This is a genomic window from Parvibaculum sp. MBR-TMA-1.3b-4.2 (assembly GCF_053628815.1).
The window spans coordinates 438,054-551,361 of the sequence record NZ_JBRJHC010000001.1; the positions used below are offsets into that span (position 1 = coordinate 438,054).

A 113,308-nucleotide genomic window follows, 5' to 3' on the forward strand; every position below is an offset into this window, starting at 1 on the left:
AGCTCCACCTCCAGAATATCGGCGCCAATCGTCTCCTCGGTATAGAGAGCCGCCAGACGTCGCACGAGGTTTTCAAGCTCGCGGACATTGCCCGGCCAGCGATACCGCTTCAGGAGTTCCATGCCTTCCGCGTCGATCATCTTGGTCGCCAGCCCCTCCTGCTCGGCCAGAGCCAGGAAGTGCCGGACGAGATCGGGAATATCCTCCGAGCGTTCGCGCAAGGGAGGCAACCTTATCGGCACGACGTTCAGCCGGAAGAACAGATCCTCGCGGAAGAGCCCCTGATTGATCAGCTGGCGCAGGTCGCGGTTGGTCGCCGCGACGATGCGCACATCGGTCTTGATCGGCGTGCGCCCGCCGACGGTGGTGTATTCGCCCTGCTGAAGCACGCGCAAAAGACGGGTCTGGGCCTCCATCGGCATGTCGCCGATTTCATCGAGGAAGAGCGTGCCGCCCTCGGCCTGCTCGAAGCGGCCCGTGGCGCGCTGGTTGGCGCCGGTAAAAGCGCCCTTCTCGTGACCGAAGAGTTCGCTCTCGATCAACTCGCGCGGAATGGCGGCCATGTTCACCGCCACGAAGGGGCCTTTACGGCGGCGGCCATAATCGTGAAGCGCGCGCGCCACCAGCTCCTTGCCCGTTCCGGACTCGCCGGCAATCATCACCGTGAGGTCGGTCTGCATCAGGCGCGCCAGGACACGGTAAATGTCCTGCATCGCGGGCGAGCGGCCGATCAGCGGTATCTTTTCGCCGTCTTCTTCCTTGGAACGCGCCACCGCAGGCTCGCGCGGCTGGGTCATCGCCCTGTCCACGACGCGGATGAGTTCGTTCAGGTCGAAGGGCTTGGGCAGATATTCATAGGCGCCGCGTTCGGCGGCGGTGATCGCGGTCTTGAGCGTGTTCTGCGCGCTCATCACCACAATCGGCAATTCCGGACGCGCCCGCTTGATGCGCGGAATGAGATCGAAAGCGTTCTCGTCGGGCATCACCACATCGGTGATGATGAGATCGCCGTCCCCCTGATTGACCCAGCGCCACAATGTCGAGGCATTGCCGGTGGAGCGGACCTCGTACCCGACCCGACCAAGGGCCTGGTTCAGCACGGTGCGGATCGCGGCATCGTCGTCGGCCAGAAGAATGGTACCACTCGGCATAATATACTCCGTTTACGGAACGCGCTTCTCAGCGCCTGTTGAAATGCCCTCCGACAATCCCTCCCCGTCGCGCCCGACGGCCGGCAATGCACCCGAATGCATCGGCATCAGAACGCGGAAGAGCGCTCCATGCGGCTGATTCTCGCATTCGATGATGCCGCCGTGATCGCCGACGATCTTGGCTACCAACGCAAGCCCAAGTCCCGTCCCCGAAGACTTGGTCGTCACGAAGGGGTCGAACAGATGTTCCACCAGATCGTCGGGAACGCCCGATCCGTTATCGATCACGCAAATTTCGAGCGGCAGGCTCACCCGGTCGCGGCTGCCGGGCATGGAAAGGCGCACACCCGGGCGATAGGCCGTGGTCAGGGTGATCTCGCCATCGGGGCGGTCGATCGCCTCGGCGGCGTTTTTCACGAGGTTCAGAAAGACCTGTATGAGCTGGTCCTTGTCGCCCAGAACCGGCGGCAGCGAGGGGTCGTATTCCTCGGTGATCTTCACATTGCTTGCAAAGCCCGTCTGGGCGAGCTGCTTCACATGGCCCAGCACGAGGTGAATATTCACCGGCTCGCGCGGCACGGGACGCTCGTCGGAAAAGACTTCCATCCGGTCGACAAGCTTGCAGATACGGTCGGTCTCGTCGCAGATGAGGCGCGTCAGGGCCTTGTCGTCGGCGCTGCCGGAAATTTCCAGAAGCTGCGCCGCGCCGCGAATACCCGAGAGCGGGTTCTTGATCTCATGGGCAAGAATGGCGGCCATGCCGGTGACGGAACGCGCCGCACCGCGATGGGTCAGCTGTCGGTCCATCTTCTGCGCCATGGTGCGCACCTGAAGCAGCAGGAGACAGTGACCCGGATACTCGACCATGGGCGACACCTGAATGTCGACCTGACGCTCACCGAAGCGCGGGCTCGAGATTTCCACACCATACTCGTTGACGGAAACGCCCCGGTCCAGAACCTGTTCGATCAACGACAGAACCGGGCTGCCAAAGGCGATGATCTCGTCCAGCCGGTGCCCTTCGAGCAAGGCCGAACTGGAGGCAAAGAATTCCTGCGCGCTGTCATTCACATATTCGATGTGCTGATTGCTATCGATCAGAATAACCGGATGCGGCATCGCCTTGAGAATGACCGCGGCTTCCGGCGGCAGGCTGGCAGAGGGAGATTTGACGGCCTGAGACATTATGCAGCCTCCCGCTTTGCGGCCGGTTCGGCTTCGGCTGCGAATTCATAAAAACGCGCGAGTTCGCTCAGCACCTCGTCGGGATCGTCCATACGAACGATCCGGCGCCGCAGCGCCATGGCTTCCTCGGGGAATGTGCGGGATGCCGCTTCGAGGTACCAGACGAGATGCTTTCGCGCGAGGCGCGCGCCATGGGCAAGGTCGTAATGTTCGAGCATGTCGCGATAATGCGAGAGAACGATCTCGCCCTGCTCGGCCCAACCGGGATCGGGCAGTTCCTCACCCGTCTCCAGAAAATGGCCGGCCTGGCGCAGGAACCAGGGACGGCCCTGAGCGCCCCGCCCGATCATCACGCCGTCGGCCCCGCTCGCATCGAGGATCGCGCGGGCGTCTGCGCAGGTCAGCACATCGCCATTGGCGATGACGGGAACCGAGACAGCCTTCTTCACCTCTGCAATGAAATTCCAGTCCGCGCGGCCTTTATAAAACTGGCAGCGCGTGCGGCCGTGCACGGTCAGCATCCGGACGCCCGCGGCCTCTGCCCGGCGGGCCAGCTCCGGCGCGTTGCGGCTGCTATCGTCCCACCCCGTCCGCATCTTCAGCGTCACGGGCACCGATACCGCCTCGACGGTCGCCTCCACCAGCGCCAGCGCATGGTCCAGATCGCGCATCAGCGCGGAACCCGACAGGCCACTCGTGACCTGTTTGGCGGGACAGCCCATGTTAATATCGATAATGTCTGCGCCGGCGGCTTCAGCCATTCTGGCGCCTTCGGCCATCCAATGCGCCTCGCGGCCCGCCAACTGAATAACAAGGGGAGAAAACTCGCCCGCGCCACTTGCCCGCCGCACGACATCGGGCCTTTCCTGCACGAGCTGATCGCTCGCGACCATCTCGGAGACGACAAGCCCGGCACCGCAGCGCGACGCGACCCGGCGGAACGGCAGGTCGGTGATACCGGCCATTGGCGCCAGAAGGACGCGGGAAGCGAGATTATGAGACGCAATCTCTATGTTCAAAATTTAGGCACCAAGTTTGACTGCACAATTTTTTAACAAGTTACCCATTCGAGGGCATTTCGGCAAGGTAATTCACGAAATTTGCCGAAATCATGGGCAGTTTTTTACCCCTGCCTCTAAAAAGGCAGAGCTTGAGGCTTGGTTATGAAGATTGCCGCTCTCATCGTCGCCGCCGGACGAGGCAGCCGGGCCGGGCCCGGGGCGCCGAAACAGTACCGCGATCTGGCCGGAGAACCGGTGCTGCGGCGCACATTGCGGGCCTTTTCGACCCATCCCAGCATCGACGCCGTGCTGACCGTCATTCATGCGGACGATCATGCCGCCTTCGACGATGCCGTCGCGGGCCTCGCCGGCCTCCTCCCGCCCGTGACCGGGGGCGACACGCGGCAGGCCTCCGTGCTGTTCGGGCTCGAGGCGCTGGAAGACCATGCCCCCGATGCCGTGCTCATTCATGACGCTGCGCGACCCTTCGTCTCGGCGCGGCTGATCGACGACACGATCAGGGCGCTTGAAACCCATCGCGGGGTCATGCCGGGCCTGCCGGTGGCCGATACGTTGCGCCACGCCCATAACGGGCTCGCAGGCGACGCGGTTTCGCGTGAAGGGTTGTGGCGCGCGCAGACCCCGCAAGGCTTCCACTTCCCTTCCATCCTTGCCGCTCATCGCGAGGCCCGCCGCGACGGCAACACATCGTATACGGACGATGTGGCCGTCGGGGCCGCCGCCGGGATCAAGGTCTCGGTCGTGCCGGGCGATGACGACAATTTCAAGATCACAAGCGCAGAGGATCTGATGCGTGCGACCAGACTGCTCGCCGGTGCGAGCGAATACCGCACCGGACAAGGCTTCGACGTGCATCGCTTCGGCCCCGGCGATCATGTGATGCTGTGCGGGGTGAAGGTGCCTCACTCTCACGGTCTTCTCGGGCATTCCGATGCCGATGCCGGGCTTCATGCCATTACCGACGCCATTCTGGGCGCCATCGCGCAGGGCGATATCGGCAAACACTTTCCGCCTTCCGATCCGCAATGGAAGGGCGCCTCATCCGATGTCTTTCTTGCCCATGCAGCCAGGCTCGCACGCGAGGCGGGCGCGGAGGTGACCCATGTAGACCTCACGCTGATTTGCGAGAAGCCCAAGATCGGACCGCATGCGGAGGCCATGCGCGAACGTATCTCGGACATCTTGCAGATCGGCCCGGAACGGGTCAGCGTGAAGGCCACGACGACGGAAGGGCTCGGCTTTACCGGGCGCGGAGAAGGCATCGCCGCCCAGGCCGCCGCGACGCTTCGCTTCCGCTGAAAAGGACGAGAGGACGCTTTATGGCGCAATTCACCAGCCCGCCTCGGGGACTTTCTCTCAGCCATCCGGTGGTGCTGATCGCCACATGGCTCGGCAGCGGCCTGCTGCCCAAGGCTCCCGGCACCTGGGGCTCTGTGGCAGCGGTCCCCTTCGCCCTGCTGATCTGGTGGGTCGGCGGCGCGTTCTGGCTGGCGCTTGCCGGCGTTCTCCTGTTCGGCGCCGGGTTATGGGCCTCGCAACGCTATGCGCTGGCGCTGGGGCGCGACGATCCGTCGGAGGTCGTGGTCGACGAGGTCGCCGCGCTCTGGCTGGTTCTGGCCGCCCTGCCCGTCACCCCGTTCAACTGGTTCGCCGGGTTCTTGCTGTTCCGCTTCTTCGACATCCTCAAACCCTGGCCTATCGGCTGGGCGGACGGTCGCATCAAGGGCGGGTTCGGCATTATGCTCGACGATGTCATCGCGGCCTTTTATGCCGTGCTTGTCTTCATCGTTGCCGACATTGCGATTGCGAGCCTGATATGAGCCTCTTTCCCACGCGCCTTCTTCATCTTGCGGAATTGCTGGTCGGCGATTTGAAGGATGCGGGGCTGAAAATCGTTACCGCGGAATCCTGCACCGGCGGGCTGATTGCCGGGCTTCTGACCGAAGTGCCGGGATCTTCCGCCGTGGTGGAGCGCGGGTTCGTCGTCTATTCCAACGAGGCCAAGCGCGAGATGCTGGATGTGCCGGGCGATCTCATCGCCGATTTCGGCGCGGTGAGCGAGCCTGTCGCCCGCGCCATGGCGGAAGGCGCGCTCAACAACAGCCGGGCGCATATCGCGATTTCCGTGACAGGCATTGCCGGACCCGGCGGCGGCACGCCGATGAAGCCGGTCGGCCTCGTTCATTTCGGCGCGGCGCGGATGAACCGGCGGCTGGAACATGAGATGGAGAGGTTCGGCGATATCGGGCGCGGCGAGATCCGGATGAACAGCATCGAGACGGCGCTTAATCTTGCACGCCGGATGATGTGAACGCCGTTAACTTTCTGCCGTGTTCCCGTAAAGTTCGTCCGCGCGCTGAAGAAAAGCGCCCATCATCTTCATCAATGCCCGATCAAAGAACTCGCCGATCAGGCGTTCGAGCATGCGGCTCTTGAATTCGAAGTCGATGGAGAAATAGACGCGCGAGCCGCCATTGGGCAGTTCCTCGAAGCGCCATTTGTTCATCAGATATTTGAACGGGCCCTTGATATAGCCGACATCGATGGTGAGTTTTGCAGGGTCCAGCACGACGCGGCTGGTAAACTGCTCGCGCAACAGCTTGTAGGAGACGATGAGGTCGGCCACGACGATTTCGCCGCCCGGCGCTTCATCGCCCGCGGGCTCGCGCTTGCGGATGCGGGCCGCATTGCACCAGGGCAGGAAATCCGAATAGCTCGCAATATCGGCGACGAGCGCATACATGTCGCGCGCCGGATAAGGCACGTCCTGGCTCTGCTCATGCGCGGGCATGCGACGCCTCAGGCCCCTTTGCCGTCGACGGCCGCGTTGCGGGCGTCCTGCAGCTTCGCGAAATCCTCATCCGCGTGATAGGAGGAGCGCGTCAGCGGGCTCGACGAGACCAGCAGGAACCCCTTGGTCCGCGCAATCGTCTCATAAGATTTGAACTCCTCCGGCGTCACGAAACGGTCGATGGCCGCATGTTTGCGCGTGGGCTGGAGATACTGACCGATGGTGAGGAAATCGATATCCGCAGAGCGCATGTCGTCCATCACCTGAAGCACTTCCTCGCGCGCTTCGCCAAGGCCGACCATGATGCCGGACTTGGTGAAGATCGTCGGGTCGAGTTCCTTCACCCGCTGCAGCAGGCGTAGCGAATGGAAATAGCGCGCGCCGGGACGGATCTTCAGATAGAGCCGCGGCACGGTTTCCAGATTGTGGTTGAAGACGTCGGGGCGCGCTTCCACGACGCGCTCCAGCGCGCCGTCCTTGCGCAGGAAGTCCGGCGTCAGGATTTCGACCGTGGTGCCGGGCGAATATTCGCGGATGCGCTCGATCACATCGACGAAATGCTGTGCGCCGCCATCGGCGAGGTCGTCGCGGTCCACCGAGGTGATGACCACATGGCGCAGGCCGAGCTTGGCAACGGCCTCGGCCACATGTTCAGGTTCTTTCGTATCGACGGGGGCCGGCAGACCGGTCTTCACATTGCAGAACGAACAGGCGCGCGTGCAGGTGTCGCCCAGGATCATCATGGTGGCGTGCTTCTTGGTCCAGCATTCGCCGATATTCGGGCAGCCGGCTTCCTCGCACACCGTGACGAGCTCGTGATCCTTCACGATCTTCTTCGTCTCGCGATAGACGGGCGAGCCGGGCGCCTTCACGCGGATCCATTCCGGTTTGCGCAGAATGGGCGTGTCGGGGCGATGGGCTTTTTCAGGATGGCGCGGGCGCGGCTTCGCGCTTTCCGCCTGCGTTTTATCGACGATCGTGACCATAAGCTCCGCCATATGCCGGGGTATTCAGGACATGGATAGACGTTCTGACAGATTCAAGCAAATCATCCGTGAATCCGGATTCAATTCAAGCCGAGACGGGTAAACTGCGCATCGGGCGCTTCCAGCTCGCGCAGGGCGCTTTCGAGCGCTTCGGCCAGCTCCTTTTCCTTTGCGGTGCCGGCGAGATTGCGCTCCTCAACAGGATCGTCGGAAAGGTTGAAGAGATGGTTGCCGGTGAATTTCGCCCGCGCCCAGAAGGGAACGGCGTCGCTCTCGTCCCATGGCTGGTGAATGACCGGCACGTCGCTGCCGGGCATGCGGTCGAGAAAGGCGCGATCATCGGGCAGCGGCAGTTCCTGTTCCCGCGTCAGCACATGGGTGGGCATGGTGGACCAGCGGTTGGAGAGCATGGCAAGCGGCGCGTTGCTGTCCGAGGGCGCGCGGGCATATTTGTGCATGCCGTCGATATAGTGGACCTCCCTGCCCCAGACGCCGGTCAGCAGCCAGTCGCGCACCGACGCAGCCTCGCCGGAGAGAAGCGGCAGTAGCGATTTCCCGTGCGTGCGCTGGCGCGCCTCGACGCCAAAGAGATCGGCGAGCGTCGCGAAGAGGTCGACGCTGGTGGTGAGCGCGTCGCAGGTGCCGGGTTCAACGCCGGGATGCGCAAGCATCAGCGGGATATGGCCGAGCGGCTCATAGACCGGAACGCCGGGTTTGCCCCAGATGTCCTTCTCGCCGAGATAATGGCCGTGATCGGTGCAGAGGATGACGAGCGTGTCGTCCCACAAGTTATTGCGGTCCAGCGCGTCGAGCAGCTTGCCAAACCAGGCGTCGATCATGGTGAGCTTGCCGCCGTAGCAGGCGCGAATCTGCCTTGCCTGCCGTTCGTCGAGAATGCCCTTCTCGATAGCGCCGCGAATATAGGGCGGCCAGATGAGATGGGGGCCCTCCCAGTCGGCGTCATACATGGAGGCATAGGGCTCCGGCGTGTCGAAAGGCTCATGCGGGTCGAACTCGTCGATGAAGAGCATGAAGCGGTCGTGATGGCCCGCATTCTCGTCGATCCAGCGGGCGGCGGCGCCCATGGTGCGGGGGCCGGGAAAATCTTCCTCGCCCTTGAACCAGCCGCGCGAATTGTCATAGGGCATGTGGCGGTCGAAAAGGAATTGCGGCGCACCGGCCCAGCTCGGATCGGGGCGCGTCTTCCACAAATCGCCCTCATGACCGCGCTGATAATCCCAGGCGGAAAAATCGACGTGGTAGTTCTCGCCGCCGGTCTCGAAGAGATGGGGATGGTCGGAGATGAGCTGCGTCGTCACGCCTTTCGCGCGCAGCTCATAGGTGATGGCGTCTTCCCAGATCTCGACGGAGCCCCAGGGGCGCCAGAGGAAATCGAGCGCGCCGCAGAGAATGTCGTGCCGCGCAGGCATGCAAGGCAATGAGCCGGTGAAATGGTTCGTAAAGCGCGTCGCGCGCTGCGCGAAGCGGTCGAGATGCGGCGTTGCGAACTCGGTGCCGCCATAGGCGCCCAGCATGTGGCGGTTGAGGCTGTCGAGCAGTATGACGACGGCGTTTGCCGGCTTCTTCAAGCCGGTCTCATCGGTACGTGCCATCCGGTCTCCTCCCCCATACGGCGCGACGAATATTCCTTCAAGGCTACTCTTTCCGGGCGGCTCTTTCAGCCCTGCGGCGCGAGGCCCAGAGATTGAGCGCTTCCACGCCGACCGAGAAGGCCACGGCGAAGTAGAGATAGCCCTTCGGAATATGGAAATGCAGGCCGTCCGCAATGAGCGAGACGCCGATCAGGATGAGGAAGCTGAGCGCCAGCATCTTCACCGTCGGATGCTTCTCGACAAAGGCGCTGACGGGCTCGGCGGCAAAAATCATCACGATGACGGCGATGACCACGGCGGTCGCCATGATCTCGAAATGGTCGGACATGCCGACGGCGGTCATGACGCTGTCGAAGGAAAAGACGATGTCGATGACGGCGATCTGAAGCACGACCATGGCAAGGGCGCTCTTCGCAACCTTTGCGGGTCCGCATTGCTCCTCCTCCTCGCCCTCCACGGATTCATGGATTTCGAGGGTGGATTTCGCGAGCAGGAAAAGGCCGCCTCCCATAAGCAGCAGGTCGCGCCATGAAACGGCAAAGTCCTCCAGCGTGAAAACGGGATCGGTCAGCGTGACCACCCAGGCGGCGGACGCCAGCAGGCCGAGCCGCGTAACCACGGCGGCCAGCAGACCGAGCCTTCGGCCGAGCTTCTGCTGACTTTTCGGCAGACGCCCGGCGATAATCGACAGGAAGATCAGATTGTCGACGCCGAGAACGACCTCGAGCACCGTCAGCGTTGCAAGGCTTGCCCAGGCACCGGGCGTCAACAAAATGTCGAACATATTCGCCGTCAGATATGGAGTGCTCTCTGATACGCATCGAGCACGGACTCATGCATCATCTCCGACAATGTGGGATGTGGGAAGATGGTGTGCATCAGCTCGGCTTCGGTCGTCTCCAGATTTTTGGCCACCGTATAGCCCTGAATGAGCTCTGTCACCTCTGCGCCGATCATATGCGCGCCGAGCAGTTCGCCGGTTTTCTCATCGAAAATGGTCTTGATGAGCCCCTGATCTTCCCCGAGCGCGATGGCCTTGCCATTGCCGGTGAAGGGAAAACGGCCGACCTTGACCTTGTGGCCCTTCTCCGTCGCCTGCGCCTCGGTGAGGCCGACGCTGGCGATCTGCGGCGCGGAATAGGTGCAACCTGGCACTTTCTTCACGTCGAGCGGATGAAGCCCTTTCACGCCGGCCATATGCTCCACGGCGATGACGCCTTCATGCATGGCCTTGTGGGCAAGCCAGGGCGCGCCGACGAGATCGCCGATGGCATAGACGCCCTTCACGCCGGTGCGGAGCCATTCATCGACGACGACATGGCCCTTCTCGACCTTGATGCCTGCGTCTTCCAGCCCGATCTTTTCGACATTGCCGGTGATGCCGACGGCGGAGATGACGCGCTCGACCTCGATGGTTTCGGATTTGCCCTGAGCGTTGGTCACGGTCGCCTTGACGCCGTCCTTCTGCTTGTCGAGCTTTTCGACCTTGGCGCCCGTCATGATTTTCATGCCGCGCTTCTTGAAGGCGCGGGCCGCCATTTTGGAGATTTCCTCGTCTTCGACCGGCAGGATGCGGTCCATCACCTCGACGACCGTGACCTCGCAGCCGAAGGCGCGATAGAAACTCGCAAACTCGATACCGATGGCGCCGGAACCGACGACCAGCAGCGATTTCGGCATGGCTTCGGGCACCATGGCCTCGCGATAGGTCCAGACGAGTTTGCCGTCGGGTTCGAGCCCCGGCAGGGTCCGCGCCCGCGCGCCGGTGGCGAGGGTGATGTTCTTCGCCTTCAGGGTCTGTTTGCCGTCTTTCGTCTCGGCCTCAACGACACCTTCGCCCGCGAGACGGCCGGAGCCTTCGATGACGTCGATCTTGTTCTTCTTCATCAGGAAGCCGACGCCCTTTGAGAGGCGCTCGGAGACTTCGCGGCTGCGCTTCACGATGGCGGCGGCGTCATAGGACGGGTTTTCGACCTTGAGGCCGAACTCCTCCGCCCGCTCGATGAGGTCGTAGACTTCCGCCGAGCGCAACAAGGCCTTGGTCGGGATGCAGCCCCAGTTGAGGCAGATGCCGCCCAGCTTGTCGCGTTCCACGATGGCGGTCTTCATGCCGAGTTGCGCGGCGCGCACCGCCGCCACATAGCCGCCGGGGCCGGAACCGATGATGACGAGGTCGTAGCTTTTCTCACTCATGGGTCCGCCTCCTCACAGCAACATACGGGCGGGGAATTCCACGAAGCCCTTGAAGGCATCGAGGAATCGGGCACCGAGCGCCCCGTCGATCGCGCGGTGGTCGCAGGACATGGTGACGGTCATCACGGTCGCCACCTCGACCTTGCCATCCACCACCACGGTCCTCTCCTCGCCCGCGCCGACAGCCAGGATGGCGGCCTGCGGCGGATTGATGACGGCGGTGAAGTTTTTGATACCGAACATGCCGAGATTGGAGATGGAGAAGGAACCGCCTTCGAACTCAGACGGTTTCAGCTTGCGGTCGCGGGCGCGCGCCGCCAGCTCCTTTGCTTCCGTCGCGATCTGAGCGAGCCCCTTGCCTTCCGCCGCCCGCAGGATCGGCGTGATGAGACCACCATCGAGCGCGACGGCAATGCCGATATCTGCATGTTTGTGCTTCAGGAGCGCATCGCCCGCAAAGGAGACATTCGCGTCCGGCACTTTCTTCAACGCCAGCGCGGCTGCGCGGATGAGGAAGTCGTTCACCGACAATTTCACGCCGCTATCGGCCAGCTCATTGTTGAGTTCCTTCCGGACACGGAGCAACTCGTCCAGCCGGCAATCCACCGTCAGGTAGAAATGCGGGATTTCCTGCATGGATTGCGTCAGGCGGCGCGCAATCGTCTTGCGCATGCCGTCGAGCGGCACTTCCTCATAGGAGCCTTCCTCGTAGAAGGCGCGCGCATCGATGCTCTGGGCGGGCGCCATGGCCTGTCCCGCTGCACGCGGTGCGGCGGCTCCCGGTTTCGCGCCTTCCACGTCGGCGCGCACGATGCGCCCATGCGGGCCGGAGCCTTTCAGGCTCTTGAGATCGACACCCTTTTGCGAGGCGATGCGGCGGGCAAGCGGGCTGGCGAAAATGCGCTCGCCACTGGAATCCGTCGGCGCGGGCGGCGCCTTGCCGCCGGGATCGAGTTCCTTCTTCGCAGGCTTCTGCTTCGAGCCCTGCTGCGCCGGAGCGGATTTGCTTTCGCTTTCCGGTTTTCCGGAAGAGGCTTCCTTAGCGCCCTCCTCTTTCTTTTCAGGCTTGCCGCTTTCTTTCGATCCGCTTTCTTTCGATCCGGCGGCAGCATTCCCGCTTGTCAGCGGCGAGTCCTTCGAGGGGTCATAACCTTCGAGATCGTCCTCGCTTTCGCCTTCCTGCAACAGGACGGCGATGGGCTTGTTGACGGCTACGCCTTCAGTGCCTTCATCGACAAGGATCTGGCCGACCGTGCCTTCATCGGCGGCTTCCACCTCCATGGTGGCCTTGTCGGTTTCGATCTCGGCGATCACATCGCCGGAGTTGACGGTGTCGCCTTTCTTGACGTGCCATTTGGCAAGCGTGCCCTCTTCCATGGTGGGCGAGAGGGCGGGCATCAGAACCGGTGTCGGCATGTTTCCCTCCCTCAGCGATAGCAGACGGTTTTCACCGCCTCTATCACTTCATCCGCATTCGGAAGTGCGAGTTTTTCCAGATTGGCCGCATAGGGCATGGGCACATCCTTTTGCGTGACGCGAAGGATCGGCGCATCGAGATAGTCGAAGGCCTTGGCCTGCACCTGGGCGGCAATTTCCGCGCCGACGCCGCAATGGGGCCAGGTCTCATCCACCGTCACGACGCGGTTCGTCTTCTTGACGGACTCGATCACCGTGTCGATGTCGAGCGGGCGAATGGTGCGCAAATCGATGAGTTCCGCACTGATGCCTTCTTCTTCGAGCTTCGCCATCGCATCGAGGCAATAGGTGATGCCGTGACTGTAGGAAACGAGCGTCACATCCGTGCCTTCCTTCATCACCCGCGCCTTGCCGATGGGCAGCGTGTAATCGTCGAGCTGCGGCACGTCGAAGCTTTTGCCGTAGAGCACTTCGTTTTCGAGGAAGATGACCGGGTTCGGATCGCGGATGGCGGCCTTCAGCAGGCCCTTCGCATCGGCGGCCGAGTAAGGCGCGATGACGATGAGGCCCGGAATATGCGCATACCAGGACGCGTAATCCTGGCTGTGCTGCGCGCCGACGCGCGCCGCCGGGCCGTTGGGCCCGCGAAACACGATGGGACAGGACATCTGGCCGCCGGACATGTAGCGCGTCTTGGCGGCCGAGTTGATGAGATGGTCCATCGCCTGCATGGCGAAGTTGAAGGTCATGAACTCCACGACGGGACGGAGCCCGGCCATGGCCGCGCCGACGCCGAGGCCTGCGAAACCATGTTCCGTGATCGGCGTATCGACCACGCGCTTGTCGCCGAATTCGGCGAGCAGGCCCTGCGTGACCTTGTAGGCGCCTTCATATTGCGCAACCTCTTCGCCCATGACGAAGACGCGCGTGTCGCGGCGCATCTCTTCGGCCATCGCGTCGCGCAGCGCTTCACGGACGGTCTGTTCCTCGAATTCGGTTCCTTCGGGAATTTCAGGATCGGAGGCGACCTCGACCGCGGGCGGGGCCGGCGCCTCATCGCTCTCTTCGTCGGGTTCTTCCGCCTTCGGCGCTTCGGTCTTTTCCTGCGGCGCGGATGCCTCCACCTTTTCTTCGCTCACGCTTTCGGCGTCTTCGCCCTCGCCGGCCAGAAGCGCGATGACTTCATTGACCTTCACATTCTCCGTGCCTTCCGGCACGACGATCTTTGCGACCGTACCGTCATCGGCGGCTTCCACTTCCATCGTCGCCTTGTCGGTTTCGATTTCCGCGATCACGTCGCCGGAGCTGACGGAGTCGCCTTCCTTCACATGCCATTTGGCGAGCGTGCCCTCTTCCATGGTGGGCGACAGCGCGGGCATTGTTACCTTGATCGACATGTTGCTCAGGCCTCCGCGCTCAGTTCGACCACATCCGTCCAGAGTTCGGAGGGATCCGGTTCGGGCGAGGATTGCGCGAATTCCGCGGCCCCGTTGACGACATTCTTGATTTCCTTGTCGATGCCTTTCAGCTCGTCTTCGCTCATCCCGTGATCCTCGATCAGGCGCTTCCTCACCTGTTCGATGGGGTCATGCTCGGAGCGCATCTTGTTCACTTCTTCCTTCGCGCGGTATTTGGCCGGGTCGGACATGGAGTGGCCGCGATAGCGATAGGTCATCATTTCCAGGATGTAAGGCCCCTTGCCCGCGCGGCACCATTCCACCGCCTTTCGGCCCGCCTCGCGCACGGCGCGGACATCCATGCCGTCCACTTCCTCACCCGGGATGTTGAAGCTCAACCCGCGCTTGGAGAGGTCGGTCTGTGCCGAAGAGCGCGCCACGCTGGTGCCCATGGCATAGCGGTTGTTCTCGATCACATAGATGACCGGCAACTGCCAGAGCTCGGCCATGTTGAAGCTTTCATAGACCTGACCCTGATTGGTGGCGCCGTCGCCGAAGAAGGTCAGGCAGACACGATCCGTATCGTTGTACTGATTGGAGAAGGCGAGGCCCGTTCCGATGGGCACCGGGGCGCCGACGATGCCGTGGCCGCCGTAAAAATTCTTTTCGATGCTGAACATATGCATCGAGCCGCCCTTGCCTTTGGAATAGCCCCCTTCCCGGCCGGTCAGCTCGGCCATGACGCCTTTCGGGTCCATGCCGACCGCCAGCATGTGGCCGTGGTCGCGGTAGGAGGTGACGACCTGATCGCCGTCCTCGATCGCCCCCTTCATGCCGGTGACGACCGCTTCCTGGCCGATATAAAGATGGCAGAAGCCGCCGATGAGGCCCATGCCGTACATCTGGCCCGCCTTCTCCTCGAAGCGGCGGATCAGCAGCATGTCGCGATAGGCCTGCAACTCCTCTTCCTTGCCGAAATCCGCAGGCGCGCTCCCGGAGGCAGACGACTTCCGGCGAGACGTATTCCTCGACGTGTTTTTGGCGGATGAAGAGGTTTTTCCGGACGTCTTTTTTCCGGAGGTTGCGCTCGTGCGGGAGCGAGTAGCCATGGGGGGCAGCCTCCATATTCAGCTTTTGTGCAGCACCATGTTGCACCTGCTATTGGAGACAGCTTACCGGCTGTTCGTAAAGGTTTGTTTTCAAAAAGATTTTTAACGATTAACCTGATTTAGGTTAATCATGCTTCACTGCAATCGATTAGCGATTTCGGCCGGAACGATCGAGAATGATAATTTCGTTCGGATCAGCATAACCAAGCGTCGCCCGCGCCCGCTCGTCGAGCAAATCGGGGTCGAGGCTTTCGGGCCGCAGAAGGGCCACACGCCTTTCCAGACGCTCCCTTTCGCCGCGGACTTCCTTCAGCTCTCCGTGAAGCGTTTCAACCCGATCCTGAAGCGCCAGCCAGTTGATGAAGCCGTAGCGTCCATGCATCGCGTGATAGGCGAAATAGGCAATCGCTATCGCGGCGACGAGCGGTACGAGCGCGTCGCGCAGACGAAGGTTCCGAGAGGGGCGAATCAGGTTCAAAGTCTCCATGACCGAAAGGAATCACATCGTGATTCTTTCGGTCAAGGACTATTGACTCGCCGGAAGCGAAATGATTCTCGAACGGCTCGTTCAGCCCTTCAGAACCGAGGTTCCGGCATATTCCGCGGCCGGGCCCAGCGCCTCTTCGATGCGGATGAGCTGGTTGTATTTGGCCAGGCGGTCGGAGCGCGCGAGCGACCCGGTCTTGATCTGCCCGCAATTGGTCGCAACCGCGAGATCGGCGATGGTCGCGTCCTCGGTTTCGCCGGACCGGTGGGACATGACGGCGGTGTAGTGCGCGCGCTGCGCCATCTCCACCGATTCCAGCGTCTCGGTGAGCGACCCGATCTGGTTCACCTTCACGAGAATGGAGTTCGCGACGCCACGATCGATGCCGTCCTTCAGGCGTTTCTTGTTGGTGACGAAGAGGTCGTCGCCGACAAGCTGCACACGCTCGCCCATGGCGTCGGTCAGCGCCTTCCAGCCATCCCAGTCGTCTTCGGCCATGCCGTCTTCGATGGAGATGATCGGATAGCGGCTCACGAGGTCGACGTAATAGTCGACCATGCCGGCGGCATCGAGCTTCTTGCCCTCGCCCTTCAGATTGTAGACGCCGTTTTCGAAGAACTCGGTCGAGGCGGCGTCGAGCGCGAGATAGATGTCTTCGCCCGGCTTGTAGCCGGCCTTCTCGATGGCCTTCATGATGAAACCGATGGCTTCGTCGGTGGAGGACAGGTTCGGCGCAAAGCCGCCTTCATCGCCCACATTGGTGTTGTGCCCGGCGGATTTCAGCTCGCTCTTCAGCGTGTGGAAGACTTCCGAGCCCATCCGCACCGCATCCGCGATGGAAGCGGCGGCGACCGGCATGATCATGAATTCCTGGATGTCGATCGGATTGTCGGCATGTTCGCCGCCATTCACGATGTTCATCATCGGCACCGGCAGGATGCGCGCCGAGGGACCGCCCAGATAGCGGAACAGATGCTGGCCGAGCGAAGCGGCTTCGGCCTTGGCCATGGCGAGCGACACGCCGAGGATCGCATTGGCGCCGAGACGGGATTTGTTTTCCGTGCCGTCGAGTTCGCACATGATCCGGTCGATCTGGATCTGCTCGCCGGCATCCATGCCGCCAATGGCATCGAAGATTTCGCCGTTCACCGCGTCCACTGCCTGCTGGACGCCCTTGCCCTTGTAGCGCTCGCCGCCGTCGCGCAGTTCCACGGCCTCATGGGCGCCCGTGGACGCACCAGACGGCACGGCGGCACGGCCCAGCGCGCCGTCATCCAGCAAGACATCGACTTCGACCGTCGGATTGCCGCGGCTGTCCAGGATTTCCCGGCCAATGATATCGATGATGGCTGCCATTGAGATTCGCTCCACTGGGTTGTTTTTTCTGGATCGGGACCTGAATGCGCCTGCAAACGCCCGTCCCGGTGCCGGCCTTTCGACCGGCACAGGATTGGGCGTTTTCATAGCGGACAGGCGGGGCCGGCGAAAGCCCCTTAATCCCCCAATTGGAGCCTCATACCATCCCCCGAGGCACGAATATCAGTTGGCCGCCGCCATCCGGGCGGGACCATAGGCACTGTCGAGCAGCCATTCGCGGTTCTGGCGGATATAGGCCAGTTGAGCCTCGACGATCGCGCGTCCCAGACCGGCCGCGAAGACCTGCCCGGCATTGCGCTCCTGCTCGGCCTCCCGGCGGTCGAGATCCCCGAGTATCCGCTCCGATTCCTCAGTCTGCCGGTCCAGCAGTTCCTCGAGCCTTTCGCGCGGCAGAAACGGCGCGAAGGACAGGATGAAAAGGAATTCCGAGCGGAGCTTGTGCTTGGCCGTGCAGGTCATCAGCGCATCCAGACAGGCGCGCCTCCCCGCTTCGGTCAACTCGTAGATCTTTTTGTTCGGCCGATTGTCCTGTTCGACTTTTTCGAAGGTGACCAGCCCTTCAGTCGCCAGCTCATTCAGCGCCGGATAAAGGTTTGAAAGACTTACATCGAGCAGTTCAGAGATGTCCTGCTCCATGATTTTCTTGATGTCATAGCCAGTGGCTGGACCGCCCATCAATACGCTGAGCAGCAATTCCTTGGTGTTCAACCCGCTTCCCTCCCCGTCAGCAGATTTCATTTCAAAAACCGGTTTTGTCTTCGGTGTGCCCTCCCGGCACTTGCCTCGTGAGTTATTTGTCTATATCGGGTTCATATATAGGTTTTTTAGACCTAGAATGAATAGATATATAACAGATTGACCACACGACGTATCACTCCTCCTCCTCCTCCTCGATCGTCAAGGTCAGCATCCCTCACCACCTCGTAGCCGGCTCCGGCGGGGCCGGCTGCATACTTTACCCAACCGCCGATAGGGAACGCTAACAGGGAACTCCTAGCAGCTAGGGGGGTAACAATATGAAATTACGGGTACTTAGCGGGTCTGTCACCCGCGAAGATCGGCGGAGTACGTTGCTTTCTGCAATATTCGCCGCCTCAGCGCTTCTTGCCGCTACGTTTTCCGGGGCCGCGCATGCGGAGGAATTCAAGTTCGGCGACCTCAGCATTTCGACCGCGACCACGCTGAAAGCCGGTGTGACCATGCGTGCAAGCGCACGCGACTGCCGCCATGTGAACTCCAAGAACGGCGGATGTGTGCAGCCCGACGGCGCCGGCACCGGCATGAACTCCGATAACGGCAATCTGAACTTCGGCCCGGGCGACATCACCAGCGCCACCGTCCGCGCCACGATGGACATTGCGGGCAAGTGGAAGAATTACGGCTTCTTCGTCCGTCCGACCGCCTTCTACGACCAGGTCTATGCCGCCAACAACATGGATTTCTACGACCTGACGCCGACGGCGCAGGGCGTGGCGAATGGCGAGGCGAAGATCCTCGATGCCTATGTCTATGGTTCCTTCGACATCGCCGGCCACCAGACCACCATCCGCTTCGGCAAACAGGTGCTGAACTGGGGCGAAAGCCTGTTCATTCAGGGCGGCGTCAACGGCTTCCAGGCCGCCGACGTGACGGCGATCCGCGCGCCCGGTTCGGAACTGCGCGAAGGCTACACGGCGATGCCGATGCTGGTCTTCCAGACCGCGCTGACGCCGGATATCAGCCTTGAGGCTTTCTGGCAGTTCGCCTATTCGATTACGCGCCTCGACCCGGCCGGCTCGTTCTTCTCCACAGACGACATTACGGGCCCGGGCTCGCTTGCAGCGGTGCTGAATGCGTTCAAGGACGATCCGCAGAACTGCGTGGCCGACGACGCCTCTTTGATCGAATACGGTACGGCGGCGTTTCTTCAGAACAAGAATCTCATCTGCCTGTCGCGCACGGCCGACCGGGGGCAGGACTCCACCAACCAGTTCGGCGCCGCGCTGCACTACTATGCCGCCGATGTCGGCATGGGCACGGATTTCGGTCTCTACTATGTCCGTTATTCCAGCCGACTGCCCTACCTGTCCTTTACCAATGGTCCTTTTGATATGGCCGGTGCCTGCGGATTTGTCGGCGGTTGCGTGGACCAGAACTCCGTCAACCTTGCATTCGCCTATGCCGCCAATCACTCCACCTATTATTACGACTTCCCGACCATCGAAACGATCGGCGCCAGCTTTAACACCACGGTGGGAACAACCGCCGTCGCCGGCGAGCTGACCTTCCATCCCAAAATGCCCTTCGGCATCAACGACATGGCGAACAACGCCGCGCAGATCGACGGTCTCGGCGGTACGCCCCTGCTGACGGGCGGCGCAGCCACCTCGATCAGCGAGGGGATTTTCGAGCCGGGTATCGGCCAGTCCACGGCCTCGCATATCGATCTCGACGCCTATCAGGGTCAGTTCAACACGATCGACTCCTATTCCTCGACGGATCTGATCCCGTCGACGCTGGGCGCCGACAGCGGCTACTTCCTGTTCAATATGGGCTTCGTCTATGTGCCGAACGCGGACAGATATCCGCTGAACCGGCCCGGCCCGGAAGGCGGGTACTACAACGCCGCAGGTGCCGCGATCCTCGCCGGCTCGCCGACCGCGACCAACCCCCAATATGCGACGGACTGGTCGACGGGCTATGTGATGCGTCTGGGCGTGGACTACAACAACGCCTTCAATACGCCCTTCACCGTGTCGCCCTATCTGGCATGGCGCCAGGACCTCACCGGCTGGTCGCCCGGCCCGAACACGGCCAACTACCAGCAGGGCCTGAAACAGGTCGGTATCGGTGTCGGCATCGACTACCAGAGCTCATGGCGCGCGAACCTCGCCTATGTGAACACGTTCTCGAACGACTGGACGGTGACGATGACCGACCGCGATTACGTGCAGGCGAGCATCTCCTACGCATTCTGATCCCCGGATCGGACCACGACCAACCCCGGGGGCTTCCGCCTCCGGGGTTTTTCTTTTCCGGCCCGCGCTTGACGCTGGGGCGAGGCTGCTGTTCAACACCTCGATCCCGGCCTGTACGGCCCTCACGCATCGAAAGAAAATGGCTCAGACCCCGCAAAAACCGGACAAGGCTCTCGTTCTCTTCTCCGGTGGACAGGATTCGACCGTCTGCCTGGCCTGGGCGCTGGCGCGCTATGAGAAGGTGGAGACCATCGGCTTCGATTACGGCCAGAGCCACAAGGTGGAGCTGGAATGCCGAGAGCGGGTGCGCGAGCGGCTCTGCGAGCTGTTTCCTGATTGGGCTGCCCGGCTCGGGCCGGATCACATGCTCGACCTCACCACGCTGGGCGCCATCAGCGACACGGCGCTGACGCGCGAAGCCGAAATCGAAATGGGAGAGGACGGCCTGCCGACCACTTTCGTGCCGGGCCGCAATTTGCTCTTTCTCACCTATGCCGCTGCGCTGGGCTATCGCCGGGGCGCTTTCACGCTGGTGGGCGGGATGTGCGAGACCGATTATTCCGGCTATCCGGATTGCCGGGACGAGACCATGCGCTCACTCCAGCAGTCGCTGTCTCTCGGCATGGCAAAGCCCTACACCATCGAAACGCCCCTGATGTGGATCGACAAGGCGGCCACATGGGCTCTGGCGGAAGAGCTGGGCGGCAAGGCACTGGTGGAGCTCATTATCGAGGACACCCATACATGCTACCGGGGCGACCGTCGCCAGCGGCATGACTGGGGCTATGGATGCGGCACCTGCCCTGCCTGCGAGCTTCGCGCGTCGGGCTATGAGAAATGGCGCGCCGCGCAGGCCGCAGGGCGGTAAAGGCGGGGTCCATGTATTCGGTGAAGGAACTTTTCTACACCCTTCAGGGGGAAGGCGCGCAGGCCGGAAGGCCTGCCGTTTTCTGCCGTTTTTCGGGCTGCAATCTGTGGTCGGGGCGCGAGCAGGACCGCGAAAGCGCACAATGCACCTTCTGCGATACGGATTTCGTCGGGACGGACGGTCCCGGCGGCGGCAAATTCAGAACCGCCGATGAGCTTGCCGATGCCGTCGCCGCGGCGTGGGAAGGCGACACCGACGACACCCGCTATGTCGTCTGCACCGGCGGCGAGCCGCTGCTTCAACTTGACAGCGAGGCCATTGCTGCGCTTCATGCGCGCGGTTTCGAGATCGCCATCGAGACCAATGGTACGCTGAAGGCCCCTGACGGGATCGACTGGATTTGCGTGAGCCCCAAGGCGGACGCCCCGCTGGCGCAGCTCTCGGGCGCCGAATTGAAGCTGGTCTTTCCGCAGGCCGCCGCCATGCCGGAACGCTTCGAAACGCTCGCCTTTCGGCATTTTTATCTGCAGCCGATGGACGGCCCCGACCGCGAAGCGAACACCCAGGCCGCCACAGCGTATTGCCTCAAGCATCCGAAGTGGAAGCTGAGCCTGCAAACACACAAGATGATCGGTATTCCGTAATGCGTATCTATAAGGAGTTCATGTTCGACGCGGCGCATTACCTTCCTTATGCGGAGGAAGGTCATCCGAACCGCAGAATGCACGGACATTCGTTCCGCGTCGTCGTCTGGCTGGAGGGCAAACCCGATCCGGCGACGGGGCTCGTTCGCCATTTCGAGGATGTGGAACGCGAGTTGATGAAGGTGCGCGGCGAGCTGGACCATCACCTGCTGAACGAGATCGAGGGCCTGGAATTTCCGACGCTGGAAAAGATTTCCGCCTGGATCTGGAATAAGCTCAAAGGCCCGCTTCCGGAGGTCGCCCGCATCGAGATCCATCGCGCCTCCTGCAATGAAGGCTGCGTCTATGACGGGCCGGAGGACAAGGCATGAGCAAGAAAAACGACCCTCACGTCGTGACGCAACTTGGACAGAACGTAGCGCCGGCGGCCTCGCCCGAGGACGCGCAGCTGGAACGGGTGCCCAATCCTCATCCCGACACGGACTATATCGCCCGCTTCACCGCGCCTGAATTCACCTCCCTTTGCCCCGTGACCGGACAGCCGGATTTTGCGCATCTGGTGATCGACTATGCGCCGGGCAAATGGCTGGTGGAGTCCAAATCGCTCAAGCTCTATTTCCAGTCCTTCCGCAATCACGGAGCCTTCCATGAGGATTGCACCGTCGCCATCGGCAAGCGGCTCAACACGCTGCTGAAACCGAAATGGCTCAGGATCGGCGGCTACTGGTATCCGCGCGGCGGTATCCCCATCGACGTCTTCTGGCAGACGGGCAAGCTGCCGGAAGGTGTGTGGGTGCCGGACCAGGGCGTGCAGCCCTATCGCGGCAGAGGCTGAGGCCGGGCCGGGCCGGGTCTAGTCTAGTAGGCGATCCGGAACCTGTCCGACGGCTTCCCCTCATCGGACGGCAATATCTCCCTCGGGGGATCGAGTTGCAGCCGCCGTGCGAGGCGTGGGCCGTAATTGGCCGGAACTTCACGCCCGCCCAGGCTGTAGGTCAGGTCGCGCAGATGCTGCGCCAGCGCATGCCGATCCCGGATATGGGCGATTTCCTCATAGGGAATAACGTCGCCTATCCGCACGGATAAAGCTCCGCCCATCTGCTTCCGCACCTCCCGAAACAGAAGCGCGATGCGCAAGGTGGCGCTGAGGTGGCTTGCCGCATGGAAGGCCCAGCCGTTTTCTCCCTCGAAATACAGGGGCACCACGCTCGCCCGCGATTTCTGGATGAGCTGCGAGACGAAGGGCTTCCAGGCGGGATCGAAGGCCGGCAAACGGGAGAAGGCGCGCATCCGCGTCGAGACGGTCCCGCCGGGAAAGAGGATCAGGGTTCCGCCATCGGCAAGGGTGCGGCGGGCCTCCGCCCGGGTTCGCAGATTCGTGGCCATCGCGTCGCGCGTCAGACGGAAGTCGATCGGGAGAGAATTCAGCCGCATCTCCTCCGGGCCGGTCAGAAGCGAGTTGATCAGGATCCGGAAGTCGCCGCGCGCGCGACCGGCGAGCACACAGGCGCCGATCCCGTCCAGCACGCCATAAGGGTGATTTGAGACGAAGATGAGCGGTCCCTCTTTCGGGATCGCGGCAAGCCTCGCCTCGTCATAGGCCAACCGCAGACGCAGAAGACGCAGCCCCGCTTCGAAAAACGGCTCCTCAGGCCTCGGCGCCGCCCGGTTGCGCAGGTAAAGCTGCATAAGCTCCCGCTGGCCCACCAGACGTTCGATCGTCCGGATGGTTTTCCGCCTCAGTGCACTGTCGCCGGGCGCAACGAAACTGAACTGGTCCTCCAGTCCAGGGGGCAGCGCCAACTCCGCTTCATCGCTCATGAGAAAAAACTGCCCGCCCGAGGCGACATATTTGTGTCGGCAAACGTCATTCCGCTCTCACGCCGCCGTCGCACCGGACAAGGCGCGCATTCACAAACAGATGCAAAGATTCGTGTGCCGGGCCCAAGCATGTGTCAGTTAAAAAATACCTATTTTAGTAAAGATTACTTTACGCCTCACGCCGCAATGTAACACGGCAAAACTTGCCTACCCGAGATTCCGGGAGCCGAAAGAGCCGTGCGACGCTTCAAGACATTGCTGGGAAGCGCTCCCCACGCCGCCAAGGCCGGGGAAGGCTCTTCCTTTGACATCGAGCAGGAACTCGACGCCATCTACCTTGAAACGGTTTTTCCCGTTTCAATCTGCGCCGTCGTTTTGTATGCGGGTCTCGCGGTTTTTCACCCCTATGCGCTGCCGCCGCACTCCATTCAAATCATGACGGTCATCGCCGGTGCAACGGCGATCGTTTCCGCTGTCATTGCCGGACTGACCTGGAAAAACAAAATCCCGGTCCGTTACGCCTATGTGCCCGGGTTCCTTATTGTCGGGATGGGGCTGCTCAATTCGTCGGCCCATATGTGGCTCCTGCAGGATCTCGATCAGTCCACAAACTTTGCACTGACTTTCATCGTCGTCGGACTGTTCTTCCTTTCGCGGACCTACCTCGTTATCGCCTACGCCGTCACTCTCGGAACATGGCTTGCGCTGGCCGAAGGGATTGTGGATGTAGAACAGGAGATGACCCACTTCCTGTTCATGAACATCCTTGCCGTCGCGTTGGGCGTGCTGGCGCAGACCCTGATGTTGAGGGTGAACCGGCGACTGCTCAAAATGCAGCACAAAGCGGTCCTTCGCGAGAAGCGTCTCGCCGAAGCGCTGGCCAAGGAAAAACTCTACGCCCGCGCCGAGAAGGCCAACCGCGCCAAAACCGAATTCCTGGCCAATATGAGCCATGAGCTGCGCACGCCCCTCAATGCGATTATCGGCTTCTCGGAAGCGATGATGCATGAATTTTTCGGGCCGATCGAAAACGAGCGCTATGCCGAATATATCCGCGACATCAACGGCGCGGGGACCCACCTGCTCACGCTGGTGAACGACATTCTGGACCTGTCCCGCGTCGAACTCGACAACATCAAGATCACGCCCCATGCGCTGGACATCGACGCGATCTGCAACAATTGTCTGGTGATCGTAAGCGGCCGGGCCGAGACCCACGGTGTCCAACTGAACTTTCACAAGGCGCCGTCTCTTCCCGACATCACCTCCGATGAGCGCCGCCTGAAACAGATCCTGATCAATCTTCTCGGCAACGCCGTAAAGTTCACACCGGCAGGCGGCTCGGTGACACTGGACGTTTCCCCGGCGAAAGACGGGGGCATCAACATCAGCGTTTGCGACACCGGCATCGGCATGGATGCCGAACAGCTCAAACATGCGCTGGACCCGTTCTGGCAGGCCGACACAGGGCTCGACCGGTCGTTCGAGGGGGTCGGCCTGGGCCTTGCCCTCACCAATGAACTCGTTCGTGTCATGCAGGGCAAATTCACCATCCAGAGCCAGCCCGGCATCGGGACGACGGCGACCGTAGCGCTGCCGAAAACCATGCAATCCACGATTATCGACCCGGCCCGTACACCGGCCGTGGCCTGAACCGGCTTTTCCTCATCTCCGATGACGAAGAAACAGCCTTGCGTCCTGCCTGTGTTTTTTTATAATAACCGTTATGCCAAAACTGATCGACCATATCGAACGCCGCCGAGAGTTCACCGAAGCCGCCATCCGCGTTATCGGCCGGCGGGGTATCGACAATACGCGCCTTGCGGATGTCGCCCGCGCCGTCGGGGCGACCACGGGCGCGCTGACGCATTATTTCGAGGGCAAGGACGCGTTGCTGCTCGCCGCCTTCGATCACCTCGCGCAGCAAATATTGCAGGAGCTGCTATCGGACGACGGGACCGAAGACCTCGTCGCGCGCGCCGCCCTGGCCCTTCCGCTTGACGAGGAAGGCGTTTTGCAATGGCGCGTCTGGCTCTGTTTCCTGAGCCGGGCGGTGGCGGATCCTACCCTCGCCGACATCAACAACCGCTATTACGACGAGTTCCGCGAAAAGGCGGCAAGGATATTGAGACGGGAACAGACCGAAGGGCGGCTGGCCCCGGATATCGATTGCGACGTGACGGCGGAGGCGGTGATTGCCGTGGTGGACGGGCTCGGCGTTCATGCCGCCATGCAGCCCGACATATGGACCGCCGAGCGGCTTCAGAACCAACTCGAAGCGATGCTTCGTCCACTCTTGCCGGCACCGTGAGGCAGGCAGCACATCAGGGAGGAACCACCCCATGCCGAAACTCGAAATGCTGTCCGCCAGCGCTACGACCGACGAAATTCTCGCCGTTCTCAAGCGCGACGGTGCGCTGATCCTGAAGGACGTGCTGACGCCGGATGAGATCGCGCAGGTAAAAAAGGAGACCATGCCCTATATCGAGGCGACACCCGAGGGACAGGACGACTTCACCGGCCACCACACCACGCGCACGGGCGCGCTTGTGGCGCGCTCCGAAGCGTGCCGGGAGATGGTCGCCAACAAGACGATCACCGACGCGGCGCAGGCCTTCCTCAAGCCCTTCTGCGAACGCATCCAGCTTCACCTGACGCAGGTCATCCGCATCAAGCCGGGCCAGCCCAAGCAGCAGATCCATCGCGACCGATGGGCCTGGGGCACCTACATCACGAATGTGGAACCGCAGTTCAATACGATCTGGGCGATCACCGACTTCACGAAGGAGAACGGCGCGACGCAGGTCTGCCCCGGCAGCCTCGACTGGCCGGATAATTACGAACCGTCCGACGACGAGATCGGCTATGCCGAAATGCCTGCGGGGTCGGTGCTTGTCTATTCGGGCGGCGTCTTCCATGGCGGCGGCGCCAATATTTCCAATGGCGACCGCATCGGCATCAACATCACCTACACGCTGGGATGGCTACGCCAGGAGGAGAACCAGTATCTCTCCTGCCCGCCGGAGATCGCGAAGACGCTGTCGCCAGAGCTTCAGGCGCTGATCGGCTATTCGATGGGAAGCTATGCGCTGGGCTATTACTCGCCGCCGCTCGCACCCGGCGAGGGCCCGGAAATGGTGCCGCCGGAATATGCGCTGGGAAACACGGACCTTGAGGCCGCGCGGTTTGGCACAGCGGAATTGCTGGAGGAAGTCTCCGCGTCGGTCAGGGGCGAGAAGGCCTAGTAGGTTGGCTCAAGCCGCCTTGGCGAGGTCGTCGAAGGCCTTGAGGCGGGTGAGGAGCGCCTCGAGGCCGTCGAGGCGGACCATGTTCGGGCCGTCGGACGGGGCGTTGTCGGGGTCCTGATGGGTTTCCATGAAGACTGCGCCGACGCCGATCGCGACAGCGGCGGACGCCAGTACCGGCACCATGGCCCGGTCGCCGCCCGAAGAACCGCCCTGCCCGCCAGGCTGCTGCACGGAATGGGTCGCGTCGAAGACGACCGGGCAGCCGCACTGCTCCTTCATGATCGGGATGGCGCGCATGTCGGACACCAGCGTGTTGTAGCCGAAGCTCACGCCGCGCTCGGTTGCCATCACATTCGGGTTGCCCGCATCGACGACCTTGTTCACGACATTCTTCATGTCCCAGGGCGCAAGGAACTGGCCCTTCTTGACGTTCACCACCTTGCCGGTCGCGGCGGCGGCCTCCAGCAGGTCGGTCTGGCGGCAAAGGAAGGCCGGGATCTGGAGGACGTCCACGACGGAAGCCACTTCGGCGCATTGCTCGCGCTCATGCACGTCGGTGAGGACGGGCACGCCGAACTCCTTCTTCAAATCCTCGAAGATCGGCAGCGAGAGCTCGAGCCCCAGGCCGCGCTTTGCATTGCGGCTGGTGCGGTTCGCCTTGTCGAAAGAGGTCTTGTAGATGAAACCGATGCCCAGCCTGGCCGTGATTTCCTTGATCGCGCCGGCCATGTCGAAGGCGTGCTGGCGCGTTTCAAGCTGGCAAGGCCCCGCGATCAGCGTGAAGGGCTTGTCGTTGGCGATTTCGAGGTCGCCGATCCTGACGGTGCTGTTCGCAGGCATGCGCGTTTGGCCTAACTGTTAAACCAGTCGGCTCTGCTCCACCGCCGCGGCGATGAAGGAGCTGAACAATGGATGTGGGTCGAAGGGCTTCGACTTCAACTCCGGATGATACTGGACGCCAACATACCAGGGATGAGACGGCAGCTCGACGACCTCGGGCAACAGGCCGTCCGGCGAGGTGCCGGAGAAAAGAAGCCCGGCCGCCTCGAGCTTCTCCCGATAGCCCATATTGACCTCGTAACGGTGCCTGTGGCGCTCCGAAATGGTGGTGGAGCCATAGATCTCCGCGACCTTGCTGCCCGGCTTCAGCGCCGCTTCATAGGCGCCGAGGCGCATGGTGCCGCCGAGGTCGCCATTGGCCTTGCGCTGGACGAGTTCGTTTTCCTTCATCCATTCCGTCATCAGACCGACCACGGGTTCGTCGGTGGGGCCGAATTCGGTGGAGCCGGCGTTTTCGATTTTGGCCATGTTGCGGGCCGCCTCGATCACGGCCATCTGCATGCCGAAGCAGATGCCGAAATAAGGCACGTTGCGGGTGCGGGCGAAATGCGCCGCAGCGATCTTGCCGTGCGCGCCGCGCTCGCCGAAGCCGCCGGGCACCAGAATGCCGTTCACCTCTTCAAGGTAATAGGCGGTGTCCCCGGTCTCGAAGATTTCCGATTCCAGCCATTCGAAATTGACGCGCACGCGGTTGGCGATCCCGCCATGCACCAGCGCCTCGGTCAGCGACTTATAGGCATCCTTGAGGCCGGTATATTTGCCGACGATGGCAATCGTCACATCGCCTTCCGGCTCGCGGATGGCGGAGGTGATGTTGTGCCACTGTGCGAGCTTCGGCTCGGGGCTGTCCTCGATGCCGAAGACGCTCAGGACTTCCGCGTCGAGCCCTTCCAGATGATAGGCGTGCGGCACGTCATAGATCGTGTCCACATCCAGCGCCTGAATGACGCCGGTTTCGCGCACGTTACAGAAGAGCGCGATCTTGCGGCGCTCATCCTTGGGAATGGCGCGGTCGGCGCGGCACATCAGAATGTCGGGCTGGATACCGATGGACCGCAGTTCCTTCACGGAGTGCTGGGTCGGCTTGGTCTTCATCTCGCCCGCGCTGGGGATGAAGGGCAACAGCGTCAGATGGATGAAGCATGTCTGGCCGCGCGGCAATTCGTTGCCGAGCTGGCGGATCGCCTCGAAGAACGGCAGGCCTTCGATGTCGCCTACCGTGCCGCCGATTTCGCAGAGCACGAAATCCACACCGCCCGCATCGGATAGGACGAATTCCTTGATGGCATCGGTGACATGCGGGATCACCTGGACGGTGCCGCCGAGATAATCGCCGCGGCGTTCCCGGGCGATGATGTCCTGATAGATCCGGCCGGTGGTGATGTTGTCGGAACGGGCCGCCGGCACGCCGGTGAAGCGCTCGTAATGGCCGAGATCCAGATCGGTCTCGGCGCCGTCATCCGTCACGAAGACTTCGCCGTGCTGGATCGGGGACATGGTGCCTGGATCCACATTCAGATAGGGGTCCAGCTTGCGCAAACGCACGGAGAAACCACGCGCCTGAAGAAGCGCGCCGAGTGCTGCGGATGCGAGACCCTTACCGAGTGAGGAAACCACGCCGCCGGTGATGAAAATATACCGCGTCATGGGCTCTCAGATTACATCAACCAAAACGATTCGGTGCGCGCCAATTTGAAGGCGCACCGGTTTTTTTCAAAGAATGAGGGAAACTGTCCGGATTTCGGACGTCCTCACCGGGCCGGGCCCTTACTGCGCCTGCGGGACGCTGGGTTCTTCGCTGGCCGGAGCCGCAGGCTGAGACGGCGCAGCCGCCCCGCCGGACGCTTCGTTTGCGCCGTTTGCGCTGTCGTCGGCTCCCGCCTGGGGAGGCGCGACCTCGCCGGAGGCCGCAGGCGGCGTCGCGGCATTGTCGCCCGTGCTTTCGGGAGCCGGCGTCAGACCGCTGCCGACCGGCGCCGGGACGTTGACGTCATTGGTCTCGGCGGGGGCCGAATCCGGCGGCGGGGCGATGTTGTCCAGGATGGACCCGCCGCCACCGCTATAAGACGCCAGAATGCCGAGGCCGAGGCTTGTCAGAAAGAAGAGCCCCGCCAGCAAGGCCGTCGCCCGCGTCAGCGCGCTGCCCGCGCCGCGCCCGCTCATGAAGCCGCCACCATCGCCGCCAATGCCCAGTGCGCCGCCTTCGGAACGCTGAAGCAGAACCACGGCGACCAGCGCCACGGCGATCATGAGATGGATAATCAGAAGGATGGTAGCCATGAAGTATCCGGGGCCTTCCTGCCAGGCAAATGCTGCGTGGTCTTGAGTTCCAGAAAACACAAATTGCCCGGACTCGGGCCTTTTCGGCGCGGTCCGGCTCTTGGCGGCGGGTTTTAACGCAAGACAGGCAAGCTTTCCAGCCCTCTTGCGCCCCAACCCGCCTTCATTTTCAGACGCTTGCGGCGATGATGCCGTAGAAGTCGTCGGCCTTCAGGCTCGCGCCGCCCACCAGTGCGCCGTTAACGTTCTCCACAGCGAGGAGTTCGGCGGCATTCGAGGGCTTAACGGAGCCGCCATAGAGGATGCGGATTTTCTCGCCCTCATCGCCAAACCGCCTGACGAGCTGCTTGCGGATTTCCTTGTGGACCTTGGCCACATCCTCGGTCGTCGGGGTGCGGCCCGTGCCGATGGCCCAGACCGGCTCATAGGCGACCACGGTCGTGCGCGCCGCGATCCCGTCGGGCAGCGAGCCCTTGAGCTGGCGGCGGATGACCTTGAGGGTTGCGCCCTCGTCCCGCTCGGCCTCGGTCTCGCCGACGCAGACAATGGCTGTAAGCCCGGCCCGATGGGCGGCCTCGGCCTTGGCGCGGACGACCTTGTCCGTCTCGTCATGGTCGGCGCGGCGTTCGGAATGACCGACGATCACATAGCGGGCCCCGAGATCCTTCAGCATCTCCGCCGCGATATCACCGGTATGGGCGCCGGAAACGGCGGCGTGGCAATCCTGGCCGCCGATGGCGACGGGACTTCCCTTCGCCGTCTCCTTCAGAAGACCGACAATGGTCGCAGGCGGACAGATAAGCACGTCGCAGGCGGGCTTGCCGCCCCTGGCCAGCTTGCGCGCGAGCTTCGTCACCTCGCTTTTAGAGGCACGAAGGCCGTTCATTTTCCAATTGCCCGCGATGAGAGGTTTGATGCGCCGTGCCATTGCTACTGTCTGTCCCTGTCCGATAAGCCGCATTTCCAGAAGGTCGACCGTTTAGCAGAAGCGTTGCGTACCGCCAACTGTACCCTTTCCGGCGACCGATGCCACGGATGCGTCAAATAGAACACACCAAAATCGAAATTCTCATCTTCAAGACTAATTGTTTGCCAAGTAAACGACTCGGGCGTAGGTTGCGCGCGATGGAAAAGCAATTCATGGAAATGGTCCTCTGGACCTCCGGTCGAACCTACTCGCCTTCGGGGCCGAGTCGCTTGCGCGCGCTTAAATAAGCCTGCCATATCGACGTTTTGCGGCCCCATCCCACGGATCGGGGCCTTTTTATTTTCCGGGCCCCGGTTCCCTAGAAGTCATCCATAGCCCGGAGTCACCTATGTCAATCCAATACTGTCAGGAATGGCGGCGCGCCACCCGCTCCGCCATCTAAATACCCCGGCCCGCGACCCTCGCGGACCGCCTGTTTGCGTCCCTTAACCGGTATTCGGGCCCTTCGGGCTCATTGACACCTCCGCTTTCAAGCCTCCCGCTTGAGAGAACGGGAAAGCTGTCTCCGCAGGTCCTCGGTCCCTCGAATACTTCAAAACGACTTGGACCTTTCTTCGCCCCGCGAGGAGAGAACGGAGGAGAATTATGTTCACGTTCATTCTGGACGGCTTCGCCCGCCGCACCCGCACCGCCGCCGTCCTGGCCGCCCTTGCGACCTATCTCGGGCTCGCCTTTCACACCCAGCCGCCCGACGACGTGCTGGAAGGGCTTTTCATCCTGATGCCGACCCTGGAGGTCGGGTTCATCGCCGGGCTCTTCGCCCTCGCCTTCGATGAGGAAGCCTATCCCCTGCCGATTGCAGCGGCACGCTTCCTGACCTGGCTGGGCGTCGTTCTGGCCATGATCTGGCTTACGAATCTGCTGGCCCGGGCCAGTGTGGACGCCTATGTGCGCTTGGGCGCGCCGCCGATATACGAGGCGCCGCTCTGAAATGTCCCCATCCTGCCGATTTGTAAGGAAAATCAAGCGGGAAGCACCGGTGAGCGGCTTGCAGGCACATGACCCCGCACCTATCATGCCGCCCGATTTGGGGGACGGAGCAAATTTGTCCCCCACCCCACCCGAAGACACCGTCCCGGCCCGATTTCCGGGCGGCGACCAATGGAAAGAAGATCATGCTCGACGCACTGCGAAAAACCGCCTCCGGCTGGATCGGAATGGGCCTGATGGGCTTGCTGGTCGTGAGCTTCGCAGTGTGGGGCATAGCCGACATCTTCCGGGGCTATGGCTCTTCCGCCGTGGCCACCGTCGGGTCGCAGGAAATCGATGTCGCGGCATATCAGCGTGAAATCTCGAATGAGACACGCCGCCTCTCGCAGCGCTACGGACAGCCGATCACGCCGCAGATTGCGCAGCAGCTGGGCGTGAACCAGAGCGCGCTGGGTCGTCTCATCGGCCTTGCCGCGCTCAATGGCGGCGCGGAGGACCTCGGTCTCGCTGTCAGCGACAAGAAGGTCGCGCACAACATCATGACGGATCCGGAGCTGCAAAATACGTTCGGCAAGTTCGACAAGCGGAATTTCGAGCTGGCGCTTTCCCGAGCGAATATCTCCGAGGAAGCGTTCATCAAGGATCGCCGGGACTATCTGATCCGCAACCAGCTGATCGGCGTGATCGGCAACGGCGTTCATGCCCCCGATGCGATGGTCGACGCGATTGCGACCTTCCAGAAGGAAACGCGCGATGCGACCTATCTGGTGCTGCCGCCGTCGCTGGCCGGAAACGTTGCCGACCCCGACGAGAAAGAGCTGGAGGCCTATTACCAGAAGATTTCCGCCAAGTTCCAGAAGCCGGAGACGCGGAGCTTCAGCATCATGCAGCTCACCCCCGACGCGGTCGCCGAGACGATTTCGATATCGGAAGACGATCTGAAAACGGCTTTCGAGCAGCAGAAGGCGAGCTTCAATACGCCGGAAAAACGGGACGTCATCCAGATCACCTTCGACACCAATGAGGATGCGGCCGCCGCCGTCGCCAAGCTGCGCAGCGGCACGCCGGTCGAGGATATCGTGAAGGCGCGCGGCCTTACGATGGATGATGTGAACCTCGGACTGGTCAGCAAGGCGCAGATGCTGTCGCCCGCCATCGGCGACGCGGCGTTCGCGCTCGAGCCCGGCCAGGTCAGCGATCCGGTAAAGGGACCGCTTGGGACGGTGGTGCTGAAGGTCACCAAGGTGGAACCGGGTGTCACCAAGAGTTTCGACGAGGTGAAAGACAAGCTGCGCAAGACCCTGGCGATGCAGCGCGCCCGCGAGGAAATCTACAATATCCAGAACTCGATCGAGGACGACCGCGCCGGCGGCATGTCATTCCGCGACGTCGCGGAGAAAAACGGCCTGACGATCCAGAGCATCAAGGGCGTCACCAAGGACGGCAAGACGCGGGACGGCAAGGACGTGGACCTGCCCGATCTGCCGGACCTTCTGAAGACGGTCTATGAATACGGACCCGACGAACAGATCCCGCCCCGCGACAATGGCAAGAGCGGCTATTACTGGGTGCATGTGGACCAGCAGACGGATGCCGCAATTCCGCCGCTGAAAGACGTGCGCAGCCAGGTCGTGTCGGACTGGAAGGACCAGCAGCGCAAGAACAAGCTGGACGCGCTGGCCCAGAAGCTCGCCGAGCGTGGCAACAAGGGCGAAAGCTTCGACAAGATCGCCTCGGAGTTCGACCGTAGCGTGCTGGTGCAAAAAGGCATTCAGCGCTACGCCCGTAGCGATACGTTCTCGCGCATCGCGGTGACGCGCCTGTTCGCAACGCCCAAGGGCCGCTTCACATACGGCCCCGTAATGGTCGGCGACAGCATGTTGGTGATGCAGGTGAAAGACATTCACAAGCCACAGCTCGCCGCCGATTCCGACGAGTACAAAAAGCTCAAGGCGGACATCAAGGATTCGATTGCATCCGACATGATCGGAACCATGGTTGCGGGCCTGCAGGAGAAGATGGGCGTGAGCGTCAATCAGCGGCTGGTGCAGCAGGTAACCGGCACCCCCAGCCAGTAAGTGACGAACATGATCTTTCCCGAGTATCCGGATTTCGAACGCGCTTACGAAGCGGGTGAGCCGCAGGTCGTCTATACGCGCCTTGTGGCCGACCTGGAGACGCCCGTCTCGGCGATGCTGAAGATTGCCGACGGACGGCCGAACAGCTTCCTTCTGGAATCGGTGGAGGGCGGCGATACGCGAGGCCGCTATTCCATTATCGGTCTCAAGCCCGATGCGATCTGGCGCTGCCGGGGCAACAAGGCGGAACTGAACCGTCAGGCCCGTGTCGATACCGGTTCGTTCGAGCCTTGCGACAAGGATGCGCTCGATGCGCTGCGCGCTTTCATCGAGGAATCGCGGATCGAGCTGCCCGACGAGCTGCCGCCCATGGCGGCGGGCGTCTTTGGCTATATGGGCTATGACACCGTCCGGCTGATGGAAAACCTGCCGAACGAGAACCCCGACGCGCTGGGGCTTCCCGACGGGTTGTTCCTGCGCCCTACCGTGATCGCCGTTTTCGACGCGGTGAAAGATGAAGTGACGGTGGTGACGCCGGTGCGTCCGGAAGCGGGTGTGAGCGCCCGTGCCGCCTTCGCCCGCGCCGGCGAGCGGCTCAACGATGTCGTGGCCGATTTCGACCGCTCCATCCCGCATCTGTCGCAGGATGCGAATATCGACGACCTGCAGCCGCCGAAGTCAAACACGCCGCAGGAAACCTATTTCAGCATGGTGGAACGGGCGAAAGAATATATCGCGGCGGGCGATATCTTTCAGGTCGTGCTGTCGCAGCGTTTCGAGACGCCCTTCACCCTGCCCCCGTTTGCGCTTTATCGCGCGCTGCGACGAATCAACCCGTCTCCCTATCTCTATTTCCTCAATTTCGAGGATTTCTCCGTCGTCGGTTCCAGCCCGGAGATTCTCGTTCGTGTACGGAACAACCGTGTCACGATCCGCCCGATCGCCGGGACGCGCCATCGCGGAAAGAACAAGGCCGAAGACGCCGAAATCGCGGAAGAGCTTCTCGCTGACCCGAAGGAACGCGCGGAGCATCTCATGCTGCTCGATCTCGGGCGCAACGATGCGGGCCGCGTCTCGAAGATCGGCAGTGTGGAAGTAACCGAGAAATTCGCGTTGCAGCACACGTCGCACCTCATCCATATCGTGTCGAATGTCGAAGGCGATCTGGATCCCGAATATGACGCCATTTCCGCGCTGATCGCCGGGTTTCCCGCCGGCACCGTCTCCGGTGCGCCCAAGGTTCGCGCGATGGAGATCATCGACGAGCTGGAGCTTGAAAAGCGCGGCGCCTATGCGGGCTGCGTGGGCTATTTCTCCGCCGCCGGCGAAATGGACACCTGTATCGTCCTGCGCACCGCCATCGTGAAAGACGAAAAGATGTATGTGCAGGCGGGCGGCGGCGTCGTTGCCGATTCAAGTCCTGAAGGCGAGTATCAGGAGAGCGTCAACAAGGCGAAGGCCCTCTTCCGCGCCGCCGAGGAGGCCGTGCGCTACGCCTCGCAGGGCGGCCGCAGGCAGTGATGACGGGGCTGTGACCATGGCCGAGCGAGCCGGACCGATCCTCGTTTTCGATTCCGGCATAGGCGGCCTGTCCGTTCTCGACGCCATCCACACGCTTCTGCCGACGCGCCAATGCATCTATGTGGCGGACGATGTCGCCTTTCCCTATGGAGAGTGGGAAGAGGCCGCGCTGATCGAGCATATCGTCCAGGTGATGGACGGCCTCGTCGAGGCGCATGCGCCCCGGGCCATCGTGATTGCCTGCAATACGGCTTCGACACTGGTTCTGCCCGCGCTTCGGGCGCGCTTTACCATGCCCATCGTCGGCACGGTCCCTGCCATCAAGCCCGCCGCCGGTCGCACGAAGAGCGGCGTCATTTCGGTGCTCGCCACGCCCGGCACGATCGCCCGGGATTATACGCGTCAGCTGATCCAGCAATTCGCCGCCGACGTGCATGTCGAACTGGTCGCCTCGCGCCGGCTCGCCGCGATTGCGGAAAAACTGCTTCAGGAAGACGAGATCGACACCGAGGCCGTCCGGGAAGAAATTCTGCCCTGCTTCATCGAGACAGCAAGCGGGCGCACCGACATCGTGGTGCTGGGCTGCACGCATTACCCCTTCCTGATCCCGCATATGAGCGCGGTCGCGCCCTGGCCCGTGGACTGGCTCGACCCGGCGCCTGCCATCGCACAGCGGCTCGCGGCCCTGATTGAGGACGATACGCGGATCGCGGAGGGAGAAGGCTTCACGCTTTTCACCAGCGGCGCTTCCGCCCCGCGCCTTCTCGCTGGCATGTTGCGCGCCCGCGGCGTCCCCGTCGCCGGCCATCAGTAACGCATTGATATTGCGGGATCATCAGTCCTATTGTGCGATCTTTCCGACGCGCATTATAACCGCGCCATTCTGCGCTATATTGACCGGAACATCCGGTTGTCCCTTTGCCCTGAAAGCCTCTTGCTCTTGAAAGCCCGGCCATGCTGCTACTGATCGATAATTACGACAGCTTCACCTACAACCTCGTCCATTTTCTGGGGGAGCTGGGTGCGCGCGCCGAGGTGCACCGGAACGACAAGATTTCGGTCAATGAAGCGCTGGCCAAAAGCCCGACGGCCATCGTGCTTTCGCCGGGGCCCTGCGATCCGGACAAGGCGGGCATCTGCCTTGAGCTGATCGAAGCGGCGGCCGCGCACCGGATCCCGCTTCTCGGCGTCTGCCTCGGCCATCAGGCCATCGGCCAGGCCTTCGGCGGCAAGGTGGTGCGTGCGCCCGTACTGATGCATGGCAAGATGAGCGACATCCATCATCACGGCAAAGGCGTGTTCGCCAACCTGCCGAGCCCCATCGAGGCGACGCGCTATCACTCGCTGATCGTGGAACGCGAGAGCCTGCCCGACTGCCTGGAGATCACGGCCTGGACGACGGACGGGATCATCATGGGGATGCAGCACAAGGAGCTGCCCATTCACGGCGTACAGTTCCACCCGGAAAGCATTGCCTCCGAACGCGGGCACGAAATTCTTGCGAACTTCCTCCAGCTTGCAGGCTTCAACGTGATGGAGACGGCATGAGCGACCTCAAGCCCGTTCTGGCGAAACTGTCGGAAGGCCATGAACTTTCGGCGGAAGACGCCCGCTTTGCCTTCGGCCACATCATGGAGGGCGAAGCGACGCCGGCGCAGATCGCCGCCTTCCTGATGGGGATGCGGGTGCGCGGCGAGCGCGTGACCGAAATCACGGCGGGCGCCACCGTATTGCGGGAGAAGATGCTCCGCGTCGAAGCACCCAAGGGCGCGGTGGACATTGTGGGCACGGGCGGCGACGGCGCTGGCACCTACAACATCTCGACGGCGGCGGCGCTGGTGACGGCGGGCGCAGGCGTTGCCGTTGCCAAGCATGGCAACCGCAAGGCCTCTTCGCTTTCCGGCACGGCGGATGCGCTGCAGGAACTGGGCGTCAATCTCGACGTTGCGCCGGATGTGATCGCGCGCAGCATTCGCGAGGCCGGTATCGGCTTCATGTTCGCGCAGGCCCACCACCCCGCCATGCGGCATGTGGGGCCGGTGCGCGTGGAACTCGGTATCAAGACGATCTTCAACCTGATCGGCCCGCTGTCCAATCCGGCGGGCGTGACGCGGCAGATCGTCGGCGTCTATTCGCGCGAGCTGGTGCGGCCCTTCGCCGAGGCGCTGCGCAATCTCGGGTCTGAGAAAGCCTGGATCGTGCACGGCACGGTGCCGGGCATGGGCGGGATCGACGAGCTGACCACGACGGGCATCAGCTTCGTTGCCGAGCTGGACCAGGGCGAGATCCGCGAGTTCGAGGTCGCGCCGGAAGATGTCGATCTGCCCCGTGCCGATATTGCCGACCTCAAAGGCGGCGACCCTGCACATAATGCGCAAGCCATTCGCAACCTCCTGGCGGGCGCGCCCGGCCCCTATCGGAATATCGTGCTGCTGAACGCCGCGGGCGCGCTTGTCGTCGCCGGGAAAGCGGCCTCGCTCGAGGACGGTGTGGCGTTTGCCGCCGAAAGCATCGACAGCGGCGCGGCGACGAAAGTGCTGGAACGCCTTGTGCAACAGACCAACAATCAGGTGCCTGCATGAGCGACATCCTCGACAAGATCGGCGCCTATAAGCTGGAAGAGATCGCGACGGCCAAGGCCGCGCGCACGCCGGCCCAGATGGAAGAAGCGGCGGCGGCGGCCTCTCCGACGCGCGGCTTTTACAAGGCGCTCAACGATGCCTGTGCGAGCGGCGGCTATGGCCTGATCGCGGAAATCAAAAAGGCGAGCCCGTCCAAAGGGCTGATCCGGGAAGACTTCAATCCGCCAGCGCTTGCCCGCGCCTATGAAGCCGGCGGCGCGACCTGCCTTTCGGTCCTCACGGACGGGCCGTCCTTTCAGGGGGCGCCGGACTATCTTACCGCCGCGCGCAATGCGGTGCTGCTGCCGGTGATCCGCAAGGACTTTATGTATGACGTCTATCAGGTGGCGGAAGCCCGCGCGATGGGCGCGGACGCGATCCTCATCATCATGGCGGCGGTCAGCGACACGCAGGCGCAGGAGCTGGAAGAAGCCGCTTTCCATTGGGGCATGGACGTTCTGGTTGAGGTGCACGACGAGGCCGAGCTGGAGCGCGCGCTCACCCTCAAGAGCCCGCTTCTCGGCATCAACAACCGCAACCTCAAGACCTTCGAGACGACGCTGGAAACGACGGAGCGGCTTGCCCCGCTCGTTCCCGCCGGCAAGCTGATCGTCGGCGAGAGCGGCATCTTCGCAGCAGACGATCTGGCGCGGCTTGCCAAGGCGGGCGTTCGGAGCTTTCTCGTGGGCGAAAGCCTGATGCGGCAGCCGGATGTAGAGGCGGCCACACGCAACCTTCTCGCCCACGCGGCCTGACCGCCGATGCCCTATCGCATACGCCATGCGCGACCCGATGAACTCGACCTGCTGGCCGGGATCGAGAAGGATGCGGGGATGGTTTTTGCCGATGTCGGCCTGAAGGAAATTTCCGATCACCCGCCCGCCGACATAGCCTATGTGCGCTCCTTTCTGCGGGGCGGCGCTATCCTGATCGCGGCGGATGAACAGGATAAACCGGCCGGTTTCGCTCTGGTCGGGTTCATCGACCGGGCCGGGCATCTGTTCGAACTGTCGGTTCATCGCGCCCATGCACGCAAAGGTCTCGGCGCCCGCCTGACGGCGGCTTGCTGCGGTTTTGCCTTTGCGCAGGGCGCCCGGCGGATGACGCTTTCCACATTCCGCGACGTACAATGGAACGCCCCGTTTTACGCGAAGCTCGGATTTCGTATCCTGCCTCAGGATGACTGGACGCCAGGTCTTTTCACTCTTCGCATGCGCGAGGAAGATGGCGGCCTGCCAATGGACAGGCGGTGCTTCATGGAAAAGGAGCTGAACGAAAATTGAGCGGCAAGTTTTCCCATATCGACGAGAGCGGCGCGGCCCATATGGTCGATGTGTCGGAGAAAAGCGTGACCGCGCGCGTCGCCACCGCGCGCGGGCGCGTGACCATGGCGCCGGAGACGCTCACCCTCATTCGCGAAGACGGGCTGAAAAAGGGCAATGCGCTGGAGGTGGCCCGGCTGGCAGGCATCATGGCCGCCAAGCAGACATCGGCCCTCATTCCGCTATGCCATCCGCTTGCCATCAGCAAGGTCGAACTTCATCTCACTCCGTCCACGGAGGATAGCGCCGTCGAGATCGAAGCCACCGTCAAGACCAGCGGGCAGACCGGGGTCGAGATGGAGGCGCTGACCGCGGTCAGCGTGGCGGCGCTCACGCTCTACGACATGGCCAAGGCCGTGGACAAGGCCATGCACATCACCGATGTCCGGCTGACGCATAAGAGCGGCGGCAAGTCGGGCGACTATAATGCAGACTGACTGAAAGGCCTTTCCCATGGCCGACACCCCTCTCCTTTCCGTTTTCGACGCGCGGTCCAAAATTCTCGCGGCGCTCCATACGGTCCCGTCCGAAACGGTGCCTCTGTCGCAGGCGCATGGGCGCGTTCTCGCCGAAGACGCCATCGCGCGGCGCACGCAGCCGCCCGCCGACCTTTCGGCCATGGACGGCTATGCAGTGCGCGCCATCGACACCGCAAACCTCCCCGCCAGGCTGAAGGTGGCGGGCGAGGCTCCCGCCGGCGAGGGCTATGACGGCGACCTCAAGGCGGGAGAAGCGGTCCGCATCTTCACCGGCGCGCCCCTGCCCCGCGGGGCCGACGCTATCGTCATTCAGGAAGACACCGAGCGCGACGGCGATCATGTCGTGGTCAGGGAAGCTGCCAGGACAGGCGATCATGTGCGTGCGACGGGGCTCGATTTCAGAACCGGAGACAGCGGCATTCTGCATGGCACAAGGCTCAACCATGCCGACATCGCGCTGGCCGCGGCCATGAATGTCTGTGAGCTGAAGGTTGCGCGGCGTCCCGTCATCGCCTTCTTCTCGACCGGCAACGAACTGGTGCGCCCCGGCGAGGAGCCAGCCGCTCACCAGATCGTGTCCGCCAATAATGACGGGCTTGCCGCCCTCATTTCCGAGGCAGGCGGCGAGCCTCTCGACCTCGGGATCGCGCGGGACGAAGAAGCCGACATCCGAGAGACCGCGGAACGGGCCAGACAGGCGGACATGCTGGTGACGCTGGGCGGCGCATCGGTGGGCGACCACGACCTCGTGCAATCCGCCCTCACGCCGGACGGGCTCGATATCGAGTTCTGGCGCGTCGCCATGCGGCCCGGCAAACCGCTGATGTTCGGCGCGCTGGGAGACCTGCCCATGCTCGGCCTGCCCGGAAACCCGGTATCGGCCCTTGTCTGCGCGGTGCTCTATCTGAAGCCCGCCATCTTGCGGATGCAGGGCGGCAATCCGGGGCCTCATTTCGCCATGGCGCGGCTCGGGCGGGAGCTGCCGGGCAATGGCGCGCGCGAGGACTATATGCGGGCGGCGCTGGACCATATCGACGGCGAGCTTTCCGTTGCCACGGCTGCCGAGAAACAGGACAGCTCGATGCTCTCCACGCTGTCCCAGGCCGGCTGCCTGATCGTCCGGCCGCCTCATGCCGAACCGGCAAAAGCCGGGGAAATCGTCAAGATTCTCCCGTTGCGCGCATAAGCGGAAAATTATCCACAGGGCGCTTGACGCTTGTGGAGAACCAAAGTAGAACTCTTTCAGACGTTTTTGTTTTGTTCCTGATTTGCGTTCAAACGCTACGCAAGCGCGGCACAGGCTTGGAGGGGTTCCGGGATGCTCACCCGTAAACAACATGAATTGCTCATGTTCATCCATGAACGAGTGAAGGAGTCCGGGGTCCCGCCCAGCTTCGACGAGATGAAGGACGCGCTGGATCTGCGCTCCAAGTCCGGCATTCACCGGCTCATCTCCGCGCTGGAAGAGCGCGGGTTCATCCGGCGCCTGCCGCATCGGGCAAGAGCGCTGGAAATTCTCAAATTGCCGGAATCCTCGCAGCCCAGTCTGGCCGCCAATCGGGCCAAAGGCTTCTCTCCCAGCGTGATCGAAGGCAGCCGCGGCAAGACGAGCCACGACCTGATGCCCTCGTCGCAGGAAGAGCGTTCGCTGACCGTTTCCGTGATGGGCCGTATCGCCGCCGGTACGCCGATCGAGGCGCTGCAGGAGGAAAGCCACCAGGTCGATGTGCCGATGAGCCTGATCGGCTCCGGCGAGCATTATGCGCTGGAGGTAAAGGGCGACTCGATGATCGAGGCCGGTATTCTGGATGGCGACACGGTTCTCATTCAGCGATGCGACACCGCCACCAGCGGAGACATCGTCGTGGCGCTGGTGGACGGCTATGAGGCCACGCTGAAGCGGCTGCGCAAGAAGGGCGATTCCATCGCGCTCGAAGCGGCAAACCCGGCCTATGAAACCCGTATCTTCGGGCCAGACCGGGTGAAGGTTCAGGGCAAGCTTGTCGGCCTGCTGCGCCGCTACTGATTTCCCGCTTTTGCCCTATCAGGGCTGACGAACCCAGGGCCGTGCTCCCCGCGCGGCCCTTGCCGTTTCTATTGTCGGCTTACCGTCCGTCTCCAGACGAATAGTCGTCGCCCCGTTCCGCCAGAAATCGAAATAGTCGAGAATGAGATCGGCGCGGCAGCCCTTTCGGATCGCCCTGCCGACCGGCACAGCCGAGACGATGATGTCGGCCAGCTCGCAATCCTCCATGACAGCGCCGATGCTCTTCGAGTAGGCGATAAGGGGACGGCTTTTTTCGTGAAAAGCACAGCCGCGCGCATCGCAACGCCATGGAGATTCCGTGCTCGATACCGCCTCGCGCGCGCTTCGCCGGTCGCCCTCCATGCGCAACCATTGTTGCGCCGTGTATGAAGGGCGCGCCGAGGTCAGATAGATATCGCCATCGAGCCCGCGCGCGGCAACGATCCCACCTTCCCTCCCGATGAAGATGTCCGGTCGCGACAGATGCGGCCAGAGCAGAAGGCCTCCCAGCAAAGGCAGCAGGCCGAGCCAGCGACAGCCGCGACGCCACAGGGCAATCCACAAACCGCCTAACGTCACAAGCGCCAGGGCACCGAGCGAGGCTGAAGGAATAAGCCGGTCCGCCCCGCCCCAATGCGCCACGTCATGCGCCACCGTCAACATCCAGCCGATCCCCTTGCCCATGACCCAGAAGGCCGGTGCGTCGGCGCCGAAAGGCATGAGCAAAAGACCTATCAAGGCGGCGGGCATGACCACGAGACCGACCAGGGGCATGGCGGCCAGATTTCCCGCCAGCCCGAAAACGGCGAGCCTGTTGAAATTGAACGCGGCATAGGGCGCCGTTGCCAACCCTGCCACGATGCTCGTCAGCGTCAGGCCCGTGAAATAGATCAGCACGAGGCGCGGCCATTGGGCGGGGCCTCCCCGCAGGTCGCCCCTCGACAAGGCGATGAAGCGCTGGACGCTTTTGCTCTCGTAAAAGGCAACGAGCGCAACCGCCGCGGCAAACGACATCTGGAAGCTGGCGCCCAGCAGGCTTTCCGACTGCCACAGCAGAACGACAGTCGCAGCGAGAGCAACATTCCGTAGGCTGATGGCTGGGCGGTCGAGCAGGATCGCTCCCAGCATAAGCGTCACCATGATAAAGGCGCGTTGCGTCGCAATCGCGCCGCCGGAGACCAGGAGATAAAAGGCGGCACCGGAAAACGCCACGAGCGCCGCCCATTTCTTCACCGGGTAGCGCAATGCAAGCGCCGGCACGGCTGCCAGCACAGCACGGGCAAGCCAGAACAGCGTGCCGCTGAACAGCGCCATATGAAGGCCGGAGATGGCCAGCACATGGGCGAGCCCCGCCGCGCGCAGATCTTCCGTCACGCCTTCCGGGATGGCGCGACGCTCGCCGGTCACCAGCGCGGCGGCGACCGCCCCTTCCGGCCCGCCGATGGACGCCCGGATATGGGTGGCGATCGCATTGCGAAGCGCGGCGATCCGGGACCGCGGACCTCCCGTGGAGGGGCTGAGTATCTCCGGGGCGGTATAGGCAAAGCCGACCGCCCCGAGGCCTTCGAACCAGGCCTGACGCGCATAGTCGAACCCGCCCGGCAAAACCGGATCGGGCGGCGGCATGAGACGGGCGCGGAGGCGAATTTCCTCGCCCGGCTGGAGCGCCACATTTTTCAGCCGAATACGCAGTCTTACTTTGGCAGGCCGTTTTTCGGGCGGCAGCCCGGCAAAGGCCGACGGCGCCATAAGCACGGTGAGGTCTCCCGCCTCGCCCGCCTCGACAAAGAGAACCCTTCCCGTCAGCTCGCCCGCCGTCTCGTCCGCCAGGACCGGCGCCGCCACCAGAGCCGTCCGCAGCGACGCCGCGGCAAAGCCCGCGGTCACCGCCCCCAGAACGCAGAGGAGAAGCAAGACCCAGGACAACCGGCGAAATACCCATAAGGCGCAGGCGAGGATCAGAAATCCGGCAAGAGACAGCCAGAGCGGCGGTTCGACCGGCAGGCCGAAATAGGCCGCGATGCCGCAGGCCAGAAGCACGGGAAGCCAGAGAAACCAACGGTCGGTTTCGCCTGCAAAACTGCGGGAAATTGCGCCAAACCCTGCGTAGAGCGCCGACAAAACCCGCAGAATCGTCCCCTGCCCGGCGCCGAATGAAGGCCGTTTCATGCCCTGCCCGGCTGTAAATGCCATGGGCGACGCCCCCTCCACATGCGGCTAAAGCACTGCCACTTCCCCCAACACCTTAAAAACAAAGGTGTTTTTCGAAAAAAGTTCGGACTTACGCTGCGTTGCCGCAATGTGCTAGAACACCCCCGTCCCGCAGCGGACCCAGAGGCCGATTTGCGCCACGGGCGAGGCCCCACCTTGGGTCAAAGCTTGCCAACAATCTGTTCCCCTGCCTAGCCGCCTCAGGATGCGGTAACGGATGGATGACGGAAGAGCATGCCGGAAGAGAAAAAAGTCATAACGCGTTTCGCCCCCTCACCGACGGGCTTCTTGCACATCGGTGGCGGCAGAACTGCCCTTTTCAACTGGCTCTTCGCGCGCCATCACGGGGGCACGTTCCTGCTTCGCATCGAGGACACGGATCGCGAGCGTTCGACCGATGAAGCCATCGCCGCCATTTTCGAAGGCATGCGCTGGCTGGGTCTGGACTGGGACGAGGAACCCGTTTTCCAGTTTTCCCGCCAGCAGCGCCATGTCGAAGTCGTGCAGCAGCTTCTGGCGCAGGGGCATGCCTATTATTGCTATGCCAGCAAGGAAGAGCTGGAGGAGATGCGCGAGACGGCCAAGGCGGAAGGCCGCCCCTGGCGCTATGACGGACGCTGGCGCGACCGCGACCCATCCGAAGCGCCGGAAGGCGTGAAGCCGGTCGTCCGCTTCCGCTCGCCGGATGAAGGCGAAACGCTTGTTCGCGACCATGTGATGGGCGAAGTGCGTTTCCCGAACGACCAGCTCGACGACCTCATCATTCTACGTAGCGACGGTTCGCCGACCTACAATCTTTCCGTCGTGGTGGACGACCACGATATGGGCATTACCCATGTCATTCGCGGCGACGACCATCTGACCAATGCCGGACGCCAGAGCCAGATCTATCAGGCCATGGGATGGGACGTTCCCGAGTTCGCCCATGTGCCGATGATCCTGGGCCCCGACGGCGCCAAGCTCTCGAAGCGGCACGGTGCGCTCGGCGTGGATGCCTATCGCGACATGGGATATCTGCCCGAAGCCATGCGCAACTATCTCGCGCGGCTGGGCTGGAGCCATGGCGACGACGAGATCTTCTCCACCGAGCAGGCCATCGAATGGTTCGGCCTCGACACGGTGGGCCGCTCGCCGGCGCGTTTCGACTTCGCCAAGCTGGAAAGCCTCAACGGCCATTATATCCGGCATGCCGACGACACCCGCCTTGCCGAAGACATGCTGTCTCTCATGCACCGCCTGGAAGGCTGGGAGGTCGACGAGGCTTTCCGCGAAAAGGTTGCCCAGGTCATGCCCGCGGCCAAGGAGCGCGCCAAGACGCTGCTCGAACTGGCCGACGCGGCTTCCTTTCTCCGCGTCACCCGCCCGCTCTCGCTCGATGCAAAAGCCTCCAAGCTGCTCGATGACGGCGCGCGGTCACTGCTGGGCAAATTGCACGGGCGTCTCTCCGCCAACGATGTCTGGGAAACCGCCAGCGTCGAAGCCACGGTGCGCTCTTTCGCGGAAGAAGAAGAACTCAAGCTCGGAAAGGTGGCGCAGCCGCTACGCGCCGCCGTAACGGGCACCACCGTTTCACCACCGATTTTCGACGTTCTAGCAACGCTGGGACGCGAGGAAGCACTGGGACGGATCAAGGATCAGGCCGCCTGAACGTCCTTCGGGACGGCAGGGGCCGCTAGTATAGATGTTCAACACCTGAACCGGCATGGTGAGACCCGGCCGGCACAGCCAGAAGAGGACAGGCAGCTATGACACAACACGGAACGAAAGCGGGTTCGTCGACCACCGCCCAGCTCACGGTGGATGGCAAATCCTATGACCTGCCGGTCTATAGCGGATCCCTCGGCCCGAGCGTTGTCGACATTTCGAAACTCTACGGACAGAGCGGCCGTTTCACCTACGATCCGGGCTTCACCTCCACGGCGAGCTGCGAATCCGACATCACCTTCATCGACGGCGAAGAAGGCGTGCTGCTCTATCGCGGCTATCCGATCGACCAGCTTGCCGAGAAGGGCAATTTCATCGAGACCTGCTATCTCCTGCTCAACGGCGAATTGCCGTCCGACACGGAGTACACGGAATTCGAACGCGCCATCACCATGCACACCATGGTGCATGAGCAGATGACCTACTTCCTGCGCGGCTTCCGCCGGGACGCGCATCCCATGGCCATCATGTGCGGCATGGTGGGCGCCCTTTCGGCCTTCTATCATGACAGCACGGACATCAACGATCCGATGCAGCGCATGATTGCGAGCCGCCGGATGATCGCCAAGATGCCGACCATCGCCGCCATGGCCTACAAATATTCCGTCGGCCAGCCGGTGGTCTATCCGCGCAACGATCTCGACTACGCCGAGAACTTCCTGCATATGTGCTTCTCGGTCCCGGCCGAGACCTATCAGGTCGATCCGGTTTTGGCGCGCGCCATGGACCGCATCTTCATCCTGCATGCCGATCACGAGCAGAACGCGTCCACGTCGACGGTTCGCCTTGCCGGTTCGTCGGGCGCCAATCCGTTCGCCTGCATCGCCGCCGGTATCGCCTGCCTCTGGGGCCCGGCGCATGGCGGCGCCAACGAAGCCGCGCTCAACATGCTGCAGGAAATCGGGTCGGTGGACCGCATTCCGGAATTCATCGCCCGCGCCAAGGACAAGGACGATCCGTTCCGCCTGATGGGCTTCGGTCACCGCGTCTACAAGAACTACGACCCGCGCGCCCGCGTGATGCAGCAGACCTGCCATGAGGTTCTGGGCGTTCTGGGCATCAAGGACGATCCGCTTCTCGATGTGGCGCTGGAGCTGGAAAAGATCGCTCTCAATGACGAATATTTCGTCGAGAAAAAGCTCTACCCGAATATCGACTTCTATTCGGGCATCACGCTGAAGGCGATGGGTTTCCCGACCACCATGTTCACCGTGCTGTTCGCGCTGGCCCGCACCGTGGGCTGGATCGCGCAGTGGAACGAGATGATCCAGGACCCGAACCAGCGCATCGGCCGTCCGCGCCAGCTCTATACGGGTGCGCAGGCGCGCGACTATGTCGATATCGCCAAGCGCTGATCGCGCGACATTCCGGAATGCAAAGGGCGCCCCACGGGGCGCCCTTTTTTTGCTTGCTTGTTTGCGGCCCTCAGAAAGACACAGCACCTTCTCGGGCAGGTTCCCAGTCTTCCTCCGCGTCTCGTTGCGCGAACAGGCCTTTGTAGAAGGGCATGAAAGCAAACGCTGCGCATATCAGACAGGCGACAATCGTGCCTGCGATCAGGTCGATGAAGTAGTGAGCGCCGAAGACAGGCGTCGCAGCGATCATGACCACGGTATAGGCGAGCACTGCCGGAAAGAACGAGGTTCTCCAGAAGCTGATGGCGAGCACGATACCCGCCGCCGTGTGGAAGGATGGGAATACGGTCAGCCCGGGCATGGCGCCCATATGGAGCGTATGAGGGAGCCCGCTTCTCATCTGATTGAGAGCGTCGATGGCGTAGACACCCGGCACCGTCTTGAAATGAGCGATGCTGGATACGTCGCCGAAATAGGTCGCGACGGCGCCCTTCGCGGGCAGAAACACACCGATCGCGGTGCATACCAGCGCGACGACCATGAATGTTTCCATGAAATATCTGGCCCTCTTCATGTCGCCGATCCAGACAAGCAGGACGAACCCGACGAAGCTGACCATCGACAAAGAGGTGTAGCTGTAGTCCAGAACCAGCTGGACGCCGGGGTTCAACTGGACGAAACGGAAATAGCTGTGCCAGTCGACCGGCAGAAAGCCGTCCCAATGGATCAGCAAGCGATCCGTATAGGGCAGATCGAACCACATGCTGGCCTGGTTCAGGATCCTGAGCGACACCCAGGCGACCAGCAGAAAAGCGATCCCTTGCATGAAGTGAACGAGGCGGCCGGACAGCCTTTCCATTGTCGGGCTCGAGAAGGTTCGCCGCTCAATCACCGTGGAAAGGACGATCACGAATACGACCTGCACCGACAGAAGAACCAGCTCGGACCCAGCAAAGGACACATTGGAGAACGCGAGCCAAATCGCATCCACCACTGCCACAATCAGAACGAGCAGATAGGCATTTCGTCCCGGAAAGAGCTGCATCCTTAACCCTCGTGCATTTTCGGCCAAGGCATTATCGGCAAGCAGATTTGTTATTTTGTTAAGGGCGCCGCCATTCGCCTCAAGAGTGCAGGCAAAACTGTCTCAAGATGGGAAGGCGGCGATTTTTCAGGGCGCAGGCAGCGCTTTCGTATCGAGTATTTCCAGCACGGCGCGCGCCGCACGCACACTGGGGTGCTCGCCCCCGGCGCCCATGCGGGCTTTCAACTCATCAAGGTCGGCAAGTGCGCGGCTGCGCTCCGGCGTGTCCTTGAGAAGAGGAAGCAACGCGGCGCCCAGATTTTCCGGTGTGCAGCGATACTGAAGAAGTTCCTGCACCGACGGCTTGTCGAGGATCAGGTTCACCAGCACCACCGAGGGCACTTTCAGCATACGCCCGACCAGCGTTCCGGCTATCCGGTCAATACGATAGCCGATCACCATGGGCACACGGGCAAGCCCCAGTTCGAGGGAAACGGTGCCGGAGGCCGCCAGCGCGGCGGTCGCCGCGTCGAAGGCCGCGCGCTTTTCGGCCTCGTCCTGAATGACGGTGACGGGCAGATTCCATTTCTCGACCTCTGCCCGGACATAGTCTCCCACATGGGGAACGGTGGGCAGCACGATTTGAAGGTCCGGCATCTCCTTGCCGAGGCGGGCCGCCGTTTCCCCGAAAATGCCCATCAACCGCTTCACCTCGTTGACTCGGCTACCGGGCAGCAAGAGCAGAAGCGGCGCTTCGGCGGGAATGCGATGCGCTTCGCGAAACCGCTTGCCCGCTCCCTCCTCGGGCAGGCGGTTGATGGCGGGATGGCCGACATAGACACAGTCCAGACCGGCTTGCGCCTTGAAGAAGGCCGGCTCGAACGGCAGCAGCGCGAGCACCCTGCGCAGATAGCGCGCCATGGCCCGCGCGCGACCGCGCCGCCATGCCCAAACACTTGGCGAGACGTAGTTGACGATCGGGATCTCGGGCGCCTTTTTCGCAACCCGGCGCGCCACGAGATGCGTGAAATCCGGGCTGTCGATAATGATCATCACATCCGGCTTGTGGGCGATGGCGAAATTCGCCGTCTGCCGGATTCGACGCAGGATAAGCGGCAGGCGCGGCACGACCTCGCGCGGCCCCATGACGGAAATATCCGTCATCGGGAAAATGGATGAGAGCCCCTGCTCTTCCATGCGGGCGCCACCGACACCACAGAAGCTGACCTTTTCCCCGGTCATATCCTTCAGCGCCTGCATCAACTCGCCGCCAAGCGCATCGCCCGACGGCTCGCCCGCCACCAGCATGATGCGGGGGCCGGTCTCCGCGTCACTGTTCATCGCGTGTCCGCCCGGGTCTCGGCGGACGGAAGCCCCACGACGAAGAGGCCCAGCCGGTTCGCCGCTTCGGTCATGGCGTCGATGTCGTCGACCAGCGCGCCGCCGCCTTCGACCGCGATGCCGGCAAGCCCCGCCGCCGCCGCGTTTTCAACCGTGCGGACGCCTATGGTGGGCAGATCCATGCGGCGCTCCTGGCCCGGCTTGGGCAGCTTCACCAACACCCCTTCGCGGGCCGTTTCGCTGCCGTGCAAATGTTCGGGAAGGTTCGCCACTCTCTCCAGCATCGCATCGGTGCCTTCCGCCGCCTCCAGCGCCAGCACAATGCCCCGACACGCGACGGCGCCCTGCCCGATGTCGAGCGCACCGATCGCCCTTGCCGCGTTCACGGCAACGGCGATATCGCTCTTCTGGCTGTCATCGGGCACGAGTTTCGTCAGGGCGCCTTCGGGGGCGAGCAGGCCGCCGGAAATTTCATGAGCGCCAACGATACGAACGCCGGTCTCATCCTGAATATAGCCGCCGAGCCCCCGCAACAGACCGTCATCGCCCTGCTTCATCCAGCTTCTGAGTTTCGGCAGGAGACGGATGGCCGTCATGTCGAGGCTGAGCTTGCGTAAATCCGGGCGGGTCACCGCGCCGATCAACACCATTTCCTCGCACCGGTTATCCTTCAGCAGGCTGATGAACTTCCCCATCGCCCCGAGCCGGTTCCAGGCATGCGGAAAGGCCTCGATCTCCGATCCGGCAAAGCCTTCGATCCCGATGACGAAAACCTCGCGCCCTTCGGCGAGGGCAGCCTTTGCCAGCGACACAGGCAAGGGGCCTGCGCCGGCCACTATGGCGAGTTTCGGCAACCTTGAACTGGAGGCCCCGCTGGACTGCGATGCCGTCATGGCCTGTTCTCTCCGCCGGCCGTCAGGCCGCCTGCCCCTGCTTGGGAACCACCAGACCGCGGCTCGCCTCATCCTGAATGAAGTTCACGATCATCATGACCTCCGGGTTGTCCCCGTAAAGGTCCGCCGCCTTGGCAACCCGGTCGCGAAGCGCGCCTTCCGGCGCGAATATGACGTCATAGGCTTCGCGCAAGGCGGATATCTGCTGACGCGTGAAGCCGCGCCGCTTCATGCCGACGAGGTTGAGGCCGACCATGTGGGCGCGATTGCCGATCACAAGGCCGAACGGGATGACATCGTTTTCGACACCGCTCATCCCGCCGATAAAGGCATGTTTGCCGACGCGGCCGAACTGCTGAAGCGCCGCGCCGCCGCCGAAGATCACGTAATCCTCGACAGTGCAGTGACCGGCGAGCATGACATTGTTGGAGAAGACGACGTAGTCGCCCACCTTGGAGTCGTGACCGACATGCGACCCCGCCAGAAAGGCGCAATGGTTTCCGACGCGCGTGACCATGCCGCCGCCTTCGGTACCGGGGTTCATCGTCACATTCTCGCGAATGATATTGTCGGTCCCGATTTCGAGCGTGCTTTCCTCGCCCTTGAATTTCAGGTCCTGCGGCGCATGCCCGATCGAGGCAAAGGGAAATATCTCCGTGCGCGCACCGACCGTCGTATGGCCGGCGACGACCACGTGGCTGTGCAGAACGACACCGTCATCCAGCACGACGTTTGGCCCAATCGTGCAGAAGGCGCCGATACGCACATTCGCACCGATGCGAGCCGCGGGGTCGATAATTGCCGTGGGGTGAATATCGGTCATTACACCTTTGCCTGGTCGACGATCATTGCACCAAAGTCGGCTTCCGCCACCAACACACCGTCGACCTTGCCTTCGCCATGATATTTCCAGACGGCGCCGCGGCTTCGAATCTTCGTCACGTGAATTTCCAGCTTGTCGCCCGGCACGACCGGCTTGCGGAAGCGCGCCTTGTCGACGGTCATGAAATAGACGAGCTGGTTGCTGCCCTCCGTTCCCAGGCTGCTGATCACGAGAGCCCCCGCGGTCTGCGCCATGGCTTCCACGATGAGAACGCCGGGCATCACCGGGTTGCCGGGGAAATGTCCCTGGAAAAACGGCTCGTTGTTGGTCACGCTTTTAATACCGATGGCGGACTCGTCGCCCTTCATCTCGACGATGCGGTCGATCATCAGCATCGGATAGCGATGGGGGAGAAGCTCCATGACACGGTTAATGTCGGCGCTGTCCGGCCTTTCTTTTGCCTCGGTCTGACTCATGCTTGCGTCCTCTATGAGACCCCGGATTCCATGCTGCCTGGCAGCAGAACCTCATTCCTTGCCGGCACCGGGCTTACGCCGCTGTCCCAGCCTTTTTATCGCGACTATTTCGCGACGCCATTCGCTTATCGGCCGCGCCGGCGCACCGCCATATTGCTGACCGGCCGGCACGTCGTGCACGACGGCGCTTCGTGCCGCAATCTGCGCGCCTGTGTTAATGGTGATATGTCCGACAAGACCTACCTGCGCGGCGAGCACAACGAAATCGCCCAGCTTGGTGCTCCCCGAGATGCCGGTCTGCGAAACGATGATGCAGCCGCGCCCCGTCTGCACGTTGTGGCCGATCTGAACCAGATTATCAATCTTGGTTCCCTCGCCGATCACCGTGTCGGGCCCCGCGCCGCGATCCACGGTCGTGTTCGCGCCGATCTCCACATCGTTCTGGATGATGACGCGGCCAAGCTGGGGCACCTTTTCGTGATGCGGTAATCCCATGGCAAAGCCAAAGCCGTCCTGACCGATGCAGGCGCCGGGATGAATGATCACACGGTCACCGATATGGGCATGGCTCACCGTGACATTCGGCGCAATGAAGCAGTCGCGCCCGATCGTGCAGCCCTTGGCGATGCTCGCATTGGCCCCGATCACCGTACCGGTCCCGACTTCCACATGCGCACCGATGGCCGCGCCGGCTTCCACCGTCGCGCCCGCTGCAATCTTTGCCGTGGGGTGAACATGGGCCCCCGGAGAAATTTCTCCGGCATCCCCCATCGTGTCTTCGCCGGTCGCTTCCGCCGGATAGAAGAGCTGGCTCGCCAGGGCGAAGGCCCGGTAAGGGTCCTCGCTGAGCAGAAGGCCTACCCCCTCCGGCGCTTCATCGGCCATGCCCGGCTTGATCAAGCAGGCTCCCGCCGAGGTGGCGCGAAACGCATCCTTGTATTTCGGATTGTCGAGGAAGCTGAGATGGGTCGGGCCCGCACTGTCCAGCGGGGCAACGTCATCCATCTGCCGGGAAGCGTCCGTCCCCGGAGCCAATTGGGCCCCTACACGTTCGGCGATGTCGCCAAGCGTGAAAGGGCCCTTGTTCGTAAAGAAGCGCGGATCCGCCATTCTGTACCATCACAGCCGGTGGACCCGGCGCGCCTCATTCTATTTCTTGCCTTGCTGCTGCTTCTGCAACTCCGCCATGGAGACGGGCTTGACCTTCACATCGGAGAGCTTTTCGTTCAGCCGCTTGAGCGCTTCCTGCGTGATATCGAGATCGACGCCGCCAGCCAGCACAACCGACTGATCCAGCAGCACCGTGCCGCCGCGCTCCTTCATGATATCGACGAAAATCGGGCGCAATGCCGCCTGGACCTTCGCACGCGCCTGCTGGGTACCGAGCTGGAAGGCCTGGCCCTTCTCCTGCATCGTCTTCTGAAGCTGACGATCCTTCTTCTGCAGCGCCTCGACCTTCTTCTGGAACTCGCCCTGAGAAAGAAGAGCGCGCTGGTCGCCGAGCTTCTTGGCTTCGGCTTCCATTTTCTTGCTCTGCTTCTGGTTCTCCGCCTGAAGGGCTTCGGCCTGCGCCTGCGCCTGTTTGCGAATGCTCTGGCCTACCTTCGACTGCGCGAAGAGCTGTTCGGTATTCACAATAAGGATGACGGCCGGCTTCGCCGTGGCACCGTCTTCGGCTTTTGCCGGAACGGATACAACCGACGCCGTGGCGACAAATGCAACTGCGGCCATGACAGCCGTGATACGCGATACAAACTGATTACGTTTCATCTTCTTTAGCTTCCTTCCCCCCGTTTGCTCCCACGCGGCGGTTCCCAATTTTTCGGATAACCGCCGCAACTCGTCGATTGATTTAGAACTGCGTCCCCGCGCTGAAGCGGAAGATCTGCTCCTGGTCGTAGTTTTCGGACATCAGCACTTTCGCGAAGTCCAGCTTCACCGGACCGAACGGCGACTGCCAGTTGACGCTGATACCGGTGGACACACGCGGCGCGAAAGCATCCTTGATATTGGTTGTGCCGTACGGATCGCGGGTATCGTTCAGGCCGATATAGCCATAATCGGCAAAGATCGCCGTACGGATACCGAGCGCTTCAGGAATGCCGTTCGGGAAGGTCAATTCGGTCGACCCGATGACATAGGCCTGAGCGCCGATCGCATCCTGGTTGGTCGTGTTGAGATCTCGGGGACCAACGCCACCACGCTTGAAGCCGCGAATTTCAGCGCCACCGAGATAGAAATGGTCGGACAAACGAACGCGCTGCCCAAGTCCATGCACATAGCCGCCCTTCAGGCTCTGCGTTGCAACGAAGCCTTTAGCGACCTTGTAATAGTAGCGAGCGTCAGCTTCCGTTTTCACGTAACGGACGGTGCCGCCCAGACCAGCGAAGTTCTGATCGAACTGGAAGTCCCAGCCGCCGGTCGGATCCACGGGATCGTTACGATCGTCGTAGTAATACCGGTAGCCGATGATCGAACGAAGTTCCGATCCCGCCGCATCCTGAATGATCGCAGAGGTCGAGCTCACATTGTAGATCTTGTCCAGGCGGAGCTGATAGCGCAGCAGCAGGTTGCTCTTTTCCGAGAGCGGGAAACCGAACCGAAGTCCGCCGCCCTGGGTCATCGAGTCATAGGAAGCTTCCCTCTGGAAGTCCGTCTGACTGCCGAAGAGGTCGATACCGCCGACCAGATTCCGGCCCAGGAAATAGGGGTCGGTGTAATGGAAGTCGATCAACTGCCTGCGCAGCGAAAGCGACAGATTTGCGCTGATCTGAAGCCCTTTGCCGAGGAAGTTGCGCTCCGCCAGCTGAATGCCTGCAACGGCATTGTCCAGCGTGGAGAAGCCCGCGCTCAATGAGAGTGAGCCGGTGGACTGTTCCTGCACATCTACATTGACGATGGTTCGATCAGGTTCGGAGCCCGGATTCTGCGTGACGTCCACGCGCGAGAAATATTGCAGCCCGCGAATGTTCTTCTCGGACTTGTCGAGAAGGACCTTGTTGAAGGCATCGCCTTCGGACATTTCCATCTGCCGACGGATCACCGAATCCAGTGTGCGCGAATTGCCGGTGATGTTGATCCGCTCCACATAGACGCGCGGCCCTTCCGATATCTGGAAGGAAATGTCGATGGTCTTCGTGTCCTTGTGGCGCTTCACACGCGGGCGTACTTCGGCAAACGCGTAGCCTGCGGCACCGGCCTGATAGGTCAGCGCGTCGACGGTCTTGTCGATCAGGCCGGCATCATAGGTTTCGCCTTCCTTGGGCAAAATCTGCTTCTCAAGCGTATCCCGGTTCAGCTTGTCGAGTTCGGTGGTGAGCGAAATCTTGCCGAATTTGTAGACCGGGCCTTCCTCGACCGTGAAGGTGATGTAGAAGGCGCTCTGGTCGCGGCTCAACTCCGCCTCGGCCGAGACGACACGGAAGTCGGCATAACCGCGCTGAAGATAGTAACGACGCAGCAATTCGCGGTCGTAGGTCAGCCTGTCGGGATCGTAGCTGTCGGAAGACGAAAAGAACTTCCACCAGGCCGACTCCGAGGTTGAGATCACGTCCCTGAGATCGCTGTCGCTGAACTTCTCGTTCCCGATGAAGTTGATCGAGGCAACCTTGGTCTTCGGGCCTTCGCTGATTTCGAAAACGAGATCGACGCGGTTCTGGGGAAGCTGAATGATCTTGGGTTCAACGGTCGCGGAAAAGCGCCCTCCCCGCCGATAAAGCTCTACGATGCGGGTCACATCGGACTGCACCTTTGCGCGCGTATAGACCACGCGCGGTTTGAGCTGGATTTCCTCATTCAGCGTATCGCTGTCGATGGAACTGTTCCCCTCGAAGGCGACGCGGTTGATGATCGGATTTTCCGCAACGGAGACGATCAGGGTCGATCCGGTCATATTCATCGAAATATCGGCGAAAAGACCCGTGCGAAAGAGCGCCTTGATCGACGCATCGGCGCCGGCGGCGGTATAGGTGCTGCCGCGCTTCAGCGTCATGTAGGAAATGACGGTATCATCCTCGATGCGCTGATTGCCCCGCACATCGATTTGCCGGATGACGGGTCCCTCCTGCGCCATCGCAGGCGTTACCAGATGCAGCGAACTGCCCCCCGGCACCGTTCCAAGAAGCGCCAGTGCGAAGAACACCGCCACGCCAAGCGCCATCATCCCTGGAAGTCTGGTCATTCTCGTCCCCAGATATCTCATACCGTCAACAACCCAAGACCCGGCCACCGGAATATTCCCGGCGCCGAAGTTCTGCCATCGCAATGCCGACACGCTTTCCCCCCGGATCAGCTGAACAGAGAGCTCAGGAACGAAAAGACCTGCAAATGCACCAGATCGTTCCATGTCGCAAAAACCATCAGCATCATTACAAGCGCCAAGCCGATCCTGAAACCGACTTCCTGTGCCTGCTCGCCCAGAGGCCGTCCGCGGACCGCCTCGACTGCATAGTAGAGAAGATGCCCGCCATCAAGCAGAGGAACCGGAAACAGGTTCAAAAGCCCGATACTGACGGACAGCATCGCCGTCATGTTGAGTAATGCAACAAAACCAAATGACGCCACCTGCCCCGACACCTGCGCGATCCGCAACGGTCCGCCAAGCTGATCGGCGTCCCGCGTTCCGCTGACGATGCCCCCCAGATAGTTCATCGTGCTGGACACCACGAACCAGGTTTCCTTCGCGCCGAGCCATATGCTCGTCAGCGGGTCGGTCCGGACGACCTTGATGCCCTGTTCGCCGCCCTTGCTCTCGATCCCCAGAATGGGAAGCTTGTGCACATTACCGAAGCGGTCGGTGATTTCCTGCATGCGCGGCGTTGCGACCAGCGTGACCTCCCGGTCGCCGCGGCGGACGACGAATGTCAGCGGCTCGCCGCTACTCGCCGCCACTATGCGCTGCATGTCTTCGAAGGTGTCGATCTTGCTGCCGTCGATCTTCACGACATAGTCGCCAGCTTCAAAACCGGCTTCATCCGCGGCTGTTCCCTGACGCACGCCATCAACCGTCGGCAGCGCCACCGTCTGCCCTGCAAACGTGTAGATGCCGGCGAAAATCGCGATCGCCAGGATGAAATTCGCGATCGGTCCGGCAGCGACCACCGCGGCGCGCTGCCAGAGCGGTTTGAAATGGAACAGGCCTTTGCGCTGGCTATCGGGGATGGCGGCGAGTTGCTCACGACTGGGCATGCTCGCGGCGTTTTCGTCCCCGGCGAATTTCACGAAACCGCCAAGCGGAATCCAGCTCAGCTTCCAGCGCGTCTGATGACGATCATTCCAACCGAAAATCTCGGGCCCGAAACCGATGGAGAAGGTGTCGACCTTCACGCCGCAGCGCCGCGCCACCCAGAAATGCCCCAGCTCGTGGAAGAAAACCACGACGCCAAGGACAAAAATGAACGGCAGCAGATAGCTGAAAAGCGTCTCCCCGAACCCACCAATACTCGCCAGAATGCTCATATTATCCAACTTCTTTCACTGGCCGCCGGGGTACTCCCCGGTCGTGCCGGCGATCATATCAGCCAAGGATGCCCAATACATGGACAAACGTCCGGCAAAGCCACCATTTTCCGCGAGTCACCAGCCCCTGACGGCGGTACAGCCTACGTCAGCATGACCGCTTTTGCACCCATTCAGACGCCAGTTTTCGCGACAGGGCATCCAATTCGTAAACGTCTTCCAGGCCTGACGGCACCTGCGTTCCCCAGGCGTCGCTGCGCAGGACCTCTTCGACGGTAGCGGCGATTTCGGCGAAGGGGAGCCTACCGTTCAGAAAGGCTGCGACGGCGACCTCATTGGCGGCATTGAGTACGTTTGGTGCGGCGCCGCCATCCTTCAGCGCCTCCCTTGCCAGCCGAAGGAGCGGAAACCTAACAACATCAGGGACTTCGAAGGTTAATTTACCGATTTCCGCGAAGTCCAGACGCGCGCTTGGCGTGGCCATGCGCGACGGCCATGCCAGCGTGTAGCCGATGGGCGTCCGCATGTCGGGCGAGCCCAGCTGGGCAAGCACGGATCCGTCGACATATTCGACCATGGAGTGAATGATCGACTCTGGGTGGATGATGACGTCGATCTGGCTCTCTTCCACCGGAAACAGGTAAAACGCCTCGATCAACTCAAGGCCCTTGTTCATCAGCGTCGCGCTGTCGACTGAAATCTTGGCTCCCATCTCCCAGCGGGGATGAGCGACGGCCTGGGCCGGCGTGGCCGTGGCCATCTCCTCCACCGTCCAGGTCCGGAACGGACCGCCCGACGCCGTCAGAATGATCCGGGAGATGCTCTCGGGCTTGTCGGCCTCCAGCACCTGGAAAATGGCATTGTGCTCGGAGTCCACTGGCAGGAGGACGGCGCCCGAGCGCTCGACCTCCGCCAGAAACAACGCTCCCGCCGAGACAAGGCATTCCTTGTTCGCAAGCGCCACGCAGGCCCCTCGCCGTACCGCGGCCAGCGTCGGCGCGAGCCCCGCTGCGCCGACAATGCCCGCCATAACGAAATCGGAAGGACGGGAAGCGGCCTCATCAATAGCTGCGGCCCCTGCCGCCGCCTCGATCCCGCTTCCGGCCAGGCCCTGTTTCAAGGCGTCATAGCCCGCGGGGTCGCCGATCACCGCAACCGACGGGCGGAATTTGAGAGCCTGCGCCACAAGAGCATCGACATTGCGGTGTGCCGTCAGCGCCTCGATCTCAAAGCTTTCCGGCTGGCGTTCCACGAGATCGAGCGTCGAACAACCGATCGAGCCGGTCGAGCCGAGTATGGTGATACGCCTTGGCGTCGCATTCGACGCGGGCAGCTTTTCCGCTTCCGCCATCAGGGCCAAATCAGCACTCCAGCCGCCGGGTTAGCGGCATTGTGAACAATTCCAAGCAGGGCCGCGGCGACCGTCACCGCCATCAGACCGTCGACCCGGTCCAGCACACCCCCATGACCGGGGATGAGATGCCCGGAATCCTTCAGGCCGGCACGGCGCTTCATGGCGGATTCGAAGAAATCGCCCAGTTGTTCGACGATTGCCAGCCCCGCGCTCACGACCGCCAGCAGTATGGGAGAGCCCGCCCCGATCATCAATGCGGCCGCCACGCCCGCCGCAACGGCCCCGACCATGCCCCCTATAAGCCCGGCCCAGGTCTTTTTCGGCGAAATGGACGGCATGAGCTTCGGCCCGCCGATCGTGCGGCCTGCGAAATAGGCAAAGCTGTCGATGGCCCACACCATCACCAGAAGCCAGAAGACAGCCTCAAGGCCATAGGAAGGATCGTTCCGCAGCCAGATAAGCGCCACGAAAGGCAGAACCAGATAGGGATAGGCGATCAGGGCCTGCCCCGCCGATCTCTGCCGCCACAAGCGACCGGCCAGCGCGAAGGCCATAATGCCTGCGGCAACGGCAAGGCCAGCCGAGGGAAGCCCGGCGGCGGCAAAGGCAATGGCCAGCAGCACGGCGAGTATCAGGCCGAGCGCATCGCGAACCCCCGTGCTGCGATAGATGAGATGCGAAACCTCCAGCGCCATCGCGACCGCCGCAATGGCCAGCATCGCGGCGAAAATCCATCCGCCCGCCCAGGTACAGGCCAATGCCAGCGGCGCCAGCAAAAGGGCGGAGACAACGCGCCGCGCCATATCGCCAAATCGGGCGCTGCCCATTCGGGAGGTATCGGGCGGACCGCCTGGTTCAGTCATATCGCGATCAGCTTCCATTTCCCGCCGGGACAGCGCCGAAACGGCGCTGGCGGCCGTTGAACTCGGCAATGGCGGCACGAAGATGATCCGGCGTGAAGTCCGGCCAGAACACATCGTCGAAGAGAAGCTCGGAATAGGCGCTTTGCCAGATCAGGAAGTTGGAGAGGCGCTTTTCGCCACTGGTACGGATCACGAGGTCGGGATCGGGAATGCCCGCCGTGTCGAGATAGGCGGATACCGTGTCCGGCGTGATCTCGCTTGCGCGGAGCTTGCCGGCCTCCACTTCCTGTGCGATGCGGCGCATGGCGCAGGCAATCTCGTTCTTGCCGCCATAATTGAACGCGATGATCAGGCGCAGCCTCGTATTGGCGCGGGTCAGCGTTTCGGCTTCATCGATGAGGGAGACCAGATCGGGATCGAGATGCGTGCGATCGCCGATGATGCGAATATTGACGCCGTTGCGGTGCAGCTCCGCGAGGTCGCGCCGGATGAACAGGCGCAACAATCCCATCAGGTCGTTCACTTCCTCGGGCGGACGGTTCCAGTTTTCGGAGCTGAAGCTGTAGAGCGTCAGATATTCGATGCCGATTTCGGAGGCGGCCCGGACGATGACGCGAACCGCTTCGACACCTTGGCGGTGCCCGGCAGCCCGAGGCAAATGGCGCTTGGCGGCCCAGCGTCCATTGCCGTCCATAATGATGGCGACATGACGCGGCACCGCCTGAGAGGCGGTCTCGCTGTCATTTTGCTTGGACGTCAACATCATACCGTCAACCGGGTTTTCTTATTTTAGCCTGGTCTGAGCGACCGTCATCCCGATAGTGAAACCTGCCATCAAGGCAACAGCAAGGCCTCACACCTGCATGATTTCACTTTCTTTGTGGGCCAGCGCGGCGTCGATTTCCGCGATGAACTTGTCGGTCAAAGACTGGACCTCATCGCTCCAGATCTTGTGATCGTCCTTGCTCATCTTGCCGTCCTTTTCGAGCTTTTTCAGCTCGTCCATCGCGTCGCGGCGTACATTGCGCACAGCGATGCGGGCCTGCTCGGTATAGCGCGCGGCGACCTTGGTCAGTTCCTGACGACGCTCTTCATTGAGCTCGGGGATCGGCAGGCGGAGCAGCGTGCCGTCGACAACCGGATTGAGGCCGAGGCCGGAATTGCGGATCGCCTTTTCGACGGCCGCCACCATGCCCTTGTCCCAGACGGAAACCGTCAGCATACGGGGCTCGGGCACACCGACCGTGCCGACCTGGTTGAGCGGCATGGTCTGTCCATAGGCGTCGACGGTGATCGGATCCAGCAGGCTCGCGGTCGCGCGGCCTGTCCGCAGGCCGCCGAACTCGGTCTTCAGTGCCTGCACAGCGCCCTTCATGCGGCGTTCGGTGTCGTCCAGATCGAATGTTTCTTCTTGGTCAGCCATGTCGGTTCCTTCCGTGCCTTGGTTCGCCCGCAAGCGTTTCTCAGGCAGCGTTCTCGATGATAGTGCAGCGTCCCTTGCCCGTCAGAACATCGACCAGGGAGCCGGAATCGTGAATGGAAAAAACGATGATCGGAATATCGTTTTCCCGGGCCAGCGCGATGGCGGAGGTATCCATCACCTTCAGATCGCGCGCGATCACGTCGAAATAGGTCAGCCGCTCGTAGCGTTCCGCGTCGGGGACCTTCTTGGGGTCGTCGGAATATACGCCGTCGACCTGCGTCCCCTTCAGCAGCGCATCGCAGCCCATTTCGGTGGCACGAAGCGCGGCGGCGGTATCGGTGGTGAAAAAGGGATTGCCGGTGCCGGCCGCGAAAATGACGACCCGTCCCTTTTCCATGTGTCGCACCGCGCGGCGGCGGATATAGGGCTCGCAAATGGTCATCATGGGAATGGCGGAAAGAACCCGGGTGGGCACATCCAGGCGTTCCAGCGAATTCTGCATGGCCAGCGCGTTCATGACGGTTGCCAGCATGCCCATATAGTCCGCGCTTGCCCGCTCCATCCCCTTGGCCGCGCCCGACAGCCCGCGGAAAATGTTGCCGCCGCCGATCACCAGGCAAACCTCCACGCCGATCTCGCAGGCCTGCTGGATTTCCCGGGCGATGCGATCGACCGTGCCGACATCGATACCGTATTGGGTATCCCCCATCAGGGCTTCGCCCGACACCTTCAGGAGGACGCGGGCGTAACGCGGCTTATCGGCGCCTTCGGCTGCGCTTTCGGTTGCACTTCTCGTGGCACTGGCGGACATGGGCAGGATTCCGGCGCTATGGGCGTGGCATCTGGACAGATGGGCTGAGGGGCGAATCCCTCCTCACCTGCCAGAGACAATAGCGCCCCCTGCGCCGGTTGGCGAAGGGGGCGCTGTATTCACAAAGGCAAAATGCCTCAACCGCGGGCGGCAGCCACTTCCGCGGCGAAATCCGCCTCTTCCTTTTCGACGCCTTCGCCAAGGCCGAAGCGCAGGAAGCCGACGACTTTCACCGGGGCGCCGATGTCGCCTTCGGCGTTCTTCACGGCCTGCTCGACGGAGTTGTCGGGGTCGATCACGAAGGCCTGGGAGAGCAGCACGACTTCCTGGAGGAACTTGCGCATGCGGCCTTCGACCATCTTCTCGATGATGTTGTCGGGGCGGCCCGATTCCTTGGCTTCGGCGATGAGCACATTGCGCTCACGCTCGATCGTGTCCTGATCCATGTCTTCGGGACGGGTGGCCAGCGGGGTCGTCGCCGCGACATGCATCGCGATCTGCTTGCCGAGCTCGGCCAGCTTTTCCTTGTCGCCGGCGGATTCGAGACCGACCAGCACGCCGATCTTGCCGAGACCCGGCACGACCTGATTGTGGACATAGGCCGCGACCACGCCCTCATCGACCGAGATGAAGCCCGCGCGGCGGACATTCATGTTCTCGCCGATCGTGCCGACGGCTTCGGTCACATAATCCTCGACGGATTTGGACGAGCCGGTGTAGGTCGCCGCCTTGAGCGCATCGACATCGCCATTGGCGTCGAGCGCCAGCTTGGCGATTTCGGAGACCATGCCCTGGAACTGTTCGTTGCGGGCCACGAAGTCGGTTTCGGAATTCACTTCCACGACCGCGCCGCGCGTACCGTCGGCAACGACGCCAACGAGACCTTCGGCGGCAACGCGACCGGCCTTCTTGGCGGCCTTGGCCAGACCCTTGGTCCTCAGCCAGTCAACCGCGGCTTCCATGTCGCCGTCGTTTTCCTTCAGCGCTGCCTTGCAGTCCATCATGCCTGCGCCGGTCTTTTCGCGCAGTTCCTTCACCATGCTTGCGGTGATATCAGCCATCGGATTTCCTCAAAAATGCTGCGGCCTCGGCCCGCGAACAATCCGCGTCTGCCGAAGCCAGTCAAGAGCTCTCCCAAGAGCACTGGCGGGACCCCGAAGCGCGTTCGGGCAGTCCCGCCAGGCCGAATTCGGACCCGGCTTACTCGGCCGGGGTTTCGGCCGCCGGCTCAGCCGCTGCTTCGGCTGCCGGGGCTTCTTCAGCCGCGGGGGCGTCAGCCAGCGCGGGCTCGGCCATCGGTTCCGCCTCGGCGCCGATATCGACACCCATGGAGCCCTGGCTCTGCGAGATACCGTCGATCACCGCGCGGGAGATCAGATCGGTGTAGAGGCTGATGGCGCGCGCCGCGTCGTCATTGCCCGGGATCGGATAGGCAATGCCGTCCGGATCGCAGTTGGAATCCAGAATGGCAACGACCGGGATGCCGAGCTTGCGGGCTTCCTGAATGGCGATCGTTTCCTTGTTCGTGTCGATCACGAACATCAGGTCGGGAATGCCGCCCATGTCCTTGATACCGCCGATGGCGCGCTCAAGCTTGTCGCGCTCGCGGGTCATCATCAGGACTTCCTTCTTGGTCAGGCCACGGGCCTCGCCACCAAGGATCTCGTCCAGTTCGCGCAGGCGACGGATCGAGTTGGAAATCGTCTTCCAGTTGGTCAGCGTGCCGCCGAGCCAACGGTGATTGATGTAGTACTGGGCGCACTGGCGCGCCGCCTCGGCGATCGGATCGGAGGCCTGGCGCTTGGTGCCGACGAAGAGCACACGGCCGCCACCGGCCACCACATCGCGCACGGCGACAAGCGCCTGGTGCAGAAGCGGCACCGTCTGGGCCAGATCGATGATGTGGATGTTGTTGCGGTTGCCGAAGAGGAAGGTCTCCATCTTCGGGTTCCAGCGATGGGTCTGGTGACCGAAGTGAACACCGGCCTCCAGCAATTGACGCATAGTAAAATCGGGGAGTGCCATGACACCCTGCTCCTTTTTCCGGTTGGACCTCCGCGGGGGGAAACGTGTCGGCCTCGCATTGAATGAAGCCGACCGCACCGGACGGGGGCACCCTATGTTGTCTCTGTGACGACCCGTTGAAGATCGGACAGAGACGGTGGGTACACCCAACCCCGCGTGTGGAATGGCGCCGGTATAGGGGGAGAAAGGCTGAAAAGCAAGCGTGAATAGCGGCTTAGCGCGGCCTGTCGGGGCGCGACCAGGCGGGCGGATTTCGCGGCCCGTCAGATTTCCTGCACCTCGATGACGCCGGTCATGGATTTGATCGCGCCGCGGATTTCGGGCGTCACGCGGTAGCGATCCTTCAGCTCGATCTCGATTTCACGACCCTTGTCGGCCAAAAGGACAAGGGAAACAATCCCTTTCCCCTTTTCCTTGAGACGTGTCTTGAGCGGTTCGAGCGTGGAAGGATCCTCCAGGAAGACTTTCATGCCCTCTTCCACATTGGCGGTCGCGGCCTCCAGCGACTGAACGGCCAGAGCCCGGAGCTTCACCTCATCGCCCGCGCGATCGATTTCCACGGAGACGACCACGGATTTGCCGGGCTCCATGTCATCGCGCGAGGCGGAGAGCACCTCGGAAAACACGATCATCTCGAACTGGCCGGTCGGATCGGACAGGTTGAGAAAGGCGAAGGGATTGCCCTTCTTGGAACGTCGTTCCTGACGGGCCGTCACCGTTCCGGCCATCTTGGCGGCCGGGGTGCTGCGCGACAGCATTTCCGCATAGGTGACGACACCCGCCCGCTTGAGCGAGGTCAGATATCCGTCCAGCGGGTGGCCGGAGAGGTAGAAGCCGATGGCGTTGAATTCCTCATTGAGGCGCTGTATCGGCGTCCAGCTTTCCACGCGCGGCAGGGCCGGATTGGCCATCGCGGCTCCGCTATCGCCGCCGAAGAGGTTCACCTGCTGGGTCTCGCGCTCCTCCGCCGCCGAACTAGCGATGCCCATCAAAAGATCCGCGCTTGCAAGGAGTTGGGCCCGATCCTTGTGAAGATCGTCGAAGGCGCCGGCGCGGACCAGATTCTCGAAGGTGCGCTTGTTGATGAAGCGCGGGCTGACGCGGCGCGCAAAGTCGTAGATGTCGCTGAAGGGCCCGCCTTCCCGGCGGACTTCCACCACATGCTCCATCGCCTGACGGCCGACATTCTTGATGGCGGCGAGCGCGTAGAGCACCTCGCCGTTCTCCACCGTGAACATGGCCTCGGAGCGGTTCACCGATGGCGGGCAAACCTTGATGCCAAGACGGGTCGCTTCTTCCTTGAAAACATTCAGCTTATCGGTGTTGTTGAGATCGAGGCTCATGGAGGCGGCCAGGAACTCCACCGGGTAGTTCGCCTTCAGCCAGGCCGTCTGATAGGCGACCAGCGCATAAGCGGCGGCATGCGACTTGTTGAAGCCATAGCCCGCGAACTTGTCCACCAGCTCGAAGATTTCCGCCGCCTTGGCCTTGTCCACGCCCTTCTCGACGGCGCCGGTGACGAAGCGTTCCTTCTGCTTCTCCATCTCCGCCTTGATCTTCTTGCCCATGGCGCGGCGGAGAAGGTCGGCTTCGCCCAGCGAGTAGCCGGAGAGGATCTGCGCGATCTGCATCACCTGCTCCTGATAGATGATGACGCCATGCGTCTCGCGCAGGACATCTTCCAGCCAGGGATGCAGATAGTCGGGCTTTTCCTCGCCTTTCTTGCAGGCGATGTATTTCGGGATGTTGTCCATGGGGCCCGGGCGGTAGAGCGCCACCATGGCGATGATGTCTTCGAAGCGGTCGGCATTGAGCTTGCGGAGCATGTCGCGCATGCCCGAACTTTCAAGCTGGAACACACCGACCGTCTGCCCCTTTGCCAGCATCTCGTAGCTGGCCCTGTCGTCCAGCGGCAAATGGGCGAGATCGACCTCGATATCCCGGAGTTTCAGCAGGTTGACCGCCTGCTGAAGGACGGTGAGCGTCTTCAGGCCGAGAAAGTCGAACTTCACGAGGCCCGCCGGTTCCACCCATTTCATGTTGAACTGGGTCACCGGCATATCCGAGCGGGGGTCGCGATAGAGCGGCACCAGCTCATCCAGCGGGCGGTCGCCGATCACCACGCCGGCGGCGTGGGTGGAGGCGTGGCGATAGAGCCCCTCCAGCTTCTGGCCGATTTCCAGCATGCGGGCGACGGTCTCGTCGTTCTTCGCTTCCTCCTGAAGGCGCGGTTCCCCCTCGATCGCTTCGGGCAGCGTGACCGGATTGGCCGGATTATTGGGCACGAGCTTGCAGAGCCGGTCCACCTGGCCATAGGGAAGCTGGAGGACGCGCCCCACGTCGCGCAGCACGGCGCGGGCCTGAAGCTTACCGAAGGTGATGATCTGGGCGACCTGATCGTAGCCATAGCGATCCTGCACATAGCGGATCACCTCGTCGCGCCGGTCCTGACAGAAGTCGATATCGAAGTCCGGCATGGAGACGCGCTCTGGGTTCAGAAAGCGCTCGAAGAGGAGCCCGAAACGCAAGGGATCGAGATCGGTAATGGTCAGCGCCCAGGCGACGACCGAGCCCGCGCCCGATCCGCGGCCGGGCCCGACCGGAATGTCATGCGCCTTCGCCCATTTGATGAAGTCGGCCACGATGAGGAAGTAGCCGGGGAAATCCATCTTCACGATGATATCGAGCTCGAAACGCAGGCGCTTGCGGTAGACCTCCTCATCGGCCACCGCTTCCACGGCGGCAAGACGCGCGGTGAGGCCTTCCTCGGCCTGGCGCACCAGCTCATCCGCCTCGCTGGTGCCGAGGGCGAAATTGGGCAGGATCGGCTTGTGCGTGCGCGGGCGGAAGGCGCAGCGCCGAGCGATCTCCAGCGTGTTCTCGATCGCCTCGGGCAGATCGGAGAAGAGCGCGACCATTTCGGCCTGCGACTTGAAACGGTGTTCGGGCGTCAGGCTGCGCCGGTCGGTCTGGGCGACATAGGCGCCCTCCGCGATGCAGATCATCGCGTCATGCGCTTCGAACTCGTCTTCCCTGGCAAAATAAGGTTCGTTGGTGGCGACCAGCGGGATGGCCTTTTCATAGGCCCAATCGACGAGTTGCCCCTCTGTCTGGCGTTCGCGCGCCATGCCGTGGCGCTGCAGCTCGACATAGAGCCGGTCGCCGAAGGTCTTTTGCAGCCAGTCGAGATTTTCCTCCGCCGGACCGGGCTGACCGGCCTCCAGCAGCTTGTTCACCACGCTCTCGGGCCCACCGGTCAGACAGATGAGCCCTTCCTGGCACTCCGCGATCTTGGCGAGGGGCACATGGGCGGGCTCCCCGGCTTCCGGATCGAGAAACGCCCGGCTCGAAAGCTTCATGAGGTTCTTGTAGCCCTGCTCGTCCTTGGCCAGCAGCGCAATAATGCCGGAAGGCTCGCGGCGCGGGCCACGCCCCGGCTCGTCATCGGCGGCGAGCAGGACAGGCAGCGTACAACCGATAATGGGCTGAAGCCCCGCGCCGGACAGCACTTCGGAAAATTCAAGCGCGCCGAAGAGATTGGCTGCATCCGTGATGGCCACGGCGGGCATGCCCTGCTCCTTGCAGAGCTTGGGCACATCCTTCATGCGGATCGCCCCTTCCAGCAGGGAATAGGCGGTGTGCATCCGCAGATGGATGAATTGAAGCGGTTGGGATTGCGAGGAGCGGGAATCGGCCATGGCTTGCATTCTCCCGCTCCAGCGGCCCCGTGTCAGGCGGGGCCGCGAAATAAAGATGTGGAAAAGACGATTATCCCATCAGTCCCCTGGCGATCTCGACCCAGGTCACGGCCGTGAAGATGAAAGCGGTGATGGAGGCCAGTGCCGCGATGTCCTTCAGCCAGCCATTGGTTTCGTGTCCCGTCTGCATATTCAGCCCCTTCGCGAACAGTGTGTTCATGGAATGTTCTGATGCAGATAGTTCCCTCTTTGTTCTCATCCGTCAAGAGGAAAATCTCCGGGATTATTTGGCCCGGCGTCAGGCGGATTTGCAGTGGTCGATCAGGGCCTCGGCGGCCTTGCTCAGGCGGCGCTCCTTGTGACGGACCACATAGAAAGCGCGGCGTCCTAGCGCCGGTTTCAGCCGTTTCAGCCTGCCGCCCCGAATGCTCTCGGCCACGACCAGTTCCGACAGCGCGGCAATGCCGGCGCCCGCCTCCACTGCGGCGCGCACGGCCTCGTTGGACGGCAGGACCATGGCAATGCGGCGCTCATGGATGGGCACGCCCAGGGCTGCGACCGCGTTTTCGGCTTCCGAGCGTGTGCCCGACCCCGGCTCGCGGACGATCCAGTCGGCGGCGGCAAGATCGGCGGGTTTCAGGCTGCGCCGTTCGGCCAGCGGGTGATCCGACGCGACGACAAGGACCATCTCGTCGATGCCGACCTGATCGACCGCCAGCGCGGCCGCTTTCACCTCGCCCTCGACGAAACCGATATCCGCCGTGCCCGCTTTTACCGCTTCGATGACGGCGCTGGTATTGCCCTGCTCCAGCCGGACATCGACTTCCGGTGCGCTTTCGCGGAAACGGACGAGATGCGGCGGCAGCCAATAGCTGGCGATGGTCTGGCTGGCGGCTACGTTGATCGCGCCCTTCGCGTGGGAGCCGAGTTCGCTCAGCATGAGTTCCGCCGCCTCGGCTCGGGCGACGACCGCCCTCGCCTCGCCGAGAAAGGTCTTTCCGGCAGCCGTCAGTTCGATATGACGGCCGACCCGGTCGAAGAGCCTCGTATCGTGGCGCGCCTCCAGCGCGGCGATGGCGGCGCTCACCGCCGATTGGGTCAGCCCCAATGCCGCCGCGGCCTGCGTTACATGCTCGCGTTCGGCGACGGCCAAAAAGATACGAAGCTGGTCAAGCGTCACAGGCGGGTTCCCGGAGAAATCGAAGGTCGGTCAGCTTAGCCAGGTTACGAGCCCCAGTCCCGTCACGGAAATGAATATCCAGGCCGCCGCCCCGAGGATGAGCGGCCGGAGCCCCATCGCAAGGAGCTTGCGAAAATCGGTCTCGAGGCCCATCGCGGCCACAGCAACCGCCAGCAGGAAGGTCGTCACCATTGCCGTGTCCGCCTTTGCCGTCGTTTCCAGGGGAAAGAGCGTGTTCACCACGATGAGCGCGAGAAAGCCAAAGGCGAACCAGGGGATATGAGCCCAGCGGCTCTGCGCGGCGGCGCCCTCTTCCGGTCCGGCGACATCGAGGTCACCATGGTTCTTCTCGCGAACCCAGAAGGCGGCGAGCGCCAGAATGACCGGGGCCAGCATCATCACCCGGGTGAGTTTCACGATGGTGCCGAAATGGCCCGCCGCCTCGCCGCCCTGGAATGCAGCGGCCACAACCTGCGCCACCTCGTGAATGGTCGCGCCAGTCCACAGGCCGTAGGTGTGGGAGGAGAGCGCCATGGCCGCCCCGAGGATCGGGTAAAGCAGCATGGAGATGGAGCCGAATATCGTCACGCAGGCCACGGCATAGGCGACTTCCTCATCCTCACCGCCAATGACGGCATCGGCGGCGATGACGGCGGACGCCCCGCAGATGGAGGTGCCCGAGGCGATCAGCGCGGAGAGCGACCTGCCGACGCCGAGCGCGCGGCCCATCCAGACGGTAAAGAAGAAGGTCGCGCCAAGCGTGGCGAGCGTCGCGGCGAGGCCGCCCAGCCCGACGCTTTCCACCTGCGCCAGCGTGAGCTGGAGGCCCAACAGCATGACGGCGAAGCGGAGGATGCGGCGGAGCGCGAATTTCACGCCCTGCTTGGCCGCCGCGGGCGTGCCGACGATGTTGTTGAAGGCCATGCCGAGCAGGATGGCGAGGATAAGCGGGCTCAAGGGCCCCATGCCCGGCAGCTCATGAAGGCCGGTGGCGACCGCGCCGATGATGACCGTCAGGCCCAGACCCGGCAGCAGCGCGGCTGCGTTCTGAAGGCGCGTGGGGTGCGTAACGGTTGCTGCGTCGTTGGCCGACATGACAAGGCTCCCTGTTTTCTAACTACAGGGACCATGCGTAAAACCGATCAATCGGTCCAACGCGTTATTCTTGTCAAATCAATCGATATTATCGATCAAAGGCTCTGGTATTGCGCGGCGAGTTCCGCACCTTCGAGCAGCTTGCCTTCATGGAGCAGGACGACCCGGTCCATATGCGAGGCAAGGTCGAGATTGTGGGTCGCGATGAGCGCGGCCACCCCCTCCTGCCGGCAGACATTCAACAGCTCGGTGAAGACATGCCGGGAGGTCTTGGGATCGAGATTGCCGGTGGGCTCGTCAGCCAGCACGAGGCGCGGCCGGTTGGCCAGCGCGCGGGCGATGGCGACACGCTGCTGCTCGCCGCCGGAAAGTTCGGCCGGCCGATGCGTCGCGCGCGGCGCGAGCCCCATGCGGGTGAGCAGGTCCATGGCGAAGTCATGCGCCTCGCTCTTTTTCCGGCCCGCCACGAGCTGGGGCAGCATGACGTTTTCCACCGCCGAAAATTCGGGCAGCAGATTGTGGAACTGATAGACGAAGCCTACATCGGTCCGGCGGACGGCGGTCTTCTGGCTGTCCGGCAGCGCCACGCAGTCGCGCCCGCCGATCATCACGGCGCCGCTATTCGGCATTTCCAGCAGGCCAGCGATGTGGAGCAGCGAGGATTTGCCCGCGCCGGAAGGGCCGACGAGCCCGACCATCTGGCCTTTCCAGATATCCAGCGAGAGTTCGCGGAAGATATGGAGCGTCTCTTCGCCCTGCTCATAGGTGCGTGTGACGTCTTTCAGGCTGAGGGCGGGCATGCTGTCAGTGGTTACATCACTCATAGCGCAGCGCCTCCACCGGATCGAGCGAGGCGGCGCGCCAGGCGGGATAAAGCGTCGCCGCGAATGAAAGCCCCAGCGCCATGAGGACAACGGAGGTCACTTCGCTGACATCTACTTCCGCGGGCATTCGGCTCAGGAAATAGACCTCCGGCGAGAACAGCTCCGTTCCCGACAGGCTCGACAGGAACTGGCGCAGCGGTTCGATGTTGAGACAGAAGACGAGCCCGAGCGCGAAACCGGCCAGCGTGCCCAATACGCCAATCGAGGCGCCTGAAATGAAGAAGATGCGCAGGACCGAGCCGCGCGTCGCGCCCATGGTGCGCAGGACGGCGATGTCCCTGCCCTTGTCCTTCACCAGCATGATGAGGCCCGAGATGATGTTGAGCGCGGCGACGACGAGGATGAGCGTCAGGATGAGAAACATCACATTGCGCTCCACCTGAAGCGCGCTGAAGAAACTCTGATTGGTCTGCTGCCAGGTGACGACATCGCAACAGGCCCCGGCGGCCTGCGCGACGGGCAGGACGGCGGCGTTCACCCGGTCGGGATCGGCAATCCTGAGTTCAAGCGCGTTCACGCCATTGCCCGTTTTCAAGAAGCTCTGCGCCGCAGCGAGTGGCATGAAGACAAAGGTGGCGTCGTATTCCGACATGCCAACCTCGAAGATCGCGCCGACCTTGAAGGCGCGCACGCGTGGCGCCGTGCCGAAAGGCGTGGATGTGCCCCTCGGGCTCAACAGCGTGATCTTGTCGCCGACGGAGACGCCAAGCTTGCGCGCGAGACGCGCGCCGACGGCGATCTCGCCCTCCTTGAAGCTGTCCAGCGAGCCCATCAGCACATTGTCCGAGACGGCGGTCAGGTGCTCAAGGTCCTTTTCGCGCACGCCGCGCACCAAGGCGCCGGAGGCGTTCGCCGGGGTGGAGGCCATGACCTGCCCCTCGACAAGCGGCACGACACTGGTCACGCCGTTCACCTTGCGCACCTTGTCGGCCACGCTGTCGTAATCGGTGATGTAGCCGGCCACGCCGCGCACGAACATATGGCCGTTCAAACCCAGAATGTGAGAGAGAAGCTCCGTACGGAAACCGTTCATCACCGACATGACGATGATGAGCGTCGCCACGCCAAGCATGATGCCGACGAAGGAAAACCCCGCAATGACGGAGATGAAGCCTTCTTTGCGGCGGGCCCTCAGATAGCGGAAGGCCAGCAGCCATTCGAAGCCGCTGAAAGGCCGCGTCTTGCCACCGGATACCGGTTCCATATCACCGGTTGCGAGGCCTGCATTGTCGCTCATATCGGTTTTCGCCTTTCGCCCCCGCCCTGCAATTGACCGGTTCAGCTGGTGAGAAGGTTCAGCGCTGAATCGATCGAGAGTTCTTCCTTCTCGCCGGTCGCCCGGTTCTTTACTTCCACCACACCGTTCTTCAACCCGCGCGGGCCGACCACGAGCTGCCAGGGAAGGCCGATCAGGTCCATATTGCTGAACTTGGCCCCTGCCCGCTCGTTCGTGTCGTCATAGAGCGTTTCTATCCCGGCGGAAGTGAGTTTCGCGTAAATGTCTTCGCAGGCCGCATCCGTTTCGGCATCGCCGGATTTGAGATTGACGAGGCCGACCTTGAAGGGCGCCACGGCTTCGGGCCAGATAATGCCGTTCTCGTCATGGCTCGCCTCGATGATGGCGCCGACAAGGCGCGAGACGCCGATGCCGTAGGAGCCCATCTGGACGGGCACTTCCTTGCCGTCCGGACCGGAGACGACCGCGCCCATGGCCTTCGAATATTTCGTGCCAAAAAAGAAGATATGGCCAACCTCGATGCCGCGCGCCGTCATGCGCTTGTCTTCCGGCACCTCGGCCTCGAACTTCGCCTCGTCATGCACTTCGTCGGTCGCGGCATAAAGCTCCGTCCGTGAACGGAGGATGGCCTCAAGGTCGCTCTCATAATCGAGGTCGTCGCCCGGCACATCCATATCCACCAGATCGCGATGACAGAAGACGGCGGATTCGCCGGTCTCCGCCAGAATGATGAATTCATGGCTGAGGTCGCCGCCGATGGGACCGGTATCGGCGGCCATGGGAATGGCGCTGAGGCCCATGCGGTCGAAGGTCCGCAGATAGGAGACGAACATCTTCTGGTATGCGCGGCGTGCGGCGTCCACATCGAGGTCGAAGGAATAGCCGTCCTTCATCAGAAATTCGCGCCCGCGCATGACGCCGAAACGCGGCCTGATCTCGTCGCGGAACTTCCACTGGATGTGATAGAGATTGCGCGGCAGGTCGCGGTAGGAGCGGACCGAGTTCTTGAAGATCTCGGTGATCATCTCCTCATTGGTCGGCCCGTACAGCATGTCGCGGTCATGCCGGTCCTTGATGCGGAGCATTTCAGGCCCATAGGCGTCGTAGCGGCCCGACTCGCGCCAGAGATCGGCCGACTGGATCGTCGGCATGAGCATCTGGATGGCGCCCGCCTTTTCCTGCTCCTCATGAACGATCTTCTCGATATTCCTCAGCACGCGCAGGCCGAGCGGCAGCCAGGCATAGATACCGGCGCTCGTCTGCCGGACCATGCCGGCGCGCAGCATGAGGCGGTGCGAGACGATCTGGGCCTCGGCGGGGTTTTCCTTCAGGGTCGGCAGAAAATATCGGGAAAGACGCATTGCGTTGTGCTGACTTGTCGTTGGGGGCCGAAGCGCGAGGCGACCGGCGTCACCTCTCCGGCAACTGCCGAATCCCGCGCCGGGCCAGCTAAAACAGGGACCAAGTTTTAGGGGGTCGCCACCGACTTCGCAATGTCCGGCTTGAGGTTCAATTGGGCCGAATAGCGCCGGACCGCCCCTTCCAGATAGGCCTGAACGTCCACATTCGGGGGTTCGCTCACGCCACGCCCGGTGCGGACGCCCCAGGGGCCCTTTTCCAGCTCGGCGGCGGTATAGTCCATCCGGACGTCATAGGTCCGCTCGATCTGGTTACGCAGCTTCTGTTCGGCCTCGTACCAGCGGGTTTTCACCGGCCCGTCCGGGCAGGTGGAAAGCTCCGCGCCGCGCGCGCCCCAGCGGCGCTCGACGCATTGATAGGGGTCGAAGGAGAGCCTGAAAAGGCGTCGGGAGATCTGCTCCATATCGAGCGTCACGGGCTTGCCCGCCGAATTCTCATAGGTGACAAGGCAGGAGGCCGCCTCCTCGTCGTAGAGCTTCAGCATGTCGCCGGGCAGGTCGTTACCGTCATATTCGAGGCGCGGGGCATCGATGAGGTCGAGCTTCACGAAGAGGACGACGGAATCGTAGAGCTGCTTGAAGCTCGTTTTCAGCCGGGCATCGCGGGCGGGCGTCGAATAGCTCTCCCAGAGCCCGTCCGTTCCATAGATGTTTTCCGGCAGGCGTTCGGGCGGGGTCATCTCATCGGTGCCCTTGTCCCGCGCCACCTCGATGGAATGCTGTCGAGAATGAAGGTCGCGGCATAGCGACTGCGTCAAGGATCGCAGCTCGTCGAGCGGTCGATAGGTCAGATCGCCGAAGGACATCTTCGCCCGGAGATAGGTGTAGAAGTCCATCGTCTCGTCGTACCAGACCCATTGCGCATTGCGCCAATTGTCCGGATCGGTCGGCGGATTGCCTGTGTATTGCTCCAGCGAATAGTCCGCCAGCTTGCTGTTCGGCGTGCCCTCGATATGCCCGCCGACAAGCGCGCCATTGGGCGCGCGCGTCGCGCCCACGACTCGGATAGGCCGGTACTTCTGGAAGATCGCGCCAAGCTCCGGCCCGGTGCGCGCATATTCATGACCGAGGAAGCCGCGCGTTACCGTGTTGTCGGGCTGGGCGGAGAAAAGCCGGATACGGCCGCTCTGCTCCACCTTCCAGACAAGTGCGATATGGCCATTGCTGTCATAGGCGATGGTGCCGGGCTGAATGGCCTCGCGGTTCAAGGCCGGCGAATAGGTGTCGGAGAAAAGCTCCGGGTCCCATGCGCGCGCATCGTATCGATGCATGGCGGTAGAGACGGTGGTGGTCAGCCGTTGCAGCAGGCGCGGCGCATTGACCCCGTGTTCGGTACGCGGGACGGAATCGCGCTTCGTGATCGCATTGCCATGGGGCGAATAACGGACATCGCTGTCCCTGACCTTCTCGATGACATTGCCGTCTTCATCCAGCGGCTTGACCTCGGATTCCCAAGCGAAGGGCAATCCGTTCTTCCAGGCGAAATAGGCGCGCAGCACGAGCGGTGCGTCGGCGCAGTCGATCAGGAAGTCGTAGAGGCCGGTGCCCTTGTCGGTGAACCGGTAGGGATTGGCCGCGCTTTTGAGGCAGTCCTGAACGGTCCAGCAATCCGCCGCGCCGATACCGGCCACGAAATCGCGCCATGCCTCTTCATCCGTCTGGCTCCATGCCGGTTTGGTGACGATCCAGCGCGCGGAATCCGCAGCCAAGGCCGGTTGCGCGGCCAGCATGGCTGACAGAAAAAGCCCCGGAGCGGCAATCAGAACACGCCAGAAAGAGAGATACATCACCGGCCCTCATGCGGAATCGGCGCAGCTTCCGCGTCCCGTCCCGCAAAGTCAACGAAGGCTATGTGACAGTTGGGTCAGCGAGTGGCCGCGGGTTCCGGCGTGTCCGCCATGACGGAATAGCGATGGGCCGCGGCCTCCAGATAGGCGCGCACATCAACCTCGGGCGGATGGTCCACGCCCCTGCCCGTTCTGAGCCCGTAAGGACCCCGCTCAAGCTCGGTAATATTGTAGCCCATATCGACATCATAGGTCCGGTCGATCTGGTTGCGGAGTTGCTGCTGCGCCTCATACCAGCGGGTCTTCACCGCGCCGTCGCGGCAGGTGGAAAGCTCCGTTCCGCCCGCCCCCCAGCGGCGCTCCACGCATTGATAAGGGTCAAAGGAAAGCTTGAAGAGACGCTCGGTCACCTGACGCATATTGAGCGACACCATGCGGCCGTCTGAATTGCGATAGGAAATCGTGCAGGCCGCAGCCTTCTGCTCATAGGCCTGCAGAAGGTCGCCGACGAGATTGTTGCCGTCATATTTCAGGCGCGGAGCATCGATGAGATCGAGCTTCACGAACTGCACGACGGCATCGTAAAGCTCCTTGAACGCAGTCTTCAGCCGGGCGTCCCGCGAGGGCGTGGAATAGAGTTCCCACACCCCGTCGGTGCCGTAGATGTTGTTCGGCAGGCGACGCGGCGGCGTCATGTTGTCGATGCCTTCTTCCTGCGCGATTTCCACAGCGCGGGCGCGCGAACGCAGGTCCTGGCAGAGCGACATCATCATGGCGTTCACTTCGTCCAGCGGGCGGTATTCGAGATCGCCAAAGGACATCTTCGCCCGGAGATAGGTATAGAAATCCATCGTCTCGTCCTGCCACACCCATTGCGCGCGGCGCCAGTTCGCCGGGTCGGCCGGCGGGTTGCCGGTATATTGCTCCAGTGAGAAATCCGGGATTTCGCTGTTCGGCGTCGCAACGATACGCCCGCCGATCAGCGAGCCATTGGCCGCCCGCCTCGCGCCAACGAGGCGGATGGGGCGGAATTTCTGGAAGATCGATCCGAGTTCGGGGCCGGTGCGCAGGAACTCCCGCCCGACAAAGGAGCGGCTCACCGTGTGATCGGGGTGAGAAGAGAAAATCCAGATGCGGCCATTGGGCTCGACCCGCCAGACGGTCGCGATATGACCGTTCACATCATAGACGATGGTGCCGGGCTGGATCGCTTCCCGGTCGAGGCGCGGCGAATAGGTATCGGTGAACATGGTTTTGTCCCACGCCCTCGCATCGCGCCGGAACATGGCCGTCGAAATCGTCCAGGTGAGCTGGCGCAGGATCGGCATGGCGCGCACGCCATAGGCCGTGCGCGGCACCGACGCGCGGCTCACCACCCTGTTGCCATAGGGCGAATAGCGGATGTCGCCGCGCACCCCGTCGGCGGGCAACACGCCGTTCGCCCAGGCGAAGGGCAGTCCGTTCTTCCAGGCGAAATAGGCCCGCAGCACATAAGGCGTATCGGCGCAGTCCACGAGGAAGCGCGCGCCCTTCGGATCGGTATGGCGGTAGGGATTGGCCGGGCTCTTGAGGCAGGCATCCATCGTCCAGCAATCCGCCGCGCCAATTGCCGCGATGAAGTCGCGCCAGGCGGCCTCGTCGCTCTCGCTCCAGTGATCCTTGGTGATCGTCCACAGACCATTGCCCGACGCCATGGCAGGCGACGACACCGCCAGCCCCAGCATCAGACTGAAAAAGCCGAAGACCCCCGTCTTCACCCAACCCGCAAGCATGAAACACCACCCGATTTGCCCATAATCAGGGTCCCGGGGGGACCGCCCGGAGTCAATCCGCCGGAGTGCGGTGCGGGGGCTCCAGAGGCTGTTTCGTGTGCGTGTGATGCAATTCTGCACAGGCTTCGGCCAGCGCCTGGCGGCTTCCATCGGAAAGCGGCACGCCGTCGATTTCCATCGCGCCGGTGCGGCTGTCTATCCGCAGATGCGCGACGCTCATCTCACTGGTGGAGACGCCCGGCGTGGCGCTGCCGGCAAGCGGGCGGACCACCACGTCGAATTCATAATGGCGGCGGGGGGCATAGTCGGTTTCGCCGCCGATATCGGCCGGTGCGACGGGGCTGCCATCGGCGGCCACGCCTGGCACATAGTCCGCGGCGCCGTCGACGGTATCGGGCGCGGCGTAGAGGTCGAGGTTTTCACAGGCTTCGGGCGAAATCCGGACGATCCGCGCGCCCTCCCCTCCGGCCAGGTCCAGCGTCGGGTTTTGCGCTTGTGCCGCGGCTTGTCCTGCAATCAGGCAAAGCGGGCCGGCGATCAGCGCCATAAGGCAGCCAAGCCGCGGAAAGGGACTGGAATCACGGGTCGAGCGGGTCATGCGCCATCATCTCCCTATCCGGCTTAACGTCTCATCACCGTTTCGCTCGTTGCCGGGAAACAGGTGACGGCGGACATTCATTTCGCACCCGCCGTATTTTCGTGCCGAATGTTACCATTCCGACGATTTTTGCGTGACATCGCGTCGCATCCCCGCTATCTTCTGCGCAACAAAGGGGCCGGAAAACAGGTTCCAAGTCTAGGGAGGAAACGCAGACACGACCGGCAACGGTCGATGGCGCGACCAAATGAGGGAAAACCCAAAGCAAGGCCACGAAAGTGGACCTTGCTTTTTTTTGTGTCGGGGTCGGGCAAGGCCACGAAAGCGGACCTTGCTTTTTTTGCGCTTAATTCGGGCTTGCGTTGGATTGGGGCTCGCCGGCCCCTCCCTGCCTCAGTTGCCGGGCTGCTGCGCGGGCGCTGCCGGGGTGACCGGCTCGTTATATTCCGGCGAGAACTTCGGCATGAACGGAATGTCGTCATAGGAAATGGGCTGATAGATCATCACCCAGGCGACGATGCACCAGAGGATGCCCGCTATGATCGTCGTGGCGAGCACCTTCCAGAGCAGCAGGGTTCGCGCCGGCGCGCCGGGGTCATGCCCCTCGCGCAGATCTTCCTCGGCGACCGGATTTCCCCGGAAGGGAAGCACCGCCAGCAAGGTGATCCACCAAATCACGAAATAGATGGCGATGCCTGCGAACCAGCTCATTGACCGTCCGATCCCGTCTCAAGAAAGCGAGGGCTTGTCCCTCAGGCCTGTTCCAGCTCGACCAGCGTGCCGTTCAGATCTTTCGGATGAAGGAAGACGACCGGTTTGCCATGGGCGCCGATCTTCGGCTTGCCGGTGCCGGTGATGGTCACGCCTTCGTCGTTCATCTTTTCGCAGGCCTGATCGATATCATCGACCTCGATGCAGATGTGATGAATGCCGCCCTTGGGGTTCTTGGCGAGGAAACCGGCAATCGGCGAATCTTCGCCCAGCGGCTCCAGCAGTTCGATCTTGGTGTTGCCGAGATCGACGAAAACCGTGGTCACGCCATGGTCGGGCTGCGGTACGGCTTCGGAGACTTTCGCATTGAACTTCTGGCGATAGGTTTCCGCGGCGGCCTTGATGTCGGGCACTGCGATCGCAACGTGATTGAGCGGTCCGAGCATGAGAGTTTCCTTTAGGTCTGGAATTGCGCTGGCCAGAAATTAGGCCGGTTCAGGGGCAGTAGCAAGGCGGGGTCAGATACGCGTGACCATCACCTCCACCTGCGCCTTTTTGCCCCATTCGCGGCGCAGCGTTCCACGCACCGCGCGGCGGACATATTCCGCAACGGCACCGTCGTCTCCCCTGCGCTTGGCAGGCAGCCGGTCCAGCGCCTCGTCGATTGCGTCGAGCGCCCGGTCTTCCAGCAACACGCCGAAATTATCTTCCTCCGGCAGGCCGATCAGGCGTACTTGCGGGTCGCCGCAAATGCGGTTCTTGCCGTCGATTACCAGGGTCACGAAGACCGCGCCCGAGAAGGAAAGCCTGCGGCGCATGCGCAGCGCTTCCTCCTCGGCTTCCACCAGAATGTCGCCATCGAGGTAAAGGCGGCCGGAGGGTGCTTCGTCGATCACCTTGGCCTCGTTCGGAGCGAGGTGAACCATGAGCCCATTCTTCACCACGATCTGCTCGGGCACCTGAAGTTCGCGCGCAAAGGCGGCATGCTCTGCGAGATGGCGGGATTCGCCGTGAACGGGAATGGAAACCCGCGGCCTGATCCACTGATACATCTGGGCAAGTTCGTCGCGGCAGGGATGACCGGAGACGTGGACGAAGTGATCCTTCTCCGTCACGACCCGGATGCCGCGCTCCGACAACAGGTTCTGAAGCTCGAAAATAGAGACGTCGTTGCCGGGGATGATGCGGGAGGAAAAGACGACCGTATCGCCCTCCTCCAGCACGATGTTGGGGTGAGTGTTTTCAGCGATCCGGGCCAGCGCGGCGCGCGGCTCTCCCTGCGAGCCGGTGCAAAGATAGAGCACGCTTTCCGGCGGCAGGTAGCCCGCATCCTCTTCGTTCACGAAGGGCGGCAGGTCGTGGAGGTATCCCGCTTCGCGCGCTGCGGAAACCACGCGGTGCATGGAACGCCCGACCAGCACGACATGACGGCCGCATTCCGCCGCCGCCTTGGCGATGCTTTCCAGCCGCGCCACATTGGAGGCGAAGGTGGTGACGGCGATGCGGCGCTTGCACGTCTGGAAAAGCTCGACGAGGCTCCGGCCGACATCGGCTTCCGAACCGGAAACGCCGGGCGAAAAGACATTGGTGCTGTCGCAAACGATGGCGAGCACGCCTTCATCGCCGATTTCCGTCAGGCGAGCCGCGTCGATGTCGTCGCCCAGCACCGGATCCGGATCGATCTTCCAGTCGCCCGTATGCAGGACGAGGCCGAGCGGCGTGCGGATCGCCAGCGCGTTGGGTTCCAGAATGGAATGGGTGAGCGTGACGAGTTCGATGTCGAAGGGGCCGAGATCGAAACGATGGCCGAGCGGGATGATGTGCATCGGCACTTCATCCTCGATCCCCGCCTCGATCAGCTTGCCGCGCACCATATGGGCGGTGAAGGGCGTTGCGTAGACCGGACAGCGCAGGCGTGGCCAGATATGCGCGACGGCGCCGATATGGTCTTCATGCGCATGGGTGAGGACGATGCCGAGCAGCTCGTCGCGCCGCTCTTCGATGAAGGCCGGGTCGCCCATGATGAGGTCGATGCCCGGCGTGCGCTCGTCGCCGAAGGTGACGCCCAGATCGACAATGATCCACTGCCGGTCGTCGTCGGTCCCGTAGCCATACAGGTTGAAGTTCATCCCGATTTCGCCGGATCCGCCGAGCGGCAGAAACAGGAACTCGTCATCGGGGTTCGCCGGGCCCGCGCGCTTGCCGCTTGCGGTATCGGCGGCGGTGGCGGGAGATGTTGTTTCACTCATGCTTATTCTTAGCGCGGCAGGCGTCAGGACGCCATGGGGGGCGTCGGGGAGCCGAAAAAGACATCGCCCGCCGCCACCCGGCGCAGGCTGCCATCCGACAGGCGGATTTCCAGAGTGCCGTCCGTGGCGAGCCCCTCGAAGCTGCCCGTAAAACTCTCATCCGACAGGCGCACGGTGATCTCGCCGTGAAGGCCCTCGGCGCGGGCAAGCCATGCCTCGCGGATCGCGGCAAAGCCATGCTGGCCCCGCCAGACGGCCAGCCAGCGCTCATAGCTTGCGGCCAGCGCCTGCAGCATCTCCACCGGCGTGACATGGCCTGCCTGCATGGCGGCCAGAGACGTGGCCGGATATTCGATGTTCTCGGGATGGACGGCCAGGTTGACGCCCATGCCGATGGCGACCCAGGCGACCTCGCCCCCTGCGACGCCGGAGGATTCCAGCAGGATACCGGCGAGCTTTCGCCGCTCATGCAGGAGGTCGTTCGGCCATTTGAGCTTGAGCCCGCCTTTCAACTGAGGCGGCAGGATGCTTTCCACGGCATCATGGACGGCAACGGCGGCGACGAATGAAAGTTCGCCCGCCTTGCGCGGGCCACAATGGGGGCTGAGGAGCAGCGTTCCCATGAAATTGCCGTTGGGCGACACCCACTCACGGCCCCGCCTGCCCCGCCCCGCAGTCTGGAGGTCGGCCGTGATCCAGACATTGCCGGGATCGCCCGCATCGCCCAAGCGGCGGGCTTCTTCATTGGTGCTGTCGATTTCGCCAAAGTGAAAATGGCGGTATCCGGCAGGAAGGCTCGTGTCTTGCTCTGCCATGCTGCGCGCCTTACGGCATCAACGCGGCAACCGCCGATTGCGCCCCGGCGATGATCGGCAGCGGATAGACGAAGAACAGCATGGTGAAGATACCGGAGATGGTGAGCATCGCCGTCAGCTCGCCCGGCATGGGCTCGAAGGCCTCCGCCGGTTCGTCGAAATACATCACCTTCACGATGCGCAGATAGTAGAAGGCGCCGACGACGCTGGAGAGCACGCCGATAACGGCCAGCGGGTAAAGATGGGCCTGAATGGCAGCCATGAAGACGTAAAACTTGCCGAAGAAGCCCGCGAGCGGCGGGATGCCGGCCAGCGAAAACATCAGCATCGCAAAGACGAAGGCGAGCAAGGGCTGGTGACGCGACAGGCCAGCAAGGTCGTCGATGGATTCCACCATGCCTTCCTGACGGCGCATCATGAGGATGCAGCAGAAGACGCCGATATTCATGATGACATAGATCGTCATGTAGATGAGCACGCCGCGCAGGCCTTCCGGCGTGCCCGCGGCAAGACCGACAAGCGCATAGCCCATATGGCCGATGGAGCTGTAGGCCATCAGGCGCTTGATGTTGTTCTGGCCGATGGCGGCAAAGGCGGCCAGCACCATGGACGCGATCGAGATGAACACGATGATCTGCTGCCATTCGGGCAGGAGATGCGGGAAGGCGCTATAGAGCAGATTGATGATGAGCGCCATAGCCGCAAGTTTGGGCGCGCCGGCGAAGAAGGCGGTCACCGGGGTCGGCGCGCCTTCATAGACATCGGGCGTCCACATGTGGAACGGCACGGCGGAAATCTTGAAGGTGAGACCGGCCAGCACGAACACGAGGCCGAAGATGACGCCGGTATTGGCGCCGGCTTCCAGGACGTGGGCGATGACGTTGAAATCGACACTGCCCGTGAAGCCATAGACCATCGACGCGCCGTAAAGCAGCATGCCGGAGGACAGCGCACCAAGGACGAAATATTTCAGGCCCGCTTCCGTGGACCGCGTGCTGTCGCGATTGAAGGCCGCGATGACGTAAAGCGCGAGGCTCTGCAGTTCGAGACCCAGATAGAGGGCGATCAGGCTGTTGGCGGACACCATGGCGAACATGCCGAGCGTGGCCAGCACGATCAGGACGGGAAACTCGAAACGGTCGATCTTTTCCCGCTCCATGAAGTTCATCGACATGATGATGGCAGCGGCCGCGGCAAGCAGGACGAGGATCTTCACATATTTGGTGAAGCCGTCGATGACGAACATGCCCTCGAAGGTCGTCACGCGCCCGCCGCTCTGGCCGATCAGGACGCCGCAGACGATGGCAAAGAGCGCCAGCGCGCCATAAGCGGTATCGCGCGCCGTGGCATGCTTGCGGAACACGCCATACATGAGCAGCAGCAGAGCACCCGCTGCGAGAAGCATCTCGGGCAGAGCGGGAGAAAAAGCGGGAAGCGTGGTCACTGCGGTTTCCATGAATCTGTCCTTGCGGCCCCTGCTCTACTGAATGCCGATGAGGCTGGCGAGATGCGTCAGCATTCCGCTCCCCATCGCGGTCTGATGGGCCTCGACGGCCGCGTGGTAATTGGCAACCAGGTGCTCAACCGACACGGCCGTGATGTCGAAGATCGGCGTCGGATAGATGCCGAAGAAAAGGGTCGTCGCGATAAGCGGCGCCAGCGTCAGCGCCTCACGCATGTTGAGATCCTTCATGCTTTTCAGCACATCGCGCTGGATCTCACCGAAGACGACGCGGCGATAGAGATAGAGCGCATACCCCGCCGACAGGATGACGCCCGTGGCGGCCAGCGCCGCGACCCAGGTGTTCACCATGAAGGTGCCCATGAGCGTCAGGAACTCGCCGACGAAACCGGAAGTGCCCGGCAGGCCGACATTCGCCATGGTGAAGATGAGGAAGGCGACGGCATAGAGCGGCATGCGGTTCACAAGGCCGCCATAGGCGGAAATCTCGCGGGTGTGCAGCCGGTCGTAAATGACGCCCACGCACAGGAAGAGCGCGCCCGACACCCAGCCATGGCTGAGCATCTGGAAGATGGAGCCCTGAACGCCCTGCTGGTTCGCGGCGAAAATACCCATGGTCACGAATCCCATATGGGCAACGGAGGAATAGGCAATGAGCTTTTTCATATCCTCCTGCACCAGCGCGACGAGCGAGGTGTAAACGATCGCAATCACGCTCAAGGCGAAGACGAACGGCGCGAAATCGGCGGAGGCCAGCGGGAACATGGGCAGCGAGAAACGCAGGAAGCCATAGCCGCCCATCTTCAGCAGGATACCGGCCAGGATGACCGACCCCGCCGTGGGCGCTTCCACATGCGCGTCGGGCAGCCAGGTGTGGACCGGCCACATCGGCATCTTCACCGCGAAGGAGGCGAAGAAGGCCAGCCAGAGCCAGGTCTGCATGCCTGCCGGGAACTCGTGGGTCAGCAGGACCGTGATGTCGGTCGTGCCCGCATCCCAATACATCGCCATGATGGCCAGCAGCATGAGCAGCGAGCCGAGCAGCGTGTAGAGGAAGAACTTGAAGCTCGCATAGATGCGGCGCGGACCGCCCCAGACGCCGATGATGAGATACATCGGGATGAGACCGCCTTCGAAGAAGATGTAGAACTGAACGAGATCCAGCGAGCAGAAGACGCCGATCATCAGCGTTTCCAGCACGAGGAAGGCGATCATGTATTCCTTCACGCGGGTCTGGATCGCGTCCCAGCTTGCCAGAATACAGGCAGGCATAAGGAAGGTCGTCAGGATGACGAACAGCATCGAAATGCCGTCGACCCCGACGTGATAGTTGATCGAACCGCCCAGCCACTCGGTTTCCTGCACGAACTGGAAGTCGGCCGTGGTCGGATCGAACTTCCACCAGATGTAAAGCGACAGGATGAAGGTGAAGCCCGTCGTCCACAGCGCGACGTATCGCACGTTCCGCGCAACCGTTGCCTCGTCGCCCCGAACGAAGGCGATCAGCAAAGCGCCTGCGAGCGGCAGGAATGTGATGAGCGAGAGAATGCTTCCGTCGGTCATCAGTGCGCGCCCCCGAACATGAAATAGGTCGCCAGCGCCGCCACACCGAGCAGCATCGCGAAGGCATAGTGATAGAGATAACCGCTCTGCAGGCGGACGACGCCGCGCGTCACGTCAAGCACGCGCGCGGATACGCCATCCGGCCCGAGGCCGTCGATGATCCGGCCGTCGCCCTGCTTCCACAGGAGGCGACCGATCCAGAAGGCCGGGCGGACGAAGAGGAAGTCGTAGATCTCGTCGAAATACCACTTGTTGAGCAGGAACTTGTAGAGCGGCTCCTGCTCGCGGGCGAGCTGCTTGGGCAGCTCGGGCTTGACGAGATAGAAGAGCACCGCGACCGCGAGGCCGATCAGCATCATCAGGGTCGGCATCCCGGCCGCCCAGGCCGGCACGTCGTGATGCATGGCATGAAGGACATGGTTGTCCGCGCCATGGAAGATGGAGCTGAGCCAGAAGGCGCTGTGCGCATCGCCGATAAAGAGCTTCTCGAAGGCAAGACCTGCGAAGATGGCACCGACCGCCAGCACGACCAGCGGGAGCATCATCACCATGGGCGATTCATGCACATGGGAAAGCGTCTCGTTGGAGGCACGGGTCTGACCGTGGAAGGTCATGAAGATCAGGCGCCAGGAATAGAAAGAGGTGAAGAGCGCCGCCACGACCAGCATCACATAGGCAAACATGTGAGCCGGGTTGGCATCGGCCACGAAGGTTGCCTCGATGATGGCGTCCTTGGAGAAGTAGCCCGCGGTGCCCGGCACGCCGGTGAGCGCCAGCGTGCCGATGATCATCATCAGCCAGGTCGCCGGGATCATGCGGAACAGGCCGCCCATCTTGCGCATGTCCTGCTCGTCGCTCATGGCATGGATGACCGAGCCGGAGCCGAGGAACAGGAGCGCCTTGAAGAAGGCATGCGTGAAGAGGTGGAACATGGCCGGCTCATAGGCGCCAACGCCAAGGCCAGCAAACATGTAGCCGAGCTGCGAACAGGTCGAATAGGCGATGACGCGCTTGATGTCGTTCTGCACGAGACCGACGGTTGCCGCGAAGAACGCCGTGATCGCCCCGATGACCGTGACCACCGTCAGCGCGAAAGGCGAGAACTCGAAGACCGGGGACATGCGCGCGACGAGGAAGACGCCCGCCGTCACCATGGTCGCGGCGTGGATGAGCGCCGAAACAGGCGTCGGGCCTTCCATCGCGTCCGGCAACCAGGTGTGGAGAAGGAACTGCGCCGACTTGCCCATGGCGCCCATGAAGAGCAGCAGGCAGGCCGTGGTGACGATCGGCACGTCATAGCCGAGGAAAAGGAATGTCTTGTCCTGCAGGTCCGGGATTGCCTTGAAGACGGTGTCGAAATCCACCGAGCCGATGGTGAAGAACAGCGTCGCAATGCCGAGGATGAGGCCGAAGTCGCCGATACGGTTGACAACGAAGGCCTTGATCGCGGCGGCGTTGGCGCTCGGCTTCTTGTACCAGAAGCCGATCAGCAGATAGGAGGCAAGCCCCACGCCTTCCCAGCCGAAGAAGAGCTGCACGAAATTATCCGCCGTCACCAGCATGAGCATGGCGAAGGTGAAGAGCGACAGATAGGCGAAGAAGCGCGGCTGCTGCGGGTCGTGGCTCATATAACCGATCGAATAGATGTGCACGAGCGCGGAGACCCAGGTCACCACGACGAGCATCACCGCCGTCAGCGTATCGATGCGCAGGCGCCAATCCGCCTCAAAGGCGCCGGAATTGATCCAGGTGAGAACCTGCAGGCGATAGGTCTCGCCCTGAAGCCCGACATCGACGAAGGCGAAGGCGGCCAGGATCGCGGCAATCACGATCGGCACGCAGGTGACGATCTGCGCGCCGCGCGGACCGAGCCAGCGACCGAAAATCCCGGCGGTCAGGAAGCCCAGAAGCGGCAGGAAGACGATGGCTGAGAACATTGCTTCCTTACCCCTTCATCGAATTGATGTCTTCAACCGCGATGGAACCGCGGTTGCGATAGAACACAACGAGGATCGCCAGACCGATGGCGGCCTCGGCGGCGGCGACCGTCAGAACGAAAAGCGCAAAGACCTGACCGACCATATCGCCCAGAAATGTGGAGAAGGCCACGAGGTTGATATTGACGGCGAGCAGCATCAGCTCGATCGACATGAGGATGATGATGACGTTCTTCCGGTTCAGGAAGATGCCGAAAATCCCCAGCGTAAAGAGGATCGCCGCAACGGTCAGATAATGTCCGAGGCCGATAGCCATGTATTTCTCCTCGGCGCCATGAAGATGCGCCGCTTGTAACCCGTCAGAGCCCCTGTCCGGGATCGACTTTCTTGTTTTCGATCGCCTGATCGCGACGACGCGACACCTGGCGAGCAATGTTCTGGCGCTTGGCCTTGGTGTTCTCGCGGTGGGTCAGCACGATGGCGCCGACCATTGCCACGAGAAGAACCAGACCGGCCGCCTGGAAGAGATAGACGTAGTTGGTGTAGAGGAGCTGTCCGAGCGCGCGCGTATTGTCGATCTGAGCGACGTCGGGGACGGGATGCGCTGCGACGCCGGCCGCTTCCGGCGCGAAGGTCCACGCGCCCAGCACCAGGACAAGCTCGACCAGCAGGATAAAGCCGACAAGGCCGCCGATCGGCAGATATTGCAGGAAGCCCTCGCGCATCTCGGCAATGTCGATTTCGAGCATCATCACCACAAAGAGGAAGAGCACGGCGACGGCGCCGACATAGACGACGACCAGCATCAATGCCAGGAACTCCGCCCCCATCAGCACGAAGAGCGCGGCGGCGTTGAAGAAGGCCAGGATCAGGAAGAGCACCGAATGCACGGGGTTGCGCGCGGCGATGACCATAAAGCCCGCCGCGACGGTGATCGCCGCAAAGACGTAAAACGCTATGGCGGTAACAATCATGTCTGCCCCTTGCTCAATCCGGCCGCGTGACGCGCGCCGGCCCTTCCGTTAATTCCCCTGCCCTAATCCGGGCCCGCTCAGCGATACGGCGCATCGAGCGCAATGTTGCGCGCGATCTCGCGTTCCCAGCGGTCGCCATTGGCGAGGAGTTTGTCCTTGTCATACATGAGTTCTTCACGGGTCTCCGTGGCGAACTCGAAATTCGGTCCTTCGACGATGGCATCCACCGGGCAGGCCTCCTGGCAGAGACCGCAATAGATGCATTTCGTCATATCGATATCGTAGCGCGTGGTACGGCGGGTGCCGTCATTGCGGCGCGGGCCGGCCTCGATGGTGATGGCCTGCGCCGGGCAGATCGCCTCGCAAAGCTTGCAGGCAATGCAGCGCTCTTCGCCGTTCGGATAGCGGCGCAGCGCATGTTCGCCACGGAAGCGCGGCGACAGCGCGCCCTTTTCGAACGGATAGTTCAGCGTCGCCTTGGGCTTGAAGAAATAACGCATGGCAAGAAAGAAGCTCGAAACGAACTCCTGGAGAAAAAGCTGCCGGGCGGATTGCATAAGCGCGGACATGGCTCAGTCCTTTCCCTTGGCGAAGACGGATGCGGCGCGATCAGGCATGCGGCACCCATCCGAAAGAGACCAGCACACCGGCCGTCAGCACGACCCAGAAGAGCGAGATGGGCAGGAACACCTTCCAGCCGAGGCGCATGAGCTGGTCGTAGCGATAGCGCGGCACGAATGCCTTCACCATCGAGAACATGAAGAAGACGAGGAACACCTTGATAAGGAACCAGACGATTCCCGGCACCAGGGTGAACGGCGCGAAGTCGGCCGGGGGCAGCCAGCCACCGAGGAAGAGAATGGTGGTCATGGCGCACATCAGCAGGATCGAGACGTACTCGCCCAGCATGAACATCATGTAGGTGGTGGAGGAATATTCCACCATGAAGCCGGCGACGAGTTCCGATTCCGCTTCGGCAAGGTCGAAGGGCGGACGGTTCGTTTCCGCCAGCGCAGAGATGAAGAAGATCACCAGCATCGGCAAATGCGGCAGCCAGTACCAGGAGAAGAGCCCCCAGGAGCCGCGCTGCGCTTCCACCACCTCGGACAGGTTCAGCGAGCCCGCCGTCATCAGCACCGTCACGAGAACGAAGCCGATGGAGACTTCATAGGACACCATCTGCGCGGCCGAGCGAAGCGCCGACAGGAACGGATATTTAGAGTTCGACGCCCAGCCCGCCATGATGACGCCGTAAACGCCGAGCGAGGAGATGGCGAGGATGTAGAGGATGCCCACATTGATGTTGGAGATGACCCAGCCATCTGCCATCGGGATGACCGCCCAGCCCGACAATGCGAGTACGACGGAAACCAGCGGTGCGAGCAGGAACACGCCCTTGTTCGCGCTGGAAGGAATGACCACTTCCTTGAAGACGAACTTCAACAGATCCGCGAAGGATTGCAGCAGGCCGAAGGCGCCGACGACATTGGGACCGCGGCGAAGCTGCACCGCCGCCCAGATCTTGCGGTCGGCGAGCAGCACATAGGCCGTCACCAGCAACAGCGCGACCAGAAGGGCAAGCGACTGGGCGAGAATGATCGCCAGCGGAATGCCATATGAGACAAGTATATCGGACATACCCCCGGTGCCTTCCCTTAGTCTGCTGCCGCGCTGAGTGATGCGCTCTTCTCGGCGGAGCACAGAGCCATGACACGGCTTGCCCGCGCAATCGGATTGGTCAAATAGAAGTCCTTCACCGCCGTGTCAAAGGCTGCGTCTTCAAACGCGCCCTTTTCGCCGTCCGGCAGTTCGGCCGCGGGGAACACCATGTCGGTATCCGCAAAATGCGGCGCGTCTTCTTCCATGGCGACGCGAAGCGCATCGAGATCGTCGTAAGGCAGCGTCAGACCGAGCACGCCGGAAAGCGCGCGAATGATCGTCCAGTCCTCCCTCGCCTCGCCGGGCGGGAAGGAAGCACGACGTCCGATCTGGACGCGGCCTTCGGTGTTGACCCAGGTCGCCGACTTTTCGGTGTAGGCGGCGCCCGGCAGGATGACGTCGGCGCGGTGTGCGCCCCGGTCGCCATGCGTTCCCTGATAGACGACGAAGGCGGAGCCCAGCCGGTCCATGTCGATCTCGTCGGCGGAGAGAAGCCAGACAAGGCCGATCTCGCCGGAGGACGCGCCGTCCAGAATGCCGTCGATATCGCGACCGCCCTCGCCCGGCAGGAAGCCGAGATCGAGGCCGCCGACACGCGCCGCGGCGGTGTGAAGCACGTTGAAGCCGTTCCAGTCTTCGCGCACAGCCTTGGCGGCCTTGGCAAGCGCCACGGCGGCGGCGTGCACAGCGGCGCCGTCCTTGCGCGCCAGAGCGCTCTGCCCCAGCACGATCATCGGACGTTCCGCCTTGAGGAAGGCTTCGGCAAAGTCGCCCTTGCCGTCCAGCACATCCTGAAGCGTTGCCGGACCGGCGCCGAGATAATCATAGGGATAGGTGAGATCGGCCTGCTCGCCGATCACGCCGACACGGGCACCGTTCTGGCGTTGCGCCTTCAGGATGCGCGCATTGAGCACCGGCGATTCCAGACGCGGGTTGGTGCCGACCAGCAGGATCATGTCCGCGCTGTCGATACCCGCCACGGTGGAGTTGAAAAGATAGTTGGCACGGGAAGACGCATCGATCTTCGCGCCGTCCTGACGGCAATCCATATGCGGGGAGCCGATCTTGCCCAGAAGGTCCTTCAGGGCCTTCATGCTTTCGGCACAGGCCAGATCGCCCGCGATGGCAGCTGCCTGATCGTCCTTCAGCTCACGGAGCTTGACGGCGATGACGTCGAACGCCTCGTCCCAGGTCGCGGCGCGCAGCTTGCCGTTTTCGCGCACATAGGGCGTATCGAGACGCTGCGTCTTCAGGCCGTCCCATACGAAACGGGTCTTGTCGGAAATCCACTCCTCATTCACCTCATCATTGAGGCGCGGGAGAATGCGCATCACTTCCGATCCGCGCGCATCGACGCGGATATTGGAGCCGAGCGCGTCCATCACATCAATGGACTCGGTCTTGACAAGTTCCCACGGGCGCGCGGTGAAGGCGAAGGGACGGAAGGTCAGCGCGCCGACCGGGCAGAGATCGACGACATTCGCCGACATCTCGGAGGTGAGCGCCCGGTCGAGATAGGTCGTGACTTCCATGTCCTCGCCACGGCCGATGGCGCCGAGTTCGCCGGCGCCGGCGACTTCCGTCGTGAAGCGGATGCAGCGCGTGCACTGAATGCAGCGCGTCATCACCGTCTTCACCAGCGGGCCCATATATTTTTCTTCGACCGCGCGCTTGTTTTCATGGAAGCGCGACCCGTCCACGCCATAGGCCATGGACTGGTCCTGCAGGTCGCATTCGCCGCCCTGATCGCAGATCGGGCAGTCGAGCGGATGGTTGATGAGCAGGAACTCCATCACGCCTTCGCGGGCGCGCTTCACCATTTCGGTGTTGGTGAAGAGTTCCGGCGGCTGACCTTCCGGGCCGGGGCGCAGGTCGCGCACATTCTGCGCGCAGGATGCGACGGGCTTGGGCGGTCCGCCCTTCACCTCGATGAGGCACATGCGGCAATTGCCGGCAATCGACAGACGCTCGTGATAGCAGAAGCGCGGAATTTCCTTGCCCGCCGCCTCGCATGCCTGAAGCAGCGTCAGCTCCGGCGCAACATCGATTTCTTCACCGTCGACCTTGATGATGGTCATGCGCTTACTCCGCCGCCACTTGAGCTGTACCGCCGCGCTTGGCCGCGATGCGCTCTTCAATCGTTCCACGGAAATGCCGGATCAGGCCCTGGACAGGCCATGCCGCCGCATCGCCCAGAGCGCAGATGGTGTGGCCTTCGACACGCTTCGTCACATCGAGCAGCATGTCGATTTCCGCAGGCTCCGCTTCGCCTGCCACCAGACGTTCCATCACGCGCCACATCCAGCCCGTGCCTTCGCGGCAGGGCGTGCACTGACCGCAACTCTCGTGCTTGTAGAAATAGGAAAGACGCGCGATCGCCTTGATGATGTCGGTGGACTTGTCCATCACGATCACCGCGGCAGTGCCGAGACCCGACTGAACCGCCTTCAGCGAGTCGAAATCCATCAGCACGTCGTCGCAAACCGTTTTCGGCAGGAGCGGCACGGAAGACCCGCCGGGGATGACCGCCAGCAGATTGTCCCAGCCGCCGCGCACGCCGCCGGCATGCTTTTCGAGCAGCTCGCGAAGCGGGATCCCCATCTCCTCTTCCACATTGCACGGCTTGTTCACATGGCCGGAAATGCAGAAGAGCTTGGTGCCCGCATTGTTCGGTCGGCCCAGCCCGGAAAACCACGACGCGCCGCGCCGCAGAATGGTGGGCGCCACCGCGATCGATTCCACATTGTTCACCGTAGTCGGCGCACCATAGAGACCGACATTGGCCGGGAAAGGCGGCTTGAGGCGGGGCATGCCCTTCTTGCCTTCAAGGCTTTCCAGCAGCGCCGTTTCCTCGCCGCAGATATACGCGCCCGCGCCGTGATGAACATAAAGATCGAAGTCCCAGCCGGAGCCCGCCGCGTTCTTGCCTATGAGGCCCGCCTCATAGGCCTGATCGACGGCGGCCTGAAGCTGCTCGCGCTCACGGATGAATTCGCCGCGCACATAGATGTAACAAGCATGCGCGCCCATGGCGAAGCTGGCGATGAGGCAGCCTTCGATGAGCTTGTGCGGATCGTGACGCATGATGTCGCGATCCTTGCAGGTGCCGGGCTCGGATTCGTCGGCATTGACGACGAGATAATGCGGACGTCCGTCGGATTCCTTGGGCATGAAAGACCATTTCATGCCGGTCGGGAAACCCGCGCCGCCACGGCCGCGCAGACCCGAATTCTTCATCTCGTCGATGATCCAGTCGCGGCCCTTGGCGATGATCGCCGCCGTGCCGTCCCAATCGCCGCGGCGCTTTGCGCCTTCAAGGCCCCAATCGTCGAAGCCATAGAGATTGGTAAAGATACGATCCTTGTCTTCCAGCATCACTCACCCCCCGCCTTGCCGGCGGACATGGAGTCCTTCAGCGTGGTCGGCCCGTCTTCCGGCTCGGAAGAGCGGCGGCCGTTTTGCGGCCCCGGCTTCACATCCTTGCCCGAACGCAGCTCGGAAAGGATCCGCTCGAATTTCTCCGCGTCGAGATCCTCGTAAAAATCGTCATTGATCTGCACCATGGGCGCATTCACGCAGGCACCGAGGCATTCGACCTCAAGCCAGGAGAGCTTGCCGTCTTCGGACACCTCGCCCTCTTCGCCGATATGCTTGCGGCAGACTTCCTTCAAATCGTCCGCGCCGCGCAGCCAGCACGGCGTGGTACCGCAAAGCTGCACGAAATGCTCGCCGACCGGCGACAGGTTGAACATGGTGTAAAAGGTCGCCACTTCGAGCGCCCGGATGTAATCCATGCCCAACAGATCGGCGACATAACGGATCGCCGGTTCCGGCAGCCAGCCATGCTGCTTCTGAGCCTGCCAGAGCAACGAGATGATTGCGGAGGCCTGTTTGCCGTCCGGGTATTTTGCCATCTGGGTTTTGGCCCAGTCGAGATTTTCGGGTGTGAACTCGAAGCTCTCGGGCTGATTGGGGTCCAACCTGCGAACGCTCATCGGTCCACCTCACCAAACACGATATCGAGAGAGCCGAGAATCGCCGACACATCCGCCAGCATGTGGCCCTTGCAGAGATAATCCATCGCCTGAAGATGGGCGTATCCCGGCGCGCGGATCTTGCACTTGTAGGGACGGTTCGTGCCGTCGGCGACGAGGAAGACGCCGAACTCGCCCTTGGGCGCTTCCACCGCGGCATACACTTCGCCGGCGGGCACGTGATAGCCCTCGGTATAAAGCTTGAAGTGATGGATGAGCGCTTCCATGGAGCGCTTCATATCCTTGCGCGACGGAGCCGTCACCTTGTGGTCGGTATTGTGTACCGGACCGCCCGGCATCATTTCGATGCACTGCTTCATGATCTTAATCGACTGGCGCATCTCTTCCATGCGGATGAGATAACGGTCGTAGCAGTCGCCGTTCTTGCCGACCGGAATGTCGAAGTCGAGTTCGGAATAGACTTCATAGGGCTGAGAGCGGCGCAGATCCCAGGCCATGCCCGAGCCGCGCACCATGACGCCGGAGAAGCCCCAATCCAGCGCATCCTGCTGCGAGACGACACCGATATCGACATTGCGCTGCATGAAGATGCGGTTGCCTGTCAGCAGGCCTTCCAGATCGTCCAGCACCTGAAGGCAGGGATCGCAGAAATTATAGATGTCTTCGAGCAGCTCCGGCGGCAGGTCCTTCGCCACGCCGCCCGTGCGGAAATAGTCGGCATGCATACGGGCGCCGGATGCGCGCTCATAGAAGATCATGAGCTTTTCGCGTTCCTCGAAGCCCCAGAGCGGCGGCGTCAGCGCGCCAACGTCCAGCGCCTGCGTCGTCACGTTCAGCATGTGCGACAGGATACGGCCGATCTCGGAATACAGTACACGGATGAACTGCCCCCGGCGCGGCACCTCGATGTCGAGCAGCTTTTCGATGGCCAGGCAGTAGGCATGCTCCTGGTTCATCGGCGCCACATAGTCGAGGCGGTCGAAATAGGCATTGGCCTGTAGGTAGGTCTTGTATTCGATCAGCTTTTCGGTGCCGCGATGCAGGAGGCCGATATGCGGGTCCACGCGCTCGACGACTTCGCCGTCCAGTTCCAGCACCAGGCGCAACACGCCATGGGCCGCCGGGTGCTGCGGGCCGAAGTTCAGATGAAAATTCTGGAGCTGCTGTTCTGCCATCTTACTTCTCCGCCTTCTCATCGCCCGGGAGCAGATATTCGGCCCCTTCCCACGGGCTCATGAAGTCGAAGCTGCGGAATTCCTGATTGAGCTTGACCGGTTCGTAGACGACGCGCTTCTGGTCGTCGTCATAGCGCACCTCGACATACCCTGTGAGCGGGAAGTCCTTGCGCAGCGGATACCCGTTGAAACCGTAATCCGTCAGGATGCGGCGCAGGTCCGGATGATCGGAGAAGAGAACGCCATACATGTCGAAGACTTCGCGCTCGAACCAGTTGGCCGCCGGGTAGATGGAGATGGCGCTCGGCACGGCCGTATCTTCGTCGGTCTCGAGTTTCACGCGGACGCGCTGGTTCTGATGCATGGAAAGCAGGTGATAGACGACATCGAAGCGCCGCGCGCGCGCGGGATAGTCTACCGCGGTAATATCGATCAGCGTCGCGAAGCGGCAAGCCGGATCGTCGCGCAGAAACTTCAGAACCGACACGATGTGCTGAGCCTGCACATTGATCGTCAGTTCGCCATAGGCCACCTGCATGCCGAGCGCGGCATCCGGCAACGCGCCGACGATATGCTCGCCCAGATCAGTGAGACTTTCGTCCATCGGTCAGATCCCGAACTCGTTAGGCAGTGGCCGCGCGGAGATGCGCAACCGGAATGAGAAAACTCAGCGGTCGATCGTGCCCGTCCGCCGTATCTTCTTTTGAAGAGCAAGAATTCCGTAGAGGAGCGCCTCGGCAGTCGGCGGGCACCCCGGCACATAGACATCGACCGGCACCACGCGGTCGCAGCCTCGTACCACGGAATAGGAATAATGGTAATAGCCGCCGCCGTTGGCGCAGGAACCCATGGAGATGACGTAACGCGGCTCCGGCATCTGGTCGTAAACCTTGCGAAGTGCAGGCGCCATCTTGTTGGTCAGCGTACCGGCGACGATCATCACGTCGGACTGGCGGGGGCTGGCGCGCGGCGCGACGCCGAAACGCTCGACGTCGTAGCGCGGCATGGAGGTCTGCATCATCTCCACCGCGCAGCAGGCCAGGCCGAAGGTCATCCACATCAGCGAGCCGGTGCGCGACCAGTTGATCAGGTCTTCCACCGTGGTGAGGACGAAGCCCTTGTCGGCCAGCTGGTTCGACATCTTCTCCAGGCTGCCGCGATCTTCCGGCCAGGGCGCCTGCCCTTCGACCGCGCTCACCACGCCGGGATTGTTGGCAATTACCTTGTCTGGGTTCTCAGTACTCATTCCCACTCCAGAGCGCCTTTGCGCCATTCATAGACGAAGCCGACGGTCAGGACGCCAAGGAATACGATCATCGACCAGAAGCCGAACAGCCCCACATCGCCGAGCGCGACGGCCCAGGGGAAGAGGAAGGCCACTTCCAGATCGAAGATGATGAAGAGAATGGCGACGAGATAATATTTCACGTCGAACTTCATGCGCGCGTCCTCGAACGCATCGAAGCCGCATTCATAGGCTTTGAGCTTTTCGGGATCGGGATCGCTCGGGGCGATCAGGAACGGCGCGACGAGAAGGGCAAGACCGATGACCAGCGAGATGCCCATGAAAATGATGATGGGCAGATATTCGCTTAAGAGCTCTTGCATCCGAAAGTCCTCTCTGGAAGCCCGGGCTGCTCGCTATGGCAACAGCGCCCCTGCGCCGGGCTTCGATCCGCGGCCCGTGGATTTCGCATAAGCGAGTGAGCCGCCTGATTTGGCGCGCAGTATATCCCTCGCTATTGCAGAATCAAATGCTGACTGCAAGTCGTCGAGAGGAAAAAACCTAGAAAAACCGGGAAGTTGAGGGATGTCCGGACGGACTCTTATTGCGACTCTTTCGCAATTGTTGCATTGCCGCAAAATGCATCTATTTGAGCCGGAAATTTGGCTGAGGATGGCGGGAGTGACGGGACTCGAACCCGCGACCTCTGGCGTGACAGGCCAGCGCTCTAACCAACTGAGCTACACCCCCTCTTGCGACCAGCGCCCTCATCAGGGTGCGCGGTTCGTAAGCCACAGGGGGTGATGTGTCAAGCGCGGGATGACGCAAAAACGACAATCAAATCGACAGGGATGCGAAGCACCGGCGCCTACGAGGTTTTCGCCTGAAATGCGCGTGATTTCCGGATGAAGACTTTGCCTTTCATCGGGCCTCTCACAGGGGCCGGGACTTGCGCTTCGCCCGACCGATTCTCGCCTCGACGCCCCTCCTCCACGCGAACAGAGGAAAGGACGAATACAACGAGGCCGTATGTGTCATGAGGGAAATGCGCGGGCCGCTATCGGGGCTGCCATCCTCGGTGTCGGCCGGGATGTCGGGCGATGCGGAAAATGGTGGGCGGTGACAGGCTCGAACTGCCGACCCTCTCGGTGTAAACGAGATGCTCTACCAACTGAGCTAACCGCCCGCTTGCGCTGCCGTTTCCTATCCGATGGGACAGGTCTTGGCAATGTGCCGATTTCCAATTTCAAACCATCGCACACAAATGCGCGACGACGAGCCTTCTACGATTGCATTCCGCGGCTAAACCCCCATCCTCATTGTCGACGCCGCCCCCACGACGCCCGGACCCTGCGTTTTGACCCGTACCATCGCTCCCTTTCTTGCCCTTCTTAGCGCGACGGCCATCCTGCTTATCGGAAACGGTCTCCTCGGCACGCTGGTGCCCATCCGCGCCGGAATCGACGGTTTCGGCACGCCGACCATCGGCCTCTTCGGCAGTGTCTATTTCGCAGGCTTTCTGGTGGGCTGTGTCGGCACGCCCTATATCGTGCGCCGCGCGGGCCATATCCGGAGTTTCGCGGCGCTGTGCGCGGCAGCATCGGCCGCGCCGCTCATCCATGCGCTTTTCAGCGACGCGTGGTCCTGGTCGGCCATGCGTGGCCTGACCGGCTTCTGCTTTGCCGGGCTCTATATGGTGATCGAAAGCTGGCTCAACGAGCAGGCCACAAACGAAACGCGGGGACGCCTGTTTGCCACCTATCTGGTGGTGAACCTTCTTTCCGTCACCGCGGGACAGCTTCTGCTCAACCTGTCGGACCCGGCGGCCTTCGGCCTGTTCGCGCTGTGCTCGATTCTCACCTCGGTGGCGCTCGTTCCCGTGGCACTGACGACTTCGGTACAGCCTGCGCCTATCCAGACCGTCTCGATCAATCTGAGGCGCCTTTATGCGCTCTCTCCGGTGGGGTTGATGGGGTCTTTCGTGATCGGCCTGACCAATGGTCCCTTCTGGACGCTGGCGCCGCTCTTCGCGGCTGATTCGGGCCTCAACACACGCGACATTTCCTTTTTCATGACGGCGGCCATCGTGGGCGGGGCGCTCGCTCAGTTTCCCATCGGCCGCTATTCGGACCGGCTGGACCGGCGCATCATCATTCTGCTGCTTTGCATCGGCGCGGTTCTGGGCGACATCGCCCTCTTCTATGCCGGCGGGATCGGCTCCATGGAAGCGCTGCTGGGCTCGGGATTCGCGTTCGGCGTCTTCAGCCTCACGCTCTATTCGGTGGTCGTCGCCCATATGAACGACCATGCGCAGGGGGAAAGTTTCGTCTCCGTTTCGAGTGGCCTGCTGCTGGTCTATGCCGCGGGCGCCATTATCGGACCGTCGGCGGCCTCGCTGGTCGCACAGCGTTTCGGCATGGCGGCCATCTTCCTGTTCATCGCCGCCATTCACATTGTCTATGCGCTTTTCACGCTGGCTCGGATCCGCTCGCGGCCTGCGCTGACGGAAGAGCAGCGGGGCGAGTTCGTGGCCGTTCCCTTCCCCCAGACCCAGGTGGCAGCACCCGAACTGGACCCGCGCTCGGAGGAAGACGCCTCATACGCCGCCGAAGGAGACGCATCGGAAGGCGCCAGCGTCCAGCAGGGCGTGGCGGAGCTTTCGGAGGATTTCGAAATGGAGAACGCGTCCGACGCGTCGGCGATGGCCTCAGACGACGAAACTGGGCCCTCACCGGAAAAGCCGTCCTGACACCCTCTTCAAACACATAGACCGGCACGCCCCTTTCGGGGCGGCCGGTCCAATGCGTCCGCAAGCGTCTGTAGATCAGGCGTTGACGGCGTCTTTCAGACCTTTGCCCGCCTTGAATTTCGGCTGCTTCGATGCCGGAATCTGGATGGCTTCACCCGTGCGCGGATTGCGGCCTTCCGTGGCTGCGCGGTGCGAAACGTTGAACGTTCCGAAGCCAACGAGGCGGACTTCCTCTTCCTTCTTCAAGGATTCGGTGATGATGTCGAAAACGTAGTCGACAGCCTTGGTCGCATCAGCCTTGGACAGGCCGCTGCGGTCCGCCACTTCTGCAATGAGATCGTTCTTGTTCACTTTTGGCCCCTCTGGATGAGCGAGGGAATCGCGATTCCCTTCAGGAGTTCAGAGTCTACCCGCCCGGTCGGAAGGCGGTCAAAACAAAAAACGTAGGAATTCTGCGGAAAATTCGTTCTTCGCATATGCAAAAACGGGGGCCTTGCGGCCCCCGTTTACAGTTTCATGTCAGTGGCTTGCGCCTGTTTCCGCTCAGTGAGCCGTCACATTGCCGGCTGCGCCGGGCTGACGTGCCGCAGCGGCCTGTTCGGCCACATAGGCTTCCTCGTCCCACTCGATGGGCTCCGGCGGGCTGGTCAGAGCCCGGGCCAGCGCCTCGTCGATATTGTCCACCGGCACGATTTCCAGCGCGTTTTTCACGTTGTCCGGAATATCGGCCAGATCCTTGGCGTTATCCTGCGGGATCAGCACCGTCTTGATGCCGCCGCGCAGCGCCGCGAGGAGCTTTTCCTTCAGGCCGCCGATCGGCAGCACACGTCCGCGCAGCGTGATCTCGCCCGTCATCGCCACGTCCTTGCGGACGGGGATGCCGGTCATGATCGAAACGATGGCCGTGGTCATGGCCACACCCGCCGACGGGCCGTCCTTCGGGGTCGCCCCTTCCGGCACATGGACGTGAATGTCCTTGCGGTCGAAAAGCGGCGGCTCGATGCCGAAGCGGGTCGCCCGGGCGCGCACGAAGGAGCTTGCCGCCGAGATCGATTCCTTCATGACGTCGCGCAGATTGCCCGTCACGGTCATCTTGCCCTTGCCGGGCATCATGACGCCTTCGATCGTCAGCAATTCGCCTCCGACCTCGGTCCAGGCAAGGCCGGTCACGATGCCGACCTGGTCTTCGCCCTCGGCCTCGCCGTAGCGATATTTAGGCACGCCCGCATAGTCCTCGATGTTCTCTTTGGTGAGCTCGACGGACTTCTTGTCGGTGGTGAGGATCTCCTTCACCGCCTTACGGGCAAGACTGTTGATCTCGCGCTCGAGGTTACGCACACCGGCCTCGCGCGTGTAGACGCGGATCAGGTGGCGCAGAGCGTCATCGTCGATGGACCATTCGCCCTTTCGCAAGCCATGGCTCTCGACGGCCTTGTCGATCAGATGACGGCGCGCGATCTCCACCTTCTCGTCCTCGGTGTAGCCGGCGATCCGGATGATCTCCATACGGTCGAGCAGCGGGCCGGGGATGTTGAGCGTGTTCGCCGTCGTCACGAACATGATGTCGGACAGGTCGTAGTCCACTTCGAGATAGTGGTCCGCGAAGGTGCCGTTCTGCTCCGGGTCGAGCACTTCCAGCAGCGCCGAAGAGGGATCGCCACGGAAGTCCGCACCCATCTTGTCGATCTCGTCGAGCAGGAAGAGCGGGTTGGTGTGCTTTACCTTCTTCATCGACTGGATGACCTTGCCCGGCATGGAGCCGATATAGGTCCGCCGGTGACCGCGGATTTCCGCTTCGTCGCGTACGCCGCCGAGCGACATGCGCACGAATTCGCGGCCCGTGGAGCGGGCGATCGACTTGCCAAGCGAGGTCTTGCCGACGCCGGGCGGGCCGACGAGGCAGAGGATCGGGCCCTTCAGCTTGTTGGAACGCTGCTGAACGGCGAGATATTCGACGATCCGCTCCTTGACCTTCTCCAGGCCAAAGTGATCCGTATCCAGAATTTCCTGCGCGGCGTTCAGATCCTTTTTCACCCGGGCCTTCTTCTTCCACGGGATCGAGAGCATCCAGTCGAGGTAGTTGCGCACCACCGTCGCTTCCGCCGACATCGGGCTCATCTGCTTCAGCTTCTTGAGCTCGGCCTGAGCCTTCTCGCGCGCTTCCTTGGAGAGCTTGGTCTTTTCGATCCGCTCTTCCAGTTCGCGCAGCTCGTCCTTGCCGTCGTCGCTGTCGCCGAGTTCCTTCTGAATGGCCTTGAGCTGCTCGTTCAGATAGTACTCGCGCTGCGTCTTCTCCATCTGGCGCTTCACACGGCTGCGGATACGCTTTTCCACCTGCAGCACGCTGATCTCGCCTTCCATGAGCGAGTAGACGCGCTCCAGACGCGAGGTCACGGAGGGCATTTCGAGAAGCTCCTGCTTCTCGGGCAGCTTGATGTTGATGTGGCTCGCAATCGTATCGGCGAGCTTGGCGGAGTCGTCGATCTGGCCGATCGAGGCGGTCACCTCCGGCGGCACCTTCTTGTTGAGCTTCACATAGCTCTCGAACTGAGTGACGACCGAACGCGCCAGCCCTTCAAGCTGATCGTCATCTTCGGATTCCTCCTCGATGACTTCGATCTCGGCCTCGAAGAATTCCTCATTGCCGGTGTAGCGCTTCACGCGGGCGCGCTTCACGCCCTCGACCAGCACCTTCACGGTATTGTCGGGCAGCTTCAGCAACTGGAGCACGGTCCCGACGGCGCCGACTTCATAGATTTCATCCGTAGCAGGATTATCGTCCGCTGCGTTCTTCTGGGCGACCAGAAGAATCTGCTTGTCGTCCTGCATCACGTTTTCGAGCGCGCTCACCGACTTTTCGCGTCCGACGAAAAGGGGCACGATCATGTGCGGAAACACGACGATATCGCGGAGCGGCAGAACCGGAAGCGTCAGCTTGTCGCCGCCACTCACGTCGCCTGCGGAACCTTCAGCTTTTTCATTTTCGTCAGACATGCTCATACCTTCCGTTACGCCCGCAGCCTGGAGACTAGCATTCTCATTATGAATGAATGCTGATCGCCGTCCTCAAGGGGTCAGCTTACCCGGATTCGGATAGCCGTGAGAGCGATCGCTTTCTGGGGGAGGCGCACCAACCGGATGGGGGGCGCCGCGCAGACCCGAAACTGCAGGACTTTACTCTGTTGATAAAGAAATGGCCTTGAAAGCCCGTGCTTTCAAGGCCATCCCCAAAATCGGGAAAAATCCTTTCGGATCAGGCGCTTGTCTCTACGTCATCCTGCCGTTCGGCATAGATGTAGAGGGGACGCGCCTTGCCCTCGACCACTTCGTGGCCGATGACGACCTCTTCGACGCCCTCAAGCGCGGGCAATTCGAACATGGTGTCGAGCAGGATCGATTCCAGAATCGAGCGCAGGCCGCGCGCGCCGGTTTTGCGCTCGATGCCCTTTCGGGCGATCGCCCGCAGCGCTTCCTCGGAGAAAGTGAGCTTCACATTCTCCATATCGAAGAGGCGCTCATACTGCTTCACCAGCGCATTCTTCGGCACGGTCAGGATCTGGATCAGCGCATCCTCGTCGAGGTCTTCCAGCGTCGCCAGAACCGGGACACGACCGACGAATTCGGGAATCAGGCCGAATTTCAGCAGGTCTTCCGGCTCAAGCTCCTTGAGAAGCTCGCCCACCTTGCGTTCTTCCGGCGAGGAGACGTTGGCCGAGAAGCCGATGCCCTGCCCCTTGCCGCGCCCGGCAATGATCTTGTCGAGACCCGCAAAGGCGCCGCCGCAGATGAACAGGATGTTCGTCGTATCGACCTGCAGAAATTCCTGCTGCGGGTGCTTGCGACCGCCCTGGGGCGGCACGGAGGCAACGGTGCCTTCCATGATCTTCAGCAGCGCCTGCTGCACGCCTTCGCCCGACACGTCCCTCGTTATGGAGGGGTTGTCGGATTTGCGGCTGATCTTGTCGACCTCGTCGATATAGACGATGCCGCGCTGCGCCCGCTCGACATTGTAGTCGGCCGACTGCAGCAGCTTCAGGATGATGTTTTCCACATCCTCGCCGACATAACCGGCTTCGGTCAGCGTCGTCGCATCCGCCATGGTGAACGGCACATCGAGGATGCGCGCCAGCGTCTGGGCCAGAAGCGTCTTGCCGCAGCCCGTGGGGCCGATCAGCAGGATGTTCGACTTGGCCAGTTCGACGTCGTTGTTCTTGGCGGCGTGGTTCAGGCGCTTGTAGTGATTGTGAACGGCCACGGCCAGCACGCGCTTGGCGTGGGCCTGCCCGATCACATAATCATCGAGCACCTCGTTGATTTCCTGCGGCGAAGGCACGCCATCCCTGGACTTCACCAGCGAGGACTTGTTCTCCTCGCGAATGATGTCCATGCACAGCTCGACGCACTCGTCGCAAATGAAAACGGTCGGCCCCGCAATAAGCTTCCTGACCTCGTGCTGGCTCTTGCCGCAAAAGGAACAGTACAGCGTGTTCTTGGAGTCGCCGCCGCTAACCTTGCTCATAGAAACTCCTTAGGCAGTTACCCGCAGGACGGGCCGAATGAATATTCCCATGCACCAACCGTGCCTGTCCTGCGGTGCGGGATCAAGTGACCGCGCAATTTCTTACGCGCGACGCCGCAAATCGGATCGGATCCCGTCACCTGTCCGACATACGAGCATGTTACCCAATGCCGGATCAACATTTCATTACGATGGATCAATTGACCCGGGAATGGGCAAAAGGCCCCGATTCGAGGCATTTCCGTCGCCTGCGAAAGCCGCCGCCCGATAGACACAAGAAACGGATTACTCCGCCTTGTCGTCGGAGGAAGAAGCCTCTTCGGAGGGGCCGCGCGCCACACCGACATGGTCGATCAGACCGAATTCCTTGGCCCTTTCGGGGGTCATGAAGTTATCGCGTTCCAGCGCATCCTCGACCGCCTTCAGCGACTGACCGGTGTGATTCACATATATCTGGTTGAGACGCTCGCGGATTGCGAGGGTTTCACGCGCGTGAATCTCGATATCGGTAGCCTGGCCCTGGAAGCCGCCGGAGGGCTGGTGCACCATAATCCGGGCATTGGGCAGCGCGAAGCGCATGCCCTTTTCGCCCGCCGTCAGCAGCAGCGAGCCCATGGAAGCGGCCTGGCCCATGCAGACGGTCGAAACGGGCGGCCGGATATGCTGCATCGTGTCGTAGATCGACAGGCCGCTCGTCACCACGCCGCCGGGCGAGTTGATGTACATCGAGATTTCTTTTTTGGGGTTTTCCGCCTCGAGGAAAAGGAGCTGCGCGGTAATCAGCGTCGCCATGCCGTCTTCCACGGGGCCGGCCACGAAGATGATCCGCTCCTTCAGCAAGCGCGAAAAGATGTCATAGGCGCGTTCGCCCCGATTGGTCTGCTCGACCACCATCGGCACGAGATTCATATACATATCGAGCGGGTCTTTCATGGTCACTCCTGAGCGTCGGCTCTCTTGAGTCTCTTCGGGCTTCGGTCCGGCGTAGAGCGGCTGCGGGCCCGGGGCCTTCCAGCCCCTTCGTTGCGTCTCCCGCGCCGCAAGGCACCTGACGACTATGGCTAATGTGATTCGGTAAAAGGTCGGTTCAGAACTCTAGCGCATAGACCAATATAGGGTCAGATGCTGAAGATTTCCTCCCCTCTGCGCGAAGGGTCTTGCGCATTTTTCAGCGCAGCCTCAGGACGAGCCATTCTCCCGGCCTGGCGCAGGCGCCTCGGCCCGGTCTTTCGCTTCTTCCGGCGCGCCTGGGCACCCTTTCTCCCGCATCAACCGCCCGACCTCGCGATTGCGGACCAGAAGCGCTTCGGCCTCTTTTTTCTCAGTGTCCGACAAATCGATGAAAAACAGCATGCCGGGTACCAGCACGGCACCTGACGCCCGCCATCAGGCCGCGACGGCCTCGCTTGCCGGGGTCTCGCGGATATTGGTCAACATGCCGCTCACACCGGACATCGCACCTGCCACGAGTTCGCGGGCCAGAAACCGCTCGGGCGCGACCCAGCCGGGCATATCCAGCCGACGGGCAAGCGCCCGGGTGAAGCCGAAGCGGCGGTAATAGGGCTCGTCACCGACCAGCACCACGATGCGATGGCCCTGCGCGGCTGCGCGGGCAAGGCCTTCACGCATGAGAGCGGCCCCCACACCCTCCCCCTGCGCCGCCGGCGCGGTGACGAGCGGGCCCAGCAGGAGCGCGGGCGTTGTGCCCGCGATCTCCACCGGCCAGAAGCGCAGCGAACCGACAACGCCCTCCCCGCCATCCGCCACGAGCGAAAGCGAGTCGACCGGCGGCACGCCGTCGCGAAATACATAGACCGTCTTGGCAAAACGCTCCGGGCCGAAAGCCTCGGCGACGAGCGCTTCCACCACCGCCGTATCGGCGGTGGTCTCAAGCCTGATTTTCATGTCCGTAATCCCTGGCCTGCCCGTCAGATGCAGACGGCCGCCAGCGGCGGGAAGCCGTTGAAGGACACCGCCGAATAGGTGGTGGTGTAGGCGCCGGTCGAGAGGATCCAGACCTTGTCGCCCGCGGCCAGCGTGGCGGGCAAGCGGTAGTCGGTCTTCTCGTAGAGGATGTCGGCGCTGTCGCAGGTCGGACCGGCAAGCACGACGGGCACGGTTTCGTCGCCCTCACGCGGGGTCAGCAGGCGGTATTTGATCGCCTCGTCCATGGTTTCGGCAAGGCCGTGGAACTTGCCGGCATCGAGATAGACCCATCGTCGGTCGTCGTCACCGCCCTTGGAGGAGACGAGCACCACTTCGGACTGGATGACGCCGGCATCGCCGACCACGCCACGGCCGGGCTCCAGGATCACATCCGGCTGATTGTCGCCGAAGTGACGGAGAAGCGCCTCGCGGATCGCCGCGCCATAGGCGGGGATTGACGGCACATCGGCGCGATAGCGAGAGGGGAACCCGCCGCCCATATTGACAAGGCGCAGGGTCACGCCCCGCTCCGCCAGACGGCGGAACAGCGACACGGAAAGCTCCAGCGCGCGGTCATACTGCGTCAGGTCGGTCTGCTGGGAGCCGACGTGAAAGGAAACGCCGTAAGCGTCGAGGCCCATCTCCTTCGCACGGACGAGCAGATCCACGGCCATATCCGGCTCGCAGCCGAATTTGCGCGAGAGCGGCCATTCCGCGCCTTCGCACTCCATCAGTACACGGCAATAAACCTTCGAGCCCGGCGCCGAGCGCGCGATCTTTTCCAGCTCCTCGATGCTGTCATAGGCGAACATGCGCACACCCAGCTCGTAGGCGGCGGCGATGTCGCGCTCCTTCTTGATCGTGTTGCCGAAGGAAATGCGGTCCGGGGAGATGCGATGCGCCAGGCAAAGCTCGATCTCGCCCATGCTGGCGGTGTCGAAGCAGGCGCCGCGCTTGGCCAGACGGTCGACGATTTCGTCGGCGGGGTTCGCCTTCACCGCATAGAAGATGCGCGCTTCCGGTACGGCATCGGCCAGCTCGCCGAAATTATGTTCGACGATATCGACATCCACCACCAGACAGGGCGACGGCAGATCGGCGGTCGCCAGATAGCGCGCGATCTTGGGCGGCATGCCGCCACGCTCCTGCGGCAGCTCGGGCGCGCTGGGCACCAGATAGAGCTGGGGCTTGCGCCGGATGCGGCGCTTCGGGGTCTGGTTGTTGCGGGAAGAGATGCGGGAACGGGCACTCCGGCCCGGCTCGGAAGCGAACATCGTAAACACCCTTTTTCAGACCCGGTCGTTTGTCCGTTGCGACCGGCGTGATCCAAAAAAGACGTTTAACGTCGTTGCATAAACCAACTAGGGGCCAGCGGCACGTGCGTGTGCGTCTTGTGAGGCGCGGGAATAAGGCTTCCGGGGCGGCGACGCAACCGATTTTTGAGACTGCCGGAAATTTTTTTCGATGCGCCCCATACCGGTGTCTTTCGGCAGCCGGGTAGCATCCCGTCGCGGGGCCACCTAAGTGAGTTAGTGTCAGATCGCGAAGCAGCCTACGGAGGTGTCGAAATGAAAATTGTGGAAGCCAACAGCGCGAAAATCCCGGCCATCGGACTCGGCACTTACCGGCTCAAGGGCGAAGATGCCACCCGGGCCGTGACGCACGCACTCGAGATCGGCTACCGGCATATCGATACCGCACAGATGTATGACAATGAGGAAGCGGTCGGCAAAGGCATCGCCGCCGCGCCCGTCGCCCGGGAAGAGGTTTTCCTGACCACGAAGATCTGGCCGGACAATTTCAGCCATGGCGATCTGATCGCCGCGGCGAAGGAAAGCATCGCCCGGCTGAAAACCGATTATGTCGACCTCTTGCTGCTGCACTGGCCGAGCAAGACCATCCCTCTCAAGGAAACCATGCTGGCGCTCAACGAAGTGCAGGCCGCGGGCATCGCCAAACATATCGGCATCAGCAATTTCACGACGTCGCTGATCGAGGAAGCGGCCTCGCTGACCTCTGTTCCGCTCACTGTCGACCAGGTGGAGTACCACCCCTATCTGCCGCAGGACAAAGTGCTGAGCGCCCTGCGCGCGCATGGCATGGCGCTGACGGCCTATGCGCCGCTGGCCCATGCCAAAGTCTCCGACGACAAGGTCATTCAGGACATCGCCAAGGCCCATGGCAAGACGCCCGGCCAGATCGCACTGCGCTGGCTCGTCCAGCAGGACGGCGTGATCGCCATCCCCAAAAGCGGCAATCCGGAGCGTCAGAAGCAGAATATCGAGATCTTCGACTTCGAACTTTCGGATGACGAGATGGCCCGCCTCTTCGCCCTGCAAAAGCCCAAGGGCCGGATCATCGACCCCGCCGGCATTGCACCGGAATGGGATGCGGCCTGACCCCAACTTACAGACCAAACGAAAAAGCCCGGAGCTGATGCTCCGGGCTTTCGTCGTTCCGAGAACCGAAATCCTCAGTGATCGTGGTCATGATCGTGGTTGTGGCCGGGGACGTCCGCGTCAGGATCCTCGAACAGCTCGTCCTTGGACACCGGCTTTTCGGTGACCGTCGCCAGTTCGGAGATGTAGTCGACGACCTTGTCTTCGAAGATCGGCGCACGAAGCTCCTGAACGGCCTGCGGGTTCTGCTGATAGAACTCATAGAGCTGACGCTCCTGACCCGGGAACTGACGCGCGCGCTCCGACAGCGCCTGGCTCAGTTCCTGCTCGGTCACGGAGATCGAGTTCTTCTCGCCGACTTCGGCCAGCACGAGACCGAGACGCACACGGCGCTCGGCGATCTTGTTGTATTCCTCGCGCACCTTCTCTTCCGGCTCGTCCATATCGGCGACCGTCTTTTTCTGGTGCTCCAGCTCATGCTCGAGCTGATGCCAGATCGCGTCGAATTCCTGCTTCACCATGGTCGGCGGCAGTTCAAACTCGTGCAGTTCGTCAAGCTTGTCCAGCATGGCGCGCTTCAGGTGCTGATGCGACATGCGGTCGAAATCCGCCTTGATCTGCTCGGTAAGGATTTCCTTCAGCTTGGCGAGATCGTCGAGGCCGAAACGCTTGGCGAATTCGTCATCGATCGTGACTTCGGCGGGCGCTTTCACTTCCTGCACATTCACTTCGAAGACGGCGTCCTTGCCGGCCAGATGCTCCGCGCCGTAATCCGCCGGGAACGTCACCTTCACATCGACCGCATCGCCAGCCTTGGCGCCGACGAGCTGTTCTTCAAAGCCGGGAATGAACTGGCCTGCGCCAAGCTCGATCGCAGCGCCTTCGGCGGAACCGCCTTCAAAGGCTTCGCCATCGATCTTGCCGATGAAATCGATGATGAGCTGGTCGCCGTTCTCGGCGGCTTCGCCTTCGGCGCGCGCCTCGAAGTTCTTCTGGTTCTCGGCGAGACGCTTGAGCGAATCCTGCACTTCCTCGTCGGTCACTTCCGCGACCGGCTTCTCGAGGGAGATTTTGGAGAAGTCCGCAAGCTCGATGGCCGGAACGATTTCGAAGGTCATCTTGTAGGCAAGGTCGGCATTGCCTTCCATCACCTGCTCGACTTCGCCTTCAAGGTCGATATTGGGCTGATAGGCCGGGCGCAGCTCCTGTTCCTCAAGAGCCTTCTGCGAGCTTTCGCCCACCGTCTCCTGGATCACTTCGCTCATGACCTGCTTGCCGTAGGTCTTGCGCAAATGGCTCATCGGCACCTTGCCGGGGCGGAAGCCCTTCAGGCGAACCTGGTTCTTGAGCTCTTCGAGCTTCGTGCCCAGCTTTTCTTCCAGCTCGCCAGCCGGAACCTCGATCTTCAGTTCGCGCTTCAAACCGTCGGCGTTCGTTACAGTGACCTGCATCATCCAATCCGTTTCGTCTCAAAGAGGGGAGCCTGCCAGTGGTGCGGGCGGAGGGAGTTGAACCCCCACGCCTTGCGGCACTGGAACCTAAATCCAGCGCGTCTACCAATTCCGCCACGCCCGCAAGGCCCGTCGGCGGCAGTCCCATACCGGACGGCCGCTCCCGAAAATTGGCGCCCTCTATATCAAGGGGACAGAGGGATTGCCAGCAAAAGCCGCCGTTTGCCCGGTAAAGGGTCGGAGACGCCGTTTTTGGGCGGTCAGGACAGGGTTTCCAGCAGCTCCCGGCGCACCGCGGGGAGCATTTCGGGCATGTCTTCGGCGATGAGACCGGGGCCGAAATAGTGGCCTGCCTCGCCATGGAGCCAGACCCCCGCGGCAGCGGCCTCGAAAGGCGGCATGCCCTGTGCCATGAGGCCGAGAATAATGCCGCCCAGTACATCGCCCGACCCCGCCGTGGCCAGCTCCGGCCCGGCATTGGAATTGACGGCCAGCTTGCCGTCCGGCGAAGCGATAACGGTATCGGGGCCTTTGAGGACGATGACGGCGCCCGCCTGCTCGGCGGCAAGCCGGGCCCGGGCGAGCTTTCCCTTCTTCCCGGCATTCGCGATGGAGAGGTCGGGGAAGATACGTGCAAATTCGCCCTCATGCGGCGTCAGCACCGTCGGACCGGCGAAATAGCCGCGAATGGCAACGAAAAGGTCGCGCGGAATTTCGGCGAATGATGTCAGCGCATCGGCGTCCAACACCATGGCGGCGCCTGAAAGAAGCGCGGCGAGGACGCATTCGCGCGTCGAACTGCCGACGCCTGCCCCCGGCCCGATGAGGCAGGCATTCTTGCGCTTGTCTTCCAGAATGGAGGTCAGCCCGTCCGCGCCCTCGAAGGGGGCCAGCATGATGGCGGTGAGATGGGCCGCATTGATCGCCAGCGCATCGGGCGGCGTGGCGACGGTGACGAGCCCCGACCCGGCCCTGAGCGCGCCGCGCGCGGCAAGGCGTGCCGCGCCGGTATGAGCGGCATCGCCCGAGACCACCACCGCATGGCCATGATCGTATTTGTGAAGCTCCATCGAGGGCTTCGGATAAGCGGGCCACCAGAGGCCGGGCGTGTTGTCGAAGCGGCGCGGGGAAATCTCCTCCAGCACCTTGTCCTCTATGCCGATGTCGACGACATGCACCTCGCCGCATAGCGCGCGGCCCGGCAGTACCCGGTGCCCCGGCTTTGCCCGGAAGAAGGTAACGGTGTGCGCCGCCCTGAACGCGGCTCCGCGCACAAGGCCTGTGTCGCCGTCCAGGCCGCTCGGCACATCGACGGCAAGGACCGGAATACCCTCTTGCGTGACATGGCGGATGATCTCAGCGGGCGTTCCCTCCACGTCGCGGGAAAGCCCGGCGCCAAAGATCGCGTCAATGACGAGCGATGCGCCTTTCGCGGCATCCGCGGTGAGGGGATAGACGGGGCCTGCCCAGCGATGGGCCGCCTCGGCGGCATCGCCCTTGAGGCTTTCGCGCGCGCCCATAAGGAAAACCGAGACCTGCCAGCCCCAGTCGCGCAGCAGGCGCGCGGCAATGAAGCCGTCGCCGCCATTGTTGCCCGGCCCGCAAAGGACGGACACCGGCGCCTTTTCGAAATGCGCCACCGCCGCTTCCGCCACGCCACGACCGGCATTCTCCATAAGAACGATGCCGGGCTTGCCGCCGTCGATGGTGAGGCGGTCGGCGCGGCCCATCTCCTCCACCGTGAGGAGCGCGGCGGGCGTTTTTGCCGGGGCGTGGGGAATCAATGAAGTGGCCATGCGCCTATCATAGCCGGGCGATTGTGGCGGCCAATTGGCAAGGAAGCTTCAATTTGCCCCTCAGTTCACCTTGGTGACGGCTTCGCGGCCCTTCTCGATCAGCCGCAGCGTACCGCCGCCCGTCTCGAAGACCGTGACGGAGCAATTGTCCGGCTTGAAGGTCACGAGGCGGTCGTCTTCCATGGCGATGCCCGCCGCGACATTGATGGCGATGAAATGGGAAAAGATCACCGTATCGCCGGGCAGTTCCAGCAGCGCATTAGCGACGCCCTGCCGCCAGGCCAGCAAATCCACATTCTTGGACAGGTGCCCGCCATGCCCCTCGCCCGCCACGGCCTCGGCCCAGGTGCCGGCCATGATCTTGCGCAGCCATTCCCCACGGGATTCGAGGTCGTCGATCGGCGACGGGATTTCGGCGACGCGCGGCTCGACCGCCGGGTCATGGTTCCAGCGCGCCGCAAGCGGCATGGAAGTCTCGCGGCAGCGCTTCAGCGGCGAGGTGAGAATGGGAAGCCTGCCCCCGGCCCGCGCCTCGATTTCATCGGCCACGGCTTCGGCCTGGCTGCGGCCCAGCTCGCTCAGGCCCGGATCGGCGTCGGCGTTCCATCCGGCGGCGGCTTCGCCATGACGGATCATGTAGATGGTGGGCATGTCTTCTCCCCGTTTTCGGCGCGTTACGTTCTGTGAACCATGATGCGGCCCTTATATCGACATGACCGGGAGAGGGCACTACGCTTTCCACATTACAGGCCGTTAAGGAGGACGACATGACCGATTCGCCCGATCCCGTGCAGAGTGCCGTCACATCGACCGGCGACAATATGGACGGGCCCAAGCTCGTTTACATTCTGTATTTCATCGGCTTCGTGGTGGGCATCACCGCGCTTGCCGGCCTTATCGTCGCTTATCTGAAACGCGGCGAGGCGGGGCCGAACGCCACGACACATTTCACGTTCCAGATCCGGACCTTCTGGATCGGACTGCTGTTCAGCTTCATCGGCGCCATCACATCGATGATCGTTATCGGCGTGATCATCCTCTTCGCGACCGTCGTCTGGGCACTGATCCGGCTCATCAAGGGCTTCATGCTCGCGAGCGACGACAAGCCCATTCCCGATCCGGAAACATGGCTCTGGTAAGAGCGAGTCTTTAGCCGACCCGATCCCGTCATTGCGAGCGCAAGCGAAGCAATCCAGAAGCGGTAAATCTCGCGCTGGATTGCTGCGTCGCTATCGCTCCTCGCAATGACATGGCTTTTACCGGCACCCCTCCAACCAGACATCGCCATGATCCATTGGGGCACATTGCGCGGCGACAAGACGTTTAATCCTCTCGACCCTGTCATCGAGTGCCATGTCCTCACCTCTCAAATCGTAATTTGCCGGAGCAATAAGGACAGCGACCAGCCGCAGAAACTCATCTTCGGTAAGTGCGGCGGGAGGGCGCTTGAAGATCGCCTCGCTCGCCCGATAGAAGCCGGTCATCCAGCCATTGGGCCCGCGCCCCATTTCCAGGGTATCGAGCCAGAGCGCCATGATTTGCGCCTTGTCGAGCCGCCTTTCCAATCCGAGGGCATAGCCGGTCTGGCGTATCTTGCCGATTCCAGGGCGAAACCGGTCAAAGGCCAATCGTTTTGACAGAGATTGGGTAACGGTGGTCGCCCCGGCCCCCGTGGTCGTGAAGTCTATGCCGGCATGTTCTGCGAAAGCGGGGTCTTGCACCTTGAGCAAGATCTCCAATCGACCGGGGCCAAGATCACTTCCTCCCAGCCCCGCTGCGATAAGCCTGTCGGCACGTTGCCGCAGTCCATCGGCGTCATGTAGCGCATCGAAGTATCCTTTCGCTCCATACGCTACGGCCAGAAGGAGCAATAACGCCCCGCCATACGCCAGATACTTCAATATACGAGACATTCGCACTCCTACGCCCCCCGTCGATCCGAGACGGTTTGCCGTCTACAGCATACCGGACCGGATAAACGAAGGGGCCCCGAAAGGCCCCTTTTTCTTATTCCGGTTTCTTATTCCGGTTCTCACTCCGGCGTAAAGATGTTGACGCCGTCCGGGTCAGCGACGACCGTGCCCGGCCGTCCGAGCTGGTCGCGCTCCACCATATCCTTGAGCGTTGCCGGATCGTTCGGCGTATGCGCCACGAAGCGTGCGTCCGTATCGTCCAGCCGTCCGAAGACGATGGCGAAGTCCGGCCCTTCGCGGCCATGGACGACCGTATAGGTTTCGATCTTCGCCTTGCCGTTGGGCGTCTCGTCCACGACGGGGTGCTTTTCGGCGTCGATTTCCGCCTGATAGGTGGCGGGCGCCTCGCGCTCCCATTTGCCCTCTTTCGGCAGAGTCGAATAAAGGCCCATGCCGTGCTTGGTCACATACCAGCCATTGGAAGTGCAAAGCCCCTTGGTGCCGGGTTTGGCGCGCAGCTTGTCCATCATGGTGGCGATGGAGTGCATGACGTAGTTGTTGCCCGCGCCGCCGAAGTACGGCAGGCCGCCCGTGACGGTCAGCTCGCGCGGATCGTCTTCCGCAATGCCCAGCGCGTCGCGGCCGATCTGCACGGCGGAGGGGAAGCAGGAATAAAGGTCGATATAGTCGATCTGGGAAATGTCCCAGCCCGCCATGCCGAAGGCCTTCTCGCCCATCTTCCTGATAGCGGGCGAGGTGTAATAGTTCACGCGCTCGGTGGGGAACCAGAGGTCGTTCGCATCGCCGCAGCCATGCAGAAAGACCCATTTCTCCTGCGGAATTCCCAGCTCGCGCGCCTTGCCGACCGACATCATGACGACGGCGGCGGCCTGATCGACCTGCATGATGGCATTCATATACTTCGTGTACGGAAAGCCGATATAGCGGTTGGCATCGGTGACGGTCGCGATTTCCTCCGGCGTCCGCTCGACCGGGAACCAGGCCTGCGGATGCTGCGCGGCGACTTTCGTAAAGGGCGCCATCAGCTTGCCGACGGCGAGCTTGTGCTCCTCCACGGTGCGGCCCTTCTGGCCGCGAATGGCATTTTCGAACATCGGGTAGATGTTCACCGGGTATTGCAGCTTGTGGCGCTTTTCCGTTTCGGTAACGCCAGCCTTCTCGTTGCCGATGTCGATACGGTCCTGGCCGGGGTTCTCGTCATGCCAGTCGAGCACCTTGCCCTGCCCCAGCGCGCGCATCATGGTCGCGAAGCATTCAGAGCCTGCGACCAGCGCGATATCCATCTCGCCCTGCGCAATCTGCTCGGCGGTGTAGTTCACCAGATACTGGGGGGTATTGCCGCCGGTGGGGCCGTAGCATGTCTTGGCCGGATTGGCGCCGATGAGGTTCGACAGCGTTTTCGCCGCATTGGGATAACGGCCAAAAGGAAGGCGCGCACTGTCCGGACTGTCGGTGATGAAGCGGACGCAAGTGACGGTATCGACCACATCCCAGAGCTTCTTGCCGAGCCCGGTATCGGAAGCGGCGGCTTCGGCCGCGTCCGCCATCAGATGCATGGGCGACTTCGCCTTCTCGACATCCTTTTCCTTCTGGACGTTCTGGCCGCAACCGACCAGCACGGGCATGCGATCGTCGAGTTTCACATCTGACATAACTGCCTCTCCCTGCCGCGCCTCTTGCGGGCGCATCGCTATTGGTTATTCGTTGGCGCGAGAATAAGGATTGCTTGCACCCTGTCCAGCAAAGGAGGGCGTCCGGGCCGCATGACGCAGGGGCACACTAGATCAGGTGCTTCTCGCGATAGGCGATGGCGGAAAGGATGAAGCGGGCGCCGATCACCAGCGCCTGCTCGTTCACCGCATGGCCGAGCCCGGGCATGGCCTGCCCGGCGGCAACGAGACCGGCATCGGTGAGGGCCTTCACCGATTCCATCATGGCGTAGACTGGCACCATCTCGTCCTGCTCGCCATGAATAAGCATGACGGGCGGT

At 62.3% G+C, this 113,308-nt stretch carries 104 protein-coding genes and 3 tRNA genes (2 of these 107 only partly in view); 28 read left to right on the plus strand and 79 right to left on the minus strand.

The features are described from left to right. The 3 genes in view from ntrC to dusB are tightly spaced (at most 12 nt apart) and all read right to left on the minus strand, a layout consistent with a single transcriptional unit that may run on beyond the window. Positions 1-1,151, minus strand: partial view of a nitrogen regulation protein NR(I) gene (ntrC, locus tag ACSSVQ_RS02385; RefSeq protein ID WP_167095232.1) — the 5' portion only. The gene continues 292 nt to the left of window position 1, outside the view; only the first 1,151 of its 1,443 coding nucleotides appear in the window; the start codon lies at positions 1,149-1,151; its stop codon lies off the left edge, out of view. Positions 1,152-1,163: 12 nt separating this feature from the next. Then, positions 1,164-2,336: a two-component system sensor histidine kinase NtrB gene (locus ACSSVQ_RS02390; protein WP_454180686.1), complete on the minus strand. Its 1,173-nt coding sequence runs from the start codon at positions 2,334-2,336 to the stop codon at positions 1,164-1,166. Continuing rightward, complete coding sequence (gene dusB, locus ACSSVQ_RS02395) at positions 2,336-3,349, minus strand: tRNA dihydrouridine synthase DusB (RefSeq protein ID WP_454184634.1); 1,014 nt, start codon at positions 3,347-3,349, stop codon at positions 2,336-2,338. The genes ACSSVQ_RS02390 and dusB overlap by 1 nt, the downstream gene beginning before the upstream one ends. Positions 3,350-3,499: 150 nt before the next feature. Here dusB and ACSSVQ_RS02400 point away from each other — a divergent pair, with 150 nt between their 5' ends. Genes ACSSVQ_RS02400 through ACSSVQ_RS02410 form a run of 3 tightly spaced genes read left to right on the plus strand, consistent with a single transcriptional unit; the run spans position 3,500 to position 5,669 of the window. Beyond that, a complete protein-coding gene (locus ACSSVQ_RS02400) occupies positions 3,500-4,657 on the plus strand; it encodes a bifunctional 2-C-methyl-D-erythritol 4-phosphate cytidylyltransferase/2-C-methyl-D-erythritol 2,4-cyclodiphosphate synthase (protein ID WP_454180687.1) in 1,158 nt (385 codons plus the stop codon). A gap of 20 nt (positions 4,658-4,677) precedes the next feature. Beyond that, positions 4,678-5,178, plus strand: coding sequence for a phosphatidylglycerophosphatase A family protein (locus ACSSVQ_RS02405; RefSeq protein WP_293324297.1), 501 nt, complete (start codon positions 4,678-4,680; stop codon positions 5,176-5,178). Continuing rightward, positions 5,175-5,669 (plus strand): CinA family protein, encoded by a 495-nt coding sequence (locus tag ACSSVQ_RS02410; RefSeq protein WP_454180688.1) that lies wholly within the window; start codon positions 5,175-5,177, stop codon positions 5,667-5,669. The genes ACSSVQ_RS02405 and ACSSVQ_RS02410 overlap by 4 nt, the downstream gene beginning before the upstream one ends. Before the next feature lie 6 nt (positions 5,670-5,675). Here the strand turns inward: ACSSVQ_RS02410 and ACSSVQ_RS02415 are convergent, their stop codons facing one another. The 11 genes from ACSSVQ_RS02415 to ACSSVQ_RS02465 all read right to left on the minus strand — a co-directional run bounded on the left by ACSSVQ_RS02415 (position 5,676) and on the right by ACSSVQ_RS02465 (position 17,435). Continuing rightward, positions 5,676-6,149 (minus strand): type II toxin-antitoxin system RatA family toxin, encoded by a 474-nt coding sequence (locus ACSSVQ_RS02415; protein ID WP_454180689.1) that lies wholly within the window; start codon positions 6,147-6,149, stop codon positions 5,676-5,678. Between the two features lie 8 nt (positions 6,150-6,157). Further along, entirely contained in the window at positions 6,158-7,135 is a 978-nt protein-coding gene (gene lipA, locus ACSSVQ_RS02420; RefSeq protein WP_293324393.1) for a lipoyl synthase, read from the minus strand. 80 nt (positions 7,136-7,215) lie between these two features. Then, positions 7,216-8,748 carry a sulfatase gene (locus ACSSVQ_RS02425; RefSeq protein WP_454180690.1) on the minus strand — a complete coding sequence of 511 codons (1,533 nt, stop codon included), beginning with the start codon at positions 8,746-8,748 and terminating at the stop codon, positions 7,216-7,218. 43 nt (positions 8,749-8,791) lie between these two features. Then, on the minus strand, positions 8,792-9,532 hold the full coding sequence (locus ACSSVQ_RS02430) for a TerC family protein (protein ID WP_454180691.1): 741 nt from the start codon (positions 9,530-9,532) through the stop codon (positions 8,792-8,794). Between the two features lie 8 nt (positions 9,533-9,540). Beyond that, positions 9,541-10,941 carry a dihydrolipoyl dehydrogenase gene (lpdA, locus tag ACSSVQ_RS02435; protein ID WP_454180692.1) on the minus strand — a complete coding sequence of 467 codons (1,401 nt, stop codon included), beginning with the start codon at positions 10,939-10,941 and terminating at the stop codon, positions 9,541-9,543. 12 nt (positions 10,942-10,953) lie between these two features. Then, positions 10,954-12,357: a pyruvate dehydrogenase complex dihydrolipoamide acetyltransferase gene (locus tag ACSSVQ_RS02440; RefSeq protein ID WP_454180693.1), complete on the minus strand. Its 1,404-nt coding sequence runs from the start codon at positions 12,355-12,357 to the stop codon at positions 10,954-10,956. A gap of 11 nt (positions 12,358-12,368) precedes the next feature. Next, on the minus strand, positions 12,369-13,754 hold the full coding sequence (locus ACSSVQ_RS02445; protein ID WP_454180694.1) for a pyruvate dehydrogenase complex E1 component subunit beta: 1,386 nt from the start codon (positions 13,752-13,754) through the stop codon (positions 12,369-12,371). Positions 13,755-13,759: 5 nt separating this feature from the next. Then, positions 13,760-14,863, minus strand: a complete 1,104-nt coding sequence (gene pdhA / locus ACSSVQ_RS02450; RefSeq protein ID WP_454180695.1) for a pyruvate dehydrogenase (acetyl-transferring) E1 component subunit alpha — start codon at positions 14,861-14,863, stop codon at positions 13,760-13,762. A 148-nt stretch (positions 14,864-15,011) separates the two neighbouring features. Further along, positions 15,012-15,341: an FtsB family cell division protein gene (locus tag ACSSVQ_RS02455; RefSeq protein WP_454180696.1), complete on the minus strand. Its 330-nt coding sequence runs from the start codon at positions 15,339-15,341 to the stop codon at positions 15,012-15,014. 90 nt (positions 15,342-15,431) lie between these two features. Continuing rightward, complete coding sequence (gene eno, locus ACSSVQ_RS02460) at positions 15,432-16,706, minus strand: phosphopyruvate hydratase (protein WP_454180697.1); 1,275 nt, start codon at positions 16,704-16,706, stop codon at positions 15,432-15,434. A gap of 183 nt (positions 16,707-16,889) precedes the next feature. Continuing rightward, on the minus strand, positions 16,890-17,435 hold the full coding sequence (locus ACSSVQ_RS02465) for a PadR family transcriptional regulator (protein WP_454180698.1): 546 nt from the start codon (positions 17,433-17,435) through the stop codon (positions 16,890-16,892). 362 nt (positions 17,436-17,797) lie between these two features. Here ACSSVQ_RS02465 and ACSSVQ_RS02470 point away from each other — a divergent pair, with 362 nt between their 5' ends. The 5 genes from ACSSVQ_RS02470 (at position 17,798) to queF (ending at position 22,031) form a co-directional block, all read left to right on the plus strand. Further along, positions 17,798-19,684, plus strand: coding sequence for a DUF1302 domain-containing protein (locus ACSSVQ_RS02470; RefSeq protein ID WP_454180699.1), 1,887 nt, complete (start codon positions 17,798-17,800; stop codon positions 19,682-19,684). 139 nt (positions 19,685-19,823) lie between these two features. Beyond that, the gene (queC, locus tag ACSSVQ_RS02475) at positions 19,824-20,552 is read left to right on the plus strand and encodes a 7-cyano-7-deazaguanine synthase QueC (protein WP_454180700.1); all 729 of its coding nucleotides are present in this window, start codon (positions 19,824-19,826) and stop codon (positions 20,550-20,552) included. Then, a complete protein-coding gene (queE, locus tag ACSSVQ_RS02480) occupies positions 20,522-21,196 on the plus strand; it encodes a 7-carboxy-7-deazaguanine synthase (RefSeq protein WP_454180701.1) in 675 nt (224 codons plus the stop codon). Before queC ends, queE begins: the two co-directional genes overlap by 31 nt. Continuing rightward, positions 21,196-21,567 (plus strand): 6-pyruvoyl trahydropterin synthase family protein, encoded by a 372-nt coding sequence (locus ACSSVQ_RS02485; RefSeq protein WP_293324340.1) that lies wholly within the window; start codon positions 21,196-21,198, stop codon positions 21,565-21,567. Before queE ends, ACSSVQ_RS02485 begins: the two co-directional genes overlap by 1 nt. Continuing rightward, entirely contained in the window at positions 21,564-22,031 is a 468-nt protein-coding gene (queF, locus tag ACSSVQ_RS02490; protein ID WP_293324343.1) for a preQ(1) synthase, read from the plus strand. Before ACSSVQ_RS02485 ends, queF begins: the two co-directional genes overlap by 4 nt. A 23-nt stretch (positions 22,032-22,054) precedes the next feature. Here the strand turns inward: queF and ACSSVQ_RS02495 are convergent, their stop codons facing one another. After that, complete coding sequence (locus ACSSVQ_RS02495) at positions 22,055-23,017, minus strand: lysophospholipid acyltransferase family protein (RefSeq protein WP_454180702.1); 963 nt, start codon at positions 23,015-23,017, stop codon at positions 22,055-22,057. 237 nt (positions 23,018-23,254) lie between these two features. Between ACSSVQ_RS02495 and ACSSVQ_RS02500 the strand changes: the two genes are divergently transcribed. The 3 genes from ACSSVQ_RS02500 (at position 23,255) to ACSSVQ_RS02510 (ending at position 26,262) form a co-directional block, all read left to right on the plus strand. Continuing rightward, positions 23,255-24,670 carry an ATP-binding protein gene (locus ACSSVQ_RS02500; protein ID WP_454180703.1) on the plus strand — a complete coding sequence of 472 codons (1,416 nt, stop codon included), beginning with the start codon at positions 23,255-23,257 and terminating at the stop codon, positions 24,668-24,670. Between the two features lie 73 nt (positions 24,671-24,743). Beyond that, positions 24,744-25,328 (plus strand): TetR/AcrR family transcriptional regulator, encoded by a 585-nt coding sequence (locus ACSSVQ_RS02505; protein WP_454180704.1) that lies wholly within the window; start codon positions 24,744-24,746, stop codon positions 25,326-25,328. 31 nt (positions 25,329-25,359) lie between these two features. After that, positions 25,360-26,262: a phytanoyl-CoA dioxygenase family protein gene (locus tag ACSSVQ_RS02510; RefSeq protein WP_454180705.1), complete on the plus strand. Its 903-nt coding sequence runs from the start codon at positions 25,360-25,362 to the stop codon at positions 26,260-26,262. A 9-nt stretch (positions 26,263-26,271) separates the two neighbouring features. On the opposite strand, the gene kdsA is transcribed toward ACSSVQ_RS02510, so the two are convergent. The 4 genes from kdsA to tpiA form a co-directional block, all read right to left on the minus strand. Continuing rightward, on the minus strand, positions 26,272-27,105 hold the full coding sequence (kdsA, locus tag ACSSVQ_RS02515; RefSeq protein WP_454180706.1) for a 3-deoxy-8-phosphooctulonate synthase: 834 nt from the start codon (positions 27,103-27,105) through the stop codon (positions 26,272-26,274). A gap of 18 nt (positions 27,106-27,123) precedes the next feature. Beyond that, positions 27,124-28,752 carry a CTP synthase gene (locus ACSSVQ_RS02520; RefSeq protein WP_454180707.1) on the minus strand — a complete coding sequence of 543 codons (1,629 nt, stop codon included), beginning with the start codon at positions 28,750-28,752 and terminating at the stop codon, positions 27,124-27,126. A 120-nt stretch (positions 28,753-28,872) separates the two neighbouring features. Then, positions 28,873-29,385 carry a preprotein translocase subunit SecG gene (secG, locus tag ACSSVQ_RS02525; RefSeq protein WP_454180708.1) on the minus strand — a complete coding sequence of 171 codons (513 nt, stop codon included), beginning with the start codon at positions 29,383-29,385 and terminating at the stop codon, positions 28,873-28,875. A gap of 169 nt (positions 29,386-29,554) precedes the next feature. After that, on the minus strand, positions 29,555-30,313 hold the full coding sequence (tpiA, locus tag ACSSVQ_RS02530) for a triose-phosphate isomerase (protein ID WP_454180709.1): 759 nt from the start codon (positions 30,311-30,313) through the stop codon (positions 29,555-29,557). A gap of 645 nt (positions 30,314-30,958) precedes the next feature. Between tpiA and ACSSVQ_RS02535 the strand changes: the two genes are divergently transcribed. The 11 genes from ACSSVQ_RS02535 to lexA all read left to right on the plus strand — a co-directional run bounded on the left by ACSSVQ_RS02535 (position 30,959) and on the right by lexA (position 41,350). Next, a complete protein-coding gene (locus tag ACSSVQ_RS02535) occupies positions 30,959-31,303 on the plus strand; it encodes a hypothetical protein (RefSeq protein WP_293324367.1) in 345 nt (114 codons plus the stop codon). Between the two features lie 185 nt (positions 31,304-31,488). After that, positions 31,489-33,381, plus strand: a complete 1,893-nt coding sequence (locus ACSSVQ_RS02540) for a peptidyl-prolyl cis-trans isomerase (protein WP_454180710.1) — start codon at positions 31,489-31,491, stop codon at positions 33,379-33,381. A 9-nt stretch (positions 33,382-33,390) separates the two neighbouring features. Next, complete coding sequence (gene trpE / locus ACSSVQ_RS02545; RefSeq protein WP_454180711.1) at positions 33,391-34,902, plus strand: anthranilate synthase component I; 1,512 nt, start codon at positions 33,391-33,393, stop codon at positions 34,900-34,902. Between the two features lie 16 nt (positions 34,903-34,918). Further along, complete coding sequence (murI, locus tag ACSSVQ_RS02550; RefSeq protein WP_454180712.1) at positions 34,919-35,716, plus strand: glutamate racemase; 798 nt, start codon at positions 34,919-34,921, stop codon at positions 35,714-35,716. A 140-nt stretch (positions 35,717-35,856) separates the two neighbouring features. Continuing rightward, positions 35,857-36,450, plus strand: coding sequence for an anthranilate synthase component II (locus ACSSVQ_RS02555; protein ID WP_293324379.1), 594 nt, complete (start codon positions 35,857-35,859; stop codon positions 36,448-36,450). Next, positions 36,447-37,484: an anthranilate phosphoribosyltransferase gene (gene trpD, locus ACSSVQ_RS02560; protein ID WP_454180713.1), complete on the plus strand. Its 1,038-nt coding sequence runs from the start codon at positions 36,447-36,449 to the stop codon at positions 37,482-37,484. The genes ACSSVQ_RS02555 and trpD overlap by 4 nt, the downstream gene beginning before the upstream one ends. Beyond that, the gene (gene trpC / locus ACSSVQ_RS02565; protein WP_454180714.1) at positions 37,481-38,278 is read left to right on the plus strand and encodes an indole-3-glycerol phosphate synthase TrpC; all 798 of its coding nucleotides are present in this window, start codon (positions 37,481-37,483) and stop codon (positions 38,276-38,278) included. Before trpD ends, trpC begins: the two co-directional genes overlap by 4 nt. A 6-nt stretch (positions 38,279-38,284) precedes the next feature. Continuing rightward, a complete protein-coding gene (locus ACSSVQ_RS02570) occupies positions 38,285-38,806 on the plus strand; it encodes a GNAT family N-acetyltransferase (RefSeq protein ID WP_454180715.1) in 522 nt (173 codons plus the stop codon). Continuing rightward, complete coding sequence (gene moaC / locus ACSSVQ_RS02575; protein WP_293324390.1) at positions 38,803-39,282, plus strand: cyclic pyranopterin monophosphate synthase MoaC; 480 nt, start codon at positions 38,803-38,805, stop codon at positions 39,280-39,282. Before ACSSVQ_RS02570 ends, moaC begins: the two co-directional genes overlap by 4 nt. 16 nt (positions 39,283-39,298) lie before the next feature. Beyond that, positions 39,299-40,510, plus strand: a complete 1,212-nt coding sequence (locus ACSSVQ_RS02580) for a molybdopterin molybdotransferase MoeA (protein ID WP_454180716.1) — start codon at positions 39,299-39,301, stop codon at positions 40,508-40,510. Positions 40,511-40,642: 132 nt separating this feature from the next. After that, positions 40,643-41,350, plus strand: coding sequence for a transcriptional repressor LexA (gene lexA, locus ACSSVQ_RS02585; protein ID WP_454180717.1), 708 nt, complete (start codon positions 40,643-40,645; stop codon positions 41,348-41,350). Positions 41,351-41,368: 18 nt separating this feature from the next. Here the strand turns inward: lexA and ACSSVQ_RS02590 are convergent, their stop codons facing one another. Beyond that, complete coding sequence (locus tag ACSSVQ_RS02590; RefSeq protein WP_454180718.1) at positions 41,369-43,543, minus strand: ComEC/Rec2 family competence protein; 2,175 nt, start codon at positions 43,541-43,543, stop codon at positions 41,369-41,371. Between the two features lie 252 nt (positions 43,544-43,795). Here ACSSVQ_RS02590 and gltX point away from each other — a divergent pair, with 252 nt between their 5' ends. Together gltX and gltA are read left to right on the plus strand one after the other, a co-directional pair. Further along, positions 43,796-45,208: a glutamate--tRNA ligase gene (gene gltX / locus ACSSVQ_RS02595; protein ID WP_293327320.1), complete on the plus strand. Its 1,413-nt coding sequence runs from the start codon at positions 43,796-43,798 to the stop codon at positions 45,206-45,208. Positions 45,209-45,306: 98 nt separating this feature from the next. Further along, positions 45,307-46,620, plus strand: coding sequence for a citrate synthase (gene gltA / locus ACSSVQ_RS02600; RefSeq protein ID WP_293327321.1), 1,314 nt, complete (start codon positions 45,307-45,309; stop codon positions 46,618-46,620). 70 nt (positions 46,621-46,690) lie between these two features. Here the strand turns inward: gltA and ACSSVQ_RS02605 are convergent, their stop codons facing one another. The 46 genes from ACSSVQ_RS02605 to ACSSVQ_RS02830 form a co-directional block, all read right to left on the minus strand. After that, the gene (locus ACSSVQ_RS02605) at positions 46,691-47,665 is read right to left on the minus strand and encodes a phosphatase PAP2 family protein (RefSeq protein WP_454180719.1); all 975 of its coding nucleotides are present in this window, start codon (positions 47,663-47,665) and stop codon (positions 46,691-46,693) included. A gap of 126 nt (positions 47,666-47,791) precedes the next feature. Next, on the minus strand, positions 47,792-48,985 hold the full coding sequence (gene lpxB, locus ACSSVQ_RS02610; protein WP_454180720.1) for a lipid-A-disaccharide synthase: 1,194 nt from the start codon (positions 48,983-48,985) through the stop codon (positions 47,792-47,794). Further along, positions 48,982-49,878 carry an LpxI family protein gene (locus tag ACSSVQ_RS02615; RefSeq protein WP_454180721.1) on the minus strand — a complete coding sequence of 299 codons (897 nt, stop codon included), beginning with the start codon at positions 49,876-49,878 and terminating at the stop codon, positions 48,982-48,984. Before ACSSVQ_RS02615 ends, lpxB begins: the two co-directional genes overlap by 4 nt. A gap of 22 nt (positions 49,879-49,900) precedes the next feature. Next, a complete protein-coding gene (gene lpxA, locus ACSSVQ_RS02620; RefSeq protein ID WP_454180722.1) occupies positions 49,901-50,701 on the minus strand; it encodes an acyl-ACP--UDP-N-acetylglucosamine O-acyltransferase in 801 nt (266 codons plus the stop codon). Further along, positions 50,701-51,177, minus strand: coding sequence for a 3-hydroxyacyl-ACP dehydratase FabZ (gene fabZ, locus ACSSVQ_RS02625; RefSeq protein ID WP_293327331.1), 477 nt, complete (start codon positions 51,175-51,177; stop codon positions 50,701-50,703). Before fabZ ends, lpxA begins: the two co-directional genes overlap by 1 nt. A 51-nt stretch (positions 51,178-51,228) precedes the next feature. Further along, positions 51,229-52,287: a UDP-3-O-(3-hydroxymyristoyl)glucosamine N-acyltransferase gene (gene lpxD / locus ACSSVQ_RS02630; protein ID WP_454180723.1), complete on the minus strand. Its 1,059-nt coding sequence runs from the start codon at positions 52,285-52,287 to the stop codon at positions 51,229-51,231. A 39-nt stretch (positions 52,288-52,326) separates the two neighbouring features. After that, positions 52,327-52,947: an OmpH family outer membrane protein gene (locus tag ACSSVQ_RS02635; RefSeq protein ID WP_293327335.1), complete on the minus strand. Its 621-nt coding sequence runs from the start codon at positions 52,945-52,947 to the stop codon at positions 52,327-52,329. Positions 52,948-53,029: 82 nt separating this feature from the next. Continuing rightward, complete coding sequence (gene bamA, locus ACSSVQ_RS02640) at positions 53,030-55,357, minus strand: outer membrane protein assembly factor BamA (protein ID WP_293327337.1); 2,328 nt, start codon at positions 55,355-55,357, stop codon at positions 53,030-53,032. Positions 55,358-55,464: 107 nt separating this feature from the next. Next, positions 55,465-56,634 carry an RIP metalloprotease RseP gene (rseP, locus tag ACSSVQ_RS02645; RefSeq protein ID WP_454180724.1) on the minus strand — a complete coding sequence of 390 codons (1,170 nt, stop codon included), beginning with the start codon at positions 56,632-56,634 and terminating at the stop codon, positions 55,465-55,467. 148 nt (positions 56,635-56,782) lie between these two features. Then, on the minus strand, positions 56,783-57,985 hold the full coding sequence (locus ACSSVQ_RS02650) for a 1-deoxy-D-xylulose-5-phosphate reductoisomerase (RefSeq protein WP_454184635.1): 1,203 nt from the start codon (positions 57,983-57,985) through the stop codon (positions 56,783-56,785). Continuing rightward, entirely contained in the window at positions 57,985-58,851 is an 867-nt protein-coding gene (locus ACSSVQ_RS02655) for a phosphatidate cytidylyltransferase (protein WP_454180725.1), read from the minus strand. The genes ACSSVQ_RS02650 and ACSSVQ_RS02655 overlap by 1 nt, the downstream gene beginning before the upstream one ends. A 7-nt stretch (positions 58,852-58,858) precedes the next feature. Continuing rightward, entirely contained in the window at positions 58,859-59,614 is a 756-nt protein-coding gene (locus tag ACSSVQ_RS02660) for an isoprenyl transferase (RefSeq protein ID WP_454184636.1), read from the minus strand. 90 nt (positions 59,615-59,704) lie between these two features. Beyond that, positions 59,705-60,274 (minus strand): ribosome recycling factor, encoded by a 570-nt coding sequence (gene frr / locus ACSSVQ_RS02665; protein WP_293329027.1) that lies wholly within the window; start codon positions 60,272-60,274, stop codon positions 59,705-59,707. A 40-nt stretch (positions 60,275-60,314) separates the two neighbouring features. Next, positions 60,315-61,085, minus strand: coding sequence for a UMP kinase (pyrH, locus tag ACSSVQ_RS02670; protein WP_454180726.1), 771 nt, complete (start codon positions 61,083-61,085; stop codon positions 60,315-60,317). Positions 61,086-61,222: 137 nt separating this feature from the next. Continuing rightward, positions 61,223-62,146: a translation elongation factor Ts gene (tsf, locus tag ACSSVQ_RS02675; RefSeq protein ID WP_293329029.1), complete on the minus strand. Its 924-nt coding sequence runs from the start codon at positions 62,144-62,146 to the stop codon at positions 61,223-61,225. Positions 62,147-62,285: 139 nt separating this feature from the next. Next, positions 62,286-63,110 (minus strand): 30S ribosomal protein S2, encoded by an 825-nt coding sequence (gene rpsB / locus ACSSVQ_RS02680; RefSeq protein WP_293329030.1) that lies wholly within the window; start codon positions 63,108-63,110, stop codon positions 62,286-62,288. Positions 63,111-63,373: 263 nt separating this feature from the next. Then, the gene (gene dnaE, locus ACSSVQ_RS02685; RefSeq protein ID WP_454180727.1) at positions 63,374-66,808 is read right to left on the minus strand and encodes a DNA polymerase III subunit alpha; all 3,435 of its coding nucleotides are present in this window, start codon (positions 66,806-66,808) and stop codon (positions 63,374-63,376) included. A gap of 70 nt (positions 66,809-66,878) precedes the next feature. After that, positions 66,879-67,028, minus strand: coding sequence for a hypothetical protein (locus ACSSVQ_RS02690; RefSeq protein WP_454180728.1), 150 nt, complete (start codon positions 67,026-67,028; stop codon positions 66,879-66,881). Between the two features lie 78 nt (positions 67,029-67,106). After that, positions 67,107-67,988 (minus strand): LysR family transcriptional regulator, encoded by an 882-nt coding sequence (locus tag ACSSVQ_RS02695; protein ID WP_454180729.1) that lies wholly within the window; start codon positions 67,986-67,988, stop codon positions 67,107-67,109. A gap of 30 nt (positions 67,989-68,018) precedes the next feature. After that, a complete protein-coding gene (locus ACSSVQ_RS02700) occupies positions 68,019-69,083 on the minus strand; it encodes a YeiH family protein (protein ID WP_454180730.1) in 1,065 nt (354 codons plus the stop codon). Between the two features lie 95 nt (positions 69,084-69,178). Further along, positions 69,179-69,907, minus strand: coding sequence for an ABC transporter ATP-binding protein (locus ACSSVQ_RS02705; protein WP_454180731.1), 729 nt, complete (start codon positions 69,905-69,907; stop codon positions 69,179-69,181). Beyond that, positions 69,900-71,204: a lipoprotein-releasing ABC transporter permease subunit gene (locus tag ACSSVQ_RS02710; protein WP_454180732.1), complete on the minus strand. Its 1,305-nt coding sequence runs from the start codon at positions 71,202-71,204 to the stop codon at positions 69,900-69,902. Before ACSSVQ_RS02710 ends, ACSSVQ_RS02705 begins: the two co-directional genes overlap by 8 nt. A 41-nt stretch (positions 71,205-71,245) precedes the next feature. Continuing rightward, positions 71,246-72,565, minus strand: a complete 1,320-nt coding sequence (proS, locus tag ACSSVQ_RS02715; protein WP_454180733.1) for a proline--tRNA ligase — start codon at positions 72,563-72,565, stop codon at positions 71,246-71,248. A gap of 107 nt (positions 72,566-72,672) precedes the next feature. Next, on the minus strand, positions 72,673-74,409 hold the full coding sequence (locus ACSSVQ_RS02720) for a hypothetical protein (RefSeq protein ID WP_454180734.1): 1,737 nt from the start codon (positions 74,407-74,409) through the stop codon (positions 72,673-72,675). Between the two features lie 77 nt (positions 74,410-74,486). Then, positions 74,487-76,181, minus strand: a complete 1,695-nt coding sequence (locus ACSSVQ_RS02725; RefSeq protein ID WP_454180735.1) for a hypothetical protein — start codon at positions 76,179-76,181, stop codon at positions 74,487-74,489. A 52-nt stretch (positions 76,182-76,233) separates the two neighbouring features. Then, the gene (locus ACSSVQ_RS02730) at positions 76,234-76,779 is read right to left on the minus strand and encodes a hypothetical protein (RefSeq protein WP_454180736.1); all 546 of its coding nucleotides are present in this window, start codon (positions 76,777-76,779) and stop codon (positions 76,234-76,236) included. A gap of 393 nt (positions 76,780-77,172) precedes the next feature. Further along, entirely contained in the window at positions 77,173-77,490 is a 318-nt protein-coding gene (locus ACSSVQ_RS02735; protein WP_454180737.1) for a DUF1467 family protein, read from the minus strand. A gap of 41 nt (positions 77,491-77,531) precedes the next feature. Then, the gene (gene mce / locus ACSSVQ_RS02740; RefSeq protein ID WP_167095165.1) at positions 77,532-77,936 is read right to left on the minus strand and encodes a methylmalonyl-CoA epimerase; all 405 of its coding nucleotides are present in this window, start codon (positions 77,934-77,936) and stop codon (positions 77,532-77,534) included. Between the two features lie 72 nt (positions 77,937-78,008). Beyond that, positions 78,009-79,619, minus strand: a complete 1,611-nt coding sequence (locus ACSSVQ_RS02745; RefSeq protein WP_454184637.1) for a ribonuclease J — start codon at positions 79,617-79,619, stop codon at positions 78,009-78,011. A 143-nt stretch (positions 79,620-79,762) separates the two neighbouring features. After that, positions 79,763-80,554: a biotin--[acetyl-CoA-carboxylase] ligase gene (locus ACSSVQ_RS02750; protein WP_454180738.1), complete on the minus strand. Its 792-nt coding sequence runs from the start codon at positions 80,552-80,554 to the stop codon at positions 79,763-79,765. A gap of 10 nt (positions 80,555-80,564) precedes the next feature. Continuing rightward, entirely contained in the window at positions 80,565-82,010 is a 1,446-nt protein-coding gene (gene nuoN / locus ACSSVQ_RS02755) for an NADH-quinone oxidoreductase subunit NuoN (protein WP_454180739.1), read from the minus strand. Positions 82,011-82,034: 24 nt separating this feature from the next. Continuing rightward, entirely contained in the window at positions 82,035-83,579 is a 1,545-nt protein-coding gene (locus tag ACSSVQ_RS02760; protein WP_293329043.1) for an NADH-quinone oxidoreductase subunit M, read from the minus strand. Further along, positions 83,579-85,516 carry an NADH-quinone oxidoreductase subunit L gene (nuoL, locus tag ACSSVQ_RS02765; RefSeq protein ID WP_454180740.1) on the minus strand — a complete coding sequence of 646 codons (1,938 nt, stop codon included), beginning with the start codon at positions 85,514-85,516 and terminating at the stop codon, positions 83,579-83,581. The genes ACSSVQ_RS02760 and nuoL overlap by 1 nt, the downstream gene beginning before the upstream one ends. 7 nt (positions 85,517-85,523) lie before the next feature. Beyond that, complete coding sequence (gene nuoK, locus ACSSVQ_RS02770; RefSeq protein WP_293328433.1) at positions 85,524-85,832, minus strand: NADH-quinone oxidoreductase subunit NuoK; 309 nt, start codon at positions 85,830-85,832, stop codon at positions 85,524-85,526. Positions 85,833-85,875: 43 nt separating this feature from the next. Further along, positions 85,876-86,490 (minus strand): NADH-quinone oxidoreductase subunit J, encoded by a 615-nt coding sequence (locus ACSSVQ_RS02775; RefSeq protein ID WP_293328434.1) that lies wholly within the window; start codon positions 86,488-86,490, stop codon positions 85,876-85,878. Positions 86,491-86,567: 77 nt separating this feature from the next. Continuing rightward, positions 86,568-87,059, minus strand: coding sequence for an NADH-quinone oxidoreductase subunit NuoI (nuoI, locus tag ACSSVQ_RS02780; protein ID WP_293328435.1), 492 nt, complete (start codon positions 87,057-87,059; stop codon positions 86,568-86,570). Positions 87,060-87,099: 40 nt separating this feature from the next. Further along, positions 87,100-88,128: an NADH-quinone oxidoreductase subunit NuoH gene (nuoH, locus tag ACSSVQ_RS02785; protein WP_293328436.1), complete on the minus strand. Its 1,029-nt coding sequence runs from the start codon at positions 88,126-88,128 to the stop codon at positions 87,100-87,102. 17 nt (positions 88,129-88,145) lie between these two features. After that, positions 88,146-90,227 carry an NADH-quinone oxidoreductase subunit NuoG gene (gene nuoG / locus ACSSVQ_RS02790; protein WP_454180741.1) on the minus strand — a complete coding sequence of 694 codons (2,082 nt, stop codon included), beginning with the start codon at positions 90,225-90,227 and terminating at the stop codon, positions 88,146-88,148. A 4-nt stretch (positions 90,228-90,231) separates the two neighbouring features. Further along, positions 90,232-91,524 (minus strand): NADH-quinone oxidoreductase subunit NuoF, encoded by a 1,293-nt coding sequence (gene nuoF, locus ACSSVQ_RS02795; protein ID WP_454180742.1) that lies wholly within the window; start codon positions 91,522-91,524, stop codon positions 90,232-90,234. Beyond that, the gene (nuoE, locus tag ACSSVQ_RS02800) at positions 91,524-92,144 is read right to left on the minus strand and encodes an NADH-quinone oxidoreductase subunit NuoE (protein WP_293328439.1); all 621 of its coding nucleotides are present in this window, start codon (positions 92,142-92,144) and stop codon (positions 91,524-91,526) included. The genes nuoF and nuoE overlap by 1 nt, the downstream gene beginning before the upstream one ends. Further along, positions 92,141-93,319, minus strand: coding sequence for an NADH-quinone oxidoreductase subunit D (locus ACSSVQ_RS02805; protein WP_454180743.1), 1,179 nt, complete (start codon positions 93,317-93,319; stop codon positions 92,141-92,143). The genes nuoE and ACSSVQ_RS02805 overlap by 4 nt, the downstream gene beginning before the upstream one ends. A 1-nt stretch (position 93,320) precedes the next feature. Continuing rightward, positions 93,321-93,923 (minus strand): NADH-quinone oxidoreductase subunit C, encoded by a 603-nt coding sequence (locus ACSSVQ_RS02810; protein WP_293328441.1) that lies wholly within the window; start codon positions 93,921-93,923, stop codon positions 93,321-93,323. A gap of 63 nt (positions 93,924-93,986) precedes the next feature. Then, complete coding sequence (locus tag ACSSVQ_RS02815; RefSeq protein ID WP_293328442.1) at positions 93,987-94,565, minus strand: NuoB/complex I 20 kDa subunit family protein; 579 nt, start codon at positions 94,563-94,565, stop codon at positions 93,987-93,989. Beyond that, a complete protein-coding gene (locus tag ACSSVQ_RS02820) occupies positions 94,562-94,927 on the minus strand; it encodes an NADH-quinone oxidoreductase subunit A (protein WP_167095151.1) in 366 nt (121 codons plus the stop codon). The genes ACSSVQ_RS02815 and ACSSVQ_RS02820 overlap by 4 nt, the downstream gene beginning before the upstream one ends. Positions 94,928-95,217: 290 nt before the next feature. Continuing rightward, positions 95,218-95,294, minus strand: a tRNA-Asp gene (locus ACSSVQ_RS02825). A gap of 360 nt (positions 95,295-95,654) precedes the next feature. Further along, positions 95,655-95,730 (minus strand) — tRNA-Val (locus ACSSVQ_RS02830). Positions 95,731-95,901: 171 nt separating this feature from the next. Between ACSSVQ_RS02830 and ACSSVQ_RS02835 the strand changes: the two genes are divergently transcribed. Then, complete coding sequence (locus ACSSVQ_RS02835; RefSeq protein ID WP_454180744.1) at positions 95,902-97,293, plus strand: MFS transporter; 1,392 nt, start codon at positions 95,902-95,904, stop codon at positions 97,291-97,293. A gap of 75 nt (positions 97,294-97,368) precedes the next feature. Here the strand turns inward: ACSSVQ_RS02835 and ACSSVQ_RS02840 are convergent, their stop codons facing one another. From ACSSVQ_RS02840 to ACSSVQ_RS02855, 4 genes are all read right to left on the minus strand, one after another. Then, positions 97,369-97,644: an HU family DNA-binding protein gene (locus ACSSVQ_RS02840; protein WP_293328444.1), complete on the minus strand. Its 276-nt coding sequence runs from the start codon at positions 97,642-97,644 to the stop codon at positions 97,369-97,371. A gap of 192 nt (positions 97,645-97,836) precedes the next feature. Further along, positions 97,837-100,287 (minus strand): endopeptidase La, encoded by a 2,451-nt coding sequence (gene lon / locus ACSSVQ_RS02845; protein ID WP_293328445.1) that lies wholly within the window; start codon positions 100,285-100,287, stop codon positions 97,837-97,839. 259 nt (positions 100,288-100,546) lie between these two features. Then, the gene (clpX, locus tag ACSSVQ_RS02850) at positions 100,547-101,812 is read right to left on the minus strand and encodes an ATP-dependent Clp protease ATP-binding subunit ClpX (RefSeq protein ID WP_293328446.1); all 1,266 of its coding nucleotides are present in this window, start codon (positions 101,810-101,812) and stop codon (positions 100,547-100,549) included. A gap of 285 nt (positions 101,813-102,097) precedes the next feature. Continuing rightward, positions 102,098-102,745: an ATP-dependent Clp protease proteolytic subunit gene (locus ACSSVQ_RS02855; RefSeq protein ID WP_454180745.1), complete on the minus strand. Its 648-nt coding sequence runs from the start codon at positions 102,743-102,745 to the stop codon at positions 102,098-102,100. Positions 102,746-102,934: 189 nt separating this feature from the next. Between ACSSVQ_RS02855 and ACSSVQ_RS02860 the strand changes: the two genes are divergently transcribed. After that, positions 102,935-103,189 (plus strand): hypothetical protein, encoded by a 255-nt coding sequence (locus ACSSVQ_RS02860; RefSeq protein ID WP_454180746.1) that lies wholly within the window; start codon positions 102,935-102,937, stop codon positions 103,187-103,189. Positions 103,190-103,198: 9 nt separating this feature from the next. Here ACSSVQ_RS02860 and ACSSVQ_RS02865 read toward each other — a convergent pair whose 3' ends face one another. Continuing rightward, a complete protein-coding gene (locus ACSSVQ_RS02865; RefSeq protein WP_454180747.1) occupies positions 103,199-103,717 on the minus strand; it encodes a GNAT family N-acetyltransferase in 519 nt (172 codons plus the stop codon). Positions 103,718-103,740: 23 nt separating this feature from the next. Beyond that, entirely contained in the window at positions 103,741-104,871 is a 1,131-nt protein-coding gene (locus ACSSVQ_RS02870) for a type III PLP-dependent enzyme (RefSeq protein WP_454184638.1), read from the minus strand. 435 nt (positions 104,872-105,306) lie between these two features. On the opposite strand from ACSSVQ_RS02870, the gene ACSSVQ_RS02875 reads away from it, so the two are divergent. After that, a complete protein-coding gene (locus tag ACSSVQ_RS02875) occupies positions 105,307-106,137 on the plus strand; it encodes an aldo/keto reductase (RefSeq protein ID WP_454180748.1) in 831 nt (276 codons plus the stop codon). 74 nt (positions 106,138-106,211) lie between these two features. Here ACSSVQ_RS02875 and tig read toward each other — a convergent pair whose 3' ends face one another. From tig to ACSSVQ_RS02895, 4 genes are all read right to left on the minus strand, one after another. Continuing rightward, complete coding sequence (gene tig / locus ACSSVQ_RS02880) at positions 106,212-107,591, minus strand: trigger factor (RefSeq protein WP_454180749.1); 1,380 nt, start codon at positions 107,589-107,591, stop codon at positions 106,212-106,214. 36 nt (positions 107,592-107,627) lie between these two features. Then, a tRNA-Leu gene (locus ACSSVQ_RS02885) sits at positions 107,628-107,712 on the minus strand. Positions 107,713-107,848: 136 nt separating this feature from the next. Next, positions 107,849-109,384 carry an NAD(P)H-hydrate dehydratase gene (locus tag ACSSVQ_RS02890; protein ID WP_454180750.1) on the minus strand — a complete coding sequence of 512 codons (1,536 nt, stop codon included), beginning with the start codon at positions 109,382-109,384 and terminating at the stop codon, positions 107,849-107,851. 60 nt (positions 109,385-109,444) lie between these two features. Beyond that, complete coding sequence (locus tag ACSSVQ_RS02895) at positions 109,445-110,035, minus strand: histidine phosphatase family protein (protein WP_454180751.1); 591 nt, start codon at positions 110,033-110,035, stop codon at positions 109,445-109,447. Positions 110,036-110,151: 116 nt separating this feature from the next. Between ACSSVQ_RS02895 and ACSSVQ_RS02900 the strand changes: the two genes are divergently transcribed. After that, complete coding sequence (locus ACSSVQ_RS02900) at positions 110,152-110,523, plus strand: DUF4870 family protein (protein WP_293329079.1); 372 nt, start codon at positions 110,152-110,154, stop codon at positions 110,521-110,523. 117 nt (positions 110,524-110,640) lie between these two features. Here ACSSVQ_RS02900 and ACSSVQ_RS02905 read toward each other — a convergent pair whose 3' ends face one another. From ACSSVQ_RS02905 to ACSSVQ_RS02915, 3 genes are all read right to left on the minus strand, one after another. After that, positions 110,641-111,297, minus strand: coding sequence for a transglycosylase domain-containing protein (locus ACSSVQ_RS02905; RefSeq protein ID WP_454180752.1), 657 nt, complete (start codon positions 111,295-111,297; stop codon positions 110,641-110,643). Positions 111,298-111,416: 119 nt separating this feature from the next. After that, a complete protein-coding gene (locus ACSSVQ_RS02910; protein WP_454180753.1) occupies positions 111,417-112,970 on the minus strand; it encodes an acetyl-CoA acetyltransferase in 1,554 nt (517 codons plus the stop codon). Between the two features lie 127 nt (positions 112,971-113,097). Beyond that, on the minus strand, positions 113,098-113,308 hold the 3' portion of the coding sequence (locus ACSSVQ_RS02915; protein ID WP_454180754.1) for an alpha/beta hydrolase. 446 nt of this gene lie beyond the right edge of the window; 211 of the gene's 657 nt are visible here — the last part of the coding sequence; its start codon lies beyond the right edge, outside the window; the stop codon is at positions 113,098-113,100.

Excerpts from the sequence above, each read along its gene's own strand:
- murI (WP_454180712.1), top strand. The coding sequence starts at position 34,919 with ATGGCCGAGCGAGCCGGACCGATCCTCGTTTTCGATTCCGGCATAGGC.
- ACSSVQ_RS02865 (WP_454180747.1), bottom strand. The coding sequence starts at position 103,717 with ATGAAAATCAGGCTTGAGACCACCGCCGATACGGCGGTGGTGGAAGCG.
- ACSSVQ_RS02905 (WP_454180752.1), bottom strand. The coding sequence starts at position 111,297 with ATGTCTCGTATATTGAAGTATCTGGCGTATGGCGGGGCGTTATTGCTC.
- nuoK (WP_293328433.1), bottom strand. The coding sequence starts at position 85,832 with ATGGCTATCGGCCTCGGACATTATCTGACCGTTGCGGCGATCCTCTTT.
- gltX (WP_293327320.1), top strand. The coding sequence starts at position 43,796 with ATGCCGGAAGAGAAAAAAGTCATAACGCGTTTCGCCCCCTCACCGACG.
- ACSSVQ_RS02870 (WP_454184638.1), bottom strand. The coding sequence starts at position 104,871 with ATGCCGCCCAAGATCGCGCGCTATCTGGCGACCGCCGATCTGCCGTCG.
- ACSSVQ_RS02495 (WP_454180702.1), bottom strand. The coding sequence starts at position 23,017 with ATGAGCGATGAAGCGGAGTTGGCGCTGCCCCCTGGACTGGAGGACCAG.
- pdhA (WP_454180695.1), bottom strand. The coding sequence starts at position 14,863 with ATGGCTACTCGCTCCCGCACGAGCGCAACCTCCGGAAAAAAGACGTCC.
- tig (WP_454180749.1), bottom strand. The coding sequence starts at position 107,591 with ATGATGCAGGTCACTGTAACGAACGCCGACGGTTTGAAGCGCGAACTG.
- gltA (WP_293327321.1), top strand. The coding sequence starts at position 45,307 with ATGACACAACACGGAACGAAAGCGGGTTCGTCGACCACCGCCCAGCTC.
- tpiA (WP_454180709.1), bottom strand. The coding sequence starts at position 30,313 with ATGGCACGGCGCATCAAACCTCTCATCGCGGGCAATTGGAAAATGAAC.
- rseP (WP_454180724.1), bottom strand. The coding sequence starts at position 56,634 with ATGAGCATTCTGGCGAGTATTGGTGGGTTCGGGGAGACGCTTTTCAGC.
- lpdA (WP_454180692.1), bottom strand. The coding sequence starts at position 10,941 with ATGAGTGAGAAAAGCTACGACCTCGTCATCATCGGTTCCGGCCCCGGC.
- dnaE (WP_454180727.1), bottom strand. The coding sequence starts at position 66,808 with ATGGCCGATTCCCGCTCCTCGCAATCCCAACCGCTTCAATTCATCCAT.
- ACSSVQ_RS02510 (WP_454180705.1), top strand. The coding sequence starts at position 25,360 with ATGCCGAAACTCGAAATGCTGTCCGCCAGCGCTACGACCGACGAAATT.
- ACSSVQ_RS02580 (WP_454180716.1), top strand. The coding sequence starts at position 39,299 with ATGGCCGACACCCCTCTCCTTTCCGTTTTCGACGCGCGGTCCAAAATT.
- ACSSVQ_RS02725 (WP_454180735.1), bottom strand. The coding sequence starts at position 76,181 with ATGCTTGCGGGTTGGGTGAAGACGGGGGTCTTCGGCTTTTTCAGTCTG.
- ACSSVQ_RS02805 (WP_454180743.1), bottom strand. The coding sequence starts at position 93,319 with ATGGCAGAACAGCAGCTCCAGAATTTTCATCTGAACTTCGGCCCGCAG.
- ACSSVQ_RS02390 (WP_454180686.1), bottom strand. The coding sequence starts at position 2,336 with ATGTCTCAGGCCGTCAAATCTCCCTCTGCCAGCCTGCCGCCGGAAGCC.
- ACSSVQ_RS02705 (WP_454180731.1), bottom strand. The coding sequence starts at position 69,907 with ATGAGTGATGTAACCACTGACAGCATGCCCGCCCTCAGCCTGAAAGAC.
- ACSSVQ_RS02710 (WP_454180732.1), bottom strand. The coding sequence starts at position 71,204 with ATGAGCGACAATGCAGGCCTCGCAACCGGTGATATGGAACCGGTATCC.
- ACSSVQ_RS02815 (WP_293328442.1), bottom strand. The coding sequence starts at position 94,565 with ATGAGTACTGAGAACCCAGACAAGGTAATTGCCAACAATCCCGGCGTG.
- rpsB (WP_293329030.1), bottom strand. The coding sequence starts at position 63,110 with ATGGCACTCCCCGATTTTACTATGCGTCAATTGCTGGAGGCCGGTGTT.
- ACSSVQ_RS02535 (WP_293324367.1), top strand. The coding sequence starts at position 30,959 with ATGTTCACGTTCATTCTGGACGGCTTCGCCCGCCGCACCCGCACCGCC.
- trpC (WP_454180714.1), top strand. The coding sequence starts at position 37,481 with ATGAGCGACATCCTCGACAAGATCGGCGCCTATAAGCTGGAAGAGATC.
- queE (WP_454180701.1), top strand. The coding sequence starts at position 20,522 with ATGGCGCGCCGCGCAGGCCGCAGGGCGGTAAAGGCGGGGTCCATGTAT.
- nuoH (WP_293328436.1), bottom strand. The coding sequence starts at position 88,128 with ATGTCCGATATACTTGTCTCATATGGCATTCCGCTGGCGATCATTCTC.
- ACSSVQ_RS02540 (WP_454180710.1), top strand. The coding sequence starts at position 31,489 with ATGCTCGACGCACTGCGAAAAACCGCCTCCGGCTGGATCGGAATGGGC.
- ACSSVQ_RS02720 (WP_454180734.1), bottom strand. The coding sequence starts at position 74,409 with ATGTATCTCTCTTTCTGGCGTGTTCTGATTGCCGCTCCGGGGCTTTTT.
- ACSSVQ_RS02430 (WP_454180691.1), bottom strand. The coding sequence starts at position 9,532 with ATGTTCGACATTTTGTTGACGCCCGGTGCCTGGGCAAGCCTTGCAACG.
- ACSSVQ_RS02440 (WP_454180693.1), bottom strand. The coding sequence starts at position 12,357 with ATGCCGACACCGGTTCTGATGCCCGCCCTCTCGCCCACCATGGAAGAG.
- ACSSVQ_RS02570 (WP_454180715.1), top strand. The coding sequence starts at position 38,285 with ATGCCCTATCGCATACGCCATGCGCGACCCGATGAACTCGACCTGCTG.
- ACSSVQ_RS02860 (WP_454180746.1), top strand. The coding sequence starts at position 102,935 with ATGCTGAAGATTTCCTCCCCTCTGCGCGAAGGGTCTTGCGCATTTTTC.
- ACSSVQ_RS02590 (WP_454180718.1), bottom strand. The coding sequence starts at position 43,543 with ATGGCATTTACAGCCGGGCAGGGCATGAAACGGCCTTCATTCGGCGCC.
- lpxA (WP_454180722.1), bottom strand. The coding sequence starts at position 50,701 with ATGACCGATATTCACCCCACGGCAATTATCGACCCCGCGGCTCGCATC.
- nuoL (WP_454180740.1), bottom strand. The coding sequence starts at position 85,516 with ATGTTCTCAGCCATCGTCTTCCTGCCGCTTCTGGGCTTCCTGACCGCC.
- ACSSVQ_RS02810 (WP_293328441.1), bottom strand. The coding sequence starts at position 93,923 with ATGGACGAAAGTCTCACTGATCTGGGCGAGCATATCGTCGGCGCGTTG.
- queC (WP_454180700.1), top strand. The coding sequence starts at position 19,824 with ATGGCTCAGACCCCGCAAAAACCGGACAAGGCTCTCGTTCTCTTCTCC.
- nuoI (WP_293328435.1), bottom strand. The coding sequence starts at position 87,059 with ATGTCCGCGCTTATGCAATCCGCCCGGCAGCTTTTTCTCCAGGAGTTC.
- pyrH (WP_454180726.1), bottom strand. The coding sequence starts at position 61,085 with ATGTCCGCCAGTGCCACGAGAAGTGCAACCGAAAGCGCAGCCGAAGGC.
- ACSSVQ_RS02405 (WP_293324297.1), top strand. The coding sequence starts at position 4,678 with ATGGCGCAATTCACCAGCCCGCCTCGGGGACTTTCTCTCAGCCATCCG.
- ACSSVQ_RS02760 (WP_293329043.1), bottom strand. The coding sequence starts at position 83,579 with ATGACCGACGGAAGCATTCTCTCGCTCATCACATTCCTGCCGCTCGCA.
- ACSSVQ_RS02735 (WP_454180737.1), bottom strand. The coding sequence starts at position 77,490 with ATGAGCTGGTTCGCAGGCATCGCCATCTATTTCGTGATTTGGTGGATC.
- ACSSVQ_RS02400 (WP_454180687.1), top strand. The coding sequence starts at position 3,500 with ATGAAGATTGCCGCTCTCATCGTCGCCGCCGGACGAGGCAGCCGGGCC.
- ACSSVQ_RS02410 (WP_454180688.1), top strand. The coding sequence starts at position 5,175 with ATGAGCCTCTTTCCCACGCGCCTTCTTCATCTTGCGGAATTGCTGGTC.
- ACSSVQ_RS02660 (WP_454184636.1), bottom strand. The coding sequence starts at position 59,614 with ATGTTGACGTCCAAGCAAAATGACAGCGAGACCGCCTCTCAGGCGGTG.
- ACSSVQ_RS02700 (WP_454180730.1), bottom strand. The coding sequence starts at position 69,083 with ATGTCGGCCAACGACGCAGCAACCGTTACGCACCCCACGCGCCTTCAG.
- ACSSVQ_RS02855 (WP_454180745.1), bottom strand. The coding sequence starts at position 102,745 with ATGAAAGACCCGCTCGATATGTATATGAATCTCGTGCCGATGGTGGTC.
- eno (WP_454180697.1), bottom strand. The coding sequence starts at position 16,706 with ATGGCAGCCATCATCGATATCATTGGCCGGGAAATCCTGGACAGCCGC.
- nuoE (WP_293328439.1), bottom strand. The coding sequence starts at position 92,144 with ATGAGCGTTCGCAGGTTGGACCCCAATCAGCCCGAGAGCTTCGAGTTC.
- lexA (WP_454180717.1), top strand. The coding sequence starts at position 40,643 with ATGCTCACCCGTAAACAACATGAATTGCTCATGTTCATCCATGAACGA.
- ACSSVQ_RS02520 (WP_454180707.1), bottom strand. The coding sequence starts at position 28,752 with ATGACGCGGTATATTTTCATCACCGGCGGCGTGGTTTCCTCACTCGGT.
- ACSSVQ_RS02730 (WP_454180736.1), bottom strand. The coding sequence starts at position 76,779 with ATGACCCGCTCGACCCGTGATTCCAGTCCCTTTCCGCGGCTTGGCTGC.
- ACSSVQ_RS02415 (WP_454180689.1), bottom strand. The coding sequence starts at position 6,149 with ATGCCCGCGCATGAGCAGAGCCAGGACGTGCCTTATCCGGCGCGCGAC.
- ACSSVQ_RS02445 (WP_454180694.1), bottom strand. The coding sequence starts at position 13,754 with ATGTCGATCAAGGTAACAATGCCCGCGCTGTCGCCCACCATGGAAGAG.
- ACSSVQ_RS02605 (WP_454180719.1), bottom strand. The coding sequence starts at position 47,665 with ATGCAGCTCTTTCCGGGACGAAATGCCTATCTGCTCGTTCTGATTGTG.
- lpxB (WP_454180720.1), bottom strand. The coding sequence starts at position 48,985 with ATGAACAGTGACGCGGAGACCGGCCCCCGCATCATGCTGGTGGCGGGC.
- secG (WP_454180708.1), bottom strand. The coding sequence starts at position 29,385 with ATGGCTACCATCCTTCTGATTATCCATCTCATGATCGCCGTGGCGCTG.
- ACSSVQ_RS02910 (WP_454180753.1), bottom strand. The coding sequence starts at position 112,970 with ATGTCAGATGTGAAACTCGACGATCGCATGCCCGTGCTGGTCGGTTGC.
- lipA (WP_293324393.1), bottom strand. The coding sequence starts at position 7,135 with ATGGTCACGATCGTCGATAAAACGCAGGCGGAAAGCGCGAAGCCGCGC.
- ACSSVQ_RS02485 (WP_293324340.1), top strand. The coding sequence starts at position 21,196 with ATGCGTATCTATAAGGAGTTCATGTTCGACGCGGCGCATTACCTTCCT.
- mce (WP_167095165.1), bottom strand. The coding sequence starts at position 77,936 with ATGCTCGGACCGCTCAATCACGTTGCGATCGCAGTGCCCGACATCAAG.
- ACSSVQ_RS02650 (WP_454184635.1), bottom strand. The coding sequence starts at position 57,985 with ATGGCGGAAGCGGAAAAGCTGCCCGCGTCGAATGCGACGCCAAGGCGT.
- ACSSVQ_RS02555 (WP_293324379.1), top strand. The coding sequence starts at position 35,857 with ATGCTGCTACTGATCGATAATTACGACAGCTTCACCTACAACCTCGTC.
- bamA (WP_293327337.1), bottom strand. The coding sequence starts at position 55,357 with ATGACCAGACTTCCAGGGATGATGGCGCTTGGCGTGGCGGTGTTCTTC.
- ACSSVQ_RS02895 (WP_454180751.1), bottom strand. The coding sequence starts at position 110,035 with ATGCCCACCATCTACATGATCCGTCATGGCGAAGCCGCCGCCGGATGG.
- proS (WP_454180733.1), bottom strand. The coding sequence starts at position 72,565 with ATGCGTCTTTCCCGATATTTTCTGCCGACCCTGAAGGAAAACCCCGCC.
- ACSSVQ_RS02655 (WP_454180725.1), bottom strand. The coding sequence starts at position 58,851 with ATGACTGAACCAGGCGGTCCGCCCGATACCTCCCGAATGGGCAGCGCC.
- ACSSVQ_RS02820 (WP_167095151.1), bottom strand. The coding sequence starts at position 94,927 with ATGCAAGAGCTCTTAAGCGAATATCTGCCCATCATCATTTTCATGGGC.
- frr (WP_293329027.1), bottom strand. The coding sequence starts at position 60,274 with ATGGCTGACCAAGAAGAAACATTCGATCTGGACGACACCGAACGCCGC.
- ACSSVQ_RS02745 (WP_454184637.1), bottom strand. The coding sequence starts at position 79,619 with ATGAACTTCAACCTGTATGGCTACGGGACCGACGACGACCGGCAGTGG.
- trpE (WP_454180711.1), top strand. The coding sequence starts at position 33,391 with ATGATCTTTCCCGAGTATCCGGATTTCGAACGCGCTTACGAAGCGGGT.
- ACSSVQ_RS02775 (WP_293328434.1), bottom strand. The coding sequence starts at position 86,490 with ATGATTGTTACCGCCATAGCGTTTTACGTCTTTGCGGCGATCACCGTC.
- ACSSVQ_RS02635 (WP_293327335.1), bottom strand. The coding sequence starts at position 52,947 with ATGAAACGTAATCAGTTTGTATCGCGTATCACGGCTGTCATGGCCGCA.
- nuoN (WP_454180739.1), bottom strand. The coding sequence starts at position 82,010 with ATGGAAACCGCAGTGACCACGCTTCCCGCTTTTTCTCCCGCTCTGCCC.
- lpxD (WP_454180723.1), bottom strand. The coding sequence starts at position 52,287 with ATGGCGGATCCGCGCTTCTTTACGAACAAGGGCCCTTTCACGCTTGGC.
- clpX (WP_293328446.1), bottom strand. The coding sequence starts at position 101,812 with ATGAGCAAGGTTAGCGGCGGCGACTCCAAGAACACGCTGTACTGTTCC.
- fabZ (WP_293327331.1), bottom strand. The coding sequence starts at position 51,177 with ATGAGTCAGACCGAGGCAAAAGAAAGGCCGGACAGCGCCGACATTAAC.
- ACSSVQ_RS02425 (WP_454180690.1), bottom strand. The coding sequence starts at position 8,748 with ATGGCACGTACCGATGAGACCGGCTTGAAGAAGCCGGCAAACGCCGTC.
- ACSSVQ_RS02750 (WP_454180738.1), bottom strand. The coding sequence starts at position 80,554 with ATGGCAGAGCAAGACACGAGCCTTCCTGCCGGATACCGCCATTTTCAC.
- queF (WP_293324343.1), top strand. The coding sequence starts at position 21,564 with ATGAGCAAGAAAAACGACCCTCACGTCGTGACGCAACTTGGACAGAAC.
- ACSSVQ_RS02615 (WP_454180721.1), bottom strand. The coding sequence starts at position 49,878 with ATGACGGCATCGCAGTCCAGCGGGGCCTCCAGTTCAAGGTTGCCGAAA.
- ACSSVQ_RS02690 (WP_454180728.1), bottom strand. The coding sequence starts at position 67,028 with ATGAACACACTGTTCGCGAAGGGGCTGAATATGCAGACGGGACACGAA.
- kdsA (WP_454180706.1), bottom strand. The coding sequence starts at position 27,105 with ATGCCTGCGAACAGCACCGTCAGGATCGGCGACCTCGAAATCGCCAAC.
- trpD (WP_454180713.1), top strand. The coding sequence starts at position 36,447 with ATGAGCGACCTCAAGCCCGTTCTGGCGAAACTGTCGGAAGGCCATGAA.
- lon (WP_293328445.1), bottom strand. The coding sequence starts at position 100,287 with ATGTCTGACGAAAATGAAAAAGCTGAAGGTTCCGCAGGCGACGTGAGT.
- ACSSVQ_RS02890 (WP_454180750.1), bottom strand. The coding sequence starts at position 109,384 with ATGGCCACTTCATTGATTCCCCACGCCCCGGCAAAAACGCCCGCCGCG.
- tsf (WP_293329029.1), bottom strand. The coding sequence starts at position 62,146 with ATGGCTGATATCACCGCAAGCATGGTGAAGGAACTGCGCGAAAAGACC.
- ACSSVQ_RS02900 (WP_293329079.1), top strand. The coding sequence starts at position 110,152 with ATGACCGATTCGCCCGATCCCGTGCAGAGTGCCGTCACATCGACCGGC.
- nuoG (WP_454180741.1), bottom strand. The coding sequence starts at position 90,227 with ATGACCATCATCAAGGTCGACGGTGAAGAAATCGATGTTGCGCCGGAG.
- ACSSVQ_RS02875 (WP_454180748.1), top strand. The coding sequence starts at position 105,307 with ATGAAAATTGTGGAAGCCAACAGCGCGAAAATCCCGGCCATCGGACTC.
- ACSSVQ_RS02505 (WP_454180704.1), top strand. The coding sequence starts at position 24,744 with ATGCCAAAACTGATCGACCATATCGAACGCCGCCGAGAGTTCACCGAA.
- nuoF (WP_454180742.1), bottom strand. The coding sequence starts at position 91,524 with ATGCTGGAAGACAAGGATCGTATCTTTACCAATCTCTATGGCTTCGAC.